Genomic DNA, 115,343 nt, shown 5'->3' with positions numbered 1-115,343 from the left:
TGCATCGGGATACAATAAAATAGCCGAGAATGTCACCTACAAGGAGAAGGTAAAGCCATTGATGAATAAGATATTGGGAGGCACATGGCGGCTATTTGCCGAGAAAGTGTACCGGGGGAGTTATTTTACCCGGAAAGAGGAAACCATACTGAACATCTACGCATCAATGCCCAACGGGACGACTTTACCACAGATGAACAACCTGATAGTACAAATGGAACGCTTCCTAAGTACCTTTCCCGAGATCAGGCAGTTCCAGACAAGTATTTCGAGCGCCCGACAGGCATCCATCAGCGTTTTCTTCCGGAAGGAGGAAGAACAGGGAGCTTTCCCCTACGAATTGAAAAACAAAGTGGTGAGCAGGGCGCTGGAATTGGGTGGTGGGAGCTGGAGTGTAAGCGGACTGGAGGATCAGGGATTCAGTAACGATGTGAGGGAGACACCGGGTTCATACCGTGTAAAACTATATGGCTATAACTATGATGAACTCTCGGCATGGACAGACACGCTGAAAAATCGCCTGCTCAGCTATTCCCGTATAAAAGAAATTCTTGTGAATTCCAATTATGCAAGGTATAAGGACGATTACCAAGAGTTTTCTTTCGCACTGGACAGGGAATGGCTCGCTACCCGCGGGCTTCTGCCCGGTGATGTGTACAGGTCGCTGCAACCGGTTTTTACCCGCGACATGTGGGTTGGATCGGTGGTCGCGGAAGGAGAAAACCAGCATATCGTGCTGGGTAGCAAACAGTCCAAAGAATACGACATATGGGCGATGGAGCATATTGGCCGCCATGTCGGCAATAAGTTCTATAAACTGGGGGAAGTTGCCGCCATAGAGAAAGGGCAAGCGCCACGGGAAGTGGGCAAGGAAAATCAACAGTACCGGATGGTATTGCAATACGATTACATCGGTTCTCCCATGCAGGGGGACAGGATACTCGACAGGGAACTGAAGGAATTCAACGAACAACTTCCCATGGGGTATAGTGCAGGCCGGGAAAGCTCTTACTGGGGCTGGGGAAAACAGGACAATAAGCAGTATTACCTGATAGGGTTATTGGCGGCGATTATTTTCATGACCACATCCATTTTGTTCAATTCGCTGAAACAACCGTTTGCCATCATATTCATCATTCCAGTATCCTTTATCGGTATCTTCTTGACATTCTATTGGTTCAAATTGAATTTCGACCAAGGGGGATTCGCCTCCTTCATCCTGCTGTCGGGGCTTACCGTGAACGCCAGCATCTATATCCTGGACGATTACAACCGGATACGGAAACAAAAACCGCTCCTACCTCCGGTCAGGGTTTACCTGAAAGCCTGGAACAACAAAATTATCCCCATCTTCCTGACTGTCATCTCCACTATTCTCGGGTTTATTCCTTTTATGGTAGGAACGCAAAAAGAAGGATTTTGGTTCCCGTTGGCCGCCGGTACAATAGGAGGCCTGATAATGTCGGTTATCGGGATTTGGATACTTCTGCCTCTGTTGCTGATAAAAAGAAATAGCCCCCGTTGATATATAGGGACTAACTATTATTTTTAATATTCATCTTGATATCAAAATTTCAATAAAAAAACTATGAGATTCTTATGTGCTCTTTTTATATTTTTTGCGATTGCCTGTTCCAAATATTCTCCCGAATTGGAATCGGCACTTGAACTTGCAGGTGACAACCGTGAAGAACTGGAAAAAGTGATTGACAACTACAAGGGACCCGATAACAGTCAGAAACGGCGCGCAGCGGAGTTCCTGATCATGAACATGCCAAATCACCATACCAATAACAGCGTTTTGCTTGACACATTCCGGCACTATCTGGTCTCACAGGACAAGCTTATCTGGGGGACGCTTAATACGTTTGAAAAAGAATACGGTTCCTTGAAACAGACCCAGTATGAGAAAACGTTCGATATCAAAACAATTACCGCCGGGTATCTGATCTGTAATATTGAGTCTTCATTCCGCATATGGAAGGAGGCACCATGGGGTAAACATATATCGTTTGAGGATTTCTGCGAGGAGGTACTCCCTTATCGGGTGGGTACCGAACCTTTGGAAGACTGGAAAGAAACATATCATAGTATATTCCAGCCCATACTGGATAGCCTTTACCATGGTGATGATCCTGTCAAAGCGTGTAGCCTGCTATGCGAGTATGTGACGGTAAATCCCGAAAAATGGATTTACCAATCAGGCTTGTCGGTACCGGGATTGGGAGCTTCTACCATGCTCCGGGCAAGGTATGGGAGTTGCAAGGATCAGGCTGAATTCTTGATGTACGTGATGCGCTCTGTGGGTTTACCGGTGGGTATGGACATCATCGTGCAGAATCCCGACAACTCTTTCACAGGGCATTTCTGGAACTATGTCCGCGGTACCGATGGCAATTACTTCAGTTTTGATTTCTACGAACAGAAGCCGGGTAAACCGAGAGACCGCGGACGCAAGCTAGGCCGGGTTTACCGACTATGTTTCGCATCTCAACAGGAGTCCCTCCCCTTCCAGAATAACAGGGATCATATACCCGGAGTACTGAACCGTAAATTGCTTCGGGATGTGTCGCAATACTATTTCCCCGACAGAGAAATCGCCTTGTATGCGGGACAAGATTCGTATGAAGGAAAAATAATGTATTTGAGCGTTTTCAATAACACCCGGTGGATACCGATGGCCTGGAGCAAGGTAGAGCGTGATTCTGTGAGATTCCGATATATGGAACCGGGGATTGCATATATGCCTTATGCCTACTACGACGAGAGATACGCAACGTTCGCCGACCCCGTCCTCTATTACGACGACGGCAGGATCGTACAGGTGAAACCCGACAAAGAAAAAAGGCAGAATGTAATTCTTAAACGCAAATACAAAATTTTCGACTATTGGAAAAAGTTCCGGATACGTTCTGTCGGAGGACGTTTCCAGGGTGCTAACAAGCCGGATTTCAGTGATGCCATAACGTTACATACGGTGCCCGAATCGGTGGACATGGAGTATTACGATATTGCGGTGCCGCCCGGTAATTTCCACTACCTGCGTTATCTGTCGGCAGACAGCGGCTATAACAACATGGCTGAAATATATTTCTTTTCCGGAGAAACGGAATTGAAGGGAAAGATAATCGGCACGGACGGTTTTCAGGGAAACTATCCGGAGAGAACCAAAGAGGCGGTGTTCGACGGCGACCCGCTCACTTTTTATGATGCTGCAGAAGCGTCCGGATCATGGGTCGGGCTGGACCTGGAGGTTCCCCGTGCTGTTACCGGATTGCGGTACCTGATCCGCAATGACGACAATGCGGTACGGCCGGGTGATCGTTACGAACTGGTCTACTGGGACGACGGGGAATGGGTTTCGTTAGGTGAACAAACGGCCGACAGGGCGGAACTCAAATACGAGGACGTACCTTCAGGAGCCCTGTTCCTGCTGCATAACCATACCCGCGGAAAGGAGGAACGGCCTTTCACTTATGAAAACGGACAGCAGGTCTGGTGGTGAGTTTTACATTTATTCCGGTGTTTTTCACCGAAAAATCAGATTCTTTTGTTACACGGTATTTCTCGGTTATTGGTAAATATAGAAGCTATATGGCAGCGCAAAAAAATATATCTTTTGTTATAACAACGGCATATTTCGTTATCCTTTATTTTACTGCGGGAGCAGTTCTTGTTTCTTCTATGGCTTGGTTAGAGGGAGAGCAATTCTCTAAATTTGAGGATGATTATCTTGAATCAGGATCGAATAGAGGCATCACTGTGGAGATAACGCATTGTGATATGGGAAATGGATTTCCTGTTACTACCTACTCTGTGTTCGAAAACTAGTGATAATCAGCAATTCCTGTAGTGTTTATTCTTATTTGATAATAAATTGGATTATTTAAAAATGAAAGACAAAAGATTAATCATTTCAGTTCCCGTTTTAATATTAGTAGGGATACTATATTTATATATTTATGTGGGAGATCCACTTGAAAAAGAATTTGATAAAGGATTAATGGCTGTGATTTTAGCTGTATGTTTTTTAATTACTACTTTATATTTTTCAAAGCGAGAATTTATAAGGCAAATAATAGCAATTATTCTCGTTTTAATTTTTATAGGTATATATTTTTTAATTTAAAGATATCTGAGAAATGAATACGTGAAAAGCTTATTGAAAAATAAGAGAACTCCAACCGGGTGCAGGATAGCTAACGAAGGAAATATCTTCTTCCAGCTATCCTGTACTTCAATATTTTTGATTAAGAATCACTACTGTCGGCTAAAAAATGGACGGTTACTATCTCAGAACCTGATGCTGTTAGTAAAGACAGTCTGCAGAAAATAAAAGCTTATAATGGGGCACAAATCAGGAAACAATCGGAAGAAATGTCTGAGAGATATAATATAGAGAGCTTAACATTCCCGGTTAGTCCCCAATTTGCGGAAGAGTTGCACAAAAAGATGGTTTCATTTATTGGCAATTTTAAAGGAAAAGGTGTTCCCCGGAGAATTATAGGAGGGCATAGTGTCGTTTTTCGGAATGTAGTCGATGATGAGGTGTGGTCATTAAATATTAGAAATCCTAAAGGCTATCCTCTTAAAGAGCTGTGTATGCAAATTTTGACAAATGCAAGAGCCAATGAATTAGATGAATCAAAGTATATGGCCGTATTGAGTACATTAGAAGAATAACTAGTCGATATTCAGTAGACTGTACTTGTGAAATGGTATAATAAAAAAATTAGGAGGGTTTGCAAACCCTCCTAATTTCCTATCTACATTTTTTAGTACTACCATGCCCATTTTATTTGAGCTTCGCAACGTTATTATGGATTTTATCCACTGCGTTGATGATGTCGTCCATGTCGGATTTTGTGCCGAGCATGAGTCCTCCATTCCAGATCCAAAGGGCTGAATTGTAGGTTTTAATCAATGATGGACAATGATTTTTCTGTTTGTATTTTTCAAAATCCAGCTCGCTCGCAGAATAACACTTTTTATAAATGTCGGATGCGAATACCTCTTTAAGCATGGGTTGACCATAAAGCGGATCATTCGGATAGCCGGTTGCTACAGGCACACCTTCGGCGTTGAGGGCCTCAATAAACCGCTTGCGGGGAAGTCCGTCCATCTTGTCCTCATTGTATACCATCGCATAAATGTAATAAGAAGCGGCAGTGGCTCCTTTGTGTAATTTGACGGGTGAGACGCCGGGATATGCCGCGAGTTTTTCATTCAGGTATGCCCCGTTTTCGTTTCTTATTTTGTGTTGCTCTTCCAGTTTTTCCATTTGGCACAACCCTATGACAGCCTGATACTCGGCCATACGAATCTTGTTTGCCAGGATGAGTGCAGAGATAGAACTGATCTGTCCGGATACGGAGCCCGACGCATAACCAAAATTGTGGTACGAATAAAGGCGATCGTAATATTCTGTGTTGTCGGTCAGGATTCCACCTCCTTCGCCAATAGGGAGATTTTTCGATGCCTGGAAGCTGAAGCAGCCGGCATTTCCCCATGTTCCTACTTTTTTCCCTCCGATTTCAGCCAGGTGAGCCTGACAAGCGTCTTCCACAACGAATAAATTATGTTCCCTGGCGATTTTCATGATGGCGGGCATATCAGATGGATAACCACAAATGTGAACCGGAAGAATACCCTTGGTCCGAGGAGTGATTTTTTTCCTGATTTGTGCCGGATCTATTTGAAAGGTCGTCGGATCAATATCCGCGAAAACCGGCATGGCACCTTTATAAAGGATGCCAAAAATTGAGGCGCTGAATGTGTAAGGAGAGCAGATTACCTCGTCGCCAGGACCAATGTTGGATTGCATCCATGCGGCGCTCAAAGCGTTGGTACCATTTACCGTCGAGAGACAATGCTTCGAACCGTGCATTTCTGCCCATTTCTTTTCAAATTCGGCTACATTTTTGCTACGTGACCAGGTCAGGCTACTCATCACTTCTTTCATCTTCGGATCGAACTTTTCTGCATTCCATTGCGGCCATTTTTGCCACTTCTTATCTCCTCGAACAGATTTTCCACCGAGAAGTGCAAGTTTATCTGAGGTATCTTTCGAGTTGGCGAAAACGGGACTGGAAATTCCTGATATGGCTACTCCTGCAGTTGCTGCTGCTGCCGTGCTGATAAAATGACGGCGACTAATTTCATTACTTTTCATATTGGAACTATTTTTTAATAAAACATTATTATTCTGATGTGTTATCGTTGCTTAAAAGCTTGATTTATTTTGTTTTAATTATTTATTCTCGTTGTTACCATGATCCCGTTAGCAACAGCCCGTTCGTTGGTGTCGGATGGTTTGTTTTTCACTTCCCCATTGACAACCATGGCAGAAGAACCTCCTCCGTCGAGGTTCACCGCGCTATATGCACCCAACGCCTTCAGGATGGCTCCTACCTGTCCGGTTGTTGCTCCTACTGAATAATTTGACTGGCGCCCGTCGATCACGACAAGGTATGCTTTATCTTTGAGCAGCGAATATCCAATAGCCGTACGAGGATGCGCTTCTTTCCACGTTTCGACCGGGCTCCCGTGCCGTAGGATTACATCCCCGTAACCAACAGTATGTATCCGTTTATCGGAAATTTTAATGGTTCCCGACTTTATATCCATCTGAACGCCTACTCTATCGCCAACCTTCAGGTTATCGAGAAACGTTTTGGAGTCATTCCCTGCCGATTCATTGCCAACCAGTATGGCACCCTGCCCATTAAAATCTTTCCCTTTGTAGGGGCTGGCAGCCGGGATAGTTGTTTCCACGTTGTATTCAATCTCCTTCACAATAAACTCCATCCGGTCGTTCACTCTCCATTCTCCTTCGGGATATGAAAGCGAGACCATTGTACTGGTGTAAGGCGACCAGGCAAAAGCCGAATCGGTAGGATAAGAGTTTGCAAGGTTATTGAACAAGACCAGCTCTCCGCGCTTGGCGAATCCGTTTACTTCTGCCAATGGAAACGATTGTCCTCCCGCGTCTACTTGCCCCGAGAAAGAGAGTTGATCGTGATGATCCAGCGTTCCATTGTCTTTGATAATAAACCCGGATGTGTACGAAGCAGTATAGGGGGTTTGCACGACCATCCCGTTGGCTATTTCCATTCCGAGCGGCCGGTTATTGATGTAGGCGTATCCCGTGGTGTTATTGGCGGATAGGAGATAGAAGTCCCCGTTTATCACGGCAACGGGTTTATATCCCTCGGCTTCAAGTATTGCCCGTTTACGGGCATACATGGCCGTCGGGCGTTCGACATTACCCCAGGTTGCCGGCGACGCGGGGCAAACTTCCAACCGGTTACTGGTCGGGGAAGATACATCTACCTCCAGAGAGTTAACCACCAATCCTTTTCCAAGGGTTCCAAACCCGTTGACAAATTCGGGAATACTAAACTTAAACCATGTTACGCCCGGGGCGATCTCGGCATAATCCAAGGTGTCGATTACGTAGACTGTATTGCCTATGCTCACCTTGAACGCCGCGGGGGATACCGAGACGGGTATCCTTTTTTCCACGCTCCCCGATTTCACCGTTATGTGAACTGTTCCCGCGGCTATCCCGGTTACGGTTCCACTGGTTGAAACGGTAGCCACGTTCTTATTGTCTGAACTCCACGTGAACGACACCTCCGGGACATCCGACGGAATTGGCTCGGCTTTTAATTGTTGGACTTCCCCGATTGACAAGTTCAATATATCCGGCGTCACTTTTATGCCTGTCAGAACCGGCATCGCTTCTTCGATGTTGTCTTTGCAGTTCCAACCCAACGAGAAAGATAAAAGGAGAATGGCAATCGGCACGTATCTGTTCATATTGATGATTTTGTTGGATGTAATCATAGTTGTGATCAGTGGCTGTATCGTTGGATCACTTCTACCATTTCATCCGAGAAATAGGAATAGGCAAACAGGCAAAATCCCCGATAGCCGTATTGTTTTACCATCTCAAGTTGTTTGTTGACAACCGCGGTATCCAATGGAAGAGCGGGATTCGTCTTTGTGTAAAGTTCTATTCCCGGATATATTCTTTCCGACATACCTTCGGGGGTATAAAGTACCTGCTCATCGAGAATATCCTTTAATATATCCACCCTATCGGTATAATTCATCGGGAAAATATAGTCCACTATATTTTCGCTCAGGAGCTCCCTACTGTCGCGATAAATACCATTGTATTGTTGTGGTCCCACTCCGGAGGCGGATGTGACGGGCAGATTCGGATCTTTCTTCTTTACCATCTTAGTTACCTCACGGAAAAGTTCCTTGATATGGATAGCCCTCCAGTCAATCCATTGTTTACGTTTCTCACCCATCGGGTCGGGACCGGTTATTCCTGCCTCTTTCCGGAGACCGGTAATGGCATCCCTGAAATAATCCATTACCTGTGGGGAATCGCTGCTCATTAGTTGGAAGCCGATAACCGATACTTTCCCCTTTTCTTTCCGGTTCACGGTCACCACGGGTTCATCCGAATCCAAACGGGCAATGATGTCCGCGTTTTCAGGAATCAGGGAGCTTCCCGTGATTCTAACCTGAAGTGTATCGACTGCTCTCCCGAATAGTTCATCAGAAACCTGCAGTTTAATCCGTTCAGCCTTGAAGCCTTCAACACCTTTTAACCCGGTCAACTTACGGAGCAACTCTTTTTCAAATAGACTGTTGTCCGGTGAGAGCCAGATGATGTCGCCACCCCGTTTTACATACTTGTCCAATGCCTTGGCCATTTCAGCCGGTATATGATTGTAATAGGAAATGATAAGCAATCCCGGAGCTCTTAATGCATCAATATTGGCCGTTTTTTCAGAAATATAGGCATAACCGATACCCGTACGGTTCAGGTTGCGTTCGAGGGTACCTAAAGTGGCCACGTAAGGAGTACTTGCATCAGGGCATAACATTCTGACCGGATAATGATCCTGATCCGGTGGAACAATCCGTTCGGGATGATCGAAAAAATCTCTGGGATCAAAATTGTAAGAGGCTTTAAAACGGTTGACCGCTGCTTCGGAATAATCGAAGGCTGCATTCCAGTAGCGGGAATAATCGAGATGAATACCGTCAATATCATATTCCAGCAATTCTTCCAGTACCGACAACAGGTATGGGTTTACATCCGGGTGTGCTGCCGACAAGAATACATGATCGTAGTTGTTGTCCACAAATGGTTTGCTTATCCAGTCGGGATGCTTGGGTTCCGAATAATAGGTGCAGCTCCAGGGTTGTACCTTTATGTCGGCAGCATGTGCTTTCTCAATCAAATAGGCGAGTGGATCATACTTTTCGTCGGCATTTACCTTGCCGATAAAGTTCTCAGATTTGAACCATACCTCATTCCGCAGCATAATATCGGGTATAAGCATATTGATGCCAGCCCGGCTGCACTTTTCAATCAGCTTGTCTACCGTTTCACGATCTTTGAATCCCGGTGGATCTACCCAAAGGGCACGGATATGGAATTGAGGCCCGACAGACGTTTTGTGCGAGATTTCGTTACATCCCGGAAGAAGAACCGTCACCATTATGATTTGAATAATCATAGAAAAGCTTATTCTTTGGTAGCGTAACCTTTTCTTCATTGCCTTAATAGTCTTTGCAAACATACTGATAATAATTAATATAAATGAATTTTATTTTTCCCACTCAAATGAAGATCTAATCAGAAATTCATCGCCCACACCGATATTCGATAACCAGGCTTCATCACCTACCTCTAATGAAGTAAGGGAAGAACTCTCTTCCATCACTAATGTGCCACCATTTTCCAGCGAAGTCAAAAGGCCGATCTGGCTCAGGTTTTTATCAAGAAGGGTTGTTCCCATGTAATATGGAGCAAAAGTGAATGTCGTTTTTGTTGTCAACCTGTTCTTTTCAAGGTTATCAACGCGTAAGCGTCCCACCAGTAAATCATCCCACGTTGTTATTTCCAATATCCCATTATTCATTTTCACATTCTGCAGTGGATGGACGGTGGTTCTGTAAGGATTGGTAAAGAAAGCGACATATCCCGAGAAAGTTTTGAAAGGATATTTCATTTTTTTATTTGGCTTCACTTGAAATACCCGGTTTGATGCATCGACTTTTACTACTTTTCCTCTGACTTCTTTCGCGAAAAACTTTTTCTTCCCGGAATAAAAATAAGATCCGCCGCTATAAAAAACGCGCACTAATTCACCTTGTTTAAAAGTAGCCACCATTGTAGCTGCATCCGTTTGGATGTCAAAACCGGATAATACTTTTGCTGATTCTACAGGGTCATGGATGATGACATCTCTCAGGGTACCCCGATCCACCACCACCACTTGTCCGTTTCCTTGTTCCGGTTTGGTGAGCTGAGCACTCCGGATGAAGGGGCGATCTCCTTTGTATGGTTCCAGAATACTCACAAATATACTGTGCAGTGAGTCTCCCTTTTCCGATTTCCGAGTTGCAATCAAGTACTTTAAGAGATGTTCCTTTGACCGGGGTTTATTATAGGCATCAGCGATTGAAACCTCCTGGACGTCGTCCGACAACAATTGGATGCGGAGGCGTGCATCTTCATCATACAGATGACGGTATTCTAACATCCCATTTCCGCTTTCAAGCCGTTGTACGTTGAATAGATGCTGGAACCCGGATCCCCGGTATCCTGCGTAACCGATCTTGTCTCCTTGTTCTTGAAGATTTTTATTATCATATATTGTCCCTGGTTTGATGTCAGTCCCTGCAAAAGAGCCGGTTAGAGTATCACTCCATGTACTGCCCGGTGAATAAATCTGACCGGGAGGACCATGTAGGGAGTAATCATGTCGGTTGCCTCCCTCTACATGAAAGAAATCTACGAAATAGCTTTGTGAATCTTCAGTATCGATCATCACGATATTCCTTCGGTATACTTTTGTTTTCAAATAAGCGGAGGAAGAGGCGTCCATTGCTCTGGCAAAAGTGCCGTCCACAAAACCATGCAATACTCCGGGGAGATTTCTCTCCTGCCGTTTTTCATCCACAACCACGGTGTTGTGGGAGATTGTATTTTGCGACCAGGTGTAAATCCCCTGTACATAATTGTTCATTGCATCAGGATATCCCAAATCGGGCATCATCTTCTGTCCGTTGGCAAAAATCTCAATATTCAGGAAATCCCAGTGATAATGAGAATAGTGCATGCCGTAGGTGAAAGAGACGGCTGTGTTGTCTGCTCTGTTGTTTAATATCCCTAATCCGTATCCTGCAAAAAGTCGTGACGATTGAGGCGGGAGCACCCTATCTGTTTTCACAGTGTCCGGGACAGAAGGGAGTGGCTCCCGGAACAGTGCTCTGAAAGAAGAAAAAATTGTTCCTTCCGGCAATTTCAACCAGTTGAGGTAACGGGCATCTTTATAGTAGTTATATGCTATATGATAGGTATCGTTATTTTTTCCTGTAATTCCTCCCAAAACAGAACCTCCGTCTCCGCAGTCCGGTGTGTATAGGCCGATTGCCACCATATCCAGTGGAGCGTCCAGCATTTTCTTTAACCTGAATTCAGAAAAAAGGTTTATATTGTCTTTGAGGAGTGTTTCCGCTATATCAGTCAGACTTACTACCCATATATTATTGTAGCCCGGTGATTCGAAAGGGATTCCGTCCCTTCCTATCTGGTTATACAGGGCATATCGTAAGCCGTTTGTAGCCACGCGGGGGGAGGGTTCATTGAGCATCCTGTCCATTGCCTTGTCCCGCCCTGCATGTTGACGGGATAGATGCAGTGCTACGAGGGCATTCTGGTGCATTCCGAAATTTCCCAATATCTTTTCCTGTTGAATCGCATCCAACCCTTCCTCCAGCAGATTAGCCTCGATAAATGCCCGAATCTCTTCTCCCGTCTTTCCCGTACGTTGTTGTAATTCCATTTCCCTATCAATTTGCACCCATACCATATCATACACTTCAGCAAAATTTTTAATCATATTGGTTTCCCATATCCGGTTAAGAATTTTACCCGGATAACGTGTATTCCGTTGTTTCATGAGCATGCCATAGCGTGATTGGTTTTCGTGGTCCATCGACGGGTATACCGAAGCGATACGGTATAGCATGTCGATGGCTTGTGAGGCATATTGCTTGTCTCCGGTCAGAAGATAAGCCTGTCCCAATACCAGCAGTCCGGGGCTGATATAGGAACGCCACATTTCCTGATTGGCGTATGCGACGAACCAGTAGCGGTCACCTTGTGGAGAGAGCCATCCCCAACCATCATCCACATATTGTGTATCCCATCCTTTTTTCTCGGTGAATCCACTGCTGTAATATGCCGCGTAGTCATTGCTCGGGAATACCTCTCCGTCTATGGGGCATTTCACATGGAAAGGGTGTTTGGGATCTATAATCCAAGGGTATGCTCCTCTGGCTTTAAACACTGAATCCCCATGAACGGGACACCCTACTGTGCTAAGGTCGAATGCACGGGGGACGGATGCTTCCGTAATCAAGTGAGACAATTCTTCACCAGTGAATTCAAGCCAATAATCAGCTCTCTTCAAGATTGTTTTTTGAAGGGATTTTGCCGATGTGTACCGGCTAATGTTATCTTTTGCCAATAAGACAAGTGTATCGGGGTAGATCATTCGCTTATCCTTTGACGGATATTTAATATCCCTTTCCGGCGCTTTCCTGAACGGAGAAATTATATCTTGCCCCAGAGATTGCGACAGAAGCATGACCCTGGGAAAGAGGAAAATAATGAGAAAAACAGGAAGTGTCCGTAATTGCATAACTTAGCTAAGTTGTCTAATAATTTTTTATTAAACATGTTCCTAATTGACTAACTTACAAATATATATAATTACTGCTATCTTCTGAGGTTATTTGCGAAATATTGCCCTCAAAAGACGTTGTCTTAGGGAGAAAACTTTTCATTTTTTTATCAAATACCTATATCTGAAACAACTTTGATTTTACACTACCAATTTCGAGGAAGGTTTAAAGACCAGACACCATTACTAAGCGGTGGAACCATTTCTCCAGCAATCCATATTTTATCTTTAAATACAAAAACAGAGTGTTCATTTGAAAGATCTAGATGCATTTAATAGTTTATTTTTGAATATTCCAAGGTATTTTTATTTTTGCTAATGATTTAATCTCTTTTTCTTTCAAAACCCTGTTATATAAACGCACTTCATTTATCTGACCATTAAAAATATCGTACTGACCAAAACCAATCCTCATAGGTGCAGTGGAATCCATATTAAATCTTAATGAGTCAGGTATTTGAGTTTTATTCACTAATTGTCCATCTACATACAGTTTGAGGGTATTGGCTGATTTTAAAGCTGCAATATGATGCCATCCGGCGGGGAAAGATTGATCCCAGGCCACTGATTTCCCAGCTTCATACGAATAAATATGCCCGGAAGGGAGAGTACTGCAATACACCTTTCCGTGGTGTTCAACCATCGTCCAGGCTCGCCGGTATTTCACATTTTTCGTTTTATCCAATTGATCCATTCTCTTCCAGATAGTATCACCTTCATATAAATAGGTTTCAGCTAATGGTAATGTTCCTCCCAGCAACTGCCCATTGTGAACTATCAAGCCCATTACTTCCAATTCGTCACCAAGGCGTCCGGCGTCCTTCCAATTATTTATATCCTCATAGGCAAATACTCTACCGCTTGGCCAGGTTGAAACATAAAGCTGTCCCTGATATACTGCAAATCCGTAGGTTTGGGTATTTTCCCCCACCTTGCCGCAATCTATCCAGTCTTTTCCATCATATCGGTAGACATTTCCCACATCATAACTTGTAGCAAATAAATATCCGTTGAAGATTCCAAAACTCACAATTCGTTTGCCATCAGGTGTTCCACAATCCTCCCACTGGTTATTTTTATTATATTTAAAAAAACCAGGTGAATATAAAGAGCTTGCGTACAATTCTCCTTTATAAACAACCAATGAAACGATGGCTTCTACTCCGGGTAATTTTCCGCAATCGATCCACTTATCCGGTTCCTCAAATTGAAAAACCCTTCCTCCTAAAGCAACATTCTCAGATTCAGGCAAGGAAGAGCCTGCCACCCTATATTTGCCGGTGGCCGCGTAGAGTTTTCCTTCATATTCAGTGAGGGCAAAAACAGTGTTTGACTGGTCGGGTGTTCCGCAATCAATCCAATCCTGATGAGCAGAATCATACCGGTAGACATGTCCTGCATCTCCCAACTCCGGCTCGCATGTTCCGGCAAACAGAGTTCCTTTATATTCCGTTAAACCAAATGCCAGTAAAGCATTCCCCGGCCTTCCACAATCCTCCCATTGAGTGGATATATTATCGTCAATCCCGAAGCTCAATTGCCTGAAGTTACCTACTCCGGTGGGAGAAGGATTGGTTTTTACACTAAGATGAAACCCTTTTCGTTCACTTAAATCATATCTACTGAGAATATCTCCTGTAATATCATTTTCTGTATCTGAAGCATTTACCCATACGGCAATACTAAAATCCTTGTCTGCCAACTGTATTTCCGGTGAGATAGGAACTTCAAGCCATGATTTACCCCCTTTAAAACCACCCACATGATCTTTATCGTTTACACCATATACACTTTGCTCTTTAGTAAGGAGGTTATTTCCGGAATGATCCAGTATATCTTCGGATAATTTCCAATAGCCTACCAATCCCTGGTCTACAGTAGTCTTATTTGTGGATTGGAAATGGCATGAAAAACAAATAACGCTCACAATGATTATCGGAGAAATAAGGAATATATTTTTAATTTTGTGCATAATTTTTAAAATTGTTCATCAGCTTGGGGTCAAACGATCCATCATCTTTCTGATAGTTGATTAATTATCCTTCTACAAGTTATTCCAATTCAGACACGGCCTTCCGTACAGCTTTTCCAATTCGTTCTTCCACATCCCCTGCCCATCTCCAAGCCGGTCGACCATATTCATCCAGATGTGATCCGCCTTCATAACCTCCTTCTTCCCATACCCGGCGGGAAGGAATATAGGCGGCCATTTCATTCGCATATCCACATATCCAGGTAGTATGGCGATCATATTCTTTTTTAAACCGCAAAGAATAATCCACTACAGCTTCTCCTCCTGTTCCGATAAAAAGTAATTCATTTCCTAATTTCCAGGCTTGAACCGGATAGGGGTAGGATTTTTCTAATTCAATACCGTTATCTATTTTTTCCAGCATCCTTTTAGCCCATCGGGCATGCAATCTACTATTCCCTTCGGCGATAGGCAATAATTTTTCTCTGGTAACCATTTCCTCGTATTCGAGGGGTACATAGTCAAAAGCGGTCTTTATACCCGAAGAAATTGGGTCCATGGGACCCGCTAAAACTTCCTCTACAGCATCAGAAAGCATTTTCCCATATTTTTCACATAACTCCAATTTTCTTCTCGGCAATGGATTTTGATCCGCTCCGCACCCATTGAAAAATAAAGCAGCCATACCCGGGTTATTCTTTTCAAGGTTTATTTGAGCAAACCCGGGATAATCGCCACTCCAGGCATTAAAAGAAATTGTTGTAGCGTGGCAGGCATAGCCAAACAAGGCGCTGATTAAGTTTCCACTCTCTCCTTTTATAGCCAATACAGGCACAGAATGATCGACAGGGCCTTTCAATTCCTTTCCGGACTTCAACATCTCTACGACCTCTGATTCTTTATTCTCCCTTCGATTTACAGCAAACGTACATTTTCCTTCTCCTTTAAAAAGTTGGGCTGGTTGCCAGTTTTCCAGTGCCTCACCCACCGCTTCTATTACCTGATCTCCCATCCAATCAGAATACTCATCCACTAATCTTTCCTGCTCCTTTTCCACTGGATAATAATCCGTCAGATCATCTGTTAGCCGGGGACCGGAATGATTATGAGAAAAGGTCAGCATAAAGTCTTTACGCTCGATGCCAAAGCGTTGATTGATTTTCTGATATATGTTTTCATATACTGTTTTCGACATACCTTGATTGTCTGTAGTGGCCAGCACCACTATTTTATCATTCGTATCCTTTAAAGCCAATACCTTAACATATAAGTCGTGAATTTTTCCATACGGTACCCGCTTATGATCATATCCGGCCAACCATACTTTGGTCCTAGGTGTGATTCCTTTTCTGCTTACTCCCACCTGCCAGTTGTAACCGGGCAATATTTTTTTATTTTCGGATGGGATTTCGGAGTCGGAATAAATACTATTTGATAGAATGGGATAGGGCAGGATTGTTGCAAGAGAGGTTCTTGAAACAATGGTGAGAAACTTTCTTCTGGAGGTGGAAGGGAACTTTTCCATTACAATTAAAATTTATTTTTAGAGGTATTATATAGAACTCGTATATTACCCTGTTTTATATGCTCGTTGTATAATTTGAATAAACTGCCTGATAATAAGATTTTATACTTACTATCAGGCAGGCAATTCATGATCAAAAGAATGAAGTTGTCCGTAGTCTATTCTATCACCCAGTAGTTGTTGGTTGCATTGAAATCGAACTCATAAAACTCTCCGTTCGCATCCACTGCAATCAATTTCTGGCCGACCGTGATCAGTTTTACAAATTTATCCCAGCCGCTACCTATTTTATTCAACCCCCGATGAATACCTATCGTGGAAATGGGAATACTCCACAGGTAACCTTCCGCATCCACCGCTACGATATATTTACTATCGAACAACGTGACCGGATTGTACAGGAAATTGGTAGCTACCGCGGTATTGGTCGGATTTCCCAGGACGGCTTTGTTGTTTACATACCACGCATTCATGGCGCCGGCAGCCGAGATGACAAAGAAGAAACCCCTGGCCGGTATAAATACCGGAAAGGTAAATCCTGTTCCGAAATAGTTATTGGCGCCCGATTTGACAAAGGTAAGCTCGTAATTCTCTATTTGGAACATAAATATCTGGTTGTTGGTGCCCACCCCTATAAATTTATCGTCATCGTAAAAGAAAAACTCGCGGTAGGTGGCTCTTGGAACCAATCCGGGATAGGATTCGCTTTGGGTGAGCGATCCGTCTGCGTTCAGTTGATACAGGATCAGATCGCCCTGAAGATTCCATTCATACAGGCTTGTGGCGGTATGTTCGGAATAGCGGCTGTTCGGGTTTCCGGGGAAGGATATTTTCTTCCCGTTTTCAAATACCGCTTTCGGGGCTTTATGTTCTTGATAACGGCCATACACCGTATCCATTCCCTGTGGCAGGAAAAAGACGTTCCGGAAATGGAATTCCGCTCCGTCGGCAAAATTGGCCAGTTCCACCTCGTTGGTCGCCCTCTCGATCTTTATCGTTTTTTCTGCACCCTGGTTGTCGGTGTAAATAATTTGGGAATAGACCACACTGTCGCCTGCTGTGGCCGGTGACAAAGCCAGTACATAATTCGACTGCTCGTAATTGAATACCATTTTGGTCAGCCTCCTTACCCGTAAGCCGTCGGCAAAAGTTTCTCCCCATACCGTTGCCGTGGCAGAAGTGAATAGAGAAGTTTGGCCATTGCTGTTCACGTTCCGGAACTCGAAAAGGGTAGATCCTTCGGGCAGGTTCTCAATAATAATCGAATCTCTCAGCAGGTCGGAAGAGGTTCGGGTGACATTTCTCACGATAGAGTCCTGCCGCTCGTTCCAGTAAATAATAGTCTGTTCAATTTTCGGGTCGGAACCGAGATACCATGTGAGTTTGGCTTTACCAAAACCGGGTATCGACTTGATGGAGTCCACTTTGCCCAAATAGACCTGCTCCTCCCGGTCTGCAAATTCCCGCTGAATTTCATTCATATCGTCACAGGATATGATGCACGCGAGGACTGCGAGCAGGCTCAATAATGCCGTAATCAGTTTATTTATCATCTGTTTCATTTGTTAATCGTTTGTTATTCTTGTGGGACCGTATTATCGCCAAAGAAAGATATCTCGCCCATGGAGAAATAATTATCTGCTCGCATGCTTCTGGCAATTTCACGGACAAAAATACGGATATACCGTACGGGAGCCGCATTAAGTGGCATCTGGTATTCTGCACCGTTAGCGGACAGCGTTTGTACATCAGATGCGACAGTGTAATAGGGGGCTGCATGATAGCCTAAATATTGCCAATCATCTTTAAAGGTCCTGTCCGGAAGTGCTTGCGTGGGATCCTCGCCGAGGATATGTCCGGTGACAAGGCTCAATGAATCGAGCCAGTAGGGACGGTTCTGTAGTAGGCTGAAATCGATCTTGTTGGTCCCCCATATTTCCATTGCCGTAATATTTACCTGTCCGTAAGGAGAATTCAAATGATAAAAATGGTGAATAATGCGGCTAAGTTTAACCACCTGTTTCATATCGATGGTAATCGACAAGCCACTGCCACCGGGATTCGTCAACCATCCATGCGAAGCGGTGTTCACGATATTATCCCACAAGGTGTTGGTAGTACGGCCTGATAAATTCGTAGTGTTATCCCATGGAATGCTACTACGGAAATCGACATACGGTTTCGGCACCATTGTTTCGAAAAACGGTGTGGTAGTGAGCTGTATCGTATCTGAAATATTGCCCCATTTATCTTCGAACGACAAGGCGAATGTAGTCTCTTTCGCTTCGTATCCCCTGAAAGAATGTGTCTCTTGCACCATTGTCGAGTAATAGACCTCCCGGGTTACCAGCTCATGAAATAAAGAATCATCCAATGTCATCAGGCGCACTCCTAATTCAGTGCCTACCGGATTTTCCCATACCGCGACAATTCCCCCGAATCCCGGCACCATATCCAATGATTCCATGCTGATATCGATAATCGATTCTAACGGTTCGAACTCTACCTCTAACGGTTCCGATCTCTGCTCGAACTTGTTTACTTTATAGAGGGTCGCTTTTACCCTGTCCACCCTGTGAAACCCCTCGATTGTAATCGAATTCTTATGCACTGAAGATTTCTCGGTAAAGATTTTTCCGTTTCGCTCGTATTCGGCCATCACATACATGATATCCGGATCGTTGGGCATGGTATAGGTGATCGTAGCCCCGCCATTGATAGGCGTCACTGTATATGCTGTGAGGGGGCCGGGATTCCACGGTCCCTCCGGTTCTCCCGGCGCTGTAGAAATATAGTCGGTGCAAGCGAAGAAAGAACCCACCAGCAAAACTGCTATTATATAACTAAATTTTTTCATCCTATTATATTGTTTTTTAATAAAAAAATATATCGTGGTTATTGCCAGCCGTAAGTCTGCACTAAGTTGGGATTAATCCTCAGGTCGTAAATCCTCAACGGGCTTAAATAATCCCTGAAAGTTACCTGACGGTCATACGCGGGAATATGTTGCAGCACATAAAAATCTTCCGGATCTTTTGCCGTATTTGTCCACCTCATGTATGGAAGCGACCAGTACTGGTCGGCTGTTTTCCAGCGGCGGACATCCCACCAACGCTGCGCCTCAAAAGCCAGTTCAATCACCCGCTCTTGCCGGATAATATCTCTCATTCCTACTTTATTTGACGGTTTATCGGGATTTACGGATGCGCTTGCCCACGATTCTTCCACTCCCTTTAAGCCGGCATGTTCCCTTACCTGGTCAATCCAATAATAAACCTCTGCATCGGGCTGCTCCTTCACTTCATTGAGAGCTTCGCTGTAGAGCAGATAAAGGTCGGCAAGGCGAATCAGCGGAAAGTGGTAAGGATGGGCGGTATAGCGGTATGCCGCGTTACCCTGGCTGGCCGAAGATTCAAACGGGATGATCTTTTTGGGAAGGTAACTGCCGGTAGAGAACACTTCCCCGCTCCGCCATCTCATGAAAGGAGAGAACGAAGCACCGCCGTCGGTTGTGGTAGTGGCAAGCTCGTAGTATCCCCGGTCGAAAGAGAGGTCGGCATAGAATCGCGGCTCACGGTTAAAATGGATTTCTGCCGTGGTTTCTCCGGTGGCGATATAGGATTCGTGCTTGTCTCCCGGTGTAGCACGGCGCACGCCGAACCGTCCGGCATAATTATAGTCCTTGTCTTCATTGATCGGCACCCCGTTGTTGCTGTAAAACACTTCCACCATCTGCCACGACGCATCGTGATAATGTACATAGCTCTGCTGGTCTTCCGCATATATATATGGGAAGAGACGTCCCAGCAAATCACCGAGAATAGCATATCCCAGCCCAGTGGCATTCCCTTTTGCATTGGCAGGCATCTCCATGGTCGCCCAGATTACCCCCGTATTCAGCCTGATATCCTCGGTAATGGCTTTCCGGATAGTCATCAGTTGCACTACTGTATCGTTCATATTATACGTTTGCGGTCCGCCGGCGTATTTATTGAATTTATAGAGCTGCAATCCCCCTTCGTGGCAGGCGTCGATCGCACTTTTGATGGCTGTTGCCGCCCTCTCCCATTTTGCGGGATCGTACGTGTCGGGTATCAATTGTATTCCGCGGTTGTCCACCCAGTTTTTATAGTCGGGATTTCCGTTGAACAGGGGGCTTGCTCCCCATACCAATACTTTTGCTTTCACAGACAAGGCGATAGTTTGCGAAATGCGTCCCAGTTCGGATGACGGGTCGGGGAGTACCAATGGCAGGCCTTCGACCGCTTCGTCCAGCAGGTTCACGATATAATCCACGCAGACGTCTATCGGTTCGCGATAGGCCTGCAGTTCCTCGGGGCTCGACGAGAGAGGCATCTCCTTGTCGGCGAGCACAATGGGGCCGTATAACTGCATCAAAAAGAAGTGGTAATAGGCTTTCAGGAATTTTACCTCCGCAATCCACCGGGCACGTTCTTCCTCCTGTATATCCCGGGGGATATGGATGTTGTTCAGGAAAATATTGCAATCGCGTATGGCGACGTACAGGCTCTTTCCGCCCTGGTTTCCCGACCAGAAATCGAGATAGGGACTGTTCGTGTTTTGCTGCCCGAGGGCAGTCAACGCTGCTACTGATCTCAGCGACCGGGAATCCCTTGGGAAAAGTTCGTCAAAACTGGTGTACCACCCGGGATAAAAGAACGGGTCGGTGATATCGGGCAGGTGGGAATAACAAGTTCTCAAAAATTTTTCTGCTACCGATCGGTTCGAAAAAGCATGATCAAGACTTGGTGCATCTTCCGGTACCACATCCAAATAGTCGCAACTAACTATTCCCATCAGGAATAAAAAGGCTGTTATTCTTATAATTATATTTTTCATTTTAAACATGATTAGAAATTGATATTTATACCCAAATTAAATACTCTTTGAACAGGGTAGCCCAAACCGTTACCCGCCATTTCAGGATCCCACATTTTAAAAGCAGACCAATGCAAAAGATTGGTTCCGCTGACATAGATACGGAACATGCTTACATGAAATTTTTTCGTCATGTCTTGGGGCAGGGTATATCCGAATTCCGCCGTTTTCAACCGGATAAATGCGCCGTTTCGCAGCCAATGTGTACTATTTACATTGTTGTTCGGCACCTGATATGCCGATAAACGCGGCCAGAATGCGTAGATATTCCGGTTGGTTTCAGACCAGTGGTCGTCGGCAATATACTGCAGCAATCCTCTTTGTCCGTTATTTATGAACGGCGTGATACTCGCGGAATTAATCATGAACGACGAGCGGGCAGAACCTTGGAAGAAACAGGATAAGTCGAATCCCTTATATCCCATGGAGAGCCCGGTACCGTAAATGATTTCGGGCACGGTGGGGTATCCGATGGGGACGATGTCGTCTGCATTAATTACCCCGTCGTTATTGATGTCTTTGTATTTGATGTCACCCGCGCCATAGGTACCCCCCAAGTTTTGCTTGGGAGAGTTGTTTACATCTTCTTCATCGATAAAGAGCCGCTCGGCAATATATCCCCTCGGCTGGTTGATTTTATACCCGGCGTATAATTTCCACGGTGCATCGCTGTAATCAGGTTCTTCAAGCTTCTTGTACCGGCTGGTGGCATAAGTAAAATTGCCGTTCACGACGGTCCAAAAGTCTTTATTGAAGTTCTTCTGGTATTTCAATTCCACTTCGAACCCTTTGCCTTTCCCGATGCCCACGTTTGCCATCGGTACCGCGCGCAATCCCATCGTGGTGGGAATATCTGTCCTGCTCTGCAAAATATTTTCGCGGGTTTCCGTAAAATAGTCGACCAGCATCGTTAAGTCACCAAACAGGCCGATTTCCACCCCCAGGTTCATTTTTTTTGCTATTTCCCAGGTAATCTGGTCGTTGGCGTACCGTCCGATAGTGATCCCGGTTCTATAATCCCTATTGTTACCAAACCAGTATCCTACACCGTTCATACTTATTTGGGACAGGTAGAAGAAACGGTCGTATTTTGACCCGATCTGGTCGTTACCTACCAAACCGTAGGTAGCTTTCAGTTTGAGGTTTGAAATAACATTCTTTATACCTTCCATGAACTCTTCGTTGCTTATCATCCAGCCGACCCCTGCCGACGGGAAAAAGCCGAACCTATTTTTCTTGGCAAACCGCTCGGTACCGTTGTAGCCGAAGTTGAATTCGGCGAAGTAGCGGGAATCGTACCCGTATGCCAACCGGCCGGCAGACGAAAGGTTTCTTCGTGGCAGGGTAGCATAGAGCAGCGACTCTGCTTCGTTGGTCAGCCCTGTCTCGTTCCGTATCGTACCCACCAACAGTGCGTTGAGGTCGTGCACGTCGTCAAAAACTTTATTATATCCCAACCGGAACTCGCCATAGATGGTGGAGAGCACATTACTGCTTCCGCCTGTAAAATCCAGGTACTCTGTCCCTGTATCAGGATTTAATGCGATCAGTTGATAGGAGCCGTCTAAGGTCGTTGCCGGATGATAATAAAACGGATTATATCCCCGCTCCAGAGAATAGGAAGCGTTTCGTTGCACGTTAAAAACTCCTTTGGCAAACAATCCGTCTAACCGTCCGGAGAATCTGTGATTGACTTCCATTTGTATCAACATCATGGATGAGCTTGCTTCCCGGAACCGGCTTGTGATTACTGCCAGCGGGTTGGTAAAAGAGCCCAACTCGCTCCCCATCCCGAAGAGAATATGGTTTGTGAATTGGTTCGCTTCATCTTTGGGATAATAGGGCAGGAATCTAACCGGTGTGGCGTTGCGCGCCAAGTGGAAAGCATATACCCCGCCCGATACCGTATTGCCGTCTACAATACCTTGTCTGGGACCTGTCTGGTCGTCGAACGACCCGTAGGCGCGTATAATCGCGGTAGTAGCAGGGGTAAGCTTAATAGTCACATTGGAACGTACCTGTATCCGATTGATATTGATGTTGTTACTGAACAGATTCTCCTTGCTCTCTTTCAGGATTCCTGTATCGTGCTGGTAGTTGGCGGCCAGGTAATATTGCACCGCTTTTCCTCCCCCGTTGATGTTCATATTTATCCGTTGGTTGAAAGTACGGTCTTTCAGCATGTAATTATACCAATCTACGGAAGGATACATGAGAGGATTGGTGCCAAGTTCGGTTTCCCTTATCTTTGATGAGGTATAGGGTAACTCTGTCATCGCGTCGCGTGTTCTTACCGCTTCGTTATGAAGTCTCATATAGGTAATGGGATCTGCCAGCCCCACCAAATCGGTATTGGCCGAAGAGGATAATTCGGCCCTCACATTGACCGAGATCTGGTCGGCTTTCCCCTCTTTGGTCGAAACCAAAATAACACCATTTGCTCCACGTGCCCCGTATAGGGCAGCGGCGTTGGCGTCTTTCATCACCGAGAACGAAGCGATATCGTCCACATTCAACCGGGCCAAGTCGGTAGAGGTCATTTCTATCCCGTCAATCAATATCAGCGGATCTTTTTTCCCTCCTGCGCTGAAAGTGGTAATCCCGCGGATAAAGAACTCGGCATTGTCCAACCCCGGTTCACCGGAACGTTGGTAAGCAATTACACCTGACATTCTACCTGCGAATGCCGTTGTAATATTACTGGAAGGTACTCTCAATTCTTCCGGTCTGACGGCGGAAATAGAACTGATCACGCTTTCTTTCTTTTGTGTCCCGAAAGCAACCACCTGTACCTCATCCAACGCAATCGTATCTTCCTCCAGCACAATGGTCACATTATTCGCTTCTATCGCTTTTTCTTCTTTGGAGGTATATCCAATAAAAGAATAGACCAGTGTCTCATTGGCGCCACATTCGATTGAATACTTTCCTTCAATGTCGGTTATAGTACCGACACCCGGTCGTTCCTTTATTGCAATAGTGGCACCGGGTATAGAGAATCCATCCTGATCAACTACACGCCCGGAAATTTTCACTCTTTGCTGTTGTGCTACATCCCGCACAATTACCGTTTCATTGATTTTTGTATTCTCTTTGAGGATGTTCAACTCTTTGCTTTCAGAAGCATTACTTCCAACAGCAAAAAGCATACTGAAGATCATCATAAAAATTATGATGAATAACAAATTAAACGTTTTTTTTACTTTCATTTGTTTTAGATTTACATTTTTTAATTATTTGATAGCTTTATCGAATACCCTTCCACCTTTTCCTTTTTTTCTGTCATAACTCAACGAGTTCATGTCTAATAAGGATTATCACAAAATATAACTTTATATTATATTACAAAGAAAAATAAATCAAAATACCTAAAAGTTTGTTTTTGCGAAAACAAATCCTCAAAGAGCGTTAATCTTACGCTGTTCATCTCTTTTTAAGATACCATTGTATGGAGAGCTACATATTGGAGGGTTATTATTCTCCTACTCGCGCACTTTGTTTCTCATAATATTCAGGACTTTTTCATTTGCTTCGATCAGATGACTTATAGTGCCCGCTTCTTTCCAATTTAAGATCCGATCCTGGTGGTAGAAAGGCTCTATAAATGTTTGATTTTCAAGTAATGCAACAAAATTTGCAAAATAACCATCTGTTTCGGATAATAGGACAAATTTTGCTTTTAGCAAATTGTACTCTTTGATTTGCTGATTGAGTGTTTTGATATAAGTGTGTGGTACATATCTGGTAATATCGGTTCCTTGCAGTATCTCTCTAACGAAGATGCCCGCCTGTTCGGCGGGTAGCGGCCATTCTTTTCCCAACAGGCCGGCTATTGTCGGAGCCAAATCAGTATGTTCGAAATAGCCCAATTCCCTTCCTTGGGCAATACTGTTCCCAACAAATACCAACGGAGTTTTCCAACTATCCTCGTCAAACAGTGGATGCCATCCGATACGGCTCTGTCCGTGATCTGAAGTTACAATAAAAACTGTTTCATCCCACATTCCAGATTCTTTAAGAAAAGAAACAAACCGTCCTAATTGCATATCTGCATTTTCTATAGCCTCCACATAGGGAGAATTGTCGGCGAAGATATTCCTGTAATAGGGTTTGTCGGGAGTACTTTGAGAAATATCGTAGCCTCTTTGACCTGCTCTTTGAAGATGTATGCGCATAAATACCGGTGCTTGGGTTTTTAAAATATTGATGGCGCAATCCACTACATCAGCATCAGAAAATGTGTCATCCATCACGAGTGTAGAAAATCCTCTTCCCACCGACTTGTAGGCAGTAGTGTTTACGACAAAAGCTGTTTGCTGTTGAGGAGAGAATATCTCCTGAATCATTGTATTATCGGGTGAGAGGAAGATTGTCCCTTGATGCAATACCGGATTGGGGAAGGAACAACTGTTGAACTTACTATAATCGCCCACTGTGGGGTGATGGGGTATAATTACATAAGATTCTCGTATGTAGGTTCCCTGTTCTATTAAACTATTGAATGCCGGCATTTTTAATCGCTGAGGAGCTTCCCAGTGAAGTCCGTCTATTCCAAACAGGATCACTCTTTTAGGTTGTGCTTGTACCGTAACTTGCAATATGAAGCAACTAACTATCAGATATATTATTTTTTTCATATTTTACGTAACTCATTGATCCATTGCTTATAGTCGGATTTTCTCTTTATTTTGAATTCCTTATTGAGAGCCTTGAGCATCTCCGATGTATTGCCACAACTTCTTGCAGCGTTGAATTTCTGCCAAAAAACGTCATTTCCCGCACCCGATTGTTTCAGTTTGGCGATTTGCCTGTCCTGAACGAGTGTCAGATAATAGAGAATGCTTTCATCGCTATGAATAAGCTGGTGGGTGTACTTTTCGTAGATACCGCCTTTCTCGAATCTGTTTTGAAGCAAATGAAAAACAGGATCATCTCCCAACCCTTTCTGTATCGATTCGAGTGCCAAGACAAGTGATTGTACCAACTTGTATCTGGCTTCCGGCTCTTGTGTTATAATGGGAGCATATACTTGATTCATGCTAAAGAATTCCCATTGGATATCATGGACACCGGAAATGTCCAAAGACCAACTGTCATCCGTTTTACCATCGCCATCGGCATCCAATTCTATTGTATCTACGATACCGTCGTTATCGGTATCGATCCCTTTATAGTACATGTCCCTTTTGCGATCGCCATCGAAATCGACATCTATCCACGCCAGATCGCTGTATTTTATACGTATCTTTTGTTCTGCCGGGTTGTAATAATATTCATTGGGCTTATCGGGATGAAGAATCAACTCATACCGTTTATTGAACGGCCCACAGGCGGGACCCCCGACTTGCGGCATAAAAACATTGTCATCCTTATAACCCTCAGCAATGATTCCTTCCCAGCGAGGAATCGTGTCATTGATATTTTTCCAGGCCACGTTCAGATCGATTTCATCCCAAGTGAATAAGACCCTTGACCAGGTGATGGGTGCTAAATAATCTTTCGCGGTGGAACGTTTCAATACCCTGCCAGTAGGAATTCCGGCAATAAGAAACGATTCGGTGACATCGTCGCTTAAATGCAAGCTGTATGCACTATTCCAGTGATTTTCGGGCCTCCATCCCGGGGCGCAAGCCGTTATCCCTACATCGTAGTTCCGTGGATCTTCAGCATCCGGTAGGAGATTAAAACTCCATCGCAGGAAAGCAACGGTTTCGTTTTCACCTTCAATCCGGATAGTTTCCTCCGATACACCGTCGTTATTGACGTCGTAGAACAAGAATGGATTTTCCCAGAAAGGTATCCATCGCATGGTAGAGGGGAAGTAAGTTCCTTTGTCCAGATAGAATAACGTAAATGAGTCGTTCCCTCCGAAATGGGAGTAGTTCTGGCAAGGAACCTGATAATAGACATAGTCGATATCATACATCATCAGATGGTTGTCGTCCCCGTCATCGGTATTCCACCAGGCACAAAAGCCGAATCTTGCATGGTAAAAGAACAGTGCCTGTTGGTCGACATCATTGTCCTGATCTTCGTCTTCGTAACTGATAACAGCATCTACCTTACCATCGGCATTCCAATCGGCAATCCAGAGATCGCTGTCCTTATCGGGCTCTTCACCCATCCGGAGGTCGTTATCCCTGTCAATTACCTTTACCAATAAGGGGCGTTTATCCTGTTTATGCCGGGGATCGGTATCAATAAACCATACCTCTTCCGGTTTGCCATCGCCGTCCTGATCCACGTAATGGCGTTTGCCATGTTCTGCCGAAAGCACTTTCTCTCTCATCGACTGCTCGAAGAGCACCTGATCGCCGAAGACGGACAGGAAGTCTGCCTGTTTCTGCTTATCGTCAGCCAGAACAGATTCAATACAAGCCAATAGAAGAAAAACAAGGAGGAGAGTCTTATTCATACTGTATATCTTATTTAATAACCGGATTGTTTAAAGATGCCTTTTTCAAGGTGTTCTTCCATTCCTGTGCACCGGGTGAACGGGGGAACTGATGGGCTCTCAGCCAATCACCCTGTATGTGGTACCACAGCGACTCTCCCTGGTTATAGCGAAGTACCACACGGTGTTCCTCCGGCTGTTTATCCAAGAAGAGGTATCTGCTTTCAGGGAAGATAAGACCTATTCCAATCCAACCAATTTCGGGATCCTGAAATCCCCATGAACCCATGATGCCCGATTCTTTATCACAGAAAAAAGTCTCAGTCGGTAAGACGGTCAGGGTTAGTCCTATCGTTAATATTTGTCCCGGTTTTCCTCCTTCAACAACGACCTCTACAGGCGAGTCTTTCCTGCCGGCAATGGCAGAGGGGCGAATATAGAGGGTATAAGGATTCTCTTTGGGGCCTACATTTTCCGCTATAAATTCGAGGGTAATACTGTCGGTCGTTTCTTTCACTAATCGTCCCGTCAATACCGGATCTCCCGGATTTTTCTCATTGCGGACGGGATAGGCAACACCATCGACATATAACACTAATCCTCCTATTCCACCTGTTTTACCAACATGCAGGATATCCATTCCCCATCCATTTGTATCCTTATGGTAGCTGCTCCCTTGGCCGATGGCTGGATAAATAAGCGTATCCATCCGTTTGGCAAACAGGTCGAAATGGCCGTCATAGCAACGGAAAGCCGCTTTTTCGGATTCCCATCCCCAGTTGGGTGGGAACCATGTATTGTCCCATGCAACACCTTTCTTGTCCGGTATTGCCCGTAAATTGGCTATCCAAGCGGTATAATCCGGGAGGTTGTTTTGCAATTTGAATTCTTCCCGGATAAATTGTACCATTGTAGCCAATTCTCCTTTTCCCCTCTCCATATCCATCTGTTTCCAAAAAACTTTCTTTTTATAGGCTTTCTTCAGGTTAAAAATTCTGCGATCGGCTGCAATCCGCAAATAGTAGAGCATCGATTCATCGCTGTTGACAAGGCGTTCTGAGAGACTTTGGGTGAGGGATTCATGTTGCATCTTATTTTCGATCATCTTCCAAACTTCATCTTCACCTGATCCCGGCTTGATAGATTCGAGCGCATTTGTCAGCACTTCATTCAGGGCATAGAGCTGTTTTGGAAGATCGAGGATTACCGGCGTATAGGCGGAATGAAGTTCTTCGAAATTCCAACGTACGGTTTTAATGCCGGTAGTATTTAATTGCCAACTGTCATCAAACTTGCCATCTCCGTTGATATCTACTTCCACCTTATCCAGTATTCCATCATTATCGGTATCAGTCCAGAGATAATACATATCTTCCTTGTTATCGTAGTCGAAATCCACTTTCAGCCATGTCTTGTCGCTATGACTGATATGCAATCGCCCTTCCGAGGGATTGAAATAGAATTCATTGGGTTGAGAAGGCTGCATCACTATCTGATAACGTTTATTGAAGGGGCCGCAGTCGGGTCCCCCAATTACGGGAAATTCAAGTCCCTCTTCGGTGGAGGGTGCAGCAATGATACCTTCCCATCGTTCCAAATCGGGACGTTGGCTGTTGCCGTCCTTGTTCAGGTCATTCTCGTCCCAGGTCATTAAGACTTTCGACCATGTCACATCGGAAAAGAAGGAGGTTGCTTCGGTCCGTTTCAATACCGGCCGTGTGTCTATACCCCTGATAGTGATTACTTCGCTTTGCCGGTCGCCGATTCGTAAAGTATTACCCACTTCCTTGTGTGTACCGGCACTCCAGCCGGCTGCCGTATTTCCCACCTCCAGACCGGGGGCATAGGCCGACATGGAGACATCGAAATCGCGAGGACTTGCAATGGTGGCGTCGTTATCTAAATCGAAACTCCACCGGATGGAATGTACCACATCATCCTGTCCCGATACGCGTAACACCTCCTCGGTAATACCGTCTCCGTCGAGGTCATAGAAGAGGAATGGATTCTCGAAGAAGGGTGTCCAATATTTTTCTCCCGGTTTGATATAAAATGCAAAGAAAGTTTCATCGCCACCGAAATGAGTATGGTTTTGACATGGATTTTGATAGTAGTAATAATCGATGTCGTACCACAATAGATTGTCATCACCGTCGTCGCGTCCCCACCAGACTCTTAAACCGTGTTGTTCCGTGTAGAAGAACATCGACATACGATCAACATCTTGGTCCCCGTCCACATCTTCATAATCGACCACCGCATCTATCGTTCCATCGGCATTCCAGTCTGCCAGATAGAGATCGCTATCCAGATCGGGTTCACCTCCTATTGTCAGGTCGCCATCTTCATCAATGACACGCACCAATAAAGGTTGTCTATTTTTATTGTGTCTGGGGTCGGTATCTATAAACCAGACCTCTTCAGGTTTTCCGTCGCCGTCGCGATCTACATAATGACGTTTTCCATGAGTATCTGCGAGTACTTTTTGTGTCATTTCCCGATCGAATTGGGCATAGTTGCCGAAAACCCATTCAAAAGCTGCCTGTTTTTTCTCTGCCGCTGTTTGACCGGAAGCTTGTGTGCTTATCAACAGCAAACAGCAAATAAAACCGATTAAAGCTGTTTTTTTCATATTCTTGAGAATTCAAATTTTATATTTTCGCCTCTTTTATTTCTTGCGCATATTTTTGTATTTTTCGAATGGCTTCAGCAATCTGTTCCATATCGGTTTTGGAACCTAACAAGACCGTCTGGCTGAACCATACGGCAATTTCGCCGGATACTTTCGCGTTCTGTGGACACTGGATGCGCTCTAACCAGTCTTTCATGGTTTTTTCGCCATATATCTTTATATAATGGCGGTTGTTGGGTAATGAGGTTATCCGTGGTGTTTTTTCCATTTGCCCATATCCTCCGCTACATGGTGCGCCCTCAGCGGATAGGGCTTCCATGAAACGTGCCCTGCTCATTCCGGCAAAGTAATTGCTGTCGTACCGGAACATATACAAATGGTAAGCGCTGTTGGTGGTACCGGGGTACAATTTGGCAGGGGCTATGCCCGGTATCTCATTTAATATCCTGCTCAAATAGGTTGCGTTTTCACTCCTTGTTTTCGCCTGCTGTTCCAAACGGGTCATTTGGGCATTCAATATGGAAGCTTGAAACTCTGTCATTCGCAAGTTCCCACCACGAATACCTCCTTGGGCGTAAGGGTTGTCTTGCAATATGGATCCCTGATGATGAAAACCCACACAAGCATCCATGAATTGGCGGTTATTCGTGGTGACGGCCCCGCCTTGCCCACAATTCAAGTTTTTGGACTCCTGAAAACTGAAAGCCCCTCCTATTCCGAAGGTACCTACTTTTTTGCCTTTCCATTCCGCTAAATGTGCTTGGCAAGCATCTTCAATAACAGGCAAATTATGCCGGTTACCTATCTCCAGGATACTGTCCAAGTCGGCCGGTGATCCGCCGATATGTACCGGCATCAGTGCTTTGGTTTCTTTGGTAATGGCTGCTTCCATCTTTTTGGGGTCTATCTGGAAACTTTCCGGGTCTATATCCACGATGATGGGCAATGCATTATGCAATACAACGGCATTATAGGTTGCGATGAAAGTATAGACCGGTAGGATCACTTCATCGCCGGGGCCAATATTCAATGCCCCCATGATGGTGAAAAGTGCGGATGTACCACTATTGACTGTCAGGCAGTGGTTGGCTCCCAATAATTTCGCATAATTGTTTTCAAAGTTGTCGGCAGCATTATCTTTAACGCGTCTTCCCCATCTGCTGCCACGTAAAGCATCTAACAGTGCTTTCTCCTCGGTGGTATCGACAATTGGCCATCGCGGAAATGATTTGGTTATTGTTTTTTCTCCGCCTAAAAGAGCTGGTTTAGAATCCAAACTGCGATTCCCTGCCCAGATAGATGTGGGTTTGAGCGCCATTCCTGTACCGACGATGGATGCGCTGCCTAAAAAGAGTCTCCTGCTTATTTTTTTCATGTTATTCCACTTTGTTAATTTGTCAAATAGAAAACGGCATGTGTTATGCCCTTATAATACCTTACTGTTTGCCAATAGTTCTATGACTTCGTCCTCCGGAAGATCAAAAACTATGTAACGGCAATCCCCCACGGAGATGGTTGAATAGTCGTTGGATCCTTCGCCCAATTTATTTCTTCGTACATTCATATCATATAGAGCAATGCTCTTTTTCGAGACCGGTATACGGAGTAGTTCTTCCCCTTGAATATGCCATAGCACAACCCATGTTTTACCTGCCCGACTAAAAATGAAAGCACGAATAGAATCGGAGGTCTTGGTCACAGATTCCACTTTCTTGTATGGAATAATTTCATATTTTCCGTCTACATTCTTGAATAAGAAATGTTCCTGATGGCTGTTTCTTAACTCCTGTTTCTGTACATCGGTCATCAATCCTGCAATTCTGACCTCTTCCCACATTCTTATAACCCGTAAATTATCCTCTGTACGGGGATGACTTTTAAACTGGTCCGGTCTGCCGAATAAGCCGATTGGGCAGTCCCATGCGGCTGCCCGGCTGCAGATATATTCGTACATGTCCGGTTGCATGCCGATTGTCTTGTCGGAAGAAGCTACATAATCATTCCACCCGAAATTCATGGATGAAAAGCTTTCGTTCATATATCTCGCTGCCTGTACCTGGTATATGTCGGTAGCCTCTTTTACCTCTTCAGGAGGGAAAGTATCAAAGGCATTCCCTCTTGTAATAATATGCCAGCTGAAATGTGATTTTGTAGCTGCCTCCGAAAAAAGAGGAATCGGGTTTAAATGTTGATAAACTTCCCATTGTGCTTTCGGTACGTTATACCAATAGGGATAATGTACATCTTCTGCTCCATCGAAGTAGACAAATTTGAATCCTGCCTCATTGTATATTTCACTTACCCGTTTCGCTACTTCCTGCTGAATACTTGTTCTTTGGTCGAACCGGATAAACTTTGGCCAGGTATCCACATCCAATAACCCAAATTTAAGCCCTGCGGCAGCCGTTGCGGTTTCGGTTCCGAGCTCTCCGCGCTTGCAACCTGTAAATTGATAGGGATAAGATGTGGTATAGTTCTCATAGGAAATGATTTCATTACCGATTTTCAACAATCTTCTTCCTGCCTCCAACGTACATTCATAAGGTGATTCTTCTACAGTTATGATAGCAGCATCTTTATTGAGAGGAGCTGCTAATGTGAATATTTTTGTGAGATTGAATCTTGGATCGGGAATGGGTGTTACATAAGGATCGTTCTTACTGGCCTTATTGTAATGTATATGAAATCCGGGGATGATTCCTGCTTCCTCTATCTTTCGTACGACCTGTTTCAAGTCGTCCATCTTATTAGAATAGTGATCACCCCAGGTGAAATGTCCCATGCTCACAAATATATCCTCATAATATAATAACATCTGCCGAAAGCCACCTTTTTTTGCATAGGATATATGTTCATCCACATTCTTGGGAGTTATTCCTTTCGGTTCATAATAGGAGTACTTGTATTCATTGCTGAGACGGCTTTTAACCCCTAAAGGAAGATTGTAGTCTTCCTCTAAATGTGAAATACAAGAGAGGAGCTTACTTGTACTGGTTGTGATTAGCGCGGCTCCCACCCCCTCTAATCGAATATTATTTTCCATCCCTGCCACCATTAGGCAACTACTACCTCTTATGTCGGCATCGATTTTGGCATAGCGGTCTGTCGCCAATACATTGACGGAGACTTCGTCGTCCCATGTCACATTTAACCACTCCCCGAAGTGAGTACGCTTCTTGACGGGTAATTCCAGGAGGGTAAATTCATCTACTTCAGTTTTTCTTTTTTCTACACCTATCTTTCCGATGGTATATGCTAATTTCTCCAAACTGAAACCAATATAGTGGTCAGTTATATTCAAGTCAATAATTGCCGTGTACCAGATTTCTTCGAATTGGACAATCAATTTATTCCCCTCTCTTTTCACCTTGTCCGCATAATATTTCCGCGGTTTGGCAGAATAGGTGAGCATTAGTTCGGTAGCATACGGCCTGTATTCGATAAGTGCAAAAATGGATTTTTCCCTGTTGCCTAAATCGAGGCATTCTTGTCCCGTCTCTTTATGAACTAAGCTCTTAGGTTTTCCATTGTCATAAAGCACAAAGCGCATCTCCTTGTTCTCAATGACAATCTCAGACTGTTCGCTTTCCAGAGCGAACAGTCTGATACTGCAGAGTATATAAAAACCGATCAGAAGGGGAATAATGATTTTGTATCTATTTACTCCTCTTGTAACCCAGATCTCTTTTGATACGTGATCGGTTTTACTGAATCTACTGTCGGTAGTTAAAAACATAGATATAAGTTGTTATCCTTTAAATATTAGTCAGCCAATTTCTATCGGTTATTTTCTTTGATACGGTTTACTACCGTATCAAATATACCTAACGGGTAGTTATTGGGTTGTCCATACCAAAAAAAAGATCCGTATCCTTCGTAGTCTCTGGCTTTTACATGAGGATCAGTAGCAAGATAACTGGGTATGTCGTTGGTATAGGCAGCTACCGATACTTTTTGGTCAGGCCATAAATTCTTGATAGCAATGCCAAATTCAGTGGTAACTTCTCTGGAAAGGCCAATCAGTTTCCAATCGCCAATATTCAATGTCTGTACATATATCGGCATATCAGTGGGAGGTGTGCCGTTTTTGTCGTAATGCTCCAACATCAGTTTTGCCCAGCGGACATCCCTACGGGCAAGTCCATCTTCAGGTTTTTTCCCCGCATTTTGTAGATATTCTTCCAGTTGTTCACGACTCCAAGGAGTCACAGGTACGGAAATTGTGTCAAGATAACAAGAGATATTTCCTTGGATGGGAGATGGGGTTTTACTTAATGCATGCATCACTTCCTCTGCCAGTTGTTTGCCTGTGGTGTAGAACTTGGAGATAGGATTGATGTCGCCGGCACATCCTTGAAGGAACATGCTGGTTTGAATACCGTCTGTAGATTCGATAATACTTCTGGCATATCCGGGGAAGTTAGCACTTACGACAAAATGGTTTGCAATTGAGTCAGATACAACCGGATGGCATCCTGCTAAAAAGAGTACCGATTCTTGTTTATTTTCTTGAGAAACAATCTTCACTACATCCAAGCTATTGTCGTATATGATATCTGATCCTCTCAAGCTCCTGTTTCTCCCAATACCCGTAGTGTCACGACTGAAAAAGAGATCGCTCTTGACAGCATTGTCAATTGCCTCTTCTATGGAGCGGATAATGCCGGGGCGTACCACATCATTCAAGAAAAGGGTATCGGGATGCTGGTTCTGTTTTTCCCAAGTGATCCAGCTTTGGGTAACCGGGGTAAAGTGAGAATGGGATGCGTTGATCAGTACAGCCTCATGGGGGATACCCCTTTTCTGGTAAATCTCATCTTTTATACCCTGAATGAAGGAATAGTCGAAACCACATACATCCACTCCCACGATGACCGCCACTTTCTTCCCTTTTTTGAACGAGAAGGCGCGTGCTGTCATATTTCCTTCAGAATTGTGTTTGTTTGTATAGAGCGTATTGTCATCGCCGAAAGCATATAACTTTCCATTTGAATAGGTAATGCTACGGATATTGATCGTATAAGTAGATCCATTGTTATATCCGATACGTACCCAACTCTCTTGCGGATAGCTTATTTCACATTGATAGAGCACGGTATCTTCTCCGAGGGCATACAGCCTTTTTCCATCGGAAGCCAGCGATTGAATTACGTTGGTATTGGCCACGTTTTTCCATGATATGGTACCCGCAGCGATAGTTCCTTCGAGTAACTCTCCTTTAGCTGTTGCTACATACAATTTTTCACCGGAGGATGTCAAAGCTTTTGCTCCTGCAACCGATGACAGCTTTTCCCATTCAATCTTGTCGCCTACACTTTTCGAAACGTATAGATCTCCTTTACCGGTAATTCCGTACAACGAATTGGCATGACCTGTAATGAGTTTTACAGGTATGTCGGATGCAACAGTTTTCGCCTTTCCGATAGGCTTTTGGGTAAATGTAACCAATTTCCCCTTTTCATTCACACCGTAGAATTGTTCTCCTACTGCAGTGAAATCTGAAAAATAATCGGTAGTACCCTGCGCTTCCCAGCCAATAGTGAAGCGACCTTCGTAGGGTGCCGCAAAACCTGCTAAACTCAGTGAAACAGTTTCGTCGGTAGGCTCAATACTGACAACAGAACTGCCTACTTCATAACTCCCTTTGCAAGAGCATAAAATGCCCAGCATAAACAAAAATGACAAAAAGTTCTTCATACAATTGTATATTAATTTATTAGTCTTAATACCTGTTTTCAATAATGGGAGAAAATCAATAGTTGACAGTTATCTGTAACTCTCCTGTTTTTCCTGTAAGGTCAATGGTCTCATTTTCGGCATCAAAGCCCTTGTGTGATTTTCCGTTGATCTTTACTTTTTGGATTTTCTTGTTCCTCGGTGTTCTTAACCTGAGTGATACTTCCTTTGCAGAACCGATTTGAGAGGGCATTGACAGAGTTACCTGTATGGTTCCCTTATCGATATCGGAACAAATCAGGTAATCGATATTCCCAAATAGCGTAGGAGCATTCGATACGTTTATTTTCTTTCCTTGTTCCAGCCATGCACGCGGGGTGGAATAGGCAAGGTGTAATTTCTGCGGCAGCCCGTCCGCCCCGTCTGTTTCAGCAATCAGCATCAACCTGAGCATCAACAGGAACCAGGTGTTATTGAAGCTGGAAGGACTTAGATAGCATGTTCTGTAGAACTCATCGGGGAATGGACCGACCGTATCACCTTCTCCTGAAATAAAAGTGTTTCTGGTCATTCCATGGGCCAGTTTGGCGTAGAATGAGAGGACAAGCCTGTCGGGGTCGTCCATCATCGAGATGAAGCGGCTCAGGTTCAAACCGTACACATTATCTACTCCGGTTGTTTTATAGCCCGGCAATCCGTCTTCCTTGTAACTCCCCACTTCTATCGGATAGTAATTGAAACGTACCATCCCGAGAAGAAACGCACCGTAGTTTTTCAGATATTGGTAATATCCGGATAACAGGTTTGTCTCCAGTAATCCCGAAGCGGCTACATAGGGAAAACAGAGATTCCAATAGGAGCCGTATTTCGTGTCGGTGATATTGGAGTAGGGTTCAGGTTTCTCTTTGGTAAATAATTCGGTAGGGATAAATATACTACCATCAGACAGGGTAGTGATGCTGTTATTTACTCCCTCTGTCAGACGAGTTTTAAGTTGTCCGGCAAGGGATAAAAATCTGTCTCCATTATCAGTATCTCCCAACGATTTGAAAATATGTGCCATGTCACGCATTCCACGCCATGCCACTGCTTGGTGGTGGAGGTAGACCATTTTTTCAGCAATATCTCCACTAAAAGCTTCGGCAGTGAGAACTCCGTTTTCCGAATGGTTCATTTGCGTTTCAAAGTCATTCAGAAAATTAAGAAACCTATCTTTATGGTTAGCTATGAATGTCGTATCCTGGGAGATATGATAGTATTGAGAGGAATGAGACAGAAGTTCACCCATTTCCCATGTCCGGTAGCGCCTGAACGGACGGTAGAGTAGAATTTCATGGAGGGCTTTTTGTTGTTCGATAAAACCAAATTCACCCAGTACCCTTGCTGCATCGTTTCCTTCAGGCTGGTACCAGTTTTCGTATAAATTACCGATACTATACAAATATCCCATATATAGATTCTGGATGAGTAAGTTTTTTAGTGCATGAGATACTCTCTCCTCCGGGATATCGATGGTGGTTCCTTTTGCCAACTCTCCATCCCAATAATCTTTCAGTTCTTTCTTTTCTGCATTGTATAGGCTCGGGGTTATTTCCGTTTGTGCACAATTGGCCGGATGAAGCAACCTTGCGATGTATAACTCCTTATCTCCGTTGCTGATATTGAGATTGTACACAATGTTGTTATTCTTTTCTAATATCGCTCCCGGAGAGAGAATAGCTCTTACCTTGTTGTTTGCTTTCAGCAAGTTATTCTCCAATGTCAACAGGTTATTATCGGAGAAATGGAATATTACTCTGACTGAATCAATTCCAGCCTTCTCCTTCGATATTTTCAGGTTGATAAAACTGACCAGTTCGGTAGTTGCGAAGAGGTAATCGGAAAAAGATTCCTGATAGTATTGGACTCCATCTACATCTGTATATTGGTTCTGTAATATCGGATAATATCCCCCTTCAAGACATTCTTGCACCAGTCGCGCTTCGGCAAATCCATACCGCTCATTCCCTGAAGCGCCGACAAGAACGGTAACCTTATCGCCGGAGGATACTTGTGAAATAATTTGACTACCATCGCCTACATGCAGCGCTGCAGGGCCAAATCCCCCTCGATTGAGTGGTCTTCCAAAGGGGATATAATAGACGCCCGATTCGGTAACGGCCGTCCCCATCAATTTCAATGGCGCCAGAAAATCCTTGATATTTTCATAGGTAGGACCTTCGGGTAGTGCCAGGAGTTGTTCTCCCCATAGGTCTATTTTTGCGCTGAGCGCCTCATTGACCTGTTGTTCATATCCTTCGGCATGTTTTTTCTTGACCTGCAACAAAGGATTATCGGGTGACGCTCCTTGCCATTCCTCAAAAAGGAGTTCATGGGCGAGGTCGTAGGATACCGGACCATAGAGGTTGTAGCCTTGTATTTCATCGGAATTCCGGGCGGCTCGGGCGACGGAACCGTATACCGTAGCCGGTTCTCCTTTGAATAGTTTGAGATAATAGGTCTTACCTTTTTCAAGGTAGATATCATTCGGAAAAATAATCTTCTGTCGGCCTTTTTCCTTTCCTGCCACACTACCTATGGCTATTATTTTCCCATAGAGTCCACCATCTATGACATGTGCTCCCACTTCTCCGGTTAACTCCTCGTGAACCCATATATAGACTTCACTCAACTTGGAGCCTTGTGCCGTAAAACTGGTTCCCGGGGTATTGGTGGTTGCATCAAAGTTCGCAAAGGCTACACTGGGCTCAGCCGGTGCATGTATCACCCTGATGCCGTTAGGATTCCCCGGTTCATTCGCTTGCGAGTGAAACACTCCCTGCATCAGCAGTAGGTACAATGCCAATTTATATACCCGTTTTGTTACCATTGTTATTGAAGTCTCAGTATCAGTTACAAACATTTTAGTCTGTGGTGACTTTTACCAGATTGATTTCATTGATATTTCTTGTTTGCTGCTTGTCGATCGTATAAGTAATGGCCGTTGGTGCAGCTCCGGTGTATATTCCGTTCATAAAAGAGCAATTGGCTATGGGGGCTTCGATTAAGATCAGAGATTTTCCATCTCCCATCAGATTCATTGCATAGATATTATGAATTTTTTCTTTTCCGGAGGGATCTCCATATCCCTTGCCTCCTACCAGCAAGGTATAGGGACTTCCCCCATAGGGAGGAGGAGTGTCAGACCTTGATTTGGTGATAACTCCATCGATATAGACATGGTGGATGCTTGCGTTGTCACTTGCCCGTATCGCTACTCCCGTATAATTTGTCTGGCAGTTGGTGATAAATATCTGTTCAGTATCATCTTCCGGTCCGTTCCATTGGGTAGAGGTAGTCTGATAAGAATTGATATCGCCATTGGTGTGGTAGAAGGGAGTCACATCGAGGCTGGAAAGTGCAATTAAATCATCACCGTTAATACCGGTGATATTATTTATCCTGAAATATTTACATCCATGTCTTAAATTAATACCATCCTTATTGAATACTTTTTTCGGTATCCCTTTTACCATAATGATTTCAGGGTTGTTGAATCTGATATCGGATAATTCGGCATTGTGAGTACGTTCAAAACTGACCGCCCAGGCATGGGAGTTCTCTATTGTTACATTCTTTAGCTTGAAACCATCTACATAAGCTATCTGGATCAGGTTGTTCCGCCAATCTCCCTTTTGTTTTACCCCGTTCTTTCCCGCATCACTTCCATAACTTACTCTCCAGTTTTTTTCATTCTCCGGTGTCAGGGTAAGAGTCCTATATGCATCACCGGTGGCTCGGGGGTTGTCGGCTCCTTTTAAGTAGACGTCCCCGATGCCTATAATGTGGATATGATGATTCCATCCCGGATCAGTAATTCCGATACCTACATTATCGCTCCTGAACATATTGTCGCGGCAGGAATCCGACAATTGTACAGTACAATTATCGAGAATAAGGGTTATATTGGAAGGTAATAGTATGGCTCTGTCTATTTTCCAACAACTTGATCCATTGCCATTTTCCTTAGGTATGATTACCTTGCCGGTGGTTCCTTTAGCGGCATGTATAGCAGCCTGTATCCGTTCGATATCACTTCCAGTATAATCGTTGGGTGTAATATCCCTGACAGGCTCTGTATGAGCCATTAGGCTGTAGGTGATAACGATTAAAGTGAAGAAGCATTTCATTTTTTTATGAGCGTTTTGGCATTGGCCACCTGTCCGATTGCTTCAAGATGTCTACTCAAACAAGGAGTCAGGGTAGGTCGCCATACTGTTTGCATAAAACCTTTCAGCCTGTCGGGGCTGATCACTTTAGAACAGTATTCAACCGTCTTCCCGAAGTTGATGTCATTAGAATGGTTACTTCCTGTAGGAACCTGGTCATAACCATGCGCTTCTAACTGGTCGTATAATCTCACATATTTTTCGTTGATGGGATTGTCAATTTTTTCAAATTGAGTGGAGTAATACCAGTTGCTTTGCAGGACCGATTTTGGCATTTTTTCAAAAAACAGGTCGGGATGATCCCATGCATAATCAGACCAAATCCAAGATCTGATATTCTGTTTTTCAACCATATCGACCAGATAATAAAAATCGTGCCACCATAAATTACCCTGACGAACTACTACGTTTTCATGGGTTTGTTGATGTCCTGCCGTCTCCTCATCCATACCCAGATGGAAGAAACGTGGAGTATCAAACAGGTTAGACACCTCTTCAATTAAATTTTTACATACAGTATAGTATTTTTCTGAAGAGATCATCCGTTGATATGGTCCTAACCAAGCCTTATGGCCTGTTGAAAAGTTCAGTTTGGGGATAGGTTCCAAACCCATCTCCCGGATTTTTTTCAATTCTTTCTTTAATTGGGAAGTCGACCAGGCTCCTTTCACGGCAATCTCCGGATGGCTATCGTATTTCACCCCATCTCCGAGATCAATAATGAGCATGTTCATGCCGGCATCCACCATCTTGGATAAAAGCTGGTCCCACACTTCTTTATCGAAAGTGAGGTTTGGGTGATACTTATGAGCCCAAAGATAGGCTTCCCGGCAATCGTCACCTGTAAAAACGGTGTCCTGATAGGGCGGGGGAGTATGATCTTCCCACATATTATAACTCAAATGGAGTAGATTGGCCCATATAAATTCATTATTGTGTTTTTTTATCTCCATTCGGGCAAACATCTCACTGGGCATTGCAGAGGCTATTCCTACTGATGCCATTTTTTTCAAAAAATCTCGTCGGTTCTCCATTTGGTGTATTTTTTTAAAATTGGTGGTTGAACTCCTTGTCAATGAATTGATAGATTTCATTCCTGATATTTAAGGGGAAATCATGTCCCGCATCGGGATAGAATACTTTCACATTCTCTTTTGCTCCAAGCTTTTCATACACCGGTAGGATCTTTTGGATGCCCTCTTTCACTCCTTCCACGTCAAAGTTCTTATCCTGTAGCGGTGAGTTGGAAATGAAAAGACGGGGTGCTAAGGATGCAATTATTTCGTCGAAATTAAAGGGTATTTTGTGCTGGTCTAACTGGTATTTGGTCTTGAGTAAAGGCATATACTTGTCTTGCGCCCAGGGGCCTAACCTCCCACCATAATTTTCGGAAGAGGGTCCAATGTTATAATATTCAAATTGAGTCCACCCGCAACTGGAGACAACCACTTTCAACCGTGGATCAAAAGCCGCCACAAATATGGCATTGTGTCCTCCTAAAGAATGCCCGATAACTCCTATGCGGCTGGTATCGACCTGTCTGAGTGTTTGTAATAAATCGATACAACGGATATGATTAAAAATTCCCTTCATCGTGCCGGACTGATACCGGTCGTTTTCAAAATCGTAATCTCTCAGATCACCAAATCCGGGGTAATCGGGTGCAATCACTATATATCCTCTCTCTGCCAGCTCTTTTGCCAGCGCCCTGTTTTCCAGATCTGACTGTCCATCCACAATCCCTTTACCCAATGCTCCGGTGGAATGCAATACCAGCATAGCGGGATGTTTCACTTGCCGGTTATCGACGGGCAAGTAGAGGTAAGCGGGAAGATCCTCGTTTTCAGCTACCGTAAAGATGATATTATAACGGGTATATTTTGCTGTTTGAAGACTATCCTTATACTGTATATTCATCGGAGCCTGATTGGTAAGACTGGGAAGCGGCCCCATTGCCGCCTCCATACGATCCCGTATAGAATAACAACCCTGACCCGAAAGAGGATACAACCCGACAGACAAGAGTATGATTCCCGCGAAGAGTAGTCTTTTACACATAATTGGATGTTAGTTTATATTATTGGCAACGATATAATCGACTGATTTCTTCACATCTCCGCATTGGAGTAAGATATTTTTTACCTTATCATAATCCTTTAAATCCGTCAATAGCATGATCATCTTGATTGATCGATCCACCACCTTGTTGTTGATGAGTCGTACATTCACCATTCGATTGTCCTCTACCTTTCCTAAACGGACAAGTACGCTGGTACTGATCATATCGAACAACATTTTTTGAGCCGATCCACACTTTAATTTTGTGTAACCGGCTATTATTTCGGGACCGGTAATGACTTCTACCGGATAATCGGCCAGTGCCGCAGCTGGAGAAGAGGGGTTATGGACAATACATCCGCAAGGGATACCCTTTTCCCTGCATTCTTTCAATCCGGCTAGGACGAAGGGGGTATCCCCATCGGCTGAGATGCCGATGACGATATCATTGCTGCTTACATTGTATTCCTGTATTTGCCTTACCGCATCCTGTTCGTCGTCCTCTTTGTCTTCGAGCACTTCAAGCATCCTCTCTTCACCTCCGGCAAGAATGCAGTTAATGACTCCTTTTTCAATACCATAGGTGTTGGGTAGTTCCACTTTGTCGAGTACCGATAACCGCCCCTCGTTGCCGGCTCCCAGATAAAACATTCTTCCTCCTTTTGACAGCACATCTTCAATAGCAGAAATCAATCCTGATATCTGGGGTAGAGCTTCTTTGATTGCCAAAGCTGCTTTTTTATTTTCATCGTTGATGATTTTAATCAGTGCATCCACCGACATCGTTTCCAGATGACGGTAAGTGGATGGTTGTTCAGTAATCTTTTCCATAAAATGATATTTAATCTAATATTGTGTATTTATATAAAACAAAACTATTTTCTTTGGCCAATTGCACGGATATATTTCCGTTGCTCTTTACCGTTTGCCTGTTTTTTTTGCCGTCACCCAAAACCGGGGAAAGTTCCACTCTGCTGTCTTTTGTAAGCCATGTGTCTATTTCGGCTGTGTTGTTTGTATTTGATTCTCTGAATATCAGTAAAAAACCCTCGTTGTCATCGATAGATTGAAAGCCTGTCCAGGACTTTCCTGATGGTTCGTCGCCGATGGGCAGGATGATTCCTTTATGGAATCCAGGTTGGATACTCCTGTACTTTTTGATGATATCGGGTGATTCGAAAGCATTTTCCGGTAAATCGGCTACGTCCATAAAAGCCAGTGGTTGTCCTGCCAGTGTGATGGCAAAGAGATAATCCATAGAATAACCGGAGGGAGCAAATAGGTCTTTGCCATATTTATCCTGATTTCTCCATTTATTGAGAAACTCAACCATGATTCTTTCCGCAGGAACATATCTCGACAGCATCCACACATTGCGAAGTGTTTTATAAGGATAATAACTTGTGAAATCGGTGTAACGATTTTCTATGAACATGTTGCCGTAGTCATTCAGATAGAAATATCCTCCTCTTTGCCCGGCCGTAATATCATAATTGAAGATGACGGCATAATCAGTCTCTCTCATCACTTTCTCATACATCTTCCGGGTTCTGACCTCAGCAGCTTTGCTTTGCATCATCTGTCCGTCTATTTTGAAAATACGCACCCCGTATTTCTTATATAAATAAATAAGTGCATCGGCATCTTTTTCCCACTCTTCGTTATCGTATTGGGTATTGGGAACGAAGTACAGACAGACTTCTACTCCTGCTTCTTTGCCTTTGGCAACCACCTTTTCAAAACCATTTGGGAATAAAGAGCGTTTTGGAGTCCATTTTTTTACCGGAGTACCGTCTTTATCGGTATAATCGGAAGTTTCCTGCCATCCCCAATCCAACTGGAAATGGCTGATGCCTAACCGGGCACATGCGTCGATCTGTTGATAACAGAAATCTTCGGTTAACCGTTCCAGGGATCCCCGATCTCCCCAGGTATTCATCAAAATCATATCCTCATTGGATGTCTTGCATTTATGATAGCTGTGTAGCGCTTGTAACCGGCTTAATTCATCATTCGCAGACACCCCGAAAACAATACTGTATGTTTTGATCCAGTCGGCACCTTGCAGGTCGGATGCGGTTATACCGATGCCGATAGATTTCACTTCACCGAACCTGGCGATGTAATCGGCGCCGGGATAGGCTAACTGTGAAGGGGCTAACGGCGATTCTTTCAAATAGAACAATCCCAGGTCATCTTCCATATTTACAAAAAAAAGGATATTGCCTTTGTAAACATTTTCCGCATAAGCTGTTTCGGAATGGTGTTTCACAAAACTATTGTGGGAATCGGAGTTATCGGTAAACTCAATCAGGTCCAGCTTCCAGTGCCTGCCCTGAAAACTCATTTGGTCCAATACCGGGATTTCTTCTAATTGCGACAGAATTTTCTTTTGAGGCAAGTATTTCCAATTTCCCAAATCTTTGTCTTGGACAATCCAAGAATTTTTTGCTTTCCCCTTCAGGTAGGTATCTATGCCTATGGCAGGACAATCATCATATATTCTGAAAACCCTTCTAACGGATAATCCTTCCAACGCGTATTCTACCGTTACTTCCGAATATGGATCCGATGTTGGCATTTCGACACGCTTGATATCCCATTTTCCAGATTTCATATTCTTGTCGCTTTGTCCGGGAGCGAAAAAATCAGCTTGTTTTGCTCCGCTTTCCCACACTTTCCCGTTCATCTTATCGATAATCTTCATGGTTATCAAATTTCCGTTGTTCCATCGGAATCCTCGCTCAATCTTATTGTTCCCGATATAGAAAATGTCACCCTCCTGACGGGCATATCCCTTGTTATCCGCAAATAGAAAATTTGTGAGTGAAAAGGCAAGTATTAAAATAATATTTGTTTTTTTTAACCACATAGTCAATCTATTATCAACTTATAATTGTGAGAATTTACGGGCAGTTATCCCTTTTGAATAATGCCATATACATTGATTCCGGTCAGATCCACTTTGAGGTGTTGATACCCCTTTTTTGTCTTGCCGGATATAACTTCCCGACTTTTATCCTTTAATTCCGGGCTTCTCAACACATAGCGAGAGTGAGGCAACGTGTCCATCCTTATCTCATAAGAAAGCCGATTGTTGGTAATCAGAGAATCGATATCCTGGATGATATCTTTGATATCCGGATGAGGGATAGGTTTCATCGCCCTATTCAGAAAATGGATGGTAAACTCGCCATCGTAGAATCTGATCCTTGCCGCCCACCGTGTATCGCCCCCTGTTTGCCAGATGATGGGGGAGAACTTTTTCGCCTCTATCAGCCCTGCCAGCGGGTCGGAATGAATGGCCGAGTCAATCACGGCAATTCGTCTCCCATGCTCCTTTAATAGCTGTTCGGATAGAGGGGTTGTCCGTTCGAACCCTTTCTCGTCGTGTGTGCCGAAGGGTAGCGCGAGCCAAGCTTTTCCCCCCGACGCCAGGTAACTGGAAAGGGCTTTGAACTGTTTGTCAGAAACACAAGCCACACCATCGAGGACCAGGGGGGTGGATTCCCGTTTCAACACGACGGCATCGCCTAGCTCGTCGGTTCTTACAAACCGGTATCCTACATTATGTTCCACCAGTGATTCCGACCATGCTTTCAAACGGGTCCAATGCTCTTTCCCGTCCTTATCTCGCCATCCGTTATCCCGGCAATAGCTGTTGCTGACAAGCCTGACTTCTACCATATCTTCTCCTTTTCGGTAGTCAAGATTACTATTGTCTACCTCCCAGTTATTCCACTCATGGATCACTTCTGCCATTTCCCGGGCATCAGACGGATCTTCTTCCAAGCGTCGATTGAGCAAATTGCTCCAATTGGCCACACCCCAGAAGCGGCTTAATGCCCAGCCAAGATAGGCTCCTTTTTCATAAATGGTGGAACTCAATGCGATGGCGGGAGCATCGCCTCTCTGCCTGGCAATATCCTTTTGATGTAATGCTTCGGTATCCATCCTCACCCAATTGGTGGACCTGATAGTTGCCCCCACATTCTCCAGCATGAAGAAATCGAGGTATGGAGACATTCTCTCCAGGTTCAGCGAGATGGCGTTCAGGCTAATGGGGCCGGTGCTTGAAGTACATGTCAGCAAGGGCAGTTTGCCTACAGTATGTTTTACCAGTTTTACATGATCGGTGATACTGTCGGTTTTCATCCGGATAAAGTCCCTGAAGGCGGGATTGTCATAATTACCCCAATATAACATCGGTTTTGAGGTGTCTCCCCAGAAACTCTTCTCATGAAAGGAAGGAATTTCTCTATTGTAATCACGTTTGAAACGCTCCCTGCAATATTTACATCCACAGGCAGCAAGTCCTACATAATCGCACATGTCATCCACTTCGATCGCGTCGATGGGGACTTCGGCCAATAACCGCTTCAAATATTTGACATGCATATCCAGAAATCCCGGGTTGTTATGGCAAAATGCCTCCATCTGGTATTGTGCCGCATAACCTCGGCTTCCGTCGCGGATATCCACCTCGCAGATATTCTGGAAGTGATGTCCTTCATACTGGGCATGCTTGGCCGCGATGGGGTCATGGAATAACAACACATGATGACGATGGTTCCGGTGCAGTTTGTGGAACTCCTCTTCATTACGCGGTCTTTGTACATGATTGCAGGAGTAGTGATCGATGTACTTTATCCCATATTGGTGGAGCTCCTCACACACATTGGCCAGGTAACCATGCAGTTGGCCGAAATAATTGGAAAAGTCGAAACGGATGTGGCATCCTCCATTGATCGCCGTATCAATTTTGGCTTTGGCAAATGCTTCGGCTCTGCGTTTGATTTTATCCCTGATACTTTTCTGGGACCATTGCAAATCTTCCAGGTTTATCCACCACCTCGCGACCCTGTGTGGCACAAACGGGATGTCGGGAGAGGCGACTCCCAAGTCGGGTATATTCAACAATGCTGTTTTGTTTTCACATACCTCCCCGGCAGAGGTGTTTGCGAGGGAGGATAGTCCCATATTCAACCCAACCCCTGAAATCAGAGTTTGTTTAATAAATTTTCGCCTACTATTCACTTTTCTGTTATTTGTGTATGGATTATTTATTATGAACAGAATCGCTAAATTTCGCCGTATACAGTGGAACTTACCGTCAAAATTCTATCGATTTCCATGCATATTCTGCTCCATTCTTTTCACAAAAGAACTGTTTAAACTTATAGCCACACAAACATACAGCGTGAATTCAATTTTATTAGTTTATTTTGCGTTTTAAAACCCTCGAAAAACGTCAATATCATCATAAACTTACATAGCTGGTTGTGCCACGGCATATATTTTCATGTCGCTCAGATCAACAGCTAAAGAATAATAACCTTTCTCTTTTTTCAAGGTTATCATTTACATATAGTTCGTTCAAAATATTATTTTTGAGACCACTCCGAAAACCCCAGTTTCGCCACTTTGGGCCTATCAACAAACTGTGTGGACAGAGTATTTATCGGAAAAGAGACCTTTCGGAGAGGGGAGATTTGTGAAAATACAATTAAATATAGACAGTAAGATGAGGACAAATCTCTTTTATCGTTTGGAGAGTGATAATCAAATTAGAATCATTGCTTCACACTGTTGTAAATGTTTAAGTCATTTGTCTTCAATTCATCCATATACTTTGATTCGAAAGACCTTGATTCGTGAAAAACATTATAGCGAACGTCTGCTGCGATCTTCAGACAAAGATTCGCCATTTTTTCAGCGTCGTTTTCACTGGGATTGTCAATCTTCAAAGACCACACCACTGCTTCGTCGGTTACCACACGAAATGTCACCCAGTAACCATCAACAACTAATCGTGAAATATTGGGAGGGGCTTTTGTTGCCTTAAAATTGTCGATACAAAAAAACATCCTTTTGTGCAATCTCTCTGCAAACTGACTACTTATTGGAACCGCACGCGTTGCCACTTTATAGTGTTTTGTTTTCTTTTCAAATGCTTCATCTACCTCTTTTGCGTTAGTAACATATTTTATTTCAAGGGTATAGAACAATCCTTTCTTTAGAACACGAAAACTGGTCTCAGCCATTTCGGAGCAAAAAAACTCTACATAGGCATTAAAATCCCCGAAGAAGAGTTTCTCTAAACTCTCCTTACCGTCAAAATTCCATCGATTTCCATACGCATTCTGCTCTATTCTTTTCACAAAAAGGCGTTCGTTAGTATCTATTCTCCCTTGTGAAAAGGCGGGAGAAATAAAAGAAATCACAATTAATGCTGTTAAAATATTTTTTTTCATTTGGATAGATTATTATTGATCTTTAGGGACCCAGTTGACACCGTTTCCATTTTGTCCTACATTCTCTAGCATGAAGAAATCGAGGTATGGAGACATTCTCTCCAAATTCAACGAAATGGTATTCAATACAATCGGGCCGGTACTTGAAGAGCATGTCTGTAGGGGTATTTTCCCGGCTGTGCTTTTTACCAGTTTTACATGATTCGCCACACTCTCACTTTTTATCCGGATGAAGTTCCTGAAAGCGGGATTATCATAATTTCCCCAATATAACATCGGTTTGGAGGTGTCCCCCCAAAAAAAATTGTCGTCGAAGGATGGGATTTCCCGGTTGTAATCACGTTTAAATCGTTCCCTGCAATATTTACATCCACAGGAAGCAAGACCGACGTAATCGTACATGTCATCGACCTCAATTGCATCAATGGGTACTTCGTTCAATAGGCGTTTCAGATACTTGACATGCATATCCAGGAAGCCGGGGTTGTTATCCCTTTTGAATGACACCATATACATTAATACCGCTTAAATCGACATTCACCTGTTGATATCCCTTGTTCCCCTTGCCGGATATTACTTCACGGCTTTTATCCTTTAACTCTGGACTTTTCAAGATATATCGGGGGTGAGGCAGCGTGTCCATTCTTATCTCGTAAGAAAGCCGGTTGTCTGTAATCGAAGATTTGATATCCTTTAGGATGGCAATTTTCTTGTTGTCTTTTATATGAGGGTGGGGAACCGCTTCCATTGCCCTGTTTAGAAAGTGCATGGTAAATTCTCCATTGTTGAACCTGATTCTTGCTGCCCAACGTTCATCGCCCTCTTTTTGCCGGATGACGGGAGAAAACTTTTTCGCCTGTATCAATTCTGCCAGCGGGTCGGAGTGAATAGCCGAATTAATTACGGTAATTCGCTTACCATAAGCCTTTAAGAGTTGTTTCGACAGGGGAGCTGACCGTTCAAAACCTCTCTCATCGTGCGTACCGAATGGCAGTGCAAGCCATGCTTTACCTCCTGTTGCCAGATAACTGGAGAGAGCCTTAAACTGTCTGTCTGATACAGAGGCGACACCGTCGAGAATAAGGGGGGTGGATTCTTGCTTCAACGCAGTGGCATCACCCAATTCATCTGTTCTCACAAATCTGTATCCCACATTATGCTTGACCAGTAGACCAGACCATGCCTTCAATCGATCCCAATGCTCTTTCCCCTCCTCGTCTCGCCATCCGTTATCCCTGCAATAGCTATTGCTTACAAGCCTTACCTCGACTAAATCTTTTCCTTTCCTGTAGTCGAGATCACTATTGTCTACTTCCCAATTGTTCCACTCATGGATGACCTCTTCCATCTCACCGGCATCGGCAGGATCTTCTATCAGGCGTTGAGTGAGTGTACTACTCCAATTGGCAACGCCCCAGAAACGACTTAATGCCCAACCGAGGTATGCTCCTTTTTCATAAATTGTGTAGCTCAATGCAATGGCGGGAACATTTCCTCTCTGCCTAGCGATATCTTTTTGATGTAACGCCTCTGCGTCCATACGTACCCAATCGATGGATCTGATATTTTTTCCGACATTCTCCAGCATAAAGAAGTCGAGGTAGGGTGCCATTCTCTCCAGATTCAAGGAGATGGAATTTAATACGATGGGACCGGTGCTGGAACAGCACGACATGAGGGGCATGCCTCCCACTGTCATTTTTACCAGCTTCACATGGTCTACAATTCCATCCACTTTCATGTGGAGGAAATCCCTAAAATCGGGATTATCGTAATTCCCCCATTGTAACATCGGTTTGGAGGTATCTCCCCAGAAACTCTTGTCGTCGAAGGGGGGAATTGCCCTGTCGTAATCACGCTTAAACCGTTCCCTACAATATTTGCATCCACAAGCAGCAAGACCGACATAATCGCACATGTCATCCACTTGAATGGCGTCGATGGCAACTTCATTCAAAAGGCGCTTTAAGTATTTGACATGCATATCGAGAAAGCCGGGATTATTATGGCAGAATGCTTCCATCTGGTATTGCATCGAATATCCTCTACTGCCATCTCTTACATCCACCTCACAGATATCCTGAAAGAGGTGTCCTTCATACTGGGCATATTTGGCGGCAATAGGATCGTGAAACAGCAGTACATGGTGACGGTGGCTCCAATGCAACTTGTGAAAATCATCCTCGTTCTTGGGCCTCTGTACATGATTACAAGAATAGTGATCCATAAACTTGATGTCATATTTGTGGAGTTCCTCACACACATTGGCCATAAAACCGTGTAACTGCCCAAAATAGTCGGCAAAATCAAACCGGATATGAAATCCGAAGTTTACTGCCATATCTATTTTGGCTTCTGCAAAAGCCTCTGCCCTTCTCTTGATTTTATCCCTGATACTTTTCTGCGACCATTGTAGATCTTCGATAGTGGTCCACCAACTGGCGATTCTTTTCGGTATAAAAGAAATATCAGGGGGAGTGGAAGCTAAGATCGAAATATCAGGCAGTATGATTTGTGGTGCGGATGATTGGCTTGCAGTCGTATTGGACAGGGAGTATTCCCCCATGCTCAATCCGACTCCTGAAGCCAATGTTTGTTTAATAAATTTACGCCTGCTACTCATTTGCCTGTCATTTTTGTCTGTTTTGTTCCCTTGTAAATAGAGATAGTGAGCTATCTATCACCTTATCCCTTTTGGACTACACCATATATTTTTATGTCGCTCAAATCTACATCAAGCAGTTGATGTCCCTTTTTCCCCTTGATGGGTACTACGTTTCGATTCTTGTCTTTTAACTCCGGGCTCTTCAATACATATTGGGCTTGAGGCAATGCATCCATCTTTATCTCGAAAGAGAGCTTATTGTCGGTAATATGAGAGTCGATATCCTGAATGATGGCTACACCTCCATTGTCTTTTATGGTAGGATGGGGAATAGGGTTCATGGCCGTATTCATAAAATGCAGGGTGAATTCACCATCATACAACCTGATCCTTGCTGCCCACCGTTCGTCGCCTGCTGTTTGCCGAATGACCGGAGAAAACTTTTTCGACTGTATCAGTCCGCCCAAAGGATCGGAATTGAGGGCCGAGTCGATAACAGTGACCTGTTTACCGTATGCTTTCAATATTTGCCCGGACAAAGGAGTTGACCGTTCAAACCCTTTCTCGTCGTGTGTGCCGAAGGGTAGTGCGAGCCATGCCTTTCCCCCCGATATCAAATAACCGGAAAGGGCCTTGAACTGTTTGTCAGAAACACAAGCCACCCCGTCGAGGATAAGGGGTGTGGATTCCTGTTTCAGTGCAGCAGCATCGGCCAACTCATCGGTTCTCACGAACCGGTATCCCACATTGTGTTTCAACAGTGAACTGGACCATGCTTTCAAACGGTCCCAATGCTCTTTCCCGTCTTTGTCGCGCCATCCGTTATCCCTGCAATAGCTGTTGCTTACAAGCCGGACTTCCACCAGGTCTTCTCCTTTCCTGTAATCAAGATCACTGTTGTCCACTTCCCAGTTATTCCATTCATGGATGACCTCTTCCATCTCACGGGCATCGGCGGGATCTTCTATCAGTCGCTGGTTGTGGGTACTGCTCCAATTGGCCACGCCCCAGAAGCGGCTTAATGCCCATCCCATATAAGCTCCCTTCTCATAGATGGTATAGCTCAACGCGATGGCGGGTGAGTCGCCCCTCTGCCTGGCGATATCTTTTTGATGCAACGCTTCGGCATCCATATGAACCCAGTTGGTAGACCGAATATTTGTCCCCACATTCTCCAGCATGAAGAAATCGAGATAGGGAGCCATCCTTTCCAGATTCAGGGATATGGAATTCAGGATAATGGGGCCGGTACTGGAGCAGCACGACATCAGCGGTATGTTCCCTACCGTCATTTTCACCAACTTGACATGGTCGACGATGCCGTCCACTTTCATGTGGAGAAAATCCCTGAAGGCAGGGTTGTCATAATTACCCCAGTATAACATCGGTTTTGAGGTGTCCCCCCAGAAACTCTTGTCATCGAAAGGAGGAATTTCCCGGTTGTAATCGCGCTTGAACCGTTCCCTGCAATATTTACATCCGCAGGCTGCAAGCCCTACGTAATCGCACATGTCATCTACTTCAATCGCATCGATAGGTACTTCATTCAAAAGCCGTTTCAGGTATTTGGTATGCATGTCCAGAAAAGCCGGATTATTATGGCAGAAAGCCTCCATCTGGTACTGTTCCGAATAGCCCCTGTTACCATTCCGTATATCTACCTCGCAGATATCCTGAAAGAGATGTCCTTCATACTGTGCATGTTTGGCGGCTATGGGATCATGGAACAGCAAAACATGATGACGATGGCTGCGGTGAAGCTTGTGAAAATCATCGATATTTTTCGGTCTCTCCACATGGTTACACGAATAGTGATCCATAAACTTGATCCCATATTGGTGCAACTCTTCACAGGCATTCGCCCATAGGCCGTGCAACTGACCAAAATAGTTGGAAAAATCGAACCGGATATGGAATCCGTAATTCACGACCATGTCTATCTTCGCTTCTGCAAACGCCTCCGCTCTTCTCTTGATTTTATCCCTGATACTTTTCTGTGACCATTGCAGATCTTCTATTGTATTCCACCAACTGGCAATTCTTCTTGGAGCAAATGGAATATCGGGTGGTGTGGAGGCCAATTTTGATACGTCAGGCAATACGATCTGTTTTGCAGATGATTCGACTGTTGGCGTATTGGCCAGTGAGGCTCCTCCCATGCTCAGACCTACCCCTGAGATGACTGCCTGTTTGATAAATTTACGTCTACTATTGGGTGTCATACAATGATTGTTTGTTGTTGATCGTTGAATTTATATTAAAAAAACTTCAGTCCTTGTAATTTATTCCAATCTCCTCTTGTAAAGTCGGGAATTCTCACCGGTATCCCTCCATGGGTGGTGGAGATTTTTGTGAGCTCCACAAGGCATGACCATTCTGCGGCATCATATACATCCATATCGAGAGGCAATCCGTTTCTCAAGCAATGGATCAAACGATAATCCATGATAAAATCCATCCCCCCATGACCTCCGACCTGCTTGGCCTTTTCTCCTATCTCTTTGATGAAAGGGTGTTCATACTCTTTCAGAAGCTTATTCAATTTCTCTTCCGTCAGGAATTGATGCGAATCAGGATCGAGTGCTATATTGGGAGTCGGGTATTTCTGGGCAAATCCTTTTGTGCCGCTAAGCGTATGAAGGCGGCTATATGGACGTGGACTGATCACATCATATTGTACCATGATAGTCTTTCCCTTTTCCGTGCGGATGATGGTTGTGTTGATGTCGCCCAAAGCGTATTTCCGTTGTGATTCGGGCGATCCTTCGCCATGGAGTTCTTTTAGATAGTTCGAAATTCCGAATTGGTCTGAAGAAATGGATACCAGATAATTCAATTTGTCTCCCCTGTGTATGTTCATTGCCTGACAGATGGGGCCAAATCCATGGGTAGGATAGGCGTTTCCTGTATAGTTCTCATAAAATTTCACGCGCCACGATTCCAAATCCTTAAACTGGTATCTTCCTTCGTGAATATAAGCGCCTTCTCCATGTATCAACTCTCCGAATACTCCCTTTTGCGCCATATTGAGCGTTGTGAGTTCGAAGAAGTCGTAACAGCAATTTTCCAGGAGCATACAGTGTTTTCGGGTTCTTTCTGCCGTATTGACTAATTGCCAGCATTCATCGATGGTGACTGCCGCCGGCATTTCCAAGGCGACATGTTTGCCTTGTTCCATGGCATACACCGCCATCGGGGTATGTGTCAACCAGTCGGTGCATATATAGATTAAATCAATGTCGTCGCGCTCACAAACCTTTTTCCACGCCTCTTCTCCCACATATTCATCGGCAGGAGGAAAACTCCTGCTTCGCAGATAGGCTTGTCCCTCTTTCACCCTGTCCTCTTTCAGATCGCAGATAGCTTTGATTTCAATACCTTCGATATACACATACCTTCGGAGCGCCGCGAATCCTCGGTTCCCTATCCCTATAAAGCCGATTCTGACAGTAGGGATGGGATCCACGGCGAGATGCAACACATTTTCCTGCCCCACGGGACGTTTGGGTTCTTTTAATTCAACCATTTTCACCCCGTCCTGTTTCGTGCTTGCACAGGAAACAGAGAAAATAATGATAACGAGCAAACATAATTTGAAAAAATGCTTGAGGACCCTTTTCATCCTTCGTGTGTGAATTGGCATATTGATGATTTTGTGTGTGAGTTTTCTATACATATATCTTGAGTGTAAAACTATAATTCTTTAACCCTTATATTCCTGAATTTGATGATGTCTCCATGTCCTAAAAAAGCGATATGGCCTTTTTTGTACTGTAATTTCGATGTGTCTTTATCTTTGGGTGCATTTTTTATCAATTCATCCAGATCTGCGTCCATAATTAAGGTACCATTCAACATTACCTGTAAATGATTTTTATTCATGATGACCTCTTGATAATTCCATTTGCCTGAAGGTTTCAGATACCCTTTTTTTGCCGGTACCCAACCGTAAAGGGAACCATGAAATTGATAAGGTTTAAGATCTTTGTATTTGGGATCGTAATCATCCAGTATCTGTAATTCTATACCGTCGTATCCTTTCGGAGTATGCACAATTTTATGTCTTGTCCCTATCCCGCTATTCGCACCGGGTGTAAGCATGAATTCAAAACGAAAAATAAAATTTTCATATGCTGCTTTAGTGTATAAATTACCACCATAACTGGTTTTAGGGTGCATCACGATGCATCCCTCTTCGACAACATATTGATTTGTGTTGTCGATCCATTGAGCCATCGAGGTCCCGTCGAAAAGAACCTTAAAACCTTGTCTCCGTTCCTTTGCCGATAGCCGGAAAACTTTTTCCTTGCCAGTACTGTCCACTGTAGCCGAACCTTTGGAGGAATGGCACGATGTACAAAGCAGTACAACGAGTGTGGCGGTGAGTAGATGATATAACTGTTTCATCGTATAATTTCTAATTTTTCAGAATTCCATTTAATTGCCTGTCCCTTCAGGTAACTCTCATAACTCAGTAGGGCAGGTGCGGCTGAACGGACAGCAAAAAGAACATCCCCTGCCACAGGAGTATTATTTCTTATTGCATTCAAAAAATTGGAATGATGGTCATAATGTCCTCCTTTATATCCCTTCTCTGCTTTAAAGACATATTCCCGTGGAGACACTATTTCCGGGATATTTATTCCCTGTCCCAACTGATTCAATACTTCAACATTTTTCAAGTCCAGATCGTATGTCGTCTTCAGTGTAATTTTATCCCATTCCACATCCAATGAACCGAGTGAGCCTACAATCCTGAAGTCGGTACTCCCCCATTTCCTGGAGATTCCGTCGACACAATTAGCGCCTAATTGAACAGTAAAAGCCCCTCTATTATTTCTATCGGGATAATCAAAGTATCCCAACATAATATCCGGTGTGTCTCGTAATCCGTTCGTATAATGCCGGATTCCTCCGGTTGTATATACTTTTTCCGGCCCGATGGCATCCATGATGTAATGAATGCTGGCTAAGACATGGACGAACAGATCTCCCGCGACGCCTGTCCCGTAATCACGCCAGCTACGCCAGGAAAAAAAACGTTGGGGATCAAAAGCCCGTTTAGGAGCATTTCCCAGGAATTGCTCCCACCAGATAGTTTTCTCTGATGCGTCCGCCGGAGGGGTATAGGGGCGTAAAGCACCCGGAGATACCGTGAATTGACCGTCAATAAAATTTACAGGACCAATTACGCCTGCCTGTATCAATAAACGGGCAGCTCTATTTCCCAGGGATGACATTCCCTGCGAGCCAACCTGGAAGACTACTCCGTTTTTCTGTTGAGCCTTGATCAGGGCTTCCCCTTCTTTCAGTTTATGAATAACCGGTTTTTCACAATAGACATGCTTGCCGGCGTTCATTGCCTCGATGGCGATGGCTTGATGCCAATGATCTGGGGTGGCTATGATCACTGCGTCTACATCTTTTCGAGAAAGAATGTCTTTGTAATTTTTAGTGGTAAAAATATCATTTCCCCATTGATTACGCGCCTCTTCCAACCGCTTGTCATAAAGGTCGCAAACTCCCACCATCTTCACTCCTCCCACTGATAAGGCTATTCTGGTATCGGATGTCCCCATCTTGCCTTTCCCGATTAAAGCAATATTTATCAAAGAATTTGGGGGTGTATGGCTCCTTTGTAGCTTTACGGATTTATTTCCTGCCAATAATACCGTAGGAATACTGTTGGCTATCAATGCTGTAGTAGCTAAGTTTTTTATAAATACTCTCCTGTTTTGCATATTGATTGAGTGTTTAGGCGTATAAAAAAAGTTATCCCGCATTAAGCCTCTAAAGGGTTTACCATAGTTTTCCTTATCGTATTGCCTATTACCGGCCCTCAGCACCGTTGTCGTTACTAATTCCTCAATTATCCTTGCACAGAAAATCCAGCATCTGTTTTCTAATACTTCTGAAAGAAGTCACGCTTGCCTCATAATCGTTAAAATTGAGGATGATTGCATCGGCAAAGCTTTTTGCCCTTTTCGCGTCTTTATTTTCCACCATCTTCAATAACTGATAATCATCAATGCCATCCCGCATCGCTTCAAAACGGATTGAGGTGTATAGTTTGCGGTATCCCGGATATATGATGCAGTTATCACCTGCCGGTAACCTGCCACTATCCCGTGATGCATCCGCATTTAACTGGTCTTTGACCCAGTAGTTAAGCCCCCAATGAAGATATCCGGTTGCATCATATTTATAATTGATCCAATGGAGGTATCTTGTCTGGTTGAGAGGGAGTTCTATAAACCTGTTTGCATAATTACCTCTTGGCCCGACGCAGGTATAGAACCAGATTTCTTTTCCTTCTTTTTTCAAATCGGTGTAAAAGCTATAATCCTTGTGAAGGATATCCAATTCCGGGACCCATACATCAATCGCGCCTGCCAGTTCCTTGGAGGTTAGCACTGCATCCAGTACCTTGACGCCGGGCAGGAATTCATGGATATAGTTGCTGATGGTGACGTACGATTCCGCATTTTTTGCCGTCGGTTCGTCGGCAATATGCTGCATATACCTGTCGAGCCATCCTTTTTCCTCCAGGTGTTTTTTTAAGGCGGGTAAGAACTGGGTGATAAAGTTTTTCGCCCTTTCATCATCCACGGGCAATAAGGTGAATCTGATCCCGTTCTCTACTTTCATTGGATTCGGTGTAGTACGTAATTTGGCAGTCTCCTCGTTGTCGGGTAGTGGCACTTCCACGAAGAAAGGGTCGTCCCAAGCACCGGAACGCCAGGCCAGATGGCCCCCTTCTATTCTTTCCAAAGCTCCTACCGCATCAAAAATTTCGGCTTCCTTGTCGAAGCGGCTGAAGTCGAAAGTATATTTACCGTTGTCATAAGTATATAACGTGTGCCAGATGGGATATATCCGGTGTACATTTTGCCTATGGGAAGCCATTATTTTGGCATGCATCTCTATCAGTTCCCAATAAAGCGGGGAATATGCTTCCAGCGGTTCATTGTTATTCAGGTAAGAGAGCGTTGTGGGGCTAAAATGAGCCGACCAGTTGGTGATATATAGCGGAGATTTTCCCAATGTAACCGGATAGACCCGGATATAGAAATCTTTGGTCCATGTTTTTTTCTTTTTCCCCACTTCTCCCTTAATCTGTACACTCCCTTTATATAGTCCGGGTGTAGTGGCGGCATCGGTGGGCACACTGATCCATAACGGTTGCACCTCTCCCGGTTTGATGGAAAAGGCGGAGTCGGGGAAAATGGGATCGGGGAAATAACCCGATGTCGATCGGATAATATCTTTGGACGGGGGATTATAGGAACGTCCCACGCGTACATATCCGACCCAACCGGCTGTAGCCCCGGTCAGTTTTGATGATCCTGACGAAATACCGGTCACCGTTGCCTGCATATTCCTGATTTCCGCCTGTCCGTGCACCACAATCTGTACGCTGGCCACTTCTCCTTTTGCTACCCTGATGGTATCTATTTCTTCCCTGAAATAATTTCTTTCTTTCAGGACTTTGATCAATGGATCTACCTGATAGAGATAAACCTGTTTATCATCCTTGCTGAGTATATAAAAAGTGGAAGTGATAAACAAAAGAATAAATAATCCTGATTTTTTAATCATAATGATTTATATTATAGTCTGTTATTAAAATAATCTGGTGTCTTCCGTTCCCGAGATAAGCCCGATGATCCGGATTGTACGTTCATAATCGAAAGGATTTTTCTTATCCCTGTTCTCCTTATAGAACGATTCACCCCATTGTTGCATATTTTCTTCTCTCTGATTACTCTTCCACTGAAGGAAGAGTTGTTCTGCCTTTTGAGATTCCCCCAATTGATATAGGGCGGTACATTGTAGCAATGTATTGACGGAGTTCGGGCTTAACGTGCTCTCTGCCACTTTCCCGAGATATCTTTTCTGTTGCTCCGGATTGCCGGATTGAATGTAAAGTATGGCACTCAACCAATCTTCCATCCGGGTGTCGATTACATCATCATAGGGCTTTCCCACGCCCAGATTTCTCGGCCAGAGTCTGGCCTCTTCAATCTTTTTAGAAGCCAATTTGAGATTTCCTGTGTTCAAAGCTGCTGCAGCAAGCATCAATTTTGTTTCCTGATAGAGCAGACTGCCATCACTGGCTCCTTCAAAAGGAAGGATATGAATGCTTGCCAATATTTTCTCAGCATCGTTATATTGTTTGTTTCTGATCAGTGTTCGTATGTATAAAGTACCTGTTGGAAAATGATCCTGGTTTTTTTTGTAAAACGGGCCAATCACGTTTAACGCTTCCCGGGGATTTGATCTACTCAAATAAAATCGGGTTAGTTCATGGACATAACGCCATTCGGTGGCATTTAACGAAATAGCCTTTTGCAGATCCTTTTCCCTGTTATCGGTAATAAACCTGGATCTAAGAATATAGAACGGAGGAAAATCGGGTTTATCTTCCACAGAATTCAGTAATTGGATCACTTTTTCCCGGTTATTCCTAAAAGCATGGAGCAATGAGAGGTAATAGGTTGCCTTCCACTGGCTGCCATTCTCTTTTGCCCATTCAAAAACCTGTTCACTTTCGTCACGGAAAGGAAAAACAAAAGCCGGGTCAAGCCCTTCTGCGTTTTTTAATATTTGAGTATCGTTTTTCAGGAAAGCGATCCAATATTGTATTTCAGTATGTACCGGAGCAATATTGAAGAGTTCCAGGGCGCTTTCTTTTTGTCCTAAAGTGTTGTACCAGATACCCAGTTCGAGATAAATCTCTGCCGGCATTTCGAATTGTATACTCTCCTGGAAGATTTTCCGGCTCGACGGGGATTTATCCCGCAGGTACTTTTCAAACCGGATAAAGTGGTTTAACGGGTCTACCGATTGGATCATATCGCCGAGTCGGGCTGTTTCTTTCTTGTCTCCTTTTATCCTGTGCAGTAAGTAAAGGAGCTGTAAACTTTCGATATTTTCCCGGTTGTTTATCAGGCTTTTCTCAGCATATTCAATTGCCTTGGCATAATCATTCCTCACCGTATATATTTTGGCAAGTTCGGTATATGCAGCGCTCCTGTATGGAAAAGAGAGGGCAGCCACTTCAAAACCATCGAGGGCATCGTAATATTTTTTTTGTCTCAATGCCGATCGGCCATATTCAAAATTAGCCGCCGGATCGTATGTGTCGATGGATAATGCTTGATAGGCATAATAGAAAGCCGAGTCATAATCCATTTTATGATAACAAAGGCGCGACATTTCAGTCAACGCAGGAATGAAATAAGGATCATATTCCAATGCTTTACGGATAAAGGTTTCAGACTGATCATACAATCTTAATCCTGAGAGGTCCCTTCCCCGGAGATATTGTCCCTGGGCCGTATCCCAGTTGAATTGTTCGTTTTTATCTGCCGGCCTTTGCAAATCAATATTCTCATTGCTCCATAAAGTTTGATTGGCTAATTGGATGAAATGAACCGAATCGGCTTTCAACGAGGAAGATTGAAATTCATAGATCTTTGCAATTTCCAGTGAAACCTGCTGTATAAAGAGTATTTCTCTATTCTTATTATAAAATTTCAGTGTATCGTTTATCATCTGCAGAGGATATAATCGGAGAGAGAAGAGTCCGTTGTCCTTGCTTACATATATCACTCCTTGAAGATTTACATTGCTTACACCTTTCGTTTCTTTATAGGGAAACCAGTATTCATCCCATCTATCGGTTGCATACGGCATAAATCCTATCTGTTTGAATGGCGTAAGGCTGCTGATTACCATATTCTGATTGAAGAGCCTCCCGCTTTGAAGTTCTACGTATTGTCCCTTACTGTTGGTAAGCAATTCTTTCCAGATATGCCCCTGGTCGGATAATGCCCAACTGAAGATTTTCCTTCCCAATTTGTCATCCCGGTTGGCATATTGCATCATGCCCACGTCGTCTGCAGCCCAATAAGCCCCAAAATAAGGAGTATGAGTTCCCGTAATATGGTATGATTTGGAACCGATGAAGTCGTTTTCAATCCAACGGGACAGATTCTTATTCCTTAACGAATCCATGGGCCAGGGTAGTGCTACGCCATCGTGACGGAGACTATGTTTACCCGGATAGATGAATTGGAGATCTTCCTTGGCCAGTACCCCCGTATTAACCCAATTATAGTAGGGCTGTGTTCCCGATGTGGAATTATGCCAGAAAGAACAGGTAGTAAACCAGCCTTTATCTTTAGGCAGGTTTATCTCAACCGTCCAGCGGGTTCTTGTTAACAGGTCCAGTACACCTATAAAGCAACTGGCGCTTCCATCCTCATTTACCTTTGTCATATAGTCTACCGGAAAAGAACAGGAGGGGGCGTGTCCTACCACTCCGTAGTTGAATTCGATGCCTCCGCTTGTCCAGGGCCCTCGCAGAGAGATGTCTCTGAATTTCACCACATCATTGTCATAAAAGAGTTCTTTTCCATTCGTCTTATCAATCACTGACCAGATTTTACCGCCAATCTCGGGGAAGATTTTTATCTTGAGAAATTGATTTTCGATTTCAACGACTTTCCATGATTTTTTTTCCGGTTTCTCCGTGAACCCGTCGTATCTGTAATATGGATACACCTTTCCTAATACAGGTATAGGATCAGGATCAGAAAAGGGATATGTGACATATTCCTTTTCATACTCTTTTATACCCGATACATTTTGTCCGTATAAAAAAGATCCCGACAATACGAGAATAATGAAAGTTGTATATTTCAACATATAAATAAATTGGTGCGGAGAGTCAGTTAAGAGTTCTCCAGCCTTTTCTTCCTGTTTTTTATTATCTCAAACAACTTCAATAACCACCATGACAATATCCTCAACAAAGCAACAATAACATATAGTACAATGGTTATGACAATGACATATCCTATTTGTGTAACGACCTCTATCCATGGAGTTTTATATATGATAATGGTTGCCACATTAATAAGAAATGCTGTTATGAAGCAAAATAAAAGAATAAGAGTCTCTTTTTTTATTCTTTTTGATGTAATAACGATATCCTTCATCATAGCATAATTAAAATTTCATATAAGGAATTTTGTATTCTTCCGGGAAGAAGATTTTCTTTTGATCCGCCATAGCCTGATTTCCTAAATGACAAAGCATGGTAGCCAGGTACGCCTCTTCCACGATATTCTTGCCTTTTTCACCGGTAATGCAAGCCTGACAAAATGCAGACAGGATTTCATCAGAGCCATCTTTCAGCGCACCAGTCATGGATAGGCCGTCGTTCACATGGAACTCACCTTCCAGGATATGGTGAGGGATATACTTTTCTTTTGTTTCCGGACGCCAACTGGGACCAGCAGCAGGTACAGAGGAGTATAATTTATTCCCTATCTGCCCGATCAATTGTTCAATTCCCGATTTTTTTTCGCCAGACTCATTCTCCAGAAAATAAATACCGGTGGCAAGATTCATGGTTCCTTTTTTACCCAATATTTGATCTTCCATGCCATTGTATTTATTGGAAATAAGTGACTCATAATTGATTTTAACTCCGTTGGCGTAATGATATATCAGGTTTACACTATCATACACTTCTCTTCCGTCTTTCCAATACACAATATCACCGGTTCCGACAACTGACTCGGGCACTGACTGCATGGCCCAGCAACACACCTCTAACTGATGAGAGGCCAATTCGGTCATCAGGCCGCCTGAATAATCCCGATAGAGGCGCCAGTTAACCTGACGTTCCATTTCCGGTGAAGGAACAGGCCGTCTCCAGTCGTGGTTCCTGAACCAGTAACAACGTTCTCCTACAATGTCACCGATCACCCCGGAATGAATCATTTGCATACCCTTTATATATTTCTGGTCAAACATGCGTTGCATGCAGAAATAGAGTACTTTATCCGTTTTCTGATATGCATTGTAAATTTCTTTACACTGCTCCATAGTCAATGCCATTGCCTTCTCGCAGTAGACATGTTTTCCCGCATCCAGGGCATCCAATGTCATGGGAGCATGGAGGTAAAGCGGGGTAGATATAATAACTCCATCGATATCCTTAGACTCCAGCATATTCCTGTAATCTGTATATGTTTTCGCAGAGGGGCACAGAGATGAAGCATTTTTCAGGTTCGGCGGATATATATCGCACAGGGCTACAATTTCGGCATGTTGCAATGCTAACACGGCGTGCATGTTATACGTTCCTCTGGAACCCGTTCCGATGAATCCTATCCTGGCTTTCTCTTTTCTGATTTCTTTGGCTTTATCGGTAGTAAACGACTGGAGCCAGGGTGTGGTTGCCAGGAGTGCTGCTCCACCTGAAATATAACCTAAGTCTTTGATAAATTGCCTCAGGCTTGTGTCTACCTGTTCAGACCCTTTTTTCGACATAACATCTATAAATTATATTCTGCGATATTTTGTATTTTAAAATTTTCAGCGATTCTTTTTCTTTCCGAATCAGTGGCGATCATAAGAACTGTACTCAGTACTTCGGCATCCAATGGATTTTCAGAGGTTACAGCGACGGCTTTATGCTCTGTCACCGGACTATTGGACCCTGGTCGCTGAATATGACCTGTGTAGGAAGGGGTATTACCGGAAACCGAAAGAGCCAGATCTTTTAAAGAAATCTCGCCTAAAACGTCATCCCGGTTATATGGGTTTTCAAAACTCACTTTCCATGCATCTCCATAAGGATGGTTCCCAATTCCCAATATGGAGCTGCTTCCGAAATCTGCAAAGCACTGTTTTATATCGGCCTGATGAATTAAATCTTCTATTTTTGCTAACGCATATCCTTTGGCGTAGCCTCCGAAATCTAATGAGATGTCTTTTTTGGAAAAAATGACAGAGTGGCCATTTTCTATCAACTCTACCTTTGAAAAATCATCCAGTGTGATATCAAACAATTTCAAAGTGCGTGTGTGGTACATTCGGCAACTTTGCAGTATAGCCCACATTTCCGGGCTTACATGAACAGGTTCATGAATAGCATCCCGATTTATTCTTGAAGTCTCGCTTGTACTGTCAAAACGATTAAAGAGTTGATCGAGCCGTCGAAGTTCAAATACGATATCGTTCCATATTTCCTGTGACTTCAATCTGTTCGGGCCGATAGCAAGTATATCGAACCGCGTTCCCATGATGTTCTTTAATGAACCATGGAACATTTTCGATTCATCATAATAAGTAGCGCCGGTGTCAATCCCTATCTTTTGCAACTTCTACTGCTTTTGTAGTGATGTAATATTTTGCCAAAGTGTTGGTCTTCTCCCATTCCGGCATATCCCGGTTTACCAGAAAACTGAAAAAGCTTTCAGCTACATACCTGAAATGCGATTCATGCCCTTCCCTGTTTTCCACCGGGATATTGATGAGATATTCCCCTTTCTTGGAGGTTGCTGACATAGAAACGAAAGGATAAGTTATACGGATTTTCTCAATTGCTTTTTGCAGGTTACCGTAAAATTCATCTTGATCCAAACCCTCCGGTTTCTGTACGTACAGTTGTTTTACAAAACCTTGATCTTTGTTCTGAACCGTTTTCAGAACAGCTTTTGTCCCCTTTATTACTGACATGAAAGTGTCGCTGCTACCTTCAGGTGCCTGCCAATTCCAGATCACTTTCAAACCCACATTCCGATTCTTTACATTGAAATGGAGGGTGCCGTTGGCATATACTTTCAGCGTAGAATTATCAATATACTTGTGCAGGTAATCGGGAAAAGTTGTCTCCCCCGTTGATTTTGTAAACTGATACAATTCAACTTCAGTGGGCCAATGGGTGGCTGTGATATTTCTGATATCCTTGTTGTAATCGATGGACTGGTCTGGGAAACATTTCCAGAACAGCAAATCGATCAAGTGTGTGGTTACATCGGCGATACCTTCTCCCTGTTGTTCCACATCGTAATACCACGCCGGACGGATCAATGGTGTGCCGGATACCTCTTTGTAGAAATGATGCACACTCTCCATATATACCGCAGGATCTTCCGGTGTTCCCGCTTGCAGTTCCCCGAAGAGATCCCCGTTGTTGAGAAGTTCTTTCTCAATAATGTTCAACATATCGTAACGCTCTGTCATCATATCATATAACAGGACGTTTTGTGCTTCGGCATTGGCATATGCTTTTTCCAGCAAAAGAAAATCTTCCCGGTTAATGGCCATAGGTTTATCTGACAGTACATTCAATCCTGCATCTACTGCACCAAGAATATATCCGGTCTTTGCTTTGTTATTACCCGCGAGTACTACTACGTTCCCTTTCTTGTCACCTACCATCTTCTGCAGGAAATCATCTCCGGTATACACAACTGTTTGCCAGTTTGTGGGGACTTCTTCTCTTTGATTGAACGATCCTGTTGCTGAGAGATATTGCTTTAATCCGGTATCTTCGGTTGCTGCATATACGAACACAGAATCGTTTACCTGTGGGATGGTGTTCTTTTGCAGCAGATTGGCATGAAAATGGCCGGGAGCCAATACAATTAGTCCTATCTCTCCTGCTTTTCCAGTGAATAAAGTCTGCTTTTCAGACGTGTTATTATTTTTTTGGACGCAAGAAAGTAACATGAAAACTATTGTAATAATCAACCAGCCTTTTTTCATTTTAGCACTATTTTAATTTCCGGATTAGCTTTGTTGCATCTTTCTCCCCTTTTTTATAAACTTCATTCATAGAGATGATCTTGCCACCTTTATTCTTACTTATATCGGCCGCTTCAATAAAGGTGAATATTTCCAGCGTCTCTTTTTCTGTTATCGGAGAAACACGTGTTTTGAAGAATTTCAGGATTTCCTTTAACAGCGGTTCATAGCCGTCATATCCACCTGTTGGAACAACTCCCTGGTCCGTAACCGCATTCCCTCCATAAGGAGTTTTTCCGGTACGGGCTCCTCTTACAGTACCAATTCTACCGTCATCCCAGAGACCGACTACAAAGTCTGTTCCTTCAGACGACAGGCGATTTACCGAAATACAGCCTGTCCCCATGACGGTAAATAAATTCTCAATACCATGAATTCCATACCATGCCATGTCGGCATGTGACGGTTCAAGATGCGCAGGTGTATAACAGTCGGCACCCAATACTTTTCCTAACTCTCCTTTTCGAAGTTTCTGACTCTGAACAGAATATCGTAGAGCTGATGATGAGAAGAGAGGAACGTTATATTGTTTAGCCAGTTGAAAAATAGCGATAGCCTGTGCCAGGTTAGCACCTATGGGTTTATCTATAAAAACGATCTTTCCTGCTTTGAATACTTCGTAAGCCTGTTCCAGATGCAGATTACCATCATTTGTCTCCAGCATTACACAATCTACTTTCTCTAAAAGTTCGGCTATGGACGGAACAATCTCCACGCCCATTTCCTTTACTTGATCTATATAACCCGGGATACGGTCGTAACTCGATTTAATGGTTTTTGACCCGTACGGATAGGCTGCCACGATCCGAAAATCCTTGAATTCTTCTTTTTTATCTGCTCCATTCAAAAATTTGGTGAAAGCGATGGAGTGGGAGGTATCCAATCCGATGATTCCAATTTTTACCTGTGCCTGGGCAGTTAATAATAATCCAGACAAGATAACTGATAAAATAATTTTTAGTTTCATAATGGTTTATTTTTAGAGTCAAGAATCAAGATCCAAGACTTTTAGATTTTGGATGTAGGATCTATGGTTTAGGATATTAAGAATTTCCTCTTGAGCACCTCGCCACCTAATCACTCATCCACTTCTAACTTCTAATTTCTTATTTCAATTAAGCAGTGACGCACTTTCTTCATCCAAATATAGTATGGCCTCCTCTTTTGTTCTCAAGATAGTGGCTGGACATTTTTCGCTGATCTCGTCGTTCAGTGTATGATAGACTGCTTCTGCTTTATTCCGTGCCGGTACCATACAAAACATATATTTGGAGTTCATTAATGCCGGGATAGTAATTGTTATGGCGTGAGTGGGCACTGAATCTATTTTCGTGAACAGATTTTCGTTTACCTGTTGTTGCCTGCAAGCCATATCCAGCTCTACCACTTTCACCTGTTTCGAATCCTTGAAATCGGCTACGGGTGGGTCATTGAATGCGATGTGCCCATTCTCCCCAATGCCAAGGCAAACGATATCCACCGGATACTGTCTTAGCAAACCGGTATACCTTTCACATTCTTTGGAAGGCTCTTCTGCCTGTCCGTTTATATAGTGGACACTCTTGAAAGGAACTCTGCCAAAGATGCGTTCTTTCAGGAAATTACCAAATCCTTGAGGAGCATTTTTATCCAATCCTATGTATTCGTCCATGTGAAAGGCGTTTATCTTTTCCCACCGGATTCGTTCATCGGCAATCAACTCCTTCATAAAATCGCTTTGCGATGGTGCGGCAGCGAAGATCATATTAATCTCATCTTTTTCTTTAAGAAGCAGGCGTATTGTATCCGATACATTGTCTGCCGCTTCTTTGCCCATTTCTTCCCGTGTATGGAAGATTTTTACCTTCAGCATTCCTTGTGTGAATGCGATTACATTCGTGTTAATTTCTGTATATGACATTACCTTCCAAAATTGTATGTGAAACATTGATATTATTGTCAAAAATAACAAAATCGGCATCCTTGCCTTTTTCAATAGATCCTTTCTGCTGATCTATCTTCATCATGCGGGCCGGCGTTAAGGTCATCATTTTTATGGCCTCTACCAGAGGTACTTCCGCTATGTTGACCATGGTTTTGACCAGGCGGTCGGTAGTGGCAACGCTTCCTGCAAAAGCTGTACGATCCGGGAGTTTGGCCACACCGTCTTCGATGATTACCTTTTGTCCTTTGTCGAGACTGCCCAGGATAGATTCCCCATCGGGCATGCCTGCTCCGCGCATTGAATCGGTAACAAGCGCGGTTTTGTCGGGCCCCTTGAATTTATATACGAACTGAAGGAGAGATTTTGGCAAATGTACTCCGTCAGCAATGATTTCCACGTTCATATCATCAATCAGATAGGCCGCTTCCACAATACCTGCGTACCGGAAGGCGTTTCTGCGAGTGACGGTCGACATGGCCGAATAGAGATGGGTAATATGTTTGAAACCGGCATTGTAAGCATTGACTACCTCTTCATAGATAGCGTCGCTATGTGCAATGGAGGCGAGGATATTTTTTTCTTTGAGCACTTTACCGAACACTAATGCGCCGGGTAGTTCCGGAGCAAGGCTCCATCGAACGATGTCATCTGATGCCGCTAATATTCTGTTGTATTCTTCCGGTTCCGGATTTCTGAGGTACTTGGGATCTTGTGCCCCCCGTTGATTATAGGCGAAGTAGGGGCCCTCAAGATGCAAGCCCAGGAATTTGGCTCCTTTGCTGTTCAGCTTTACCGCTTCCTTGTAGGTAGAGAATGTTTTCATCAACTCTTCAAAAGTGCTGGTCAGGGTAGTGGGTAAAAGTGCGGTCGTTCCGTGTCTGGCATGTGTTTCGGCTGCACCGAGATATGCCTCTACGGTTCCGTCCATAAAGTCATGTCCGCCACCGCCGTGAGTATGGATATCTATAAAACCGGGTGACACATATTTTTTCTTGACATCGATGACCACATCGCCATCACCAAACACAACTTCGTTCGATTTTAGAATATCAGTGATCTTTCCCTTCTCACATACAATGACCATGTTCTCTGCGATTTTATCAGGGAAGATGATCTTTCCGTTTTTTATGATAGTTCGGTGCATAATTCAGTAGTTATTCAGTAGTTATTCGATAGTTGTTCAGTAGTTATTCAGTTGAAATTCAATAGATGCTCAATTGTTATCGGCATATTAGTCACATTGGCACATTATTTTTTCCATGATCTAATCCTATATCCTCTTGCTGCATACCATACGATGTATGCAAAGCAGGGAATAAGGATCCAATATGCCTGTTTCATCGCTTCAAAAGGTGTCAATATTGCTTGTGCTTCCACTAAAGCGTGGTAAATCATAGGCATGAAAGCACTGCCGCTTAAAGCCATGACAAGGAATGCTGATCCCAGATTGGTATGCTTTCCTAATTTATTGATGGCCAGTGGCCAGATACCGGCATAGAGTAATGCATTGGGAAGCCCCATCATCACCAGATACCAGAGAGATATATCGGAAGTGATGCCCAGGAATTTTACGGTTCCCGAGGTGATTATCAACATTGTTGACAATATCAGATTGATGGAGGCACAAATCAAAAGAGCATTCCGTTGTTTCAGATATTTTGGGATAAGGGCGATTCCTATGAAATAGCCGATAAATGTCAGGAACATGGTGTAGGAAGGAATATTTTGTGCTGATCCAGCCAGACTGCCGCCCATGGTTTGCGCATACTGGATACTGGTGGACAATGCGATCATTTGGGTTCCTATATGGAAAAACATCGCGACTACACCCAAAATAAGCGCCGGATATTGAAAGATGGATTTACGTGAGACCTCATCTTCTTCAGACCGTTTATTTACTACCGACGGATCCAGGTTGGGCAGCGGTGAATAACGGACAATTATACCGAATATAAACAGGAAGATGGCCAAAATGAGGTAAGGTGTCATCACTCCCTTTATCAGTGTGTCTAAAGCTGTTTCCAGAGAGGCACCCGTGTAATTCCCCGCTTCAATTTCCCGTATAAGTACCTTGTCGGATTCGCGGATGACCACTGCCGCAAATATCAGGTTAGCAATTACTCCTGCCAGTTTATTGCCGGTTCCTACGATACTCATCCGTTTGGCTGCGCTCTCTATAGGACCCACAATGGTTACGTAGGGATTAGCTGCCGACTGTAGAATAGCCAATCCAACACCCAACAAAAATAATCCCAGTAGAAATATTTGATATGTGCGCCAGTAAGCTGCGGGGAGAAATAACAGGGCTCCTATCGACATACACCATAGTCCCAGCATCATTCCCTTTTTATAGCCTACCTTATTCAGCAGAAAAGAGGATGGGATTGCCATGAACAGATAGGCAATGTAGAAGGCGAATGTCACCAGAGACGATTGTAGTTTGGATAACTGGAGAGTTAGCTGGAAATAGGGTATTAAAATGGTGTTAACCCATGATACCAATCCGAAAATAAAAAACAGTAATGCCAGTATTATCATCGACTTGATCGTGGTACTTCTGTCTTGTATGTGATTGATTTGAGGACTGTTACTCATATTATTACAAATTTAAAAAAATAGGAAGTGGTGCTTCAATCTACTTAAGACACAAAATTATTTTTTATATAGTTGAAAAATGCTTTAAAAACGTAATTCTGTTTTCAAATAGCGTTATTTCTTGTGAGAGTCGCCGTATTTTTTACGGTATTCAAGAGGAGTGTACCCTTTCATCTTCTTAAAAATACGGGAAATATTTTTGCAATCATTGAATCCTGACTCCAGTGCCAGGTCAAAAAGTGTTCTGTCGGTAGTTAATAATAGATGAGCAAAATACTCGATCCTGCAACTCAGGATAAATTGATAGATGGAGGTTCCCATTTCCTCTTTGAACTTCACTTCCAGATTACGCCGCGATAGTGGGACCTGTTGTATTAGAGATTCAATCACGATATTGGAGGTGAAATTATCTTCGATATAATTGACAATCCGGGAAATATATTCATTGGAGATATCGTATCTTTCTGTAGATTTCCTTAGCTCGATTCGTGTCGGTCGGATAACAATATTGAATGGCTCTTTGATCTCCCCCTTGGTCATCCTGTCGATCAACCGTCCGGCTTCGTATCCACCTCTTTCCACATCCGTAACGATGGAGGAGATCGGCGGATCGGACAGGTTACAGATCAGCTCGTCATTGTCTACTCCTAATAAAGTGATATCTTCAGGAATTCTGATATTATTGATCTTGCAGATTTGGGATAATCGAAGCGCGAAATTATCGTCGCAGGCAAACAAACCTACCGGTTTGGGTAATGATAAGAGCCATTCATCGAGTTGTATATGACTGGTACTCCATTCTTCTCCATCCAGGTTCTCACTTTCGAAATAATGATAATTGCCTCCTATCTTCTCGATTTGAGACCTGAATCCTTCCGCTCTTTCACGAGACCAGACGACACCTTTGTTCCCATAGAAGGCGAAATTCCGATAACGCCTTTTAATAAAGAATTGTGCCGCCATCTCGCCTGTACCGAAATAATCACCGGTCAGGTTGGAGAAGTAAGGACTTCGTTCTTTGTAGTTTTGGAGTAGGATGGGAATATTCAATGACTCCAATAAATTGGTGCCATCATGATCCCACCGTGCCACAATAGCATCGGCTTCCCACTCTTTGGCCCATTCTACAATCCCTTGTTTGCCATACAGCGTTCTATAGTAAGAGGGTAAGCGATAAAAGATCCAGGGGCCATGCTCTTTGGAGTATTGGATTAACCCTCTGAGCAGTCGGCGACTGAATTCGCTGGAGTAATCAATGAGGATGAGTATCTTGAGCATAATGGTTCAATTCCCGAAAAATAGATTATTCAATCCTCAAATATAGACAATTTTTTATATAACCAAAAATTTAAGGTGATTATTGATAAACGGTTGTCTCTTCTCCTTTCCATGAAACGGCAGTAATCCTGGTAGCACCCACTTGTACAATTTACAAGATCCAAAAAAGAGGCCCCCTCGATCGAGAAGGCCTCTTTTATATCGGTTAACGTGATATCAGGAATAAGGTAAAAAAGATTGTTTTAGGTTATCGGTGCAAAGATAAGGCGCTATTTTGGATCGGCAAAAAAAATATATATGTTATAGGACATACTTTTATAACATATTTTTTGTCCGTAATGATAGATCCCTTTTGTTGACACCTTCCCAGAGTGATGTTTGTAAATAAAAAAAGAGGAAAAAACAGTTCGTCCATCCTCTTTTTAATTTTTTTCTTTGAAAAATTATTTTCTTATACCCAATTCTTTGATGATAGAACGATATCTTTCGATATCGGTATCGATCAGGTAATCGAGTAAACGGCGACGCTTACCTACTAAAATTTTCAAAGCTCTTTCCGTGCTATAATCTTTTTTGTTTGACTTGAGATGCTCAGTCAAATGCGAAATACGGTAGGAGAACAATGCTATCTGTGCTTCTGGTGAGCCAGTATCAGTGTTGGACTTCCCGTGCTTTGCAAAGATTTCTTTCTTTTTAGCAGAATCTAAATACATACTGATTTTCTAAATAATATAATTGTAAAAAACTTTTGGGTTGCAAAGGTACGTCTAAATTTTTTAAATCCAAACAGTTTTGTGATTTTCTTCACTTTTTCTCCCAGCTTCCCTTTCTCCCCAGTCTTCTTAGTCTCTCATTACTCACATCAACAAATCATTCCGCTCTTCTCTGTAATTTCCCGCTTAACCGTTTCACGGCATCCATTATTTCCTGATTAGGTTCGATCACGTTGTATTCCCCCCAGAAGTCAGGGTCAAGGAAATGTTCTACTTTTTCGGCTATCACATCGGTAGATTGGATGCGTTCGTTTCTGGGAAATTTCAGCACTTTGTTATCGTATCTGTCAGTAATGGCGATCTCCGAACCAATGGTGTAGGTGGTCGAAAAAAGTCCGAAAAATCGGTTTGTCCAGCGTACCCGAAATATCACTTCGATACTGCTATAATTGAAATACCACTTGCCGTTATTTTCAATAAAATCGACTACATATTGCGCCTTGTTTACATCCACTTTCATCTTTGCCGGTTTTCGTTTGATAAAAATTTTAGGGGCCTCTTTCTCTTCTTCCACATTCATGTTAAATTCCATACGGGCAAAGGCAAATGATTCCGAGTCTAAATATATACGTCCTCTAAACAGGATATCCTTCACTTCGGGAAGAGGTGAAAATACAATAATATAGTGCGGTTTGTCATTGAAACTGATCAGTCCCTCGATGTGAAACTTATATTCAGACGCATCTGTACCGAAAACAATCTCCGGATTCTTGGCGATGTCGAGCAGGAGGGCATCACTGATACCTCCCTGAAACTTGAGCATAATAGTATCGCGGGGGGAGATGTCGGTAGCTTTACGGCCGATATAAATTCTGGACTGATCGTTACTATAAGAGCTATAGCTCGCTTTATAAATATCCAGAACGGTCTCTACCAGAGAGATGTAATGTGAGCCTTTCTTTATTGACTCACGATAGAAGGCCACCATCATATGTGGTCTCTCGGGGTAATTTTGAGGAATACGTCGTAGTGCATTGCGTATTAGTTCTGAGCCGTCACCTGAAACAACGACAACCTCGCTTAATTCAATCCACGAGGGGGTTAGGGTAATCTGGCTATTAGGATTATCTATTAATGTGATTATCGGAATCTCCTTGTTTTCATATCCCAGATAGCGGATAATCAGTTGAGAATGCTTTGTAGAATCCGGGATTCGAATGGAAAAATATCCATCCTGATTGGAGATGCTTGCTATATTCATCTGTTGTACCGAAATACTTGCATTCGCCAAAGGTTCTTTAGTGTCGGCAGCAACTATTCTGCCTCTGAGCAGATAGATTGAGTCTTGCTGCATTGTATTTCCGGTAATCAGGTTTGAAACCGATAGAAAGCAGAGAATAAGAAACAGGTGAAATGAGTTGTTCATATAGGAATTATTGAAGCGTAAAACAATTAATAGCGTGATGCTTAGTACCTGTTTGCTAAATATGCAAAGAAAGCAAATTAGTAGAGAACTTTAGATGATATAATGTTTTTTAACCATACTTTTCCTGTATGATGATGAATAGTCGGAACGTGGATTCAACTGATTTCATGCAGATATATTGATAATCCCGATAAGAATAGTGGTGACGATGTAGGAAAATCATGTAAATTTGTATCAGAATAATTCTAAAAAAGAGGTAAATGGTATATAGATATGATTTTCTGGTTATCGGTTCGGGTATTGCCGGAATGAGTTATGCCCTGAAGGTAGCCAAACATGGGAGAGTCGCCATTATAGCGAAGAATTCACTTGAAGAAGCCAATACATATTATGCGCAGGGAGGGATTGCCTCTGTAACCAATCCCTGGGATAATTTCGAAAAGCATATCGCCGATACGCTGGATGCCGGAGCTGGTCTGTGCAACATAACGGTTGTGGAAAAGGTGGTACGTGAGGCTCCCGCGCAAATCAGAGAACTGATAGGATGGGGTGTGGATTTTGATAAGGATGACAAAGGTAATTTCGATCTTCACCGTGAAGGAGGACATTCGGAATTTCGCATTTTACATCATAAAGATAATACCGGTGCAGAGATACAGGATAGCCTGATTGAGACCATCCGCAACCATCCCAACATCGATGTCTTTGACCATCATTTTACGATAGAAGTGCTTACTCAGCACCATTTGGGGCAGGTGGTCACAAGGCATACCCCGGATATTGAATGTTACGGCGCCTATATCCTCAATCAGGATACCAACGAGATCGATACTTTTCTTGCCCGCGTCACGATGATGGCTACGGGAGGGATTGGCTGTATTTATCAAACAACCACTAACCCGTTGGTCGCTACAGGCGACGGTATTGCGATGGTAGCGCGCGCCAAGGGAGAGATTAGGGGAATGGAGTTTGTGCAGTTTCATCCCACGGCGTTGTATCATCCTGGTGCACGCCCTTCATTTCTTATTACAGAAGCGATACGCGGTTACGGAGGCGTGTTAAAGACGCTCGACGGCAAGGAATTCATGCACAAATATGATCAGCGGGGTTCGCTTGCTCCCCGTGATATTGTCGCCCGGGCTATCGATACTGAAATGAAGGAGAAGGGCCTTGAGCATCTCTTCCTGGATGTGACCCATAAAGATCGGGAGGAGACAAAGAAACATTTTCCGACTATTTATGAGAAATGTCTTTCTTACGGGATCGACATTACCAAAGATATGATTCCTGTGGCGCCTGCGGCGCATTACCTGTGTGGGGGGATCGAGGTGAATATGGATGGTGAGACAAGTATCAGTCGTCTTTATGCCAACGGAGAATGTGCCTGTACCGGGTTACACGGAGCCAACCGGTTGGCATCGAATTCTCTCATTGAGGCGGTAGTTTTTGCAGATGCAGCAGCTAGGCATTCTATACCTCTCTTCAGGCAATATGAATTCCGGGAAGATATCCCATCCTGGAATGCAGAAGGGGTCACATCTCCCGAGGAGATGGTATTGATCACTCAAAGTTACAGGGAAGTGGGGCAGATCATGTCATCATATGTGGGTATTGTCCGCTCAGATTTGCGCTTGCAAAGGGCGCTTAACCGGCTAAATATCCTTTTCCGTGAGACCGAAAATCTCTTTCAACGATCGGTTGTATCGCGGGATATCTGTGAATTGAGGAATATTATCAAGGTGGGATATATGGTGATAAAACAGGCCATGGCGCGTAAAGAAAGTAGGGGATTACATTATACCGTAGATTATCCGGGACAGGATCCTGATTCGGTACTCTAAATTCGGTTGATTAACATGCGAAGCATGAATAACAATGAAGACTATCAATATAAACGGAACGCTACTTGATTTTTCCACACCCCGGGTGATGGGAATAGTGAATGTTACGCCTGATTCTTTCTTTTCGGGAAGCCGGACACAGGGCGCGAACGACATTGTGGAGCGGTGTAATCAGATAATCAACGAGGGGGGGGTGATGATAGATGTAGGTGCACAATCCTCTTCACCCGTGGCCCGGTTTCTTGAAGTGAAGGAGGAAGCAGAGCGTCTGATACCTGCGCTAAAATTGATTAGAAAAGAGTTCCCGGATGTGATTATTTCAGTGGATACTTTTTATGCCGATGTGGCGAAGCAAGCAGTGGAGGAGTATGGGGCAAATATCATCAATGATATCTCGGGTGGACAGATCGACGGGCGGATGTTTTCTGTTGTGGCTCAATTGAATGTCCCTTATATCCTCATGCATATGCGGGGTACACCTCAAACAATGCAAGAACTCACTCATTATGATAATTTCATTCAGGATGTACTTTACTATTTCTCTGAGCGTAAGGCAAAACTGGATATGCTTGGTGTAAACGATGTAATAATAGACCCAGGGTTCGGATTCAGTAAAACGATCTCTCAAAATTATGAATTGATGGCTTATCTGAAATATTTTCATATCTTTGAGGAACCGATATTGGTAGGAATATCGAGAAAATCGATGATCTACAAGCTATTGGGAATCACGCCGGAAGAGAGTCTCAACGGTACCTCCGTTCTCAACTCGGTGGCATTGCTTTCCGGTGCCGATATCCTACGGGTGCACGATGTGAAGGAGGCCGTGGAGTGTGTGAAGATTATCGAAAATGTTAAACTTGCTCATAAAGAAATATGTTCTCACATTTTGGAATAAAAGATTTTATTGATGTAGTCCTGATGGCACTACTTCTCTACTACCTGTTTCGGTTGGTAAAGATATCGGGGATGCGTCCGCTTTTTATCGGGATTCTGGTCTTTATGGTAATCTGGATCCTGGTATCGAGGGTATTCAACATGGTGCTGCTCGGCTCCATCCTGGACCAGTTTGTGAATGTGGGACTCTTCTTGTTCGTGATACTCTTTCAGGATGAGATCCGGCGATTTTTGATGTCGCTTGGCTCCAAAAAAGGATGGACCTTTATCACCAAACTCTTTTTTCCAGGTGATAAACAGAAAAGTGATAAATCTCACTTGACTGCCATCGTACTGGCCTGTATGAATATGTCGAAGACTAACACCGGAGCTTTGATCGCTATTCAGGGCGATCTTCATCTCGGTCTTTATGAACAGACCGGAGAAATAGTGAATGCCGATATATCGTCGCGCCTTATCGAGAATATATTTTTTAAGAACAGCCCGCTGCACGACGGAGCTATGATCGTGGTTGGAAAAAAAATCAAGGCAGCAGGGTGTATCTTACCTATCTCTCAAAACCCTAATATTCCAACCCATCTGGGGTTACGACACAGAGCCGGATTGGGGATTTCGCAGGAAACTGATGCCAAAGTGATTATCGTTTCCGAAGAGAGAGGAAAGATTTCGTTCGCCTCACAAGGTAGACTTAAAATGAACATTTCTCCGGAGGATCTCCAACGCCTGTTGCTTGAAGAATGAAACTAATGTACCAATATACCAATCCCGATAAATCGAGACAAGTAATGTCAATGTGAATAATGTAATAATATGTTGAACTGTTGAACTGGAAAAATGATTCTGAAAGAACTTTCCATAATCAATTATAAAAACCTCACTCAGGCAGATCTGATATTATCTCCTAAAATGAACTGTTTCATAGGTGATAATGGGATGGGGAAGACCAATCTGCTGGATGCCGTCTATTATCTTTCCTTTTGCCGAAGTTATACCAATCCTGTCGATTCTCAGATCATAAGACATGGAGAGGAGGTATGTATGTTACAGGGAAAGTATGAATTTGAAGATACTACCCGGGAGGAGGTTTATTGCGCTATTCGTCGAAGGCAAAAGAAACAGTTCAAACGCAATAAAAAGGAGTATGAAAGGCTCTCCGACCATATCGGTTTGATACCACTTGTTATGATATCCCCTGCGGATAACGAATTGATTACGGGAGGGAGTGAGGTGAGACGCAGATTTATGGATATGGCTATCTCCCAATTTGACAAGGAGTATCTTCGTGCATTGCTCAGGTATAACAAAGCTCTGCAACAACGGAATGTATTGTTGAAAAATGAGGAATTGCTTGTCGATCTCACTTTGTTAGATCTCTGGGAAGAGCAGATGGTGGAAGCTGGTAGTTTCATCCATCGAAAGAGGAAAGATTTTATTGATGAATTTACCCCTATCTTCAATCAATTTTATGCACGGATCAGCCAATCGGGCGAACAGGTATCTTTTAGCTATACATCTCAGTTGAGTGAAGCCGATTTTGGTAAAAAGTTGATGCAAAACAGGAAACGGGATCTCTTTCTTGGTCATACTTCTACAGGTATCCACCGCGATGAGTTGGAGATGCTGTTGGATGACTATCCCATTAAAAAGGTAGGATCACAAGGACAGAATAAAACCTATTTTGTTTCGTTGAAACTGGCACAATTCCATTTCCTGTTGAAGACCGGCAAAACTACTCCTATCATGTTGCTGGATGATATCTTTGATCGGCTCGATGCCAGGCGGGTGGAAGAAATTGTAAAGTTGGTTGCCGGTGCTGAATTTGGACAGATATTCATATCGGATACCAACAGAGGATCTCTCGATAAGATCCTCGCGCGGATTGATAACAGTTCGCATATCTATTCCGTGACAGACGGAGAAATAAACCTATTGAAAGATTAGTCGCGATGCAGAAGAAAAATGCCCAACCGTTATCTGATGCGCTCTCCGATTTTTTTAATGAGAATAATGTGTTGAGAGTGAAGCTGGCCCAACAGCGTGTTGTGAGGGGTTGGAACGAATTATTGGGTGAAGGTATCTCCCAGTATACGGGTAACATATATTTCAATCGCGATACCCTTTATGTGCACCTTACCTCTGCCGTGCTTCGTGCCGAACTGATGATGATAAAAGAGGATCTGATCAAAAAATTGAATGGCTACGCAGAGCTTCCTGTCGTAAAGGATATTGTTTTTCGTTGACCTGAATGAAGCTTGGAAAAGAGGGCTGCTGAGAAAGTTTTATTGCTTTAAAAAAATGCAGAGACTCCTACGTAAAATCCTTCGGGGTGGGGTGAATTTACATCTTGCAGCAAGTCGTAATTAAGTGTGATATGAGATCTTCCAAGACGCAGACCGGCACCTACTACCAAAGAAGGAACCATCCCTTTATCCGTTAAAGTATCGCCTTGTGTTGTGGGTTTTAATGTGGACCAAATATAATTTATTTCGGGTTGTGCGAAAAGAGTGATGAATTGCACCGGATAAAAATAGCCGAACAGGTTCGCTCCTAATAAATTATTTTTTATTTCATATGAGTAAGTGCGTGCTCTGGTATAATAATACTTAATCCCCGCACCCGCCATAAAATATTGATTAAACTGGTACCCTATCTGCGGTCCAATTCCCAGATTGGTGTAATTCCTACTTATCGATAAACCCATATTTGCACCGAAACGCAGTTTGCTTTTGTCAAAAGCAGTAACCTGTCCTTCCCTATGATTTACATTTTCCTTTCGCAAGGGAGCCTTCGCAACACTTCCTTTTTCGGAACGATTGAGATGGATATTCCGTTCATCATCGGGAGATACCTTGATCGTATCGTATGTAATAGTCTGGGCCCCGGATGACAGGGCATACAACAGAAAAAAAGTAAATAGCAGTGGTTTCATACGACAATATCTATTTTACCACCGAGGTCGTATGTCAAATCAAGTTTTACTCTCCCGGTGTTCCCTCTTCCGGCTGGGGCTGGGCGGGAATCTGTGAAGGGATGGGTATCTCCGGCGTTACGTTAGGAGCCGAGGTGGGATTCAGCGGTGCAGGTTGCTGCACTTCTATCTGAGATTGTGGGCCGTTGGAGTGTGAGGTCGTGTATTTGGCCGTCAGGATACTCAGTAGAATGATTGTGCCGGCTAATGTCCATGTGAATTTTTCCAGGAAATCGGTTGTTTTCCTAACTCCCATGATTTGATTCGACGAAGCGAAACCGCTTGCCAGTCCTCCCCCTTTGGATTTCTGTACCAATACGGCAAAAATCATCAGGATCGCTGCCAGTACAATAAGGATTGTGATGAAAATATACATATCTTATTTGTCTTTATTTTGTTCAATTTAATTACTTCTTCTCTATCTATGTCAAAATTCAAATAAATTTGACATTACTTATTTGGCCTGACGAGAACGTTCAATACTAATCAATAGTTCGAGAAAACGAATTTGGTGCGCAAAGTAAACACTTTTTTTTGGAAAATTCAAACTTAACCTTTTAATTATTGTGAGCGCCTGTTCATATTTCTTCTGTTTGATATAAATTTTTGCCAGAGTTTCGGTCAAAAACTCGCCTTCTTCTTGTCTTTCTTCCGTTTCCAGCCTTGTTTCAGTTAGGCCTGCCTCTTTGGGTACGAATAATATATCCGATTCGGCTTTCTCGATAAAAGCATCGATAATATCCTGATGTTGTAACTTTTGCTGTTCTGCTTGATCGGAATTGGCAATTTCTCCACCTAACGATTTCAGATAGAAAAAATAGTCGGTCGTAGCCACATTCAACGCCGCATTTTCAATCGTAGGTTCAATCATGTCTCTTTCACCAAGTGATGAAAGGTACGATTCCAGTAATTCTTCGGTCCTGTCACCTCTCTCTAACCGGATACCCTCGTTGTTATTTAAAAATTTCCCGTATTCATCGCGGTAGATAAGATAGAACAGTTTTCTTCTGTCGTTACACAAAACAGCTGTTTTTCCCAGCTCATCTTCGTATTCCTGATTATCAATAAGATTTAAATTCTTCGTATACAGTAATCTGGCGGTATGGAAAAAAGGATACTCCTCCACTACTGTTCTTAGTTCTTTCAATGTAGCAGTGTCAAGCCTGTCCGGATTTTCTATCCATCTGTATAGATCTTTCTTTTGCATACAATTACCAGTTTGACATGGTGGCGTTGAATATCTGATCTACAATTTCATCGATGAGTTGATTAATCAGTTCGTCTTGAACCGAGTCGAACACTTCATTACTGGAGAATGTGCGGTTAGCAGAAATTCTCTCTTCGATCTCGGGGTCATCCGTTTTATTGTTCCGGAATCGCATTCTAACCGTCATGGTTAGCTTCGTTTCCGAAGCAAACGCATCCTCCTGTACCGCCAGAGGGGTAAGTTCATATCCTACGATCTCTCCCTCAATCTCCATGTCCCCGTTTTGATTTACCATTTGCAGACGTGTGTTGCGGGTGAACATATCCTTTATCTTCTCATTGAATCGCTGTTCAAGTGGGGGATATACCAAGGGAGCCTGATTGACGAAGTGTGCTATCTGAAGGGTTTTAGTGAGATCATAATTGATGGAGGTACCCCTGAACGAATAGGATATCCGGCAGGAACTTACGGATATCAGTAATAACAAGAGGATAATAATATTTTTCTTCATAATCTTAACCTGGCAATGAGTACTCCTTAATTTTACGGTACAATGTGCGTTCAGAAATACCTAAGTCGTTAGCTGCAAGTTTTCTTTTGCCATTATGTCTTTCCAGCGCTTTCATAATCATCTCTTTCTCCACGTCACTGATCGATAAAGCGCTCTCTTCATATTCAGTAGCTTCCTGAATATTATTTCTCTCGGGTTCATCTAAAGTAATCTTTTTGGGTATCGCCTCATACTTCACGGGAACGGAAACCCGGGTATTGTCGTTGGTCATGATTGAGGAGGAGTGTATTTCCGATGGAGCGGGACTGTAAGAACTATGTTGTGCCGAATCCTCCATAATACTCTTCACTACCTGCTTCAAGTCGGTAATATCCTTTTTCATGTCAAACAGTACCTGATAGAGAATTTCCCGTTCGTTTGCGAACGATTTATGTTCCGATTCATGAATCTGATGAACCGAGACAGGCAGCATCCCTACTTCATTATTAGGGAGGTATTTCTGTAGAATGTCGGATGTGATCAGGCGTTCCTGTTCAATCACCGATATTTGTTCGGTAATATTTTTCAATTGACGTACATTACCGGGCCATCGATAACTTTTCAGTCTCTCTTTTGCATCGTCGGTCAGTGTGATGGGAGGCATCATATATTTTTCGGCACAATCACCTGCAAATTTTCTGAATAAAAGGGGAATATCCTCTGCCCGGTCACGCAAGGGTGGGATACGGATAGGTACTGAATTAAGCCGGTAATAAAGGTCTTCCCTGAATTTTCCTTTCTCCACCGCTTTTACCATATCGAGGTTGGTCGCTGCTACCACACGAACATTGGTTTTCTCTACTTTCGAAGAGCCCACTTTGATGAATTCTCCGCTCTCCAGCACACGAAGTAACCGTGCCTGTGTAGGCAGAGGGAGTTCTCCCACTTCGTCGAGGAAAAGGGTACCTCCGTCGGCTACTTCGAAATAACCCTTTCTGGTTCCAGTGGCTCCGGTAAACGATCCTTTCTCATGTCCGAAGAGTTCCGAATCGATAGTGCCTTCGGGTATCGAACCGCAATTGATGGCGAAGTAAGGGCCATGCTTCCGGTTACTGTATTGGTGCACGATCTGCGGAAAATTCTCTTTCCCTGTACCACTTTCACCGGTAATGAGCACCGACAGGTCGGTGGGCGCCACCTGCAAAGCAACATCGATGGCACGATCCAACTTGGGATCATTACCAATAATCCCGAAACGTTGCTTCACCTGTTGTAAAGAGTGTTTTGCCATAAGCGTGCTATTTTTATTAGTATCCAAAGATAGAAAAATATTTATTTGTATCCTAAAGCATAGGTTTCTTCCTTCAGGTATTGTGCCAAGTCCGTTATATCGTCCTTAAACGATTTGATCTTGTCAGGCATGATTGGGTTGCCGAAGGTGAGTACCATTTCTTTACCTTTTTTGTTATATAGTTCGTGACAAAGCCTAAGGGTTCGAACCTGATAACCGAATATCCTCGACATATAAAACAAAAGACTACTGTTTCCGGAGATATGCATCGGGATCACCGGCACTTTCACTTTTTGGATAATTTTCGTCACTGACGGTTGCCACTCCCGGTCTTCGATTACTATTTTCCCCTTTTTGAAAATAAGATTGGAAACCGCTCCGGCAGCAAAGAATCCCAAAGGATGCCCATTTTTTACATGAGCGATACTTTCTTTGATACCGGCGAAGGTGATGCTGTTCTTGTCGCCATACTTCATGGGATTTACCGTAATGAAATTTTCAGCCATGGTGTCTATTAGTCCCAGAATAATGTTTACCATCATCTTGTAATTAGGTACCCTGCTTCCTACAGTTTCGATAGCGGCAATCCCGTCGATATGACCGTATGGATGGTTCGATACCGTGATGAAAGGACGGTCTTTGAACTCCTTGAGGATTTCCGCATTTCTCACCTTCCGGGTGATTTCCAGTTTATCCAGTACATCTTTACAAAAATCAGGTCCTGTAAGATGTTTGGAACGGTTATAAATTTCATTCGGAACATCCAGGGCCGCTATTTTTATGCCCCAGTCTATCAATTTGTCTCCATATTTGCCCCTGAGTAGAGGATGCAGCGCTCGCAACTGTTCGCGACTGATCAGTGTATCTTTCATTAATTGTGAATCTGTTAGTTTATTTAATTCAAAAGCCACATCATTTGAGTGAGGTGGCAGTTGAAAGAGAAACAGATGACAGTTTTACCCTGTCATGAAAATTTTTGTATGATGTTGATGATTTGTTTACCGATATCTTCCGCTTCTTCCATGGAATGAGCTTCCGAATAAATGCGTATGATTGGCTCAGTATTCGATCTTCTTAAGTGTACCCATTTGTCGGGGAAATCGATTTTCACTCCATCGATATCAGTTATTCGCTCGTCTCTGAACATTTCTTTTACTTTATTCAGAATCATTTCCGTATCTATGCCGGGGGTAAGCTCCACCTTTTGTTTTGACATGAAATAAGAGGGATATGATTTTCTCAAATCCGAAGGTTTCTTCCCTGATTTGGCAAGATAGCTGAGGAACAGGGCAATACCGGCAAGTGCATCCCGCCCGTAATGAGAAGCGGGATAAATAACTCCACCGTTTCCTTCTCCACCAATCACTGCATTGGTTTCTTTCATTTTAGCCACCACATTCACTTCTCCTACCGCTGCAGCATTATATTCACCGCCTCTGGCAAGTGTAATATCTCTCAGCGCACGAGTTGAACTGAGGTTGGATACGGTATTGCCGGGTGTATGTTGCAAAATGTAACCAGATACGGCTACCAACGTATACTCCTCTCCAAAGGGTGTTCCGTCTTCACAATATATAGCCAGTCGGTCTACATCCGGATCTACGGCAAAACCCACAGTAGCTTTTGAACTTCTTGTGAGTGACGCTAGTTCGGTCAGATGCTCAGGCAGCGGTTCCGGATTATGGGAGAAATTACCGTGTGGCGCACAGTGCAATTTAAAAATTTCTTTCACTCCTAAAGCATATAATAATTCGGGAATAGCGATTCCCCCTACAGAGTTCACACAATCGATCGCAACCCGGAAATTGGCTGCCTCTATGGCTTTCCTGTCTACTAAATCGAGCGATAGAACCTGCTGGATATGCTCATGAAGATATTGTTTTTGGGTTATTTTTCCCAGTTCATCAACGGGCGAAAATAAAATATCATCCGATTCGGCAATGGCGAGAATCTCCTCTCCTTCAGCCGCACTCAGAAATTCACCATTGTTATTCAATAATTTCAATGCATTCCACTGTTTCGGATTATGACTGGCAGTGATAATGATGCCACCGGATGCGTTCTCTTTCTCAACAGCAATCTCTGTGGTGGGTGTTGTAGCCATTCCTATGTCGGTTACATCGCACCCCATTCCTATAAGCGTTCCTGTAATGATCCTATGCACCATCTCCCCTGAAATACGGGCATCCCTCCCTACGATGATGCACGGTCTCCGCTTCTGAGAGAAAGAATCTCCAACCGGCCGGAGCGTTATTGATCTTTTGATAAATGTTGCATAAGCTGCTGTGAACTTCACTATGTCGAGTGGAGTCAGGTTTTCGGCTACTATTCCTCCGATCGTTCCTCGTATTCCGGATATGGATTTGATTAGTGTCATAGGAGTTTCTTTTTCTACGTGATTACCACTGACTTTCAAATCGGTATTCAACTTCCCTGTAGAAAGTCGGTTCAAATGAGGATTGGTCGCTCGAGGATCCCATGTCAAAGGGAACAATCAATTTTGCTTTTCCTCTGTGCCCCACATAACTCAGTGGAACAACCAATCCGGGTGTACCGTAATTTCCTTTTGTTAGCGAATTAATAGCTCCAATGTATTCCAATTCAATAGGTAGCACACTCTGCCGATTGGAATAAAAGAGTGTGTCGTTTTCCTTAAAATAACTCAATCCATTGAAGCGAATATTTATTTTTTCTCTCCATTTGGGGGTGATGGGATCCCCGAGGTTGATGATATTAAAATAGACGCCAGTATTGGGATCTTTATAAAACTCATTCTCTTCAAAAATACTATCTGCTGGAAATTCCCGAAGAATACTGAAATTATTTTTCGCTATTAATAGGTCAATAGCCCTCCTTTCTTCTTTCAGGTAATCGGCATATGTTTTCTTGTTATTACACGATGAGGTCAGAATCAATAAGCCGACCAGTATAGGAATTACGTAATTGAATAGTTTCATATTCTTTTAATTAAAATGAAATTGAAAAGTGAAAAATTGAATGCACTATTGAGCGAAGCACATTCTCATTAATCACATTAGTCACGAATAGCCTACAAAAATACACAATCTACATCAATAAAATAGAGGTTAGGCTGAAATAAACATTATCTATTCTTAAAAATGGGTTAAAGCTCTCCTGCATTATTTTTCAATTTTTTCTCGTATGATTTCAATCCTTCCTTGAAAACGCGGATTGCTTCTTCGAAAGTCCCGTAGAACTCACCTCCCGACGCATTCAGATGACCTCCTCCGTTGAAGAAATCGGCTGCAAATTCATTACAAGGAAACGATTTCTGAGAGCGGAACGAGAGCTTGACCAGATCATCATCCTCACGAATAAACGTGGTGAAGATGATACCCTTGATACTGAGTGGATAATTCACAAATCCTTCAGTATCCCCTTTGCTGAAACGAAATTGGGACTGATCTTCCCTGGAGAGATACAGAAGAGCCGAATGTAATTCGGGATATACCTCCATCCGTTGCGATAAGGTAAAGCCAAGCAAGCGAAAACGCTCCTCGGAATAATTATCGAAAACCTGTGAATAGATTGCATCCTTATTGATATTTTTTCTCAGTAACAAACTGATAATCTCGAAAATTTCGGGATCGCTGGAATTGAATGTGAAGCTTCCGGTATCGGTCATCATACCACAATAGATACATTCAGCCTCCGCCTGTGTCAACTCCTCATACTTTCCTGCCTGAAAAAATAACCTGAACACGAGTTCACTGGTGGACGATATTTCGGGATGTGATATCGTTATGTCGAAATTTTCCCCTGGGAGAAGATGATGATCGATCAGGATTTTCTCTGCCTGGGATTTATCAAGAAACGGAGCCATATCACCGACTCTTTTTGAGATATTGTAGTCCAGGGAAAAGATCAGATCGGCATGAGCGAGGATATATTGTGCGGCTATCGGATTGTATTCGTATATTTCAATCTCCCGGGCCCCAGGCATCCATTTCAGGAAATAGGGGAAGGAGTTGGGTACGATAACTTTTACATTTTTATTCCTTCTTTTCAGGAAATGATAGAGAGCCAGTGAGGATCCTAATGCATCACCGTCTGGTGAGCGATGTGTAGTGATGACGATCTTTTCTGCCCTGGCAATCGCTTCCATAACCTGCTCTACTTTCAGGGATTGGATTACATTTGAAATCGATGGGATACAATTCATTTTAGTTGCTGTCGTATGATAGAGCGACAAAATTAGTAAAAATTTAGCGAAAAGGCTCCCTTTTCCGCCACATCGTGTATCTCAATGCCCAATGCTGTACACTCTCGTACTATCCTGCTTGCAGCATAACGGGGTATTGAACTGTCAAGGACAATCATCGCGGGATGGAAAAGGTCGAGTAACTGTTCTATATCAAAGGACGACTGTTTGGAAAGGATCAGGATATCTACCGGGAACTGTTTTTCTGAATGATATGAAGTAGACGTAGTCTCCGACAGGAGGAGGATGTGTTTTTCAGGATGAGGTATGAGGTTGTTTTCCTGAATGTTGATGAAGTGTCGTTTGTTATTATGAAAGATAGAGATCTCGCTCACACCGGGATGATTGAACACTGTGAGTTGCGGTGCGGTACGGGTTATAGTTTCATAAGTGGTTGTGAACTGGAAGAACAGCAGTGCGACCAGTGAGATGATAAGCGGTCGAAAACCGCGTGAAGTGAGAAAACGGGTAAAGGCAAAAATCAATAGGGAAAGCAGTATCAACTGAGGAAAAGATATCTTGATGTCGGATATCTGTGCAAAAGGGATTGACTCGGAAATATATACGATCCTGAGGGTTACCTCTATCAGGTTTTTCAATATCCAGTTGAACGCAACGAGCAGAAAGTCGATGGCATTCCATTTGAGAAAGGCGAGCGCTCCGAAAACAACAGAGGGAAAAGTTGCATAGATAATAACGCCGGTAAGAGGTGCCACCAAAAGATTAGTGAGAAAGAAATAGGTGGGAAATGTTCCGAAATAGTAAAGGACGAGCGGAAAAACAGCCAGTTGTGCTGAAATGGAGACAGTGAATAGATCCCATACATATTTTACCACCTTTTTCGTCGGAGAGTAGAGTATGTTCAGTTTAGGTTGAAAGTAGAGAAGGCCGAACACCGATATGAAACTCATCTGGAAACTCAGATCCAAAAGGTAGAATGGGTCGAAAATGAGAATACAGAAGGCAGCGGCAGCCAGTGTATTATAGGTAATCCCTCTTTTGTGGAGTATATTACCCAGACAGACGATGGAAAGCATGATGGCGGCCCGTATGACGGGAGGAAGCATCCCGGAAAGGAAAACATATTCCCAGAGTACAAGGATGACGAGCCATTGGCGGATAACAAACGGTTTTCCCGTTTTACCCAGGAAAGAGAACAGCATGTTGATGATTGCATAAATAACAATTACATGCAATCCGCTCACTGATAATACGTGGGCTGTTCCCGAAACGCGGAAGGCTGTATTCAGTTCGTCGGAAAGATAGGTACTGTAGCCGAGGGTGAGAGCGCAGATGAAAGCGTATGCGTCGCTTTCCAGTCCGAATGAACGGTAAAAGTCAAGAGCTTTCGCCCTGACCTGTAGGGCCATGATCGATATGTTTTTCGACTTTCGACCGGTTTTCCGCCAGTCGTTCCCGCTCACATAACCCGACCCGGAGAATCCCTTGATCCACATATATCGGGCATAATCAAAATCATCCGGATTCCCGAAATTTCTGAACGGCACTATGCCGGAAAGGAACACAATTTCGTCGCCAGGGGTCAATCGTCTTGCTTGGTCGGTTTGTTCCAGATAAAGAACCACTTTCTTTTCCCCGGGAGGGGCTGTTTTTACATTGACTGCAATACTGCGTGGTTTCACTTCGGGGATATCCAATACGATACCGATATCGTATTGTCCATAACCGGGGGGCGTGAGTTGTGTAGATTCTTTGCATTGCCGGAACTGGTAGAGGGAGAGGGAAAACAGAAAGAGGCAGGTCCCTGCACCAAATACCCATCTGAACTTGTATCGGTAGTAAGGTAGGATAAGGAACGATAATAAGATGAGAGACAATCCAATCAGAGATAGTGGTAGAGATGCAGGCAATATTCCAGAAAAAAGCATCCCCGCAACGATACCGGTAATCACGGGAAGCAAGAGACGGAAGAAGGGTGTTTTTCCGATTAATGCATTCATTAAAACCAGATTCTTCGTTTTAAACAGAACGCTTTCCGAAAGACAAATTCTTTTATCGGAAGGATAAAAAAGATGGTTAGCGAAGTAATAACCCCTTTTGCGGTAGGATCTTACTTTTTCACGGGTTACAGCATCTTTAATTGGCGGATCGTCTCTTCAGGATTGGCCGAAGAGAAAATGAAACTTCCGGCAACCAGTGCATCGGCGCCTGCATCCACCAACCTTCTGCCAGTTTCCAGATTTACTCCGCCATCCACCTCTATCAAGGTGGGAGTTTGCTGTCGCAGGATCATCTCCTTGAGCATGGCCGTTTTTTTGACAGAATGTTCAATAAATCGTTGTCCCCCAAACCCGGGATTTACCGACATGAGCAGTACCATGTCGAGGTCGGGAAGGATATCTTCGAGTACCGATACGGGAGTGTGTGGATTTAGTGTGACAACCGGTTTCATCCCTTTTTTTCTAATCTCCTGTACTACCCGGTGAAGATGTGTACAGGCTTCATAATGCACATTCATATAAGTAGCACCCGTATCAGCTATTTCATTGGTGAATTTCTCAGGTTGTACAATCATCAGATGTACATCCAGAATCTTATGCGTCACTTTCTTCAGTAAATCGATCACCGGAAATCCGAAGGAGATATTAGGCACAAAAACTCCATCCATGATATCCAGGTGAATCCAGTCAGCCTCACTCCGGTTCAACATGTCAATGTCTTTTTCAAGATTCAAAAAATTGGCTGATAACAGCGATGGCGCTACAATTGTGCTCATACATTTCGAGTTTTATCGATCCAAAGTTAGAAAAAAATGATGATGGCACAAAAAAAGATGATGGGATTTCCTGTCGGATTAGAAACGAAATCCGACGGAAATACCTCCCCTAAGGAATGCCCGGAGACTATTAGAGTGTGTGTGTCGACTCCATCTTCAAACAGTATAGTTCCATACTTGTCGTCGAAGTTGAAATTTATAGGCAAGTCTGAGAGCCCAAATCTTTCATATCGATTTCATTTTAATTTAGTTGTTTGGGTGAATGGGTATTTCGTTGAACCTTTTCCAATGATTTATCTTATTTTACCTGAAATTCCGGAAAAACTATCCCTGTCCGCATAAGAACCGGTATCTTGCTGAAGCAGTACATAAAGGCATATCGCCTTGATAGTTCTAATTCTAAAAGCATTGCTGTGATTTAATTCGCAAATGTAATCAAAATAATAGAAATGCAAATAAATCGTAAGTTTTTAACAGACAGCAGAAAGAAGCCGTGTCTGTTGTTGGAGATTAAACTAGTTGATAAATAATATGTTGTCTGGTAGGTGAAGCCCCTTTTCGACATGAATACAATTGGCGAATTGTCGGATAAGAGCCAACGATAGGAGAGATGGCTTAATTTTAATGTTCACACTTGCCGCCTCATTTTGTTTCCTTTCAGGTGTACGCATATCCAATCAATTCTTGTTTATATAACTAAAACGTAAGCAATACCTCTTTATTGTAAGCACTTAAAAAAACACTAAAATTGCATTTCATCGTTACATTTTCCATATCTTTGTTGTGGTTTAATTATAAAAAAGAAAGCAAATGAGAAAACTAATTTATCTTTTTATTGCAGCAGCCACTCTCTTGTCGTGTCAAAACAGCAATAAGTATACGATCAACGGTACCGTACCCAGTGATGCTTATGAAGGTACGAACGTTTATCTGCAACGGATAGTAAATAATGACGTGTTAATAACGGATACGGCTGTTGTGCAAAACAAAATATTCACTTTTTCGGGAATCGCCGATACGATAGGTGTTCGTTTGATTGCACTCGATGGAAATGTCAACCCCCAGCAGGAAAGCATTGTACCGGTGTTGATCGAGCCTGGCAAGCTGGAGGTGGCTTTCGATACAGTAATAACAGTAAAGGGGAGTGCTGTAAATAGTGGATATAACAATTTTAGATTGGCTCAAAGAGAACTGGTGCAGAAGAGTAGGGGTATTGTAGAACAATTCAATAATGAGACAGCAGCCGGCACAATGACAGAAGAGCGTGATGCTGAGTTGAATGAGGCTTATGATGGGATCAGTGATCAACTGATCGATCTTAATTTCAATTTTTTCAAAGAAAACATTACTAATAAACTGGGTGAATTTGTTTTTCAGAATTCCCGTTATACCTCCATGCTAAAACCTGAACAACAGAGAGAGATCTTTACCCTTGCCAGTGATGAATTCAAAGCCGATGAAAATATCCGACGAATGATAACGAGGCTGGATAATCTTGAAAAAGTGGCTGTGGGAAAGAAGTTCATTGATTTCTCTATGGACGATACAGAGGGAAAGGAAGTTTCTCTATCCGATTATGCCGGAAAAGGAAATTATGTCTTGATTGATTTTTGGGCTTCATGGTGTGGTCCTTGTCGTCAGGAGATGCCTCATGTAGTAGCGGCTTATGAAAAATATAAAGCAAAGGGTTTTGAAGTTGTTGGGATATCATTAGATCAGGATCATAATCGCTGGGCACAGGGCATCAAGGATCTCAAGATGACCTGGCCTCAGATGTCTGACCTGAAATATTGGAATAGTGCGGTAGTGGATCTTTACGCTATTGACGCTATACCTCACACAGTATTACTTGACAGAGAAGGTACAATAATTGAAAAAAATTTGAGAGGAAATGCGCTGGAAAAGAAATTAGCCGAATTGATGCCTTAAGTTTCGGGATTTAATTTTATATACCGTTTCATGATGAAGCGGCAGGGAAGTGAGTTGTGTTGGCAACTCACTTTCTGTGTCTATTGGAGTAATGGGAAGGTTTATTTCATGTTAAATTGTTTCAAAGTTGAATAAATTCATCTTAGCCATATCGTGAAACTGTTTTCAATACAAAATTTATATCTATTTTTGCAAAAAACAATTTGTATGGTGCTACATAGAAAGCAGTTGTTTTTTCTTTTTTGGATTCTAATCCCGGTTTTTTTGATGATTGCCGGGCCAATATCAGCTCAAAACAGAAAATTTACTGTTGTAATTGATCCGGGTCATGGAGGGAAAGATCCCGGTGCGGTGGGATCAAATTCCAAGGAGAAGGATATCGTACTATCGGTGGGTTTGAAACTGGGGAAATTCATCGAAAGTAATCACCCTGATGTGAATGTAATATATACCCGGAAAGATGATCGGTTTGTGGAGTTGAACAGAAGAGCGGAGATTGCCAACAAGGTGCATGCCGATATGTTTATATCGCTTCATTGTAATGCTCTCGACCGTAGAAAAACTTCCCCTCAGGGAGTGGAGACTTTTGTCCTGGGGTTACACAGGAGTAAGGATAATTTGGATGTAGCCAAGGCAGAAAACTCGGTGATTATGTATGAAGAGGATTATTCGGTGAAGTATGAAGGCTTTAATCCCAACGAACCGGAGTCGTATATTATCTTCGAATTTATGGCCAACGAGTTTCTCGATCGGAGCGTTTATTTTGCTTCCATGGTGCAAAACCAACTGGTTACTAATTCGAAGAGAATAAACAGGAATGTGCGTCAGGCAGGATTTCTTGTGTTAAGAGCAGTGGCTATGCCCAGTGTCCTTGTGGAATTGGGATATATCAGTAACAGGGAGGAGGAAAAATACCTGAAGAGCGAGAGCGGTCAGACTTCCCTTGCTACGAGTATTTATAACGGCTTTAAAGAGTATAAACGGGAATACGATAAAAAGAGTTATGTCTTTAATAATGGGGAAAAGCAGCGCCCTCAATCCGCCGGAGTTTCCTCATCCTCAGGGGTGACTAACGGAAGGGAATACAGGATTCAGTTCATGACTTCATCCCGTAAATATGAAAATGGTGCTTCGGTGTTTAAAGGATTGACGCCGGTCGATTTTTATACAGATGGAAAAACCTATAAATATACGTATGGAAGTACACTCAGTCCTGGAGAGAGCAAAGAATTATTGAAGAAGGTACGGAAAATTTTCAAAGATGCCTTTATTATTGAGTTCGAAGATGGAGTACGTGTCAAATAAACAGATTTTCAATATATGGGACCCAAATTGAGTAGAAATGCACTTATAGGACTGGCTTTTATTGCCAGCCTTGTCATGATTTATTTCGGGATTAATTTTCTGAAAGGGGTCAATGTTTTCAAAAAACAGAATCAATATTATGCCCAGTTTGATGATGTATCGAAACTTTTGATCTCTTCACCGATCTATGTGAAAGGTTATCAGATAGGGTTAATCAATAAGATAGAGATGGTAAGTGACGATCCGATGCGTTTCTCGGTAGGACTTAACTTGTCGGAGGATATACGAATTCCGGAAGGAAGTTATCTTGAGTATGATCTTGATATGTTTGGAGCATCCACTGTGAATCTCGTGATGGGATCTTCTAATGTTTATGTTGAACTTGGAGACACCATAACCGGGAAAAAGATGTTTGGCCTTATGGATGGTGTTGCGACTGTGATGCCCAAAGCCGATTCTATTCTTCTTCGTGTTGACTCACTCATCTATACACTTCATAAAATCGTAGCCAATCCCGCTTGGGACCAGTCGATTAAAGGGATAGGAAACACTGTCGAGCAACTTAGTAGATCAAGCGTAAGCCTGAATAGAATGGTTAGTTCTATGGAAAAGGATCTTCCTGAAATCAGCAAAAATCTGGCTTCGGTCTCTTCCGATCTGAAGGTGGTTAGCAACGAACTTAGCCAGATGGATATGGCGACTACCTTCGCATCCATAGACGAAACAGTCAATAATTTGAAACAACTGACGGCTAAAATCAATAGTGACGACAACTCACTCGGTTTGTTACTCAACGATACAAAACTGCATGATAGCCTTAATATGACAATTGATACGGCCACCAAACTCCTGGAGGATATTCGCCAGAATCCGGACCGATATTTGACGATAAGGGTGAAGCTTTTTTGACGAGTGATAGTTTTGAACGTGTGCTCTTGAACGTGTTAAATAGAATGATTCTAAATAATACTCTGTGGGTGAATAGTGACAAACTCTTTGTTTGATCGAAGTTAAGTAACAATATCGTAACTTTTTCCGTCATTTATCGATAACTCTATGCTTTTTATATCATGTTGTTAATCAGTTGTGTTCGGGTTTGTTGTTTATTGTAATATGTTGAAAAGTAAGCTTTTGGTTCTATTTTATTGATAAATAGCGCCTTTTTTTAGTAATCAAAAAGAAGAGCTGAAGTTTATTTTTTTATCTCGTTTTTTTTTTGAAAATTTGTAGTTCGTTTGCGAAGAATCAAAAGATCATTTTTACCAATGAATAAGGATTGCCGACTTTTATGGAATAATTGTTTGAATGTCATTCGGGACAATATCCCCGAACCGGCGTTCAATACGTGGTTCCTACCCATTGTTCCGCTAAAGTATCAAGATCATGTGTTTACAGTACAGGTTCCCAGTCAGTTTTTTTACGAGTATCTGGAAGATAAATACCTTGATCTTATACAGCATACACTATATCGGGAGGTGGGGGAGGGAACCATCCTTAACTATCGTATACTGGTAGAGACAGAAAGTAATACTGTCGTTGAATTGCGTGGGGAAACCAAGCCTTATGCCGGTGCGGACAGGAACGTGGCGGGTAAGGTCTCGGCAAAGGTACCCAGCCCTTTCGATAGGGTGGAAACGTCAGAATTCGATTCTCAGATTAATTCAAAGTATACATTCCTTAATTTTTTTGAGGGGGAGAGTAACCGTCTTGCGCGCACGGCAGCTGAGGCAGTTGCTATGAATCCGGCAAAAACGGCATTCAATCCGCTGTTTGTACATGGTAATTCCGGCGTTGGAAAAACGCATCTTTGTCATGCTATTGGATCGAAAGTGCAGGAGTTTTATCCTGACAAGAAGGTTCTTTATATTTCTGCTCATCTGTTTAAAGTACAGTATACCGATGCCCGTCGCTTCAATACGATCAATGATTTTATCAACTTTTACCAGAGTATTGATGTGCTTTTGATCGATGATATTCAGGAACTTTCTGGATTGGAGAAAACACAGAATACTTTCTTCCATATATTCAACCACCTGCATCAGAACAACAAGCAACTGATTATGACTTCCGATTGCCCGCCGATGGATATGCAGGGTGTAGAAGAACGTTTGCTTACCCGTTTTCGCTGGGGGCTTACTACCAAGTTGGAACGTCCTGATAAAGAGCTTCGTAAAAAGATCCTTCAAAGTAAGGTATTAGCAGATGGTCTTACTATTCCGGAAAATGTAATCGAATATATTGCAGAGAATGTTACGGAAAACGTGCGTGATCTGGAAGGTATTGTGGTTTCTTTGATGGCTCACTCCATTATTAATAATCGGGAGATTGATTTGGTACTGGCCCGTAGAGTAGCGGAACAAAGTATTAAATTTGAGAAGAAACGTATTACTGTCCAAAAAATTCAGGATATTGTTTCTGACTTCTATCATGTGAAGAAAGACCTTATCCAGTCTGCATCACGAAAGCGCGAAATAGTACAGGCACGCCAGGTAACTATGTATTTTATCAAGAAACATACAGAATTGTCGCTTTCCCAGATTGGAGTACAAGTAGGCAATCGTAATCATGCTACCGTACTTCATGCCTGCAATACGGTAAAAGACTATTATGAGGTGGATAAAGGATTCCGATCCGATATCGATGAAATTGAAAGTTTGCTTAATTCATGATATGGAAGCCGTTTCGAAGTAAAATTAGAGGCGGCTTTTTTGTGTGTTACATTTTTCAAGATGAGAAGCTTCCTCTATATTCCCATTCTGCTGTTCATCCTTATTCTCGGATGTGCTTCGTCAGGAACCACAGATGCCATAAAGATTGCTGTGATCTCCGATATTCATTTTCTCGACGGTCAACTCACATCGGAAGGCACCGCCCTTTCTGCATACGAGAAGGCAACCGGAAGAAATATAAACGATTTACATAAAGTACTGGATGTGGTATTGGCCGATTTGTGCGATGAAGCCCCCGATCTGTTGTTAGTAACCGGTGATATTACCAATCATGGGGAGAAGCAAAGCCACCTCGCTTTTATTGAAAAACTCAGGAGATTACATAATCAGGGTATCCGCATTCTTGTTATTCCGGGTAATCATGATATCAATATTCCTGATGCGAAAACTTATCGGGGAAGCAAGGCTACACCAACAGAAACAGTTTCAAAGGAGGAATTTGCGGAGATATATGCTCCGTTCGGTTATTCGGATGCACTGAAGAGGGATAGAACTTCTCTGAGTTATCTTGCTGAAGTTACCGATTCCGTCTGGCTCCTCTGTTTCGATAGCAACCGTTATGACGAGCATGTGACAACTTCTATAACCAGTGGGCGTATATTGCCGGAGACAATGACCTGGGCTCTTGACATCCTCCGGGAAGCGAAAGAGAGGGGAATTAGGGTGTTGGGAATGATGCATCATGGTCTTGTGGAGCATATGCCCTATCAGGCAACTTTCTTCCCCCAATATCTGATCGATGAATGGGAGAAGAATGCCGATCTTCTTGCTGATGCAGGATTAAAAGTGGTTTTTACAGGTCATTTCCATGCTAACGATATTACCAGGCGTACCTCTTCGGCCGGAAATGAGATCTATGATGTGGAGACTGCTTCTTTGGCACAGTATCCTTTTGCATACAGGATCATGATGTTGGATGATACTGCCCTTTCTATTGATACCCGTTTTGTGGAATCGGTTCCCTCCAATCCTGATCTGGGCAGTCTCTACAAGGATAAGCTGGAAGCTATAACACGACGTGTGGCAGAGATACGGTTGGAAGGGTTGGGTATATCCATGTCGCAAGAGACCTTTGACATGCTGACCGATGTGGTTGTGAAACTCAATATGATGCATGTGAAGGGAGATGAAAAACCGGAACTGGAGATGAAAAAGACAATTCTTGCTTTTGCCGATCTGATGGAAAGTGAGGTTGATCCGGATTCATTTGTTTTTGATTTCCCTCCGGAAGATAACCGGGTAGTGATACCGCTTCGGTGATGATAGGTGGACAGGTGGAGAGTGGAAAAAGTTTGTTGAAGTTAAGAAGTTAAGATGAAACAGAGGAATCCTTTGTTGGGTTGTTTGGAGTCCGGGCGTTTGGAGGCCGGATGCGATGAGGCGGGACGTGGTTGTCTGGCAGGTCCTGTTTTTGCTGCTGCGGTGATACTCCCTGATGATTTTCAGTGCGACGGATTGAATGACTCGAAACAACTTTCGGAAAAGGAGCGTGCCGAATTACGGATAATCATCGAAGAAAATGCGTTGTGTTATGCCGTGGAAAGCTGTTCGTCCGAAGAGATTGATGAGATCAATATCCTTTGGGCTTCTGTAAAAGCGATGCACCGCGCTTTAACTTGTTTATCTACATCTCCTGAACATATACTGGTGGATGGTAATCGTTTCCGTCCCTTTGGCAGCATTCCTCATACCTGTGTAGTTAAGGGAGATGCAAAATATCGCTCTATCGCTGCTGCCTCTATCCTTGCCAAAACATACCGCGATGAGTATATGCAAAAACTCCATGAAACATATCCCGCCTATGATTGGTCTCACAATAAGGGTTATCCCACCAAAACCCATCGGGAAGCACTAGCACAGTACGGAATCACACCCCATCACCGGAAGAGTTTTAACCTGTTCGAAAGGCAACTGATGATTGATTGGGACAAAAGTTGTTGATTGTGCCTATTTGCACATTTGTACATCATCACATCCCATCTACCTAATCACCTATCCACCGTTTTCATACTGAGCTGAATCCGTTTGCGTTCCAGATCAACGGATATCACCCTTACTTTTACATGCTGGTGAAGTGATACCACGTCGGTAGGATTGGAGACGAAACGGTCGGCCAGTTCGGAGATATGTACCAGTCCGTTTTCCTTGATACCTACATCCACGAAGCAACCAAAATTGGTGATATTGGTCACGATGCCTGGAAGGGTCATGCCTTCTTTCAGATCGTTGATGGTGCGGATATTGGGGTCAAATTCCAGGACCTGTACCTGGGTGCGCGGATCCCTTCCCGGCTTCTCCAACTCTTGAAGTATGTCAGTAAGTGTTTCTTCACCCACGGTCCCCGTTTTATAGCGGTTGATGTCGATGGTTTCGATCAACGGTTTGTTACGAATCAGTTCCTTCACTGTACATTTTAGGTCTTTGGCCATCCGTTCAGCGATCGTATAGCTTTCCGGGTGCACGGCGGAGTTATCCAGCGGATTTTCTGCATCGGGAATGCGGAGGAACCCAGCGCATTGTTCAAACGCTTTCTCGCCTAAACGGGGTACTTTCTTCAATTCCCTGCGTGAACGGAAGGGGCCATGTTCTGCCCGATAATTGACGATATTCTGTGCCAACGACTCTCCTAACCCTGAGACATAGGTAAGCAGGTGTTTGCTGGCTGTGTTCAGGTTCACTCCCACGAGGTTCACACAGTTCTCTACTGTCTGGTCAAGCGATTTTTTTAATTTTGTCTGATCCACATCATGCTGGTATTGACCTACACCGATCGATTTGGGATCGATCTTCACCAACTCAGCCAGCGGGTCGCTCAGTCGCCGTCCGATAGAAACAGCGCCACGTACTGTCACATCATACTCCGGAAACTCTTCACGGGCTGTCTTCGAGGCAGAATAGACCGATGCACCGCTTTCGCTTACCACAAACACCTTCACCTCTTTTTCATATCTCAGATTGGTGATAAAGCGTTCAGTCTCACGGCTGGCAGTACCGTTCCCGATGGCAATGGCATCGATCCGGTAGGTGGAAACGAGTTTGACTATCTTACTTGCCGATTTGGAGAACTCGTTTTGTGGTGGATGGGGATAGATGGTCTCGTTATGCAGCAAATTTCCCTGTTCATCCAGACAAACCAACTTACAACCGGTGCGGTAACCGGGGTCGACTCCCAGAATGCGTTTCTGTCCCAAAGGGGGAGCTAACAGCAATTGACGCAGGTTTTCTGCGAAGACGGCTATAGCCGCCTCATCGGCCAGTTCTTTAGAGAGATTGGCAAATTCCGTTTCTATGGAAGGTTTCAGAAGTCGTTTATAGCTGTCGGTCACTGCATCTTCCACATGATCTGCCGCTTCACAATCATTTTTGGCATAGCGGGGAACCAGCCTGTCGAGGCATTTATCATCATCAGGAGTGATGGAGACCCGCAGAAATCCTTCTGCCTCTCCACGACGAATGGCCAGGAGGCGGTGTGACGGACAACGTGACAAAGGTGCGGAGAAATCGAAATAATCCCGGTATTTCTCACCTTCTCCCTCTTTTCCTTTCACCACTTTGGAAGTGATTACCGCCTCACGGGCAAACACATTTCTTACCAACTGGCGTGCATGAGTGTCTTCGTTTACCCATTCGGCAATAATATCACGAGCCCCTTTCAATGCCGTTTCCGCATCAGTCACATTCTCATTGAGATACTGTGTGGCTTTTACTTCTGCTGAACCGTTATGCTGCGCCATCAACCATTTAGCGAGCGGTTCCAGACCATTCTTGCGGGCAATCTCTGCGCGCGTCTGCCGTTTCGGCTTATAGGGGAGATAGATATCCTCAAGTTCGGTACCGTCCCAACAATCGGTGATCTGCTTTTCCAGTTCGGAAGTCAACTTCTCCTGTTCCGAAATCGACTTCAATACATATTCTTTACGCTTTCCAAGCTCTAAATATTTTTCATATAATTCTTTGATGCTGGCGATCTTCACTTCGTCCAAACCTCCTGTGACCTCCTTCCGATAGCGGCTGATAAAAGGGATGGTAGCCCCTTCTTCTAGCAGTTTGATACTGTTCTCTACATTTCTGAGAGAGATATTCAGTGATTTGGAAATGAGTGTATGAATGACTGACATCTGTGTTTGTTTTTTTCTGACTTACAAAAATACAAGAAAATTCTCTATCTTTACCTTTCTAAACAATGACTCCATGGCGAAACTGAAATCTGTCTATTTTTGCTCCAGTTGCGGGTATGAATCTCCGAAGTGGATGGGGAAATGTCCTGCCTGCGGTGAGTGGTCGACCTTTGTAGAAGAACTAGTGCGGAAGGATGTTGGCTCTAAACAGGAAGATACCCGTTCCTTCACAGAGATGAAGAGCGAACCAATGCCGCTGAGCAAGATCAAAGCTGACGAATTGCCAAGGATCGATATGAACGACGGAGAGTTGAATCGCATACTGGGTGGTGGATTGGTCCCGGCGTCCGTAGTATTGATCGGTGGAGAACCGGGCATTGGTAAGTCGACATTGGTATTGCAGACTATTCTCAAACTTACCGGTATGAGGTCGCTTTATGTGTCAGGGGAGGAGAGTGCCGGACAGTTGAAGTTGCGTGCCGACCGGATAGGCATAAAAAATGATGAATGTCTAATCGTGTGTGAAACCAATCTCGATGAAATCTTTAAGCATGTAAGGAAAGTATCGCCGCAACTATTGATCATCGACTCGGTACAGACCATTTACAGTGAGGCATTGGAATCGTCGCCGGGTACAATTTCGCAGGTGCGTGAATGTGCAGCCTTGCTCCTCAAATTTGCCAAACAGTCGGGTGTCCCGGTGTTGTTGATTGGTCATATCACCAAGGAGGGAAGCATAGCCGGTCCAAAAATCCTGGAACATATGGTCGATGCCGTATTGCAGTTTGAAGGCGACCAGCACTATATGTACCGTATCCTTCGTGGAGTCAAGAACCGGTTCGGAAGTACTGCAGAATTAGCTATTTACGAAATGAACCAGTCGGGACTGCGTGAGGTGAGCAATCCGTCGGAGTTGCTGTTGACCCAGAACCATGACGGGTTGAGTGGTGTAGCTATTGCCGCAGTGGTGGAGGGTGTCCGCCCTTTCCTGATCGAAACTCAGGCATTGGTAAGTACCGCTGCCTATGGTACCCCTCAACGTTCGGCTACCGGATTTGATATCCGGCGGATGAACATGTTGCTGGCAGTGCTGGAAAAGCGAGCTGGATTCAAACTGGCACAAAAGGATGTTTTCCTGAATATTGCCGGTGGCTTGCGGGTGAGTGATCCCGGTATGGATCTTGCGGTCATCAGCGCGGTACTCTCGTCCAGCCTCGATATGACGATAGAAAATAACACCTGTCTTTGTGGAGAGGTAGGATTGTCGGGCGAAATCCGGCCTGTACATCGCATAGAACAGCGTATTCAGGAAGCTGAAAAACTGGGCTTTTCCCGTATTCTTGTACCATTCAATAATCTGAGAGGATTTAATAAAAAGATGAAGATCAATATCCAGCAGGTGAAAAGGGTGAGTGATGCTTTCAGATTGCTGTTTTCTTGAAATAGATTGAAGGAAAAAGCTTGAAAGAGTAATAGAAATGCAAAGGAATCTTTTTATAACTCGAAAAAATATTCTATCTTTGCGCTAAATTTGAAAATGGTACCTTGGCCGAGTGGTTAGGCACCGGTCTGCAAAACCGTTGACGGCAGTTCGAATCTGCCAGGTACCTCTGATAACGTTGAAGGAGTAGAAATTTCTATTCCTTCTATTTTTTTAAGTAGTTATTGCTTTTTACGGTGTAAAAAAAAAATGGATTATTATAATTAAAAATACCACAATAGAGGAATGTGCATTCTTTAGATTAAAGTAGTGAATTGTCATAACTAATAGTCTATTTGTAGAAAAAAGAAAAAAATATACCATAAAAAAAACATTTTTCTTATATTTAAAGGATATGTGTTTCGGAAAATTCAAGCGAACTTGGATTTTTTCATTGTTTTCACTACATTTGTAACCCATAATTAGATCACAAGCAAGTATCAACATTTTTCTACTCAAAGAATAAACGCCAATGGGACATTTACCCGATTTTATCGGTGATCTGGCACTGATCCTGATTACCGCCAGTATAGCGACGATTGTTTTCAAATGGTTGAAACAACCGATCGTGTTGGGATATATCGTAGCGGGTCTTCTGGCAGGCCCTTATATACCATGGCTTCCCACCGTGGCGGATATGGGTAACGTGACGGTCTGGGCGGAAATCGGAGTAATTTTCCTGTTGTTCGGGCTGGGACTTGAATTCAGTTTCAAGAAGTTGATGGATGTTGGCGGAACGGCATCTATTGCCACACTGATCAATATGGGTTCGATGATTGTCATCGGTTATTTTATCGGACAATTATTGGGGTGGTCAGCGATGGATAGTATTTTCCTGGGCGGAATGCTTTCTATGTCATCGACGACGATCATTATCAAGGCATTCAACGATATGGGGCTTCAAAAAAAGAAGTTTGCCAGTATCGTCTTCGGTATGCTGATCGTGGAAGATATCGCCGCGATAGTGATGATGGTGCTGCTCTCTACCGTGGCGATAAGTAAACATTTCGAAGGGGCAGAACTGTTCAACAGTGTGTTGAAGCTGCTGTTTTTCATTTTTATCTGGTTCGTGGTGGGAATTTATGTGATCCCGACTTTATTAAAGACACTGAAACGGTATCTGAACGATGAAACTCTGCTGATCGTTTCTGTCGGGCTTGCCCTGGGAATGGTACTGTTTGCCGTGCAGGTGGGCTTCTCTCCTGCTTTGGGCGCTTTTATCATGGGTTCTATCCTCGCTGAAACCATTGAGGCGAAGCGTATCGAACATCTGGTCGAGCCCCTTAAAAACCTTTTTGGAGCTGTCTTTTTCGTCTCTGTGGGAATGATGATCAACCCAAGTATAATCATCGATCATGTCGATTTGATCCTCCTGTTCACCGGGGTCGTACTGGTTGGACGTATCGTTTTTGCCACATTGGGAGTATTGGCGTCGGGACAGGGATTGAAAGTTTCTATCAATGCCGGGTTCAGTCTTGCACAGATCGGGGAATTTTCCTTTATTATCGCGACACTGGGTATGACTCTCGGGGTCATCAGTGAAACATTATATCCCATTATCGTTGCCGTTTCGGTGATTACGACTTTCACAACCCCTTACTGTATACAGATTGCCAATCCCGTATCGGCTTTTATAGAGAAAAGGATTCCCCAAAGATGGAATAAGATTGTCACAGGTTATGCTGCATCCAGTTATAAGGCTGTAAACAAGCAAAGCGACTGGAACCGTTTGCTGAAAAGCGTCCTGACTTCTACTGGTATCCATTTTATGCTCTCCATAGCGGTATTATTGCTCTTCAGGAACTTTGTCACCCCTTTTATTTTATCATACGTCCCGGATACATGGGGCAAGATCTTATCGGGTTTTACCACACTGTTGGTGATGTCTCCTTTCATACAGGCTATGGTGATAGGAAAAACACAGACACCGGAATTTAAAAATCTATGGAATCATGAACGTACGATTAACCGTGGTGCAATTATTTCCTTGACGGCCATACGTGTGGTGCTGGCTACGGTTGTTGTCCTGATGGTGCTCATCCCGCTTTTCCCAAAACTGGCGGTGTTAATGGTTGTAATTGCCTTGAACTTAATTACGTTTATCATCTTCTCCCAAGGATTGAAAAAGCAATCGCATGATATGGAAATCCGTTTTCTGAGAAATTTCAATGAAAAGCAGCGGCATGAAGAAAATAAATCAGCTATCTTGCCGACCGTGGCCAATGCTCTGCTGAACAAGAATATCCATATTGAAGAGTGTGAAGTCTCACAATTATCTCCCAGTGCAGGAAAAATGATACGTGAACTCGATTTCCGCGAACAGACGGGAGTCAGTATCGTGGCAATCATCCGGGGAAACAAGAAAATTAATATTCCCGGTCCGGATCAGGTGATCTTCCCGTTCGACCGGATTGTAGTAGCGGGTTCGGACAGCGAGATACAGGCTTTCTTTCAGTATCTGGATGAAAGAAAGGGCTTAGTCAACGAAAAGGAAAATAACGATGGAGAACACCATATCAGTGTCTCGCAATACATCATCGACCCCGATTCTTCGTTGGTCGGGGAAACCATTGCCAATTCCAAAATTCGGGAAAAAGCAGAGTGCATGATTATTGGTATCGACCGTGAAGGCCAGTCGGAAACAAAACTTATTCCCTCTTTCGTGTTTGAAGCTGGCGATATCCTCTGGTTAGCCGGTGAGAAAAACAAGCTAAACCATTTCGAAGACAATATCAAATAGCTACTTCCTGAAGGCGTCGGCTATCTTGTCGAAATTCTCTTTCCATGCATCAGAAACTGTAGTGAAAAAATTGCCCGCACTCTCTTTCACCACATCCCATTTGGTGTCGGCTACCTGCTCGTATTCAGCCAGCTTGGCGGAGAGATTATCTTTCATCTCTTTCAGTTTATCCAGCCGTTCGCTGTATTCTTCTTTTGCGTCCTCTGCGATTTCTTCCGCTTTTTCTTCCAATTTGGTGATATAATCCGCTAATTCGTTAATTACATCTACCGTTTTTTGTTTGAATTCATCCTTTTTCATTATTGAGACTGTTTTATGTTGATATCTTCTCAATAAACAGATAACGAAAAAATTAGTTCGATTCCTGATAATTAGATCAGGGTAAAAACGGAGATGAAGCTAACGTGAGGAAAATAAAAAAATCGTATCTTTGCAACTTAACTGAAGAAAGATATGTTGAATATAGTAATTTTTGGAGCTCCCGGATCGGGAAAAGGAACACAAAGCGCAAAATTAGTGGAGAAATATGGGCTTAAACACCTCTCTACCGGAGATATATTGCGAAACGAGATTAAAGCAGAAACAGAACTGGGTAAGTTGGCCGACTCATACATGTCGAAAGGTCATCTCGTCCCCGATGAGTTGGTGATTGATATATTGGACAGTCTGATCAGCAAGCATAGCGATGCCAAAGGGTTTATCTTTGACGGCTTTCCCCGCACATTAGCTCAGGGCGAAGCACTTGGTGAGATGTTGGCAAAACATGACGAGGTTATAGATGCTGTACTCAGCCTTGAAGTGGAAGAGGAAGAGTTGATCGATCGACTGTTGAAACGGGGGCAAATCTCCGGCCGGTCGGATGATAATAGGGAAACGATTGAATCGAGACTGAAAGTATATCACTCGCAGACCGAACCGCTCAAGGAATTCTACCGCACACGCAGCACATTAAAAAATATTGAAGGAGTCGGTTCTATTGATGATATCTTCGGCTCCATCGCGAAAGAGATCGACCAGTTAGGAAAATAAGATGGCGGAAACAAATTTTGTAGATTACGTAAAGATTTTCTGTAGGTCAGGCAAGGGAGGACGCGGTTCTGCCCACTTGAGAAGAGAAAAATATATCCCGAAGGGTGGTCCTGACGGGGGCGACGGAGGGGATGGCGGAAGTATTATCCTCCGTGGTAATCGTAACTACTGGACATTGCTCCATCTGCGTTATCAACGGCATATCCTCGCCGGACATGGTGAAGGTGGGGCGAAAGCCCAACGTTCCGGGAAAAAGGGCGAGAGTAAGGTGATTGAAGTACCCTGTGGTACTGTCGCCTATGATGCACATACAGGGGAGTATTTATGTGATATTACCGATGACGGACAGGAGGTTGTCTTGTTGAAGGGAGGCCGTGGCGGTCAGGGTAATGTCCATTTTAAGTCGGCTACCAATCAGACCCCTCGTTATGCTCAACCGGGAGAACCTTATCAGGAACGGTGGGTAATTCTCGAGTTGAAACTATTGGCGGATGTCGGATTGGTAGGATTCCCCAATGCCGGGAAGTCCACCCTGCTTTCAGTCGTATCAGCTGCAAAGCCGAAGATCGCCAACTATCCCTTTACTACACTTCAGCCCAATTTGGGTATTGTGGAATACCGTGGAGGAAAGTCGTTCGTGATGGCCGATATCCCGGGAATTATCGAGGGAGCCAGCGAAGGTAAAGGACTTGGCTTGCGGTTCCTTCGTCATATTGAACGGAACTCCTTATTGCTTTTCGTGATCCCTGCCGATGCGGATGACATAAAGGAGGAATACAATATTCTGCTGAACGAATTGACTCAATATAATCCTGAATTGTTGCATAAGACCCATCTACTGGCAATTTCAAAGGCAGATATGCTCGATGAAGAACTGATGCACGAGATAGCATTGGACTTACCAGACATTCCTTACCTGTTTATTTCCTCTATTACGGGGTACGGAATCCATGCGCTGAAAGATCTGATCTGGCGGGAACTCAATTCGGATGATTATGTGCCGATATCGGCTTCGCGTGATACGCTGGTACACAGAAATCTTGACCTGTCTTTTTTAGAATTCGAATCGGAAGAGGAGTTTCCCGACGATGCCTCTGATTCTGGAGAAGAAGAGGAAGAAGAGGACAACTATTATGAAGAGGATTTTTAACGTTTTGAGATGAAGCCACACCCTCTTTACAACAATTTGCTTCTATTTGATCTTTTCGACCGGGAAGAGAATATTGTTCATTTTACTACTACCCGTGAGGGTGGGGTGAGTGACGGATCTTACTCTTCCTTCAATATGGGGAATTTTTCTGATGACAGTCCGTTGAATATCAGTGAAAATCGTGCAATACTTGCCCGTATGCTCTATATGGATATAAGCCGGTTTGTCATTCCTCACCAGACGCATGGGACCAAGGTATTGACGATAGACAAGACTTTTTTCGATCTTGATCATGCTGTAGCCATTGAGACTCTGTATGGTGTGGATGCAACTATAACTGTTGAAAAAGATATTTTTCTGTGTGCCACCACAGCCGATTGTGTTCCGATTATTCTGTACGACAAGAGGAATCATGTGATAGCTGCTATTCATGCTGGATGGAGAGGATCTGTGGGACGAATTGTAGAGAAGACGGTCGTGGAGATGAAACAACAATTAGGTTCTTCTCCCGCTGATATAATTGCGGGCATAGGTCCGGCAATAGATGTGTCACATTATGAAGTGGGTGATGAGGTGGTAAGCAGTTTCAAGAATCAGGGCTTTGACTTGTCCGACTTCTCTCTTTTTCCGAGAAAAAATCGCTATTCCAAATATCATGTTGACCTGAAAGAGATTAACCGAAGAGAGTTGATCAGACTCGGTGTACCTGAGGCAAACATCGAAAAAAGTCTATTGTGCACATTCGAGAAGGAAGATATATTCTTTTCGGCACGTAGGCAAACAGTACACTCGGGGAGGATGTTAACAGGTATCATGATGAATGGATAAAAAAAGAGAGAGTGAATTTTTTTCACTCCCTCCCATCCAGTTGACTATTGTGATCTATTATACCGGAAGATTGCTTTCAATTAATAACGTGCACTTACCACGTCCCAATCTATGATCTTCCATATTTCTTTCAGGTGATCGGCACGGCGATTCTGGTAATCGAGATAGTATGAATGTTCCCATACATCAAAACCTAAAATAGGAACCAAACCGCTTGTAACGGGATTACCTGCGTTACTTTCTTTCAGGATAGAAAGTTTACCGGCCTGGTCTTTTGCCAGCCATACCCATCCTGAACCAAATACGGAAACTCCGGCTGCATTGAATTCTTCTTTGAATTTTTCGAACGATCCAAATTGCTCATTAATGGCATCGGCCAATTTACCTTTCGGCTCACCACCGCCGTCTTTTTTGAAAGAGGTGAAGTAAATATTATGATTGAGGATCTGTCCTGCATTGTTGAAGATCGCTCCGTCACTCTCTTTCACTACTGTTTCAAGATCTGCATTTTCAAATTTTGTCCCTACTACCAATTTATTCAAATTATCTACATAGGCTTGATGGTGCTTACCGTAGTGAAGCTCTACTGTCTGTTTGCTGATTACCGGTTCTAAAGCGTCGGTTGCATAAGGTAATGCTACTTTTTCGAATTTCATATTTATATTGTTTTTAGAATTGTTATTCTCATTGTTTTTCGCGTTGGAACTGTTGCAACTGATTGCAGACAAAGCGAATAATATTGCGAATAAGTAATAATGAATTGTTTTCATACATCTGAATTTTTTGTTGTTACGGTCTGTACCCCGCAATGATTAGATCATTTAATGATTGACTGAATAATAATTATCAAATCAATAAATCATCGAATCGTCTTCGTGCTTATAACGAAAACAATCCTTGAAATGTTCAATCGTATAATTATCGATCCTCGTTAAATTAGATAAAACAATATGAAAGAAAAAAAGCCTGACTGTTTAAAAGTCAGGCTATCAGTTAGCTTTAGAATATTATTGGTATTCTCTATTGCCGTTGTTCTTTATTTATTCATTGAGACCGGTTGTTTTTCTGCTCTCTTCATTGCTTTCATTTTCCTGCTGTGAAGTGGATGCGACCTTTTCATCAGTGTCGATAAAAATATGATCTCCCGACCCGTGTCGTTTGGGCGAAATATGTATACCGTCGGAAGAGTTTTTTTCATTCTCCAGAATCTCCTGAGAGCGTGATATCCATAAGCGTTTGCCGAATATTTTTTCCAGGTCGTCGGAATAGATAATTTCTCTTTCCAGAAGGATACTTGCCAACTGGTTATGGCCTTCCGCTTTATCTGTAAGAATTTGTTTCGCCCTGTCGTATTGTTGGTTGATCATTGCTTTCACCTCGCTATCGATCAACTTGGCGGTTTCGTCGCTATACGGTTTGGAAAAAGTGTATTCCTGTCCTGACGAATCATAGTAACTAAGGTTAGGCAGTTTATCGCTCATCCCCATATAGGTAATCATGGCATATGCCTGTTTGGTTACACGTTCCAGATCGTTCATCGCCCCGGACGAAATCGATCCGATAAATATTTCTTCGGCAGCTCTCCCTCCCAGAAGGGCGCACATCTCATCAAGCATCTGTTCTTTGGTGGTAATCTGCCGTTCCTCAGGTAAATACCAGGCTGCCCCCAGTGCTTTTCCCCGAGGCACGATAGTCACTTTTACCAACGGGTTAGCATATTGCAGGAACCAACTTAACGTGGCGTGTCCCGCTTCATGAATGGCGATAGCCTTCTTCTCATTCTGGGTGATGATCTTGTTCTTCTTCTCGAGCCCACCCACGATACGGTCAACCGCATTCATGAAATCCTCTTTTTCTACGAATTTCTTTTTCTTTCTTGCGGCAATCAGCGCTGCTTCATTACAAACGTTGGCGATATCGGCACCCGAAAAGCCGGGTGTTTGCCTTGCCAAAAACTCCACATCTACAGATTCATCTATCTTGACGGGACGAAGGTGTACCTTGAATATCTCCTTTCGATCGTTCAGGTCGGGAAGTTCTACGTAGATCTGCCTGTCGAAACGGCCTGCACGGAGCAGAGCCTTGTCCAGTACATCGGCACGGTTGGTGGCAGCGAGAATGATCACCCCACTGTTCGATCCGAAACCATCCATCTCGGTAAGAAGCTGGTTCAACGTATTTTCCCGTTCGTCATTCGAACCGAAATTATTATTTTTTCCACGGGCACGTCCTACAGCATCTATCTCGTCAATAAATACAATGCAGGGGGCTTTTTCTTTGGCCTGACGGAAGAGATCCCTTACCCGTGAAGCACCCACACCGACAAACATCTCCACGAAATCAGATCCGGAGATGGAAAAGAAAGGTACATTGGCCTCGCCTGCAACGGCTTTTGCCAGTAATGTTTTTCCTGTTCCGGGAGGGCCTACAAGCAATGCTCCCTTGGGTATCTTCCCACCCAGGTTTGTGTAATTATTGGGATTCTTCAGGAATTCCACAATTTCCTGTACCTCTTCCTTGGCTTCGGAAAGACCGGCCACATCCTTAAATGTCACCTTCTGGCTGGAATCCTTGTCGAAGAGTTGCGCCTTCGACTTGCCTACGTTGAAAACGCCTCCACCACCTCCGGCACCACCCTGCATCCTGCGCATCATCCATACCCAGAATACGATGAGCAGGAGAAATGGTGCAAAAGTGAGTAATATTCCCCAAACTTCCGACGTGGTATCGAAACTTACCTTAATATCATAATTCTTCTCAGACTTCACCTGATCAATAAATTGAGATGCCGTCTCGGGGGAGCCTATTTTTACAGAAATCACCGGTGATTTGCTTGCTTTGTTGGCATTATCGCCGAAGACATAACTGACAGACTCATCACGCACCATTGCTTCAGCCAGCTTCTTGTTGCTGTATATCACCACACTTTTTACGCGGTTGTCTTTTACGTATTCTTGAAAATCGGACCATTTTACCTCATTTGAATAAGGATCCTGTCCAAACATCCAGACTCCCATGAGAAATGCCAACACAATGGCGTAAATCCAGTAGGGATTGAATGGTTTTTTAGCGTTATTGTTTCCGCCTATCTTCGGACGCAGAGTAGGTTGTTTGTCCTGTTTATTTTCTTTGTTTGTATTGTTCATTTGACTGACTCTCTATTGCAAAATTTTTTTTGATGATCTTAGTGTGGAAAATCATCTGGATTATTGTAACAATCTTTTGAGAAATAAGTTTTAATATATGGATGGAATGTGTTCTGATCGGGCATCTTCCCAAAGATTATCAATATTGTAAAAACTACGAAGTTCAGGCAGGAATATATGTACAATTATATTACCGTAATCCATACCAATCCATTCGGCACGTTGTAGACCATGCACACGAATAGGATCCTCGTGCCTTTTTTTCTTGACAATCTCGTCTATCGAATTAGCCAGTGCCGATACTTGTGTGGGGGTATTGCCTTCACAAATTACAAAATAATCGCAGACAGCGCCCGGTATACCTTTTAAATGAATAGTACAGATGTTTTTCCCTTTTTTTTCCTGAATACCTTCAATAATACTTTGTAAAAGTCCGTTTTTTTCTGTCATTCTTTATTTTAAGTGAGTTAATCATACAAAGATAGGTTCTTTTTTCAAAATAAAATGGAAATAAATATGAAAAGTGAACAGGGGGACAGGTGGGTAGGTTGGACAGGGGGTAGGTGGATAGGTGAGAAAATGGACTGGAAGAGGAAAATAAAACCCAGTCCTTTGTGAGACCGGGCTTTACCTTATCAGTAAAACGAATCAGAAGAATGTACCGCTTTTCCGTTTCTGTCACCTGTTATATGTTCTAATTACAATGTCTTTATTTTCAGGCTCTTCCACAATACTTTGATGCCTCCACCGTCGTGGATCTGTAACGCGATACGGCCCTGTGCTTTTCCGATTTTTTCATCAGTCAGGTCGACCATCTCTTCACCATTGAGCCAGGTTTTCACGTTGTCGCCTTTTACCATGATACGCAAGGTGTTCCAGTCTCCTTCTTTCAAAATATTTTCTTTTTCATCAGGAATCTGTACCAACCATCCGCGGCCGTAAGATTCATAGATGCCACCCGTGTCATGCCCTTTGGGAGCTACTTCTACCTGCCAGCCATTTACTATAGCACCCGGTTCTACGAATGAACGGATAAAGACACCTGAATTCCCGTCGGCTTCCTGTTTAAATTCAACGGTCAGATCAAAATCATCGTAATATTCACGGGTACCGAGATATCCGTACTGTTTGTCCGGACCGCTTTCACATACCAGAAGCCCATCCTGAACATACCATTTTTCGGTTCCGTAGATCTCCCATCCATGCAGGTCTGTTCCGTTGAACAAGTTTACCTCTTTTGTCTTGCGGGGTAGTTCTTTTATTTTTATATTACGGAACCAGGCGGCAGAACCGTGGTCTTGCAGACAAATCACACCTTTACCTGCCAATCCGTATTCAGGTGCATTCTCCCATTTACCGCTGTTCTTGCGGTTAAACCAGTCTTCGGTCCACGCTTCAAATTCAATCACTTTCTCACCATTGAGCCAGTGTTCCACATGCCCATTATCAAAAACTATTTTAGAAGTGTTCCATTCCCCTGCCGGTTTGATAATGGTCTTAGCCGGATCGGTAGTGTGCATGGCATAATCTGCTGCAGTCTTCTGCCACTCTTCCAGCGGTTCCGGGAATCCGAGATCATCGATCAACTGGTATTCCGGTCCGGTTACGTAAGGAACGGTAAATTTCGGGTTTTCTACCACGTGATACAGTATGCCACTGTTACCGCCGTCAGCAATCTTCCAATCCCACACCAATTCGAAATTTTCATACGTTTTTTCGGTAACGATATAACCATGCTCATCAGCCCCTTCACCTTTGGCCTGGATCATGCCGTTTTCGGCAAACCAGGGAGCCGTCAGTTTCTCCCCATTATAGTCACGCCAACCGTTCAACGTTGTGCCGTCGAAAAGTAATTGCCATCCGTCGGCAATCTCCTGTTGCGTGAGCGTGTTGTGTTTCGCGTTTTCGGTGCAACCTGTCGTTGCGATAATCATACTCATTACAGCCAATAAAATAAATTTAGATCTCATCGCTTTTTTTATTTAAAAGGATTAAACTTGATAATGTGATAATGTTGAATACAAAGGTACAGAAATGATGTTAATATGAAACTATTTTGCCTGATTTCTTTGACAATAGGTCGGATAGGGAAGAAAAGATATCGAAGAATCTTTCATTTTTAAACAAAGCTTTGCCAAATTCGTTTTATATTCGCAGTTTAATACGTAATTTACTCGATTTTGAAATTCATTGACTTGGCTGTGGAGAAAGAGATTGGCGATCTTTCATTCGTGGCGACTGTAGGTTTTTTTGATGGTGTACATACTGGTCATCGGCATTTGATCGATCAGGTAAGGAAGGAAGCGGACAGGTATGGATTGCCCTCTGCTGTGATCACTTTTCCGGTACATCCCCGCAAAGTACTGCAAACAGATTATCAACCGGCACTTTTGTGTGGCTTTGACGAAAAAGTTGAACAGTTGGCTACCACAGGTATCGACTATTGTATCAGTCTCCCGTTTACTGTTGAACTTTCACTACTCCCCGCGAAGGATTTCATGCAAAAGGTTTTGAAAGAGCGGCTTCATGTGAAACGGTTGGTTGTCGGTTATGATCATCGTTTCGGACGCAATAGGGAGGATGGTTATGCCGAATACAGACAATATGGGAATAATCTCGGGATTCATGTGATCCAGGCTACCGAACTTCAATTGGGTGGTAATGATGTGAGTTCGTCACAGATACGCCGATTATTGAAAGCGGGGAAAATAAAGGAGGCTAATGAGCTTTTATCTTACAATTACAGATTGTCGGGTAAAATCGTGGAAGGATATCAGGTCGGCCGTACAATTGGGTATCCCACTGCCAATATGCGGGTTTGGGAACGTTATAAAGTCGTACCCGAGTTAGGTGTCTATGCCGTAGTAGTACATTTGCACGATCTTATTTATCCGGGAATGCTTTATATCGGAAAACGTCCTACGTTACATTCAGACGATGAAATAAGTGTAGAAGTTAATCTTTTTGATTTCGATGGCAATTTATATAATCAGTCGATGAGCGTGGAATTTATCGATTTTATCCGTACCGATCAGAAATTCGACACCAAAGATGAATTAGTCGCGCAAATCCATCAGGATAAGGAAACTGTGAAGCAGCGGCTGAAGAATAAGAAATAACCCAGGATTGTACTTTTATGATTTTGTGGCCTATCCGGAAAGATTGCGAACAACCGTTTACAGGATTGAAATAGCATTAATAAATCCCCCGTGTATTCAATGTCCTTTGGTATGCCGCCGCATTTCGTGAATGTTCGGCATGAGTGGTTGCGAAGTTGTGTCGACCGGAAAGGTCGTCTTTGGAGCACATAAAAAGATACTCGTGTTGCTGGGGTGATAATGTGGCGTCTATCCCTTGTATGGAAGGGATACGGATTGGACCCGGTGGTAATCCGCTGTTTTTATAGGTGTTGTAAGGTGATTCCACCTCTAGATGCCTGAATAAAATACGACGTAACGTGAAATCTCCCAGGGCAAATTTTATTGTGGGATCGGCTTCCAGTCGCATGCCTCTGTTTAACCTGTTCAGATACAGTCCCGCGACGATAGGGTATTCATCTGCATAGGTCGCTTCTTCCTCCACGATGGATGCCAGGGTAGAGACCTGTACGGGTGTAAGTCCTATTCTCTCGGCTTTATTTTTTCTTTCGGCATTCCAGAAGAGGTCGTATTCTCTCTTCATGCGGCTTAACAAGTTGTCAATGCTTGCATCCCAGTACACTTCGTACGTATTTGGGATGAACATTGCTACAAATGTGTAGTTGTTGAATCCGAATTTGTCGGCATTGGCTGGGTCGTTCAGTGCGTTGAGTAACGAAAGGCTATCGATCATCAACTGTTGAGAGACCCGTCCTGCAAAGTTTTCCGCGGTTCGTAGATTGTTGAACGTAAGCTTTACAGGCGCCTGGGTACCCGATCTCAACCGACGTATTACATCCGGCATTGTTATCCCGTCTTCGATAGCATATCTTCCGGATCTTACCTTGTTGGGGTAATTCATCTGTTCAGCGAGCAGCCTGAATATTTCTTCCGATGGGAGACTTGCCTCTTCTTTCAGTTGTTTAACCACATCTTCATAACTCATCTCACGGTCTATATGGATATATACTGTTTCAGGTAGCGAGAATGGCTGAAAAACTGTGTTGTATAGGTAAACCCCGGCCGTAACCAGCGACAGAAATATAATGCTGACAACTAGCAGAACTATCTTTTTCCCTTTTTTCTTCTTTTTTACTTGTTCCATTTTATATATTGACTTATGACAATCGGTGCAAAATTAAAAAGATTCATTTGAAAAAGTCTTCTTTTCTTTGACAAGTTGAAAACAATCTTGTATATTTGCATCCGATTTTGCGAAAATCCACAAGGAAGTGTGGGTGAGTGGCTGAAACCACCAGTTTGCTAAACTGACGTACGGGTAACTGTACCGGGGGTTCGAATCCCCCCGCTTCCGCTCCTATGTCTAAAAACCTGTAAGCGATTAAGTTTACAGGTTTTTTTATTTTTTGTTTCTGTCACTCTTTATTTTTTTATATATTTGCTGGTACTCAGGCTTTTTATAACTGCTAAAATATATTGATATGGCAAAGGAGATATCAAAAAACAAGGAAAATATGTTTGAGAAGATCAAACATACAGATGAAAACGGCAATGAGTATTGGATGGCGAGGGAGTTTTCCAAGGCATTGGGATATACTGATTTTAGGAATTTTATCGGGGTTATAGAGAAAGCTTGGGAAGCCAGCAAAAATAGTGATAATGATCCATCTGAACACATCGTTGAAGCCAACGAGGTGTTAATTGCCGGTCAAGGGGCTAAACACATGTATCCAAGTTACAAACTTTCCCGCTATGCCTGTTACTTGATTGTTCAGAATGCCGATCCATCTAAAGAAGTAGTCGCATTGGGTCAAACATATTTTGCCGTTCAAACTCGCATTCAGGAAATACAACAAATGGATGCTTACAATAGCCTTCGTACAGAAGAAGAGAGACGTATTTTCCTGAGAAATGAAATGAGTAAACATAATACCTATCTGGCAGCTGCAGCAAAAAATGCAGGAGTGCAGGATGGACTGGACTATGCCATATTTCAAAACCATGGTTATGCCGGTTTATATGGAGGATTGGACGCTAAGGGTATACATAAACATAAAGGATTGAAAAAAAGTCAACACATATTGGATCATATGGGTAGTACCGAGCTGGCTGCTAATCTATTCCGCGCGACATAAACCGAAGAGAAATTACGAAAAGATAATATAAAGGGAAAGCAGAAGGCCAATCAAACCCATTATGAAGTGGGTGCAAAAGTGCGTAAGACCATTAAAGAAATTGGAGGAACGATACCCGAAAATTTGCCTGTAGCTGAAAGTATCAGAACTGTCCAAAAGAAATTGAACAAAGGAGATAAGAAAAGACTTGAAAAAGGAGAATGATACAATTATCCCGGTTTCGGTTGGGATACCTTATATTGCTTCCTGTTGATTTTCTTTTGATGGATTATTTCAGCTATTAGGGGGGATATTTCTATTAATCAATTATTTATGCGAATCAGTATTTAAAAAATTAGATAAATGAATGCGATGGCGATTTTTCCCATCGTATGTATAAGTAATCCTTTTGTGGATCTTACTTTTTGCGCTCTTTGAATAGTTGTTTTTTCATTCAGCCAGTTGAAGAATGA

83 protein-coding genes, 2 tRNA genes and 1 pseudogene (1 of these 86 running past the window's edge) are annotated in these 115,343 nt (G+C 43.3%); 25 read left to right on the top strand and 61 right to left on the bottom strand.

Going from position 1 to position 115,343, the window contains the following annotated elements; translation table 11 throughout:
- The 5 genes from VB073_RS06160 to VB073_RS06140 form a co-directional block, all read left to right on the top strand.
- Positions 1–1,525, top strand: partial view of an efflux RND transporter permease subunit gene (locus VB073_RS06160; protein WP_323403274.1) — the final stretch only. Its footprint begins 1,640 nt before the window's first position; the window shows 1,525 of its 3,165 coding nt (coding positions 1,641–3,165); its start codon lies beyond the left edge, outside the window; it ends in the stop codon at positions 1,523–1,525.
- 63 nt (positions 1,526–1,588) lie between these two features.
- Positions 1,589–3,505, top strand: coding sequence for a discoidin domain-containing protein (locus tag VB073_RS06155; protein ID WP_323403273.1), 1,917 nt, complete (start codon positions 1,589–1,591; stop codon positions 3,503–3,505).
- Positions 3,506–3,594: 89 nt separating this feature from the next.
- Entirely contained in the window at positions 3,595–3,831 is a 237-nt protein-coding gene (locus tag VB073_RS06150) for a hypothetical protein (RefSeq protein ID WP_323403272.1), read from the top strand.
- A gap of 61 nt (positions 3,832–3,892) precedes the next feature.
- The gene (locus VB073_RS06145) at positions 3,893–4,129 is read left to right on the top strand and encodes a hypothetical protein (protein WP_323403271.1); all 237 of its coding nucleotides are present in this window, start codon (positions 3,893–3,895) and stop codon (positions 4,127–4,129) included.
- A gap of 248 nt (positions 4,130–4,377) precedes the next feature.
- Positions 4,378–4,683, top strand: coding sequence for a hypothetical protein (locus tag VB073_RS06140; RefSeq protein WP_323403270.1), 306 nt, complete (start codon positions 4,378–4,380; stop codon positions 4,681–4,683).
- Between the two features lie 112 nt (positions 4,684–4,795).
- Here the strand turns inward: VB073_RS06140 and VB073_RS06135 are convergent, their stop codons facing one another.
- The 42 genes from VB073_RS06135 to VB073_RS05930 form a co-directional block, all read right to left on the bottom strand.
- Positions 4,796–6,172 carry a DegT/DnrJ/EryC1/StrS family aminotransferase gene (locus VB073_RS06135; protein WP_323403269.1) on the bottom strand — a complete coding sequence of 459 codons (1,377 nt, stop codon included), beginning with the start codon at positions 6,170–6,172 and terminating at the stop codon, positions 4,796–4,798.
- 74 nt (positions 6,173–6,246) lie between these two features.
- On the bottom strand, positions 6,247–7,821 hold the full coding sequence (locus VB073_RS06130) for a phosphodiester glycosidase family protein (RefSeq protein ID WP_323403268.1): 1,575 nt from the start codon (positions 7,819–7,821) through the stop codon (positions 6,247–6,249).
- A 35-nt stretch (positions 7,822–7,856) separates the two neighbouring features.
- Positions 7,857–9,545 carry a family 10 glycosylhydrolase gene (locus VB073_RS06125; RefSeq protein ID WP_323403267.1) on the bottom strand — a complete coding sequence of 563 codons (1,689 nt, stop codon included), beginning with the start codon at positions 9,543–9,545 and terminating at the stop codon, positions 7,857–7,859.
- A 90-nt stretch (positions 9,546–9,635) separates the two neighbouring features.
- Complete coding sequence (locus VB073_RS06120; protein ID WP_323403266.1) at positions 9,636–12,740, bottom strand: heparinase II/III domain-containing protein; 3,105 nt, start codon at positions 12,738–12,740, stop codon at positions 9,636–9,638.
- Positions 12,741–13,062: 322 nt separating this feature from the next.
- Positions 13,063–14,754, bottom strand: coding sequence for a LamG domain-containing protein (locus VB073_RS06115; protein ID WP_323403265.1), 1,692 nt, complete (start codon positions 14,752–14,754; stop codon positions 13,063–13,065).
- A gap of 79 nt (positions 14,755–14,833) precedes the next feature.
- Positions 14,834–16,279 carry a neutral/alkaline non-lysosomal ceramidase N-terminal domain-containing protein gene (locus VB073_RS06110; protein WP_323403264.1) on the bottom strand — a complete coding sequence of 482 codons (1,446 nt, stop codon included), beginning with the start codon at positions 16,277–16,279 and terminating at the stop codon, positions 14,834–14,836.
- A gap of 158 nt (positions 16,280–16,437) precedes the next feature.
- Positions 16,438–17,841: a DUF4998 domain-containing protein gene (locus tag VB073_RS06105; RefSeq protein WP_323403263.1), complete on the bottom strand. Its 1,404-nt coding sequence runs from the start codon at positions 17,839–17,841 to the stop codon at positions 16,438–16,440.
- Between the two features lie 14 nt (positions 17,842–17,855).
- Entirely contained in the window at positions 17,856–19,136 is a 1,281-nt protein-coding gene (locus VB073_RS06100) for a DUF4959 domain-containing protein (RefSeq protein WP_323403262.1), read from the bottom strand.
- Between the two features lie 38 nt (positions 19,137–19,174).
- The gene (locus VB073_RS06095; RefSeq protein WP_323403261.1) at positions 19,175–21,139 is read right to left on the bottom strand and encodes a RagB/SusD family nutrient uptake outer membrane protein; all 1,965 of its coding nucleotides are present in this window, start codon (positions 21,137–21,139) and stop codon (positions 19,175–19,177) included.
- An 11-nt stretch (positions 21,140–21,150) separates the two neighbouring features.
- Positions 21,151–24,387, bottom strand: a complete 3,237-nt coding sequence (locus tag VB073_RS06090) for a TonB-dependent receptor (RefSeq protein WP_323403260.1) — start codon at positions 24,385–24,387, stop codon at positions 21,151–21,153.
- Positions 24,388–24,660: 273 nt separating this feature from the next.
- Entirely contained in the window at positions 24,661–25,815 is a 1,155-nt protein-coding gene (locus VB073_RS06085) for a sulfatase-like hydrolase/transferase (protein ID WP_323403259.1), read from the bottom strand.
- Positions 25,812–27,593, bottom strand: a complete 1,782-nt coding sequence (locus VB073_RS06080) for a hypothetical protein (RefSeq protein ID WP_323403258.1) — start codon at positions 27,591–27,593, stop codon at positions 25,812–25,814. The genes VB073_RS06085 and VB073_RS06080 overlap by 4 nt, the downstream gene beginning before the upstream one ends.
- 10 nt (positions 27,594–27,603) lie before the next feature.
- On the bottom strand, positions 27,604–30,204 hold the full coding sequence (locus VB073_RS06075; protein WP_323403257.1) for a DUF4861 family protein: 2,601 nt from the start codon (positions 30,202–30,204) through the stop codon (positions 27,604–27,606).
- A gap of 19 nt (positions 30,205–30,223) precedes the next feature.
- Entirely contained in the window at positions 30,224–31,579 is a 1,356-nt protein-coding gene (locus VB073_RS06070) for a DegT/DnrJ/EryC1/StrS family aminotransferase (RefSeq protein ID WP_323403256.1), read from the bottom strand.
- Between the two features lie 51 nt (positions 31,580–31,630).
- Positions 31,631–33,940, bottom strand: a complete 2,310-nt coding sequence (locus tag VB073_RS06065) for a hypothetical protein (protein WP_323403255.1) — start codon at positions 33,938–33,940, stop codon at positions 31,631–31,633.
- Between the two features lie 41 nt (positions 33,941–33,981).
- Positions 33,982–35,901: a hypothetical protein gene (locus VB073_RS06060; protein ID WP_323403254.1), complete on the bottom strand. Its 1,920-nt coding sequence runs from the start codon at positions 35,899–35,901 to the stop codon at positions 33,982–33,984.
- 55 nt (positions 35,902–35,956) lie between these two features.
- Positions 35,957–38,749 (bottom strand): hypothetical protein, encoded by a 2,793-nt coding sequence (locus tag VB073_RS06055; RefSeq protein WP_323403253.1) that lies wholly within the window; start codon positions 38,747–38,749, stop codon positions 35,957–35,959.
- Between the two features lie 34 nt (positions 38,750–38,783).
- A complete protein-coding gene (locus VB073_RS06050; RefSeq protein WP_323403252.1) occupies positions 38,784–40,049 on the bottom strand; it encodes a glycosyl hydrolase family 28 protein in 1,266 nt (421 codons plus the stop codon).
- A complete protein-coding gene (locus tag VB073_RS06045) occupies positions 40,046–41,092 on the bottom strand; it encodes a Tat pathway signal protein (RefSeq protein WP_323403251.1) in 1,047 nt (348 codons plus the stop codon). Before VB073_RS06045 ends, VB073_RS06050 begins: the two co-directional genes overlap by 4 nt.
- 43 nt (positions 41,093–41,135) lie before the next feature.
- Positions 41,136–42,146 (bottom strand): alpha/beta fold hydrolase, encoded by a 1,011-nt coding sequence (locus VB073_RS06040; protein WP_323403250.1) that lies wholly within the window; start codon positions 42,144–42,146, stop codon positions 41,136–41,138.
- Between the two features lie 9 nt (positions 42,147–42,155).
- Positions 42,156–42,977: an N-acetylmuramic acid 6-phosphate etherase gene (locus tag VB073_RS06035; protein ID WP_323403249.1), complete on the bottom strand. Its 822-nt coding sequence runs from the start codon at positions 42,975–42,977 to the stop codon at positions 42,156–42,158.
- Between the two features lie 10 nt (positions 42,978–42,987).
- Positions 42,988–45,018 carry an alpha-galactosidase gene (locus VB073_RS06030; RefSeq protein WP_323403248.1) on the bottom strand — a complete coding sequence of 677 codons (2,031 nt, stop codon included), beginning with the start codon at positions 45,016–45,018 and terminating at the stop codon, positions 42,988–42,990.
- 44 nt (positions 45,019–45,062) lie between these two features.
- Positions 45,063–47,183: a hypothetical protein gene (locus VB073_RS06025; RefSeq protein ID WP_323403247.1), complete on the bottom strand. Its 2,121-nt coding sequence runs from the start codon at positions 47,181–47,183 to the stop codon at positions 45,063–45,065.
- 536 nt (positions 47,184–47,719) lie between these two features.
- Complete coding sequence (locus tag VB073_RS06020) at positions 47,720–48,400, bottom strand: hypothetical protein (protein WP_323403246.1); 681 nt, start codon at positions 48,398–48,400, stop codon at positions 47,720–47,722.
- A 12-nt stretch (positions 48,401–48,412) separates the two neighbouring features.
- The gene (locus tag VB073_RS06015; protein WP_323403245.1) at positions 48,413–48,910 is read right to left on the bottom strand and encodes a hypothetical protein; all 498 of its coding nucleotides are present in this window, start codon (positions 48,908–48,910) and stop codon (positions 48,413–48,415) included.
- Complete coding sequence (locus tag VB073_RS06010) at positions 48,888–51,023, bottom strand: hypothetical protein (RefSeq protein ID WP_323403244.1); 2,136 nt, start codon at positions 51,021–51,023, stop codon at positions 48,888–48,890. The genes VB073_RS06015 and VB073_RS06010 overlap by 23 nt, the downstream gene beginning before the upstream one ends.
- 62 nt (positions 51,024–51,085) lie before the next feature.
- The gene (locus VB073_RS06005) at positions 51,086–53,227 is read right to left on the bottom strand and encodes a hypothetical protein (RefSeq protein ID WP_323403243.1); all 2,142 of its coding nucleotides are present in this window, start codon (positions 53,225–53,227) and stop codon (positions 51,086–51,088) included.
- A gap of 35 nt (positions 53,228–53,262) precedes the next feature.
- Positions 53,263–54,627: a Gfo/Idh/MocA family protein gene (locus VB073_RS06000; RefSeq protein WP_416349509.1), complete on the bottom strand. Its 1,365-nt coding sequence runs from the start codon at positions 54,625–54,627 to the stop codon at positions 53,263–53,265.
- 71 nt (positions 54,628–54,698) lie between these two features.
- Positions 54,699–55,412, bottom strand: coding sequence for a DUF1080 domain-containing protein (locus VB073_RS05995; protein ID WP_323403241.1), 714 nt, complete (start codon positions 55,410–55,412; stop codon positions 54,699–54,701).
- Positions 55,409–56,746, bottom strand: coding sequence for a Gfo/Idh/MocA family oxidoreductase (locus tag VB073_RS05990; RefSeq protein ID WP_323403240.1), 1,338 nt, complete (start codon positions 56,744–56,746; stop codon positions 55,409–55,411). The genes VB073_RS05995 and VB073_RS05990 overlap by 4 nt, the downstream gene beginning before the upstream one ends.
- A 124-nt stretch (positions 56,747–56,870) precedes the next feature.
- A complete protein-coding gene (locus tag VB073_RS05985; RefSeq protein ID WP_323403239.1) occupies positions 56,871–58,604 on the bottom strand; it encodes a DUF4091 domain-containing protein in 1,734 nt (577 codons plus the stop codon).
- A 24-nt stretch (positions 58,605–58,628) separates the two neighbouring features.
- On the bottom strand, positions 58,629–61,718 hold the full coding sequence (locus VB073_RS05980; RefSeq protein ID WP_323403238.1) for a DUF5107 domain-containing protein: 3,090 nt from the start codon (positions 61,716–61,718) through the stop codon (positions 58,629–58,631).
- A gap of 303 nt (positions 61,719–62,021) precedes the next feature.
- The gene (locus VB073_RS05975) at positions 62,022–63,353 is read right to left on the bottom strand and encodes a Gfo/Idh/MocA family oxidoreductase (RefSeq protein ID WP_323403237.1); all 1,332 of its coding nucleotides are present in this window, start codon (positions 63,351–63,353) and stop codon (positions 62,022–62,024) included.
- A 5-nt stretch (positions 63,354–63,358) separates the two neighbouring features.
- Entirely contained in the window at positions 63,359–64,186 is an 828-nt protein-coding gene (locus tag VB073_RS05970) for an FAD:protein FMN transferase (RefSeq protein WP_416349508.1), read from the bottom strand.
- Complete coding sequence (locus VB073_RS05965; protein WP_323403236.1) at positions 64,167–65,576, bottom strand: putative oxidoreductase C-terminal domain-containing protein; 1,410 nt, start codon at positions 65,574–65,576, stop codon at positions 64,167–64,169. The genes VB073_RS05970 and VB073_RS05965 overlap by 20 nt, the downstream gene beginning before the upstream one ends.
- A 7-nt stretch (positions 65,577–65,583) precedes the next feature.
- Entirely contained in the window at positions 65,584–66,582 is a 999-nt protein-coding gene (locus VB073_RS05960) for a Gfo/Idh/MocA family protein (RefSeq protein ID WP_323403235.1), read from the bottom strand.
- Between the two features lie 144 nt (positions 66,583–66,726).
- On the bottom strand, positions 66,727–67,515 hold the full coding sequence (locus VB073_RS05955) for a glucosamine-6-phosphate deaminase (RefSeq protein ID WP_323403234.1): 789 nt from the start codon (positions 67,513–67,515) through the stop codon (positions 66,727–66,729).
- Positions 67,496–68,683, bottom strand: a complete 1,188-nt coding sequence (gene nagA / locus VB073_RS05950) for an N-acetylglucosamine-6-phosphate deacetylase (protein ID WP_323403233.1) — start codon at positions 68,681–68,683, stop codon at positions 67,496–67,498. Before nagA ends, VB073_RS05955 begins: the two co-directional genes overlap by 20 nt.
- Before the next feature lie 104 nt (positions 68,684–68,787).
- Positions 68,788–70,134, bottom strand: a complete 1,347-nt coding sequence (gene gluP, locus VB073_RS05945) for a glucose/galactose MFS transporter (protein WP_323403232.1) — start codon at positions 70,132–70,134, stop codon at positions 68,788–68,790.
- A gap of 114 nt (positions 70,135–70,248) precedes the next feature.
- Positions 70,249–71,412, bottom strand: coding sequence for a DNA-binding transcriptional regulator (locus VB073_RS05940; RefSeq protein ID WP_323403231.1), 1,164 nt, complete (start codon positions 71,410–71,412; stop codon positions 70,249–70,251).
- A gap of 443 nt (positions 71,413–71,855) precedes the next feature.
- The gene (rpsO, locus tag VB073_RS05935; protein ID WP_294080764.1) at positions 71,856–72,125 is read right to left on the bottom strand and encodes a 30S ribosomal protein S15; all 270 of its coding nucleotides are present in this window, start codon (positions 72,123–72,125) and stop codon (positions 71,856–71,858) included.
- A gap of 157 nt (positions 72,126–72,282) precedes the next feature.
- The gene (locus tag VB073_RS05930) at positions 72,283–73,551 is read right to left on the bottom strand and encodes a carboxypeptidase-like regulatory domain-containing protein (RefSeq protein WP_323403230.1); all 1,269 of its coding nucleotides are present in this window, start codon (positions 73,549–73,551) and stop codon (positions 72,283–72,285) included.
- A 260-nt stretch (positions 73,552–73,811) separates the two neighbouring features.
- Between VB073_RS05930 and nadB the strand changes: the two genes are divergently transcribed.
- The 5 genes from nadB to VB073_RS05905 all read left to right on the top strand — a co-directional run bounded on the left by nadB (position 73,812) and on the right by VB073_RS05905 (position 78,529).
- The gene (nadB, locus tag VB073_RS05925) at positions 73,812–75,392 is read left to right on the top strand and encodes an L-aspartate oxidase (protein WP_323403229.1); all 1,581 of its coding nucleotides are present in this window, start codon (positions 73,812–73,814) and stop codon (positions 75,390–75,392) included.
- A 34-nt stretch (positions 75,393–75,426) separates the two neighbouring features.
- Positions 75,427–76,290, top strand: coding sequence for a dihydropteroate synthase (folP, locus tag VB073_RS05920; protein WP_323403228.1), 864 nt, complete (start codon positions 75,427–75,429; stop codon positions 76,288–76,290).
- A complete protein-coding gene (gene cdaA, locus VB073_RS05915; RefSeq protein ID WP_323403227.1) occupies positions 76,269–77,030 on the top strand; it encodes a diadenylate cyclase CdaA in 762 nt (253 codons plus the stop codon). Before folP ends, cdaA begins: the two co-directional genes overlap by 22 nt.
- 93 nt (positions 77,031–77,123) lie before the next feature.
- Positions 77,124–78,230: a DNA replication/repair protein RecF gene (gene recF / locus VB073_RS05910; RefSeq protein WP_323403226.1), complete on the top strand. Its 1,107-nt coding sequence runs from the start codon at positions 77,124–77,126 to the stop codon at positions 78,228–78,230.
- A 5-nt stretch (positions 78,231–78,235) separates the two neighbouring features.
- The gene (locus VB073_RS05905; protein WP_323403225.1) at positions 78,236–78,529 is read left to right on the top strand and encodes a DUF721 domain-containing protein; all 294 of its coding nucleotides are present in this window, start codon (positions 78,236–78,238) and stop codon (positions 78,527–78,529) included.
- Positions 78,530–78,576: 47 nt separating this feature from the next.
- Here the strand turns inward: VB073_RS05905 and VB073_RS05900 are convergent, their stop codons facing one another.
- The 11 genes from VB073_RS05900 to rpe form a co-directional block, all read right to left on the bottom strand.
- Positions 78,577–79,218, bottom strand: a complete 642-nt coding sequence (locus VB073_RS05900) for a hypothetical protein (protein WP_323403224.1) — start codon at positions 79,216–79,218, stop codon at positions 78,577–78,579.
- 46 nt (positions 79,219–79,264) lie between these two features.
- Complete coding sequence (gene secG / locus VB073_RS05895; protein ID WP_323403223.1) at positions 79,265–79,633, bottom strand: preprotein translocase subunit SecG; 369 nt, start codon at positions 79,631–79,633, stop codon at positions 79,265–79,267.
- 78 nt (positions 79,634–79,711) lie between these two features.
- Positions 79,712–80,464, bottom strand: a complete 753-nt coding sequence (locus VB073_RS05890; protein WP_323403222.1) for a tetratricopeptide repeat protein — start codon at positions 80,462–80,464, stop codon at positions 79,712–79,714.
- Positions 80,465–80,468: 4 nt separating this feature from the next.
- Complete coding sequence (locus VB073_RS05885; RefSeq protein WP_323403221.1) at positions 80,469–80,975, bottom strand: LptE family protein; 507 nt, start codon at positions 80,973–80,975, stop codon at positions 80,469–80,471.
- A gap of 4 nt (positions 80,976–80,979) precedes the next feature.
- Positions 80,980–82,245, bottom strand: coding sequence for a sigma-54 dependent transcriptional regulator (locus VB073_RS05880; protein WP_323403220.1), 1,266 nt, complete (start codon positions 82,243–82,245; stop codon positions 80,980–80,982).
- 41 nt (positions 82,246–82,286) lie between these two features.
- Positions 82,287–83,117, bottom strand: coding sequence for a hypothetical protein (locus tag VB073_RS05875; protein WP_323403219.1), 831 nt, complete (start codon positions 83,115–83,117; stop codon positions 82,287–82,289).
- Between the two features lie 92 nt (positions 83,118–83,209).
- Positions 83,210–84,622 carry a phosphoglucosamine mutase gene (gene glmM, locus VB073_RS05870; RefSeq protein WP_323403218.1) on the bottom strand — a complete coding sequence of 471 codons (1,413 nt, stop codon included), beginning with the start codon at positions 84,620–84,622 and terminating at the stop codon, positions 83,210–83,212.
- Positions 84,623–84,644: 22 nt separating this feature from the next.
- The gene (locus VB073_RS05865; RefSeq protein WP_323403217.1) at positions 84,645–85,202 is read right to left on the bottom strand and encodes a DUF4827 family protein; all 558 of its coding nucleotides are present in this window, start codon (positions 85,200–85,202) and stop codon (positions 84,645–84,647) included.
- A gap of 167 nt (positions 85,203–85,369) precedes the next feature.
- Complete coding sequence (locus VB073_RS05860) at positions 85,370–86,428, bottom strand: DHH family phosphoesterase (RefSeq protein WP_416349507.1); 1,059 nt, start codon at positions 86,426–86,428, stop codon at positions 85,370–85,372.
- A 32-nt stretch (positions 86,429–86,460) separates the two neighbouring features.
- The gene (locus VB073_RS05855) at positions 86,461–88,428 is read right to left on the bottom strand and encodes a ComEC/Rec2 family competence protein (protein ID WP_323403216.1); all 1,968 of its coding nucleotides are present in this window, start codon (positions 88,426–88,428) and stop codon (positions 86,461–86,463) included.
- 125 nt (positions 88,429–88,553) lie between these two features.
- The gene (gene rpe / locus VB073_RS05850; protein ID WP_323403215.1) at positions 88,554–89,204 is read right to left on the bottom strand and encodes a ribulose-phosphate 3-epimerase; all 651 of its coding nucleotides are present in this window, start codon (positions 89,202–89,204) and stop codon (positions 88,554–88,556) included.
- An 810-nt stretch (positions 89,205–90,014) separates the two neighbouring features.
- Between rpe and VB073_RS05845 the strand changes: the two genes are divergently transcribed.
- The 6 genes from VB073_RS05845 (at position 90,015) to VB073_RS05820 (ending at position 97,108) form a co-directional block, all read left to right on the top strand.
- Positions 90,015–91,133: a TlpA disulfide reductase family protein gene (locus VB073_RS05845; RefSeq protein WP_323403214.1), complete on the top strand. Its 1,119-nt coding sequence runs from the start codon at positions 90,015–90,017 to the stop codon at positions 91,131–91,133.
- A 207-nt stretch (positions 91,134–91,340) separates the two neighbouring features.
- Complete coding sequence (locus VB073_RS05840) at positions 91,341–92,438, top strand: N-acetylmuramoyl-L-alanine amidase (protein WP_323403213.1); 1,098 nt, start codon at positions 91,341–91,343, stop codon at positions 92,436–92,438.
- A 15-nt stretch (positions 92,439–92,453) separates the two neighbouring features.
- Positions 92,454–93,347 (top strand): MlaD family protein, encoded by an 894-nt coding sequence (locus VB073_RS05835; RefSeq protein WP_323403212.1) that lies wholly within the window; start codon positions 92,454–92,456, stop codon positions 93,345–93,347.
- 356 nt (positions 93,348–93,703) lie between these two features.
- Complete coding sequence (dnaA, locus tag VB073_RS05830; protein ID WP_323403211.1) at positions 93,704–95,107, top strand: chromosomal replication initiator protein DnaA; 1,404 nt, start codon at positions 93,704–93,706, stop codon at positions 95,105–95,107.
- 60 nt (positions 95,108–95,167) lie between these two features.
- Positions 95,168–96,427: a metallophosphoesterase gene (locus VB073_RS05825; RefSeq protein ID WP_323403210.1), complete on the top strand. Its 1,260-nt coding sequence runs from the start codon at positions 95,168–95,170 to the stop codon at positions 96,425–96,427.
- A gap of 54 nt (positions 96,428–96,481) precedes the next feature.
- Entirely contained in the window at positions 96,482–97,108 is a 627-nt protein-coding gene (locus tag VB073_RS05820) for a ribonuclease HII (protein ID WP_323403209.1), read from the top strand.
- A gap of 47 nt (positions 97,109–97,155) precedes the next feature.
- Here the strand turns inward: VB073_RS05820 and VB073_RS05815 are convergent, their stop codons facing one another.
- Positions 97,156–99,285: a Tex family protein gene (locus VB073_RS05815; protein ID WP_323403208.1), complete on the bottom strand. Its 2,130-nt coding sequence runs from the start codon at positions 99,283–99,285 to the stop codon at positions 97,156–97,158.
- Between the two features lie 73 nt (positions 99,286–99,358).
- Here VB073_RS05815 and radA point away from each other — a divergent pair, with 73 nt between their 5' ends.
- From radA to VB073_RS05800, 3 genes are all read left to right on the top strand, one after another.
- Complete coding sequence (gene radA, locus VB073_RS05810) at positions 99,359–100,726, top strand: DNA repair protein RadA (protein ID WP_323403207.1); 1,368 nt, start codon at positions 99,359–99,361, stop codon at positions 100,724–100,726.
- Between the two features lie 98 nt (positions 100,727–100,824).
- Positions 100,825–100,895: transfer RNA gene (locus tag VB073_RS05805), tRNA-Cys, on the top strand.
- Between the two features lie 342 nt (positions 100,896–101,237).
- Positions 101,238–103,505, top strand: coding sequence for a cation:proton antiporter (locus tag VB073_RS05800; RefSeq protein ID WP_323403206.1), 2,268 nt, complete (start codon positions 101,238–101,240; stop codon positions 103,503–103,505).
- Here the strand turns inward: VB073_RS05800 and VB073_RS05795 are convergent, their stop codons facing one another.
- Positions 103,506–103,805, bottom strand: a complete 300-nt coding sequence (locus tag VB073_RS05795) for a hypothetical protein (protein WP_323403205.1) — start codon at positions 103,803–103,805, stop codon at positions 103,506–103,508.
- 153 nt (positions 103,806–103,958) lie between these two features.
- On the opposite strand from VB073_RS05795, the gene VB073_RS05790 reads away from it, so the two are divergent.
- Genes VB073_RS05790 through pgeF form a run of 3 tightly spaced genes read left to right on the top strand, consistent with a single transcriptional unit; the run spans position 103,959 to position 106,512 of the window.
- On the top strand, positions 103,959–104,534 hold the full coding sequence (locus tag VB073_RS05790) for an adenylate kinase (RefSeq protein ID WP_323403204.1): 576 nt from the start codon (positions 103,959–103,961) through the stop codon (positions 104,532–104,534).
- Position 104,535: 1 nt separating this feature from the next.
- Positions 104,536–105,684 (top strand): GTPase ObgE, encoded by a 1,149-nt coding sequence (obgE, locus tag VB073_RS05785; RefSeq protein ID WP_323403203.1) that lies wholly within the window; start codon positions 104,536–104,538, stop codon positions 105,682–105,684.
- Between the two features lie 36 nt (positions 105,685–105,720).
- Positions 105,721–106,512, top strand: a complete 792-nt coding sequence (gene pgeF / locus VB073_RS05780; protein WP_323403202.1) for a peptidoglycan editing factor PgeF — start codon at positions 105,721–105,723, stop codon at positions 106,510–106,512.
- Between the two features lie 80 nt (positions 106,513–106,592).
- On the opposite strand, the gene VB073_RS05775 is transcribed toward pgeF, so the two are convergent.
- The 4 genes from VB073_RS05775 to VB073_RS05760 all read right to left on the bottom strand — a co-directional run bounded on the left by VB073_RS05775 (position 106,593) and on the right by VB073_RS05760 (position 111,598).
- Positions 106,593–107,168: a superoxide dismutase gene (locus tag VB073_RS05775; RefSeq protein ID WP_323403201.1), complete on the bottom strand. Its 576-nt coding sequence runs from the start codon at positions 107,166–107,168 to the stop codon at positions 106,593–106,595.
- 384 nt (positions 107,169–107,552) lie between these two features.
- On the bottom strand, positions 107,553–109,658 hold the full coding sequence (gene ftsH, locus VB073_RS05770; RefSeq protein ID WP_323403200.1) for an ATP-dependent zinc metalloprotease FtsH: 2,106 nt from the start codon (positions 109,656–109,658) through the stop codon (positions 107,553–107,555).
- Positions 109,659–109,748: 90 nt separating this feature from the next.
- On the bottom strand, positions 109,749–110,108 hold the full coding sequence (gene rsfS / locus VB073_RS05765) for a ribosome silencing factor (protein ID WP_323403199.1): 360 nt from the start codon (positions 110,106–110,108) through the stop codon (positions 109,749–109,751).
- A gap of 248 nt (positions 110,109–110,356) precedes the next feature.
- Complete coding sequence (locus VB073_RS05760) at positions 110,357–111,598, bottom strand: DUF1080 domain-containing protein (RefSeq protein WP_323403280.1); 1,242 nt, start codon at positions 111,596–111,598, stop codon at positions 110,357–110,359.
- Positions 111,599–111,838: 240 nt separating this feature from the next.
- On the opposite strand from VB073_RS05760, the gene ribF reads away from it, so the two are divergent.
- Complete coding sequence (gene ribF, locus VB073_RS05755) at positions 111,839–112,777, top strand: riboflavin biosynthesis protein RibF (protein ID WP_416349506.1); 939 nt, start codon at positions 111,839–111,841, stop codon at positions 112,775–112,777.
- Between the two features lie 76 nt (positions 112,778–112,853).
- Here ribF and mltG read toward each other — a convergent pair whose 3' ends face one another.
- Complete coding sequence (gene mltG / locus VB073_RS05750) at positions 112,854–113,900, bottom strand: endolytic transglycosylase MltG (protein WP_323403198.1); 1,047 nt, start codon at positions 113,898–113,900, stop codon at positions 112,854–112,856.
- 123 nt (positions 113,901–114,023) lie between these two features.
- Here mltG and VB073_RS05745 point away from each other — a divergent pair.
- Both VB073_RS05745 and dinD read left to right on the top strand, forming a co-directional pair.
- Positions 114,024–114,110, top strand: a tRNA-Ser gene (locus VB073_RS05745).
- 127 nt (positions 114,111–114,237) lie between these two features.
- Positions 114,238–114,891 carry a DNA damage-inducible protein D gene (gene dinD, locus VB073_RS05740; RefSeq protein ID WP_323403197.1) on the top strand — a complete coding sequence of 218 codons (654 nt, stop codon included), beginning with the start codon at positions 114,238–114,240 and terminating at the stop codon, positions 114,889–114,891.
- Between the two features lie 326 nt (positions 114,892–115,217).
- On the opposite strand, the pseudogene VB073_RS05735 reads toward dinD, so the two are convergent.
- Positions 115,218–115,343, bottom strand: a pseudogene (locus tag VB073_RS05735) (transposase); the annotation flags it as partial.

This window comes from Proteiniphilum sp. (assembly GCF_034927365.1).
In the GTDB taxonomy this organism is placed as follows: domain Bacteria; phylum Bacteroidota; class Bacteroidia; order Bacteroidales; family Dysgonomonadaceae; genus Proteiniphilum.
The sequence above is the reverse complement of the archived record's forward strand: the minus strand, read 5'-3'. Positions and strand labels throughout refer to the sequence as shown.

What these genes read in the sequence shown, in the direction of transcription:
- VB073_RS06155 (WP_323403273.1), top strand. Translation starts at nt 1,589, where the DNA reads ATGAGATTCTTATGTGCTCTTTTTATATTTTTTGCGATTGCCTGTTCC.
- VB073_RS06150 (WP_323403272.1), top strand. Translation starts at nt 3,595, where the DNA reads ATGGCAGCGCAAAAAAATATATCTTTTGTTATAACAACGGCATATTTC.
- VB073_RS06145 (WP_323403271.1), top strand. Translation starts at nt 3,893, where the DNA reads ATGAAAGACAAAAGATTAATCATTTCAGTTCCCGTTTTAATATTAGTA.
- VB073_RS06140 (WP_323403270.1), top strand. Translation starts at nt 4,378, where the DNA reads ATGTCTGAGAGATATAATATAGAGAGCTTAACATTCCCGGTTAGTCCC.
- VB073_RS06135 (WP_323403269.1), bottom strand. Translation starts at nt 6,172, where the DNA reads ATGAAAAGTAATGAAATTAGTCGCCGTCATTTTATCAGCACGGCAGCA.
- VB073_RS06130 (WP_323403268.1), bottom strand. Translation starts at nt 7,821, where the DNA reads ATGAACAGATACGTGCCGATTGCCATTCTCCTTTTATCTTTCTCGTTG.
- VB073_RS06125 (WP_323403267.1), bottom strand. Translation starts at nt 9,545, where the DNA reads ATGATTATTCAAATCATAATGGTGACGGTTCTTCTTCCGGGATGTAAC.
- VB073_RS06120 (WP_323403266.1), bottom strand. Translation starts at nt 12,740, where the DNA reads ATGCAATTACGGACACTTCCTGTTTTTCTCATTATTTTCCTCTTTCCC.
- VB073_RS06115 (WP_323403265.1), bottom strand. Translation starts at nt 14,754, where the DNA reads ATGCACAAAATTAAAAATATATTCCTTATTTCTCCGATAATCATTGTG.
- VB073_RS06110 (WP_323403264.1), bottom strand. Translation starts at nt 16,279, where the DNA reads ATGGAAAAGTTCCCTTCCACCTCCAGAAGAAAGTTTCTCACCATTGTT.
- VB073_RS06105 (WP_323403263.1), bottom strand. Translation starts at nt 17,841, where the DNA reads ATGAAACAGATGATAAATAAACTGATTACGGCATTATTGAGCCTGCTC.
- VB073_RS06100 (WP_323403262.1), bottom strand. Translation starts at nt 19,136, where the DNA reads ATGAAAAAATTTAGTTATATAATAGCAGTTTTGCTGGTGGGTTCTTTC.
- VB073_RS06095 (WP_323403261.1), bottom strand. Translation starts at nt 21,139, where the DNA reads ATGAAAAATATAATTATAAGAATAACAGCCTTTTTATTCCTGATGGGA.
- VB073_RS06090 (WP_323403260.1), bottom strand. Translation starts at nt 24,387, where the DNA reads ATGAAAGTAAAAAAAACGTTTAATTTGTTATTCATCATAATTTTTATG.
- VB073_RS06085 (WP_323403259.1), bottom strand. Translation starts at nt 25,815, where the DNA reads ATGAAAAAAATAATATATCTGATAGTTAGTTGCTTCATATTGCAAGTT.
- VB073_RS06080 (WP_323403258.1), bottom strand. Translation starts at nt 27,593, where the DNA reads ATGAATAAGACTCTCCTCCTTGTTTTTCTTCTATTGGCTTGTATTGAA.
- VB073_RS06075 (WP_323403257.1), bottom strand. Translation starts at nt 30,204, where the DNA reads ATGAAAAAAACAGCTTTAATCGGTTTTATTTGCTGTTTGCTGTTGATA.
- VB073_RS06070 (WP_323403256.1), bottom strand. Translation starts at nt 31,579, where the DNA reads ATGAAAAAAATAAGCAGGAGACTCTTTTTAGGCAGCGCATCCATCGTC.
- VB073_RS06065 (WP_323403255.1), bottom strand. Translation starts at nt 33,940, where the DNA reads ATGTTTTTAACTACCGACAGTAGATTCAGTAAAACCGATCACGTATCA.
- VB073_RS06060 (WP_323403254.1), bottom strand. Translation starts at nt 35,901, where the DNA reads ATGAAGAACTTTTTGTCATTTTTGTTTATGCTGGGCATTTTATGCTCT.
- VB073_RS06055 (WP_323403253.1), bottom strand. Translation starts at nt 38,749, where the DNA reads ATGGTAACAAAACGGGTATATAAATTGGCATTGTACCTACTGCTGATG.
- VB073_RS06050 (WP_323403252.1), bottom strand. Translation starts at nt 40,049, where the DNA reads ATGAAATGCTTCTTCACTTTAATCGTTATCACCTACAGCCTAATGGCT.
- VB073_RS06045 (WP_323403251.1), bottom strand. Translation starts at nt 41,092, where the DNA reads ATGGCATCAGTAGGAATAGCCTCTGCAATGCCCAGTGAGATGTTTGCC.
- VB073_RS06040 (WP_323403250.1), bottom strand. Translation starts at nt 42,146, where the DNA reads ATGTGTAAAAGACTACTCTTCGCGGGAATCATACTCTTGTCTGTCGGG.
- VB073_RS06035 (WP_323403249.1), bottom strand. Translation starts at nt 42,977, where the DNA reads ATGGAAAAGATTACTGAACAACCATCCACTTACCGTCATCTGGAAACG.
- VB073_RS06030 (WP_323403248.1), bottom strand. Translation starts at nt 45,018, where the DNA reads ATGTGGTTAAAAAAAACAAATATTATTTTAATACTTGCCTTTTCACTC.
- VB073_RS06020 (WP_323403246.1), bottom strand. Translation starts at nt 48,400, where the DNA reads ATGAAAAAAAATATTTTAACAGCATTAATTGTGATTTCTTTTATTTCT.
- VB073_RS06015 (WP_323403245.1), bottom strand. Translation starts at nt 48,910, where the DNA reads ATGGTGTCATTCAAAAGGGATAACAACCCCGGCTTCCTGGATATGCAT.
- VB073_RS06010 (WP_323403244.1), bottom strand. Translation starts at nt 51,023, where the DNA reads ATGAGTAGCAGGCGTAAATTTATTAAACAAACATTGGCTTCAGGAGTC.
- VB073_RS06005 (WP_323403243.1), bottom strand. Translation starts at nt 53,227, where the DNA reads ATGACACCCAATAGTAGACGTAAATTTATCAAACAGGCAGTCATCTCA.
- VB073_RS06000 (WP_416349509.1), bottom strand. Translation starts at nt 54,627, where the DNA reads ATGAAAAGGGTCCTCAAGCATTTTTTCAAATTATGTTTGCTCGTTATC.
- VB073_RS05995 (WP_323403241.1), bottom strand. Translation starts at nt 55,412, where the DNA reads ATGAAACAGTTATATCATCTACTCACCGCCACACTCGTTGTACTGCTT.
- VB073_RS05990 (WP_323403240.1), bottom strand. Translation starts at nt 56,746, where the DNA reads ATGCAAAACAGGAGAGTATTTATAAAAAACTTAGCTACTACAGCATTG.
- VB073_RS05985 (WP_323403239.1), bottom strand. Translation starts at nt 58,604, where the DNA reads ATGATTAAAAAATCAGGATTATTTATTCTTTTGTTTATCACTTCCACT.
- VB073_RS05980 (WP_323403238.1), bottom strand. Translation starts at nt 61,718, where the DNA reads ATGTTGAAATATACAACTTTCATTATTCTCGTATTGTCGGGATCTTTT.
- VB073_RS05975 (WP_323403237.1), bottom strand. Translation starts at nt 63,353, where the DNA reads ATGTCGAAAAAAGGGTCTGAACAGGTAGACACAAGCCTGAGGCAATTT.
- VB073_RS05965 (WP_323403236.1), bottom strand. Translation starts at nt 65,576, where the DNA reads ATGAAAAAAGGCTGGTTGATTATTACAATAGTTTTCATGTTACTTTCT.
- VB073_RS05960 (WP_323403235.1), bottom strand. Translation starts at nt 66,582, where the DNA reads ATGAAACTAAAAATTATTTTATCAGTTATCTTGTCTGGATTATTATTA.
- VB073_RS05955 (WP_323403234.1), bottom strand. Translation starts at nt 67,515, where the DNA reads ATGTCATATACAGAAATTAACACGAATGTAATCGCATTCACACAAGGA.
- nagA (WP_323403233.1), bottom strand. Translation starts at nt 68,683, where the DNA reads ATGCACCGAACTATCATAAAAAACGGAAAGATCATCTTCCCTGATAAA.
- gluP (WP_323403232.1), bottom strand. Translation starts at nt 70,134, where the DNA reads ATGAGTAACAGTCCTCAAATCAATCACATACAAGACAGAAGTACCACG.
- VB073_RS05940 (WP_323403231.1), bottom strand. Translation starts at nt 71,412, where the DNA reads ATGCTCAAGATACTCATCCTCATTGATTACTCCAGCGAATTCAGTCGC.
- rpsO (WP_294080764.1), bottom strand. Translation starts at nt 72,125, where the DNA reads ATGTATTTAGATTCTGCTAAAAAGAAAGAAATCTTTGCAAAGCACGGG.
- VB073_RS05930 (WP_323403230.1), bottom strand. Translation starts at nt 73,551, where the DNA reads ATGAACAACTCATTTCACCTGTTTCTTATTCTCTGCTTTCTATCGGTT.
- nadB (WP_323403229.1), top strand. Translation starts at nt 73,812, where the DNA reads ATGGTATATAGATATGATTTTCTGGTTATCGGTTCGGGTATTGCCGGA.
- folP (WP_323403228.1), top strand. Translation starts at nt 75,427, where the DNA reads ATGAAGACTATCAATATAAACGGAACGCTACTTGATTTTTCCACACCC.
- cdaA (WP_323403227.1), top strand. Translation starts at nt 76,269, where the DNA reads ATGTTCTCACATTTTGGAATAAAAGATTTTATTGATGTAGTCCTGATG.
- recF (WP_323403226.1), top strand. Translation starts at nt 77,124, where the DNA reads ATGATTCTGAAAGAACTTTCCATAATCAATTATAAAAACCTCACTCAG.
- VB073_RS05905 (WP_323403225.1), top strand. Translation starts at nt 78,236, where the DNA reads ATGCAGAAGAAAAATGCCCAACCGTTATCTGATGCGCTCTCCGATTTT.
- VB073_RS05900 (WP_323403224.1), bottom strand. Translation starts at nt 79,218, where the DNA reads ATGAAACCACTGCTATTTACTTTTTTTCTGTTGTATGCCCTGTCATCC.
- secG (WP_323403223.1), bottom strand. Translation starts at nt 79,633, where the DNA reads ATGTATATTTTCATCACAATCCTTATTGTACTGGCAGCGATCCTGATG.
- VB073_RS05890 (WP_323403222.1), bottom strand. Translation starts at nt 80,464, where the DNA reads ATGCAAAAGAAAGATCTATACAGATGGATAGAAAATCCGGACAGGCTT.
- VB073_RS05885 (WP_323403221.1), bottom strand. Translation starts at nt 80,975, where the DNA reads ATGAAGAAAAATATTATTATCCTCTTGTTATTACTGATATCCGTAAGT.
- VB073_RS05880 (WP_323403220.1), bottom strand. Translation starts at nt 82,245, where the DNA reads ATGGCAAAACACTCTTTACAACAGGTGAAGCAACGTTTCGGGATTATT.
- VB073_RS05875 (WP_323403219.1), bottom strand. Translation starts at nt 83,117, where the DNA reads ATGAAAGATACACTGATCAGTCGCGAACAGTTGCGAGCGCTGCATCCT.
- glmM (WP_323403218.1), bottom strand. Translation starts at nt 84,622, where the DNA reads ATGACACTAATCAAATCCATATCCGGAATACGAGGAACGATCGGAGGA.
- VB073_RS05865 (WP_323403217.1), bottom strand. Translation starts at nt 85,202, where the DNA reads ATGAAACTATTCAATTACGTAATTCCTATACTGGTCGGCTTATTGATT.
- VB073_RS05860 (WP_416349507.1), bottom strand. Translation starts at nt 86,428, where the DNA reads ATGAATTGTATCCCATCGATTTCAAATGTAATCCAATCCCTGAAAGTA.
- VB073_RS05855 (WP_323403216.1), bottom strand. Translation starts at nt 88,428, where the DNA reads ATGAATGCATTAATCGGAAAAACACCCTTCTTCCGTCTCTTGCTTCCC.
- rpe (WP_323403215.1), bottom strand. Translation starts at nt 89,204, where the DNA reads ATGAGCACAATTGTAGCGCCATCGCTGTTATCAGCCAATTTTTTGAAT.
- VB073_RS05845 (WP_323403214.1), top strand. Translation starts at nt 90,015, where the DNA reads ATGAGAAAACTAATTTATCTTTTTATTGCAGCAGCCACTCTCTTGTCG.
- VB073_RS05840 (WP_323403213.1), top strand. Translation starts at nt 91,341, where the DNA reads ATGGTGCTACATAGAAAGCAGTTGTTTTTTCTTTTTTGGATTCTAATC.
- VB073_RS05835 (WP_323403212.1), top strand. Translation starts at nt 92,454, where the DNA reads ATGGGACCCAAATTGAGTAGAAATGCACTTATAGGACTGGCTTTTATT.
- dnaA (WP_323403211.1), top strand. Translation starts at nt 93,704, where the DNA reads ATGAATAAGGATTGCCGACTTTTATGGAATAATTGTTTGAATGTCATT.
- VB073_RS05825 (WP_323403210.1), top strand. Translation starts at nt 95,168, where the DNA reads ATGAGAAGCTTCCTCTATATTCCCATTCTGCTGTTCATCCTTATTCTC.
- VB073_RS05820 (WP_323403209.1), top strand. Translation starts at nt 96,482, where the DNA reads ATGAAACAGAGGAATCCTTTGTTGGGTTGTTTGGAGTCCGGGCGTTTG.
- VB073_RS05815 (WP_323403208.1), bottom strand. Translation starts at nt 99,285, where the DNA reads ATGTCAGTCATTCATACACTCATTTCCAAATCACTGAATATCTCTCTC.
- radA (WP_323403207.1), top strand. Translation starts at nt 99,359, where the DNA reads ATGGCGAAACTGAAATCTGTCTATTTTTGCTCCAGTTGCGGGTATGAA.
- VB073_RS05800 (WP_323403206.1), top strand. Translation starts at nt 101,238, where the DNA reads ATGGGACATTTACCCGATTTTATCGGTGATCTGGCACTGATCCTGATT.
- VB073_RS05795 (WP_323403205.1), bottom strand. Translation starts at nt 103,805, where the DNA reads ATGAAAAAGGATGAATTCAAACAAAAAACGGTAGATGTAATTAACGAA.
- VB073_RS05790 (WP_323403204.1), top strand. Translation starts at nt 103,959, where the DNA reads ATGTTGAATATAGTAATTTTTGGAGCTCCCGGATCGGGAAAAGGAACA.
- obgE (WP_323403203.1), top strand. Translation starts at nt 104,536, where the DNA reads ATGGCGGAAACAAATTTTGTAGATTACGTAAAGATTTTCTGTAGGTCA.
- VB073_RS05775 (WP_323403201.1), bottom strand. Translation starts at nt 107,168, where the DNA reads ATGAAATTCGAAAAAGTAGCATTACCTTATGCAACCGACGCTTTAGAA.
- ftsH (WP_323403200.1), bottom strand. Translation starts at nt 109,658, where the DNA reads ATGAACAATACAAACAAAGAAAATAAACAGGACAAACAACCTACTCTG.
- rsfS (WP_323403199.1), bottom strand. Translation starts at nt 110,108, where the DNA reads ATGACAGAAAAAAACGGACTTTTACAAAGTATTATTGAAGGTATTCAG.
- VB073_RS05760 (WP_323403280.1), bottom strand. Translation starts at nt 111,598, where the DNA reads ATGAGTATGATTATCGCAACGACAGGTTGCACCGAAAACGCGAAACAC.
- mltG (WP_323403198.1), bottom strand. Translation starts at nt 113,900, where the DNA reads ATGGAACAAGTAAAAAAGAAGAAAAAAGGGAAAAAGATAGTTCTGCTA.
- dinD (WP_323403197.1), top strand. Translation starts at nt 114,238, where the DNA reads ATGGCAAAGGAGATATCAAAAAACAAGGAAAATATGTTTGAGAAGATC.